Source organism: Streptomyces sp. NPDC020917 (assembly GCF_044333795.1).
Classification (GTDB): Bacteria; Actinomycetota; Actinomycetes; order Streptomycetales; family Streptomycetaceae; genus Actinacidiphila.
Map to the genome: position 1 here is coordinate 519,045 of NZ_JBIRRR010000001.1, position 113,865 is coordinate 632,909.

The following is a 113,865-nucleotide window of genomic DNA, read 5'->3' on the forward strand; positions in this document are numbered from 1 at the left end:
GGTGAGGGTGCTGCCCATCGCCGCGTACAGGGCTGCCACCTCGTCCTCGCCGAGGTTGGCGGCCAGCTTGAACGGGGACATCCGGGCGGCGTGCAGGATCTCGTCGGAGTACGCGTTGCCGATCCCCGCCAGCACGCCCTGGTCGCGCAGCACGCCCTTGATCTGTCGGCGCTCATCGCGCAGCAGCGCCGCGAAGGCGTCCTGGGTGAAGCCGGCGGCCAGCGGGTCGGGGCCGAGCCGGGCGATCCCCGGCACCTCCTGCGGGTCGCGGACCACGTAGATTGCGAGGCGCTTCTGGGTGCCGGCCTCGGTGACGTCGAACCCGGCGCCGTCCTCCGGGTCGCCCAGCCGCACCCGCAGCGCCAGCGGGCCGCGCCCGGGCTTCGGCGGCGCCTCCGGCAGCCGGTCCTTCCAGCGCACCCAGCCGGCCCGCGCCAGATGCACCACCAGGTGCAGGTCGCCCGCGGCCAGGTCGAGGAACTTCCCGTGCCGCCCGGCCGCGTCGAAGACCCGCCCCTCCAGCGCGCTCAGCGGCGGGTCGTACGTCTTCAGCGCGTGCACGGCCACCGGCTGCACCCGCGCGACGCTCCGCCCCACCAGGTGCTCGGCCAGGAACCGGCTCAGCGACTCGACCTCCGGCATCTCGGGCATGCCCCCAGTCTGCCCCCGACCCGCGCCCCGCCCAACCGCACCGCACGGATCCGCCCCCCGGGGCCGCCCGCGCCCGCACCGCCCCCGGAAACGGCCGGCGGGCCGCACCCTCCCGGAGGAGGACACGGCCCGCCGCGGTCGCGCAGCAGCGCCACCCGTCACACGTCGAAGTACAGCTCGAACTCGTGCGGGTGCGGGCGCAGCTGGATGGGGGCGATCTCCTTGGTGCGCTTGAAGTCGACCCACGTCTCGATCAGGTCCGCGGTGAAGACACCGCCGGCCTGCAGGTACTCGTTGTCCTCCTCGAGGGCGTCGAGGACCGCGGGCAGCGAGGTCGGGACCTGGGGGACGTTCGCGTGCTCCTCGGGAGCCAGCTCGTAGAGGTCCTTGTCGATCGGCTCGGCCGGCTCGATCTTGTTCTTGACGCCGTCCAGGCCGGCCAGCAGCAGCGCGGCGAAGGCCAGGTACGGGTTCGAGGACGGGTCCGGGGCGCGGAACTCGACGCGCTTGGCCTTCGGGTTGGCGCCGGTGATCGGGATACGCATCGCGGCCGACCGGTTGCGCTGCGAGTACACCAGGTTGACCGGTGCCTCGAAGCCGGGCACCAGGCGGTGGTACGAGTTCACCGTCGGGTTGGTGAAGGCCAGCAGCGACGGCGCGTGCCGCAGGATGCCGCCGATGTAGTAGCGGGCGGTGTCGGACAGGCCCGCGTAGCCCGCCTCGTCGTAGAAGAGCGGCGAGCCGCCCTGCCACAGCGACTGGTGGACGTGCATGCCGGAGCCGTTGTCACCGAAGATCGGCTTGGGCATGAAGGTGGCGGTCTTGCCGTTGCGCCACGCGACGTTCTTCACGATGTACTTGAAGAGCATCAGGTCGTCGGCCGCGGCCAGCAGGGTGTTGAACTTGTAGTTGATCTCGGCCTGGCCGGCGGTGCCGACCTCGTGGTGCTGGCGCTCGACCTGCAGGCCGTTCCGCTCCAGCTCCAGGCTGATCTCGGCGCGCAGGTCGGCGAAGTGGTCGACCGGCGGGGCCGGGAAGTAGCCGCCCTTGTAGCGGACCTTGTAGCCGCGGTTGTCCTCCAGCGCACCGGTGTTCCAGGCGCCCGCCTCGGAGTCGATGTGGTAGAAGGACTCGTTCGACTTGGTGTCGAACCGGACGCTGTCGAAGACGTAGAACTCGGCCTCGGGACCGAAGTACGCGGTGTCCGCGATACCGGTGGAGGCGAGGTACGCCTCGGCCTTCTTCGCCACGTTCCGCGGGTCGCGGCTGTACGCCTCGCCGGTGATCGGGTCGTGGATGAAGAAGTTGATGTTGAGCGTCTTGTCCTTGCGGAACGGGTCGACGCGGGCCGTGGAGAGGTCCGCGCGCAGCGCCATGTCGGACTCGTGGATCGCCTGGAAGCCGCGGATGGACGAGCCGTCGAAGGCCAGCTCCTCGGACGGGTCGAAGGACGAGACCGGCACCGTGAAGTGCTGCATGATGCCGGGCAGGTCGCAGAACCGGACGTCGACGAACTTGACGTCCTCGTCCGAGATGAACTTCTTGACGTCGTCGGGGTTCTGGAACATCCAACTCCTCCTAGGCCCGGCCCGCCGGGGGTCGGGTTGGCGATCGAGGTGCGGCCAGTGCGGGGGCGCACACGCCCCGACCATAGGGATCAGGGATTTCTCCAGCATGACCCATTTGTTTCGTCGGCGTTAACCGCGACGCCGTTCCCCGGGGACGAGAACCCGGGCACGAGGCCGTCCGGGGGGGGTACCCGGGCGGTACGGATGCTCCGTGCGGGGGGTTACCGTGGTCCCGTGGACAACAGGGAAGCAATGGGATCGTGGCTCTCGGGGCCGCGGGCCGCCGCCGAGCAGATGGGCGTGGAATTCGGCTACCGCGGAGAGCGGCTCGGGCTCCCCGAGGAGGGGCCCGGATCCATCGCACCGGTGGGCCGGCGCATCGCGGCCATCTTCATCGACTGGATCCTCTGCGTGCTGATCGCATACGGACTGATCGCGCACCGTCAACTCCACCTGGCCGAGAACTGGGCGCTCGTCGTCTTCGCCGTCGTCGCCTACATCGGCATCGCGCTGGTCGGAGCCACCCCGGGCAAGCTGCTGCTGCGCCTGCGGGTGATCAGGGCCGACGGCGGCCGGCTGGGCCCGGGCGCCGCGCTGGTGCGGACGCTGCTGCTGGTCCTGGTGATCCCGGCCGTGGTCTGGGACCGCGACACCCGGGGGCTGCACGACAAGGCCGCCAAGGCCGTCCAGATCAGGATCTGAGCCCCGGACCGCACGAGCACGCGGGGCACGAGCGCACGAGCGCATGACGAAGGGGGCGCGGTTCACCGCGCCCCCTTCGGGGTCTCTCGTGGTCCGGGGCGGGCGGACCGCCCGGCTCAGCGGCCCTTCGGCATCCGCATGCCGCGGGGCATCGGGCCCTTCGGGATCGGCATGTTGGTCATCATGTCGCCCATGGCGCGCAGCCGGTCGTTCACCTCGGTGGCCTTGGGGCCGCTCAGGGCGCGCGGCAGGCGCAGCAGCGTGGCGCGGATCTTCTTCAGCGGCAGCTGGCCCTCGCCGTCGCCGACGATGTAGTCGTGCAGCGGGACGTCGTAGACGATCCGGGCCACCTTGCGCTTCTCGGTGGCCAGCAGGGACTTCACCCGGTTCGGGTTGCCCTCGCCGACGAGCACCACGCCGGCGCGGCCGACCGCCCGGTGCACCACGTCCTGGCTCTTGTTCATGTTCACCGCGGGGGTGACCGTCCAGCCGCGGCCGACGTTCTGCAGTACCGCCGCGGCGGCACCCGGCTTGCCTTCGAGCTGCCCGAAGGCCGCCCGCTCGGCGCGGCGGCCGAAGACCACCGCCATCGCGAGGAGGCCGACCAGTGCGCCCAGGATCCCCGCGAAAATGGGGTGCCCGATCAAGAAGCCGAGGGCGAGGACGACACCGAAGGTGACGATTCCCACAGCCGCAATGACAAGACCGATCCTCGGATCGGCCTGCCTGGTCATCTTGTAGGTCTGAGCGATCTGTGCCAGCCGCCCAGGGTTCTCGGATGTTTCCTTCCTCGCCATGCGGCAAAGGATACGTGGCCGCATGGGACGGCGTCACCGCGGCCGGGCGCCGGCCCGGGGGAGGTCAGTCGCGGAGGACGCCTGAGATGCGCTGGCCGGCGGTCAGGGCGTCCATCTCGTACTGGGCGTCCCGGCGGTCCCTGGCCCGCTGCCGGTCCGCCACGACGGCCGCCCAGGCGTTCCTGCGGGCCGTCTGCTGGCCACCGGACAGCAGAAAGGATTCGACTGCGCGCAGTCCGCGGGTCACCGGGGTGCGGACGTACGGGGAGTGCATCGGTTCGGACGGCATGGCGTCCCCCTCGGACGGGAGCTGTGAGACGGCTGTACGGAACCAGCCTCGCGACAATGTGTTACCAGCCGGTGACCATCTGGTCAATCTCGTATGAAAGCCGCATCGGCGCCGTCCGGCGGACCCGGACGGCGCCCCGCCCCCGTCTCAGACGGCGGTGGCGAGCGAACCGCCCTGCTGGCGGCGGTCGACGGCCTGCTGGAAGAGCCGGCCGGCGCGGTAGGACGAGCGGACGAGCGGGCCGGACATGACACCCGCGTAGCCGATCTCCTCCGCCTCCTCCTTCAGCTCAACGAACTCGGCCGGCTTCACCCACCGCTCCACCGGGTGGTGCCGCACCGACGGGCGCAGGTACTGGGTGATGGTGATCAGCTCGCAGCCGGCGTCGTGCAGGTCCTGCAGCGCCTGGCTGATCTCCTCGCGCTCCTCGCCCATGCCCAGGATCAGGTTCGACTTGGTGACCAGGCCGGCCTCGCGGGCGCGGGTGATCACCTCCAGGGAGCGCTCGTAGCGGAATCCGGGGCGGATCCGCTTGAAGATCCGCGGGACCGTCTCCACGTTGTGCGCGAGCACCTCGGGGCGGGCCCCGAAGACCTCCGCGAGCTGCGCGGGCTCGGCGTTGAAGTCGGGGATGAGCAGCTCGACCTTGGTGCGGCCGGCGGCCCGCTCCGCGGTCATCGCGTGGATCTGCCGGACCGTCTCGGCGTACAGCCAGGCGCCGCCGTCCTCCAGGTCGTCGCGGGCGACGCCGGTGATGGTGGCGTAGTTCAGGTCCATGGTGACCACGGACTCGCCGACGCGGCGCGGCTCGTCACGGTCGAGCGCCTGCGGCTTGCCGGTGTCGATCTGGCAGAAGTCGCAGCGCCGGGTGCACTGGTCGCCGCCGATGAGGAAGGTCGCCTCCCGGTCCTCCCAGCACTCGTAGATGTTGGGACAGCCGGCCTCCTGGCACACGGTGTGCAGCCCCTCGCTCTTCACGAGTTTCTGCATCTGGGTGTACTCGGGGCCCATCTTCGCCCGGGTCTTGATCCACTCGGGCTTGCGCTCGATGGGGGTCTGGCTGTTGCGGACCTCCAGGCGCAGCATCTTGCGTCCGTCGGGTGCGACTGCGGACACGACCGGCTCCCTAAAGCTGAGATTCTGCCTGTGGCTTTGATTCTTCGGTGAACGCCAGGGTACGCCCCGGAATTCCTAGACGGCGCGGGGCAGGGGCACCGCGGCCCCGAGCACATCGCCCAGGTGCTTCTCGACCACCGGCAGCACCTCGGCCACGGTGATCCGACGGCCCAGTTCCTGGGACAGCGACGTCACCCCGGCGTCCCTGATGCCGCACGGCACGATCCGGTCGAACCAGGTGTTGTCGGGGTCGCAGTTGAGCGCGAAGCCGTGCATCGTCACGCCCTTGGCGACGCGGATGCCGATCGCGGCCAGCTTGCGGTCCTCGCCGCGCTGCCCGGCGTTGGACGGCGCGTACTCCGGGCCGTTCAGCCGCGGGTCGAACTCCTCGTCCGCCAGCCGCGGGTCGAAGTCCAGGGTCAGGCCGTTCGAGGTGCGCCCGGTGACGGCGTCGCCCAGCACCCACACGCCGGACCGGCCCTCCACCCGGGTGGTCTCCAGGCCGAACTCGGCCGCCACCCGGATCAGCGCCTCCTCCAGCCGGCGCACGTGGGCGACCACGTCCACCGGGCGGGGCAGCTTCAGGATCGGGTAGCCGACCAGCTGGCCGGGTCCGTGCCAGGTGATCTTGCCGCCGCGGTCCACGTCCACCACGGGGGTGCCGTCCAGCGGCCGCTCGTCGTCGGCTGTGCGGCGCCCCGCGGTGTACACCGGCGGGTGCTCCAGCAGCAGGCAGGTGTCCTGCACCTCGTCCGCGAACCGGGCCGCGTGCACCCGGCGCTGCTCCTGCCACGCCTCGGTGTACTCCACCGCCTGCTCGCCGAACCCCAGGTGGACGAAGTGCAGCTCGCTCACGGTGACTCCTCCGCTGTCCTCAGCTCCCGGCCGGACGTGGGTCTCACTCCGCGCCTCCCTCACTGTACGGCGGCGCCGGGGCCGTCCGGCGCGTGCGGCCCCTAGCACGGCGGCTTGACCCGAACGCAACGATTTACCCGGTAATACCCGTTGTTGTCGCTCGTTCGGGGGAATGTTCGGCTGGTTCGGTGAGTGACCGGGTACTGACCGTTACATTCACGCCGATCCGAGACCTCCCAGCGGAAGTGGACCGCACCGCCGATGACGGAACGTGCCCCGCAGCGAATCTCCCAGCGCCTGACGGCCGGCCCGCACAGCGGGGGCCGGGACGCAGCCGGCCCCGCCACGGCCGGACCCGACATCGGGCGCCCGGACGGCCAGGGCCCCGGCCCGAGAGGCCGTGACGTCACGCGCCCGGACCGCGACGGCCGGGCCGCCGAAGGCCCGGACGCGAGAGGTTCGGCTGCCCCCGGCCCGGGCGTGCGGGGCGCGGCTGCCCCGCGCGCGGGCGGCAGGGGGCCGTTCGGCGGGGGACCGGACGTCGGGGCCCGCGACACCAGCGGCCGGGGCGCCGGCGGCGCGGAAAGCGCCGGCCAGGACGCCGAAGGGCCGGACGGGGCGGAGCCGGACGGCGGGGCGGCAGCCGGGGACGGTGCGGCGCACGCGTCGCGCGTGCCGGGCGGCGCCCGGCAGATCCGGCCCAACCGCCGGCTCGCCGCGCTCATCACGGAAGCGGGCTTCTCGCACGCGGGCCTGGCCCGCCGGGTCGACCAGCTCGGCATCGAGCACGGCCTCGACCTGCGCTACGACAAGACCTCGGTCACCCGCTGGCTGCGCGGCCAGCAGCCCCGCGGCACCACGCCCGCGCTGATCGCCGAGGTCTTCACCCAGCGCCTGGGGCGGCGGATGTCCGCGCAGGACCTCGGCCTCGACGCCTGCGCGCCGGTCTACGCCGGGCTGGAGTACGCCGCCACGCCGCTGGAGGCGGTCGACATCGTCAGCGGGCTGTGGCGCAAGGACACCGGCAACCAGACGGAGCTGCGGAGGATCGCGTTCACCCCGGCGGGGCTGGTGGTGCCGAGCCGGGACTGGCTGATCGGGCGGGCCGACGAGACGGTGGCGTCCCCCGCGTCTCCCGCGTCCGCGGCACGGGCGCAGCGGCCGGGCGCCCCGACCCGGGTGCCGGAGCAGTCCCGCGGCCCGCGCGGCGGCAGGGAGCCGGAGCCCGCCGCGGCCGTCCCGCCCGCCGATCCGGCCAGGGCCGGCGGGGCCGGCGCCACGCGGGTGGGCGGCGGCGACGTCGCGGCCGTCGGCGCCGTCGGCGAGCTGTTCCGCGCGCTCGACCACGCCTACGGCGGCGGGCACGCCCGCCAGGCCCTGGTGCGCTACCTGGAGCACGAGGCCGAGCCGATGCTGCGCGGCAGCTACGGCGAGGCGCTCGGCCTCCGGCTGTTCGCGTCCGTCGCCGACCTCACCCGGCTCGCCGGCTGGACGTCCTACGACATCGGCGCGCACGGTCTGGCCCAGCGGTACTTCGTCCAGGCGCTGCGCCTCGCTCAGGCCGCGGGGGACCGGGCCTACGGCGCGTACGTCCTGGTGACGATGAGCCGCCAGGCGGTCTACCTCGGGCACGGGCGGGAGGCCGTCCAGCTCGCCAGGGTCGCCCAGCAGGGCGTCGGCACGGGCGCCCCGCACACCGTCCAGGCGCTGCTGCACGCCGCCGAGGCACGCGGGCACGGGGTGCTCGGCGAGGGCCGGGCGTGCACGGCGGCGCTGTCCCGGGCCGAGCGCGCGCTGGGCGTCGCGCGGGCCGGCGACGAAGTGCCGCCCTGGGCCCGGTTCTTCGACGAGGCGCAGCTCGCCGACGAGTTCGCGCACTGCCACCGCGATCTGCAGCAGTGGCGGCAGGCGGTGCAGCATGCCGAGCGGTCGCTGCAGTTGCGCGGGCCCGGGTACGCGCGCAGCCGGCTGTTCTGCCGCACGGTGCTCGCGAGCGCCCGGCTCGGGTTGGGCGAGGTCGAGGCGGCCTGCTCGCACGGGTACGAGGCGGTGCGGGCCGCGGGTGATTTGCGGTCGGCTCGTGCGGCGGAGTACGTGCGGGACTTCGGGCGGCGGCTCGAGCCGTACCGGGACACCACGGCTGTCCGTGCTTTCCGCGACCGTCTCACGGCCCTCCGCCCCACCGGCTCCCCCTGAGCTCCCGTCCTCCGGCGGACGGCCCCGGTGCCGCGCCCAGCCACGACGGTGGCCCGCCGTCCGCACGGCGGGGTGCGCCCCGTCAGGCGCGCGGGGAACTGCGCGCTCAGCCAACGCGGTGGCGGGCTGTCCGCACGGCGGGTGCGCCCCGTCAGGGGCGCGAGGTCCCCCAGAGCTGCGCCTGGGAGGTGCCCCCAGCGCGAGCAACCGGCCACCGGCCGGTGGTCCGGAGCGGACTGATCTGCCCCTTCGGGGCGGTGGCGACCCGCGGCGCCGCGCTGGCTGGTCGCGCAGTTCCCCGCGCCCCTTGCGGGGCACGCCCTGCCCCGTGCGGGGCGTCGCCGTCGCACGGCCGGTGCGTGGCTGAGCACGCAGTTCCCCGCGCCCCCGCGGGGGCGGAGGCTGCCCACGGGGACGGAGGGGGCTGAGGGAGGTCGGGGGGCGCGCCGCCGAGGGGGCTAGGCGGCGGTGCCGGTGCCCTCCTCCGTGGTGCGGGCCGGGCCGCCGAGGCCCATGTCGCGCAGGACGGCCCCGGCGGCCCGCCGGGCGGACTGGAGGGCGCCCTGGACGGAACTGGTGTCGCGATGATCCCCGCACACGTACAGACCCGAAAGCACCCGCACCGGCCGCCGCAGGTCGTGCGGCGCGGGCATGGCCGGCACCGCGTCGGGATCGGTGTGCAGGGCCAGCAGCTCCCAGCGCTCGGTCGAGGTGTCGTACAGCTCGGCCAGGTGTGCGCGGATCGACTTGTCGTCCTCGCCGTCCGGGGGCGGCCCGAGCACCACCGAGCTGACCAGGGCCCGGCCGGCCGGGGCGCGGGTCGGGTCGACCGCGCTGGCCGGCAGGGTGTGCGAGACCGGGCCCAGCCGGTCCGCGTCCAGCACCAGGACCGGCTCGCGCACCGGTGCGGCCGGCGCCGCGTGGTGAACCACCGTCACCTGGTGGAAGGCCGGCATCCGCAGGCCCGGCAGCAGGGCGCACGCCGACCGCGCGTCGGTGGCCACGACCACGGCCCGGCACGGGAGTTCGCCGCCGTCCTCGGTCAGCACCGCGTTCACCGCGACCCGGGTCGCGCGCGTGCCCAGCCGCACGGTGCCCGGCGGCAGCGCCGCCGCCAGCCGCTCCGGGACGCGCGCCGCGCCGCCCGTGGGCAGGCACGTGCGGCCGCGGGCGAACGCCCGCAGTGCCAGGTCCGCGACCCGGCTGGACGTGCCGAGTTCCGGGTCGCACAGCAGCGCGGCCAGCAGCGGCCGCAGGAACCCCTCGACCGTGCGCGGGGCGAAGCCGCGCGCGTTGAGCGCCTGCGCGGCGGTCGTCTCGGGGCGCGCGCCGAGGCGGGTCGCCGGAGTGCCGGCGAGGCGGTTGAGGGTCGCGCCGAGCCTGGCCTTGTCCAGCGCGGAGCCGATCGGCGCGCGGGCGGAGCTGAACGCCACCCGCATGCCGCGCGGATCGCCGACCCGGTAGCCGCGGCCCGCGCCGCGCAGCACCACGCCGGGCGCGACCGGTGCCAGCGGCAGGCCGCGCAGCGCCGCGCTGCGATGCAGCTCGGGGAAAGAGGTGTTGAGCAGTTGCGGGCCGCGGTCCAGCCGGAAGCCGTCCACCGTGTCGGTGGCCATCCGGCCGCCGACCCGGTCCGCGGCCTCCAGGACGGTGACCGTCAGGCCGCCGTCCACCAGATGCCGGGCCGCTGCCAGCCCGGCGAGTCCCGCACCGATCACGATCACGTCCGCGGCGGTCACCGCCCGTTGCCCGCGTGCTGGTGAGAGCACGATGCCCCTCCCGGAGATCGGGTCCGTTCCCCGCTCGCGCCGGAGGTATGCCTGGAGCGCCGCCGACGCTGGTAGGGGTCATGCCCCCAACAAAGGCAAACGATGCGGGACCGACCCGACGTTTCCGGACTTCCCGCCGTCAGGGTGCGGACAGCGCGGCCCTGATGGCCTCTTCGATCTCCGGCTGCGCGAAGGAGAAGCCGGCGTCGAGCAGCCGCCGCGGCCGTACCCGCTGGCTGCCGAGCACGTCGCCGGCGAACTCGCCGAGCGCGGCGCGCAGTACCGGCGCGGGCACCGTCGCCAGCGTCGGGCGGCGCAGTACCCGGCCCATGGTGCGGGTGATCTCACGGTTCGTCAGCGGTTCGGGCGCGGTGAGGTTGACCGGCCCCGACAGGTCCGGGGTGTCGACGAGGAAGCGCAGGGCGGCGATCTCGTCGGCCAGCGAGATGTAGCTCCAGTACTGGTCGCCGCTGCCCAGGCGGCCGCCGAGGCCGGCCCGGAAGATCGGGAACAGGGGAGCCCAGGCGCCGCCGGTCCGCGCCACGACCAGGCCGGTACGGGCGTGCACGGTGCGGATGCCGGCGTCCCGGGCCGGGTCGGCCGCGGCCTCCCACTCGGCCACCAGGTCGGCGAGGAACCCCTCGCCCCGGCCGCCGTCCTCGTCCACCCAGCGGTCGCCGGTGTCGCCGTAGTACCCGATGGCGCTGCCGCAGACCAGGACCGACGGCGGAGTGGGCAGGGACGCGGCGGCGCGGGCCACCGCGGCGGTGCCCTTCACCCGGCTGTCCCGCAGCACCTTCTTGCGGGCCTCGGTCCACCGGCGCGAGCCGACGGAGGCGCCGGCCAGGTGGACGACGGCCTCGCAGCCGGCCAGGCCCTCGACGTCGACGGTCCCGGCGTCGGGGTCCCACCGCACCTCTCCGGCCTTCTTCGGGGCATGCCGCACCAGGCGCACCACCTCGTGGCCGTCCTCGGCCAGGTCCGCCGCCAGCGCCCCGCCGATCAGCCCGCCGGCCCCGCTCACCGCAATCCGCATGCCCCCATCTTGCCGCGCCACGGGCGGGGCGGCCGGGCAACCCACCAGGGCGTCAGCCGAAGCGGGACCAGAGGTGCGGGTAGCGGGCCGCCATCGCCGCCTCGTCGTCGAAGTCGATCCGCTCGCCCTCCGGGGCCGCCTGGCGCGGGAGTTCGAGGTCGGGCAGCCGCACGCCGGTGAGCTGCTCGTACGCCTCGTCCGACGCGTACCCCAGGTCCTCCGCGTCGCCGTCGGTCTCCGGGTCGAACTCCGGGGCCAGGAACGCCAGATCATCGGGGTCCGCGAGCGCGCCCTCGAAGACGTGCCGGCCCTGGCCGATGAGCCAGCAGCGGAAGAAGTCGAACGACTCCTCGTCCGCGCCGCCCAGCATGATGTCGGCCGCCCCCCACAGGTCCCAGCGGAAGGCCCGGGCGAACCGCGTCTCGAAGTGCCGCGCGAAGTCCAGCACGGCCTCCGGGTCGAGCTGTGCCAGCCGCTCGACGACCAGGTCGGCCTGCTCCTCGGGATCGTCCTCCGCGGCCTCGCGTGCGCTGTCGACGATCTCCCAGAACTCCGTCTCGTCCATCACGCGTCCAGCTTCCCGAAACGGGAGGCGCGCCGCACGCGGAGCGGCCCGGATGCGCCCGTGTCGTTACGTTCCGGCGGAGCGTCAGCGCCGGCGCAGCTCCAGCCGGAAGCGCACCGTGCGGCGCTGCGGCCGGTAACCGAGGGCGGTGTTGACGGCGAGCATGTGCCGGTTCTCGTCGGCGGTGTCCGCCAGGACCTCGGTGATCAGCGGGTGCTCGGCCCGGACCCGCCGCAGCATCGCCGCCTTCAGCCACAGGCCGAGACCGTGGCCGCGGTGCGCCGGCAGCACGGCGGTGTCGTACTGGCGGGCGCGGCCCGACCGGGCGGCGGGCACCACGAGTTCGGTGTAACCGGCCACCTCGCCGTCCACCTCGCAGACCGCGGCGACCGCCAGCAGGTGGTCGCCGTGCCGGGCGACGGCCTCTGCGGCCTCCCGGACCCGGGCCTCGGCCCAGGGCGCGTCGGCGGCGTCCCGGCCGCCCGCGGACGGGCCGGCCGTGTCCTGCCGGGCGCGGGCGAACGAGGCGGCGAGCCCGTCCGGCACGGCGCCTCCCTCCCAGCCCGCCAGCCGGTAGCCGGCGTGCGGTACGTCGGGCAGTTTGTGGATCCGCTCGGGGACCTCGTCCATCGCCAGCCGCAGCCAGGTCAGCCGGGTCACCGGCCGGAAGTCGCGGGTGGCCAGGAAGCCCTCGCCGGACGTGCCGGCCATCACCTCGGTGACCATGCTGCGGCAGCCCGCCGCGCGGGCCGCCTCGGTGACCGTGAACAGCAGCCGGGAGCCCGCGCCCATCCGGCGGTGCGCGGGATGGACGGTCATCTCCACCTCGGCGACGTCGCTGCGGGCCGGTTGCGAGAACAGCCGCAGGGTCGCGGTGGCCACCGCCTCCTCGCCGGCGCCGCGCACCAGCCACAGCACCAGCCTGCTGTCGGCGACCGGTTCGGTCAGCCGCGCCCGCACGTCGTCCTGCGTCGGGACCGGCTCGCCCGGCCGATCGTGGGCGAGCGCGGCGGACTGCACCCGGTGCCAGGCGCGGAAGTCCGCGGCGGTGGGCTCCGTCAGCGGAAGCGGGTTGGCAGGCATCCGGGGGAACGTAGCCGCTGGACGGAGCGGCCTGCAATCCCTTTCCGGCCGGTAGATTGGCTGCTTTCCAGCCGAACGCACGGGTCACCCGGGAGCGCGGATGCCGCGGGTGGCGACCCGCGGGACACGCGCGCAGGACGGTGCCGCGCCCTGCGTTCACGGGCGCGGCACCGTCCGGTACCGCTCAGAGGCCGTACTTCTCCACGGCCTTCTTCACCGTCTCCGGTTTGACCTCGCCGCGCCGGGCCAGGGCACCGAGTGCCTGCACGACCACGGACTGCGGGTCGACGCCGAAGTGGCGGCGGGCCGCGTCACGGGTGTCGGACAGGCCGAACCCGTCGGTGCCCACCGACGTCCAGTCCTGCTCCACCCACGGGGCGATCTGGTCGGGCACCGCCCGCATCCAGTCGCTGACCGCGACGACCGGGCCGGGCGCCCCGGCCAGCGCACGGGTCACGTACGGCACCCGCTCCTCGCCGCGCAGCCGGGCCGCGTCGCACTCCATCGCGTCGCGGCGCAGCTCCGTCCAGGACGGTGCGGACCACACGTCGGCGGCCACACCCCAGTCCTCGGCCAGCAGCCGCTGGGCTTCCAGCGCCCAGTGGACGGCGGTGCCGGAGGCCAGCAGCTGCGCCTGCGGCGCGTCGGCGGGCGTGCTCACCGCGTCGGCCGCCCGCTGGTAGCGGTACAGGCCCTTGATGATGCCCTCCTCCACGCCCTCGGGCATGGCCGGCTGGACCTTCGGCTCGTTGTAGACCGTCAGGTAGTAGAAGACGTCCTTGTCCTCGCCGTCCTCGCCGTCCACGCCCTCCTGGCCCTCGGGCGCGGGCCCGTACATCCGGCGCAGGCCCTCGCGGACGATCACCGCGACCTCGAACGCGAACGCCGGGTCGTAGGAGAGCGCCGCCGGGTTGGTGGACGCCAGCAGGTGCGAGTGGCCGTCGGCGTGCTGCAGGCCCTCACCGGTCATCGTGGTGCGGCCGGCGGTCGCGCCGATCACGAACCCGCGGCCCAGCTGGTCGGCGAGCGCCCAGAACTGGTCGCCCGTCCGCTGCCAGCCGAACATCGAGTAGAAGATGTAGAACGGGATCATCGGCTCGCCGTGGGTGGCGTACGACGTCGCCGCGGCCGTGAAGTCGGCGAGCGAACCGGCCTCGGTGATCCCCTCGTTGAGGATCTGGCCGTCCTTCGCCTCCTTGTAGTACAGCAGCTGGTCGCGGTCGACCGGGTCGTACGTCTGGCCCTTGGGGGAGTACAGGCCCGCGGACGGGAACAGCGACTCCATGCCGAAGGTGCGGGCCTCGTCGGGCACCACGGGCACCCAGCGCCGGCCGGTCTCCTTCTCCCGCATCAGGTCCTTGACCAGCCGGACGAACGCCATCGTGGTGGCGATCTCCTGGCCGCCGGAGCCCTTCTGCAGCGCGGTGAACGGCTTGTCGCCGGGCATCGGCAGCGCGACCGGCGCCACCTTGCGGGCCGGCGCGGGACCGCCGAGCGCGGCGCGCCGCTCGCGCAGGTACTTCGCCTCGGGCGAGTTCTCGCCGGGGTGCCAGTACGGGACGACGTCGGCGTCCAGCGCGCTGTCCGGGATGGGCAGCTCCAGCAGGTCGCGCATCGTGCGGAACTGCGCGGCCGTGAGCTTCTTCATCTGGTGGTTGGCGTTGCGCGACTCGAAGCCGGCGCCGAGCGTGTAGCCCTTCACCGTCTGCGCGAGGACCACCGTCGGGGCGCCCTTGTGGTCCAGCGCCGCGCGGTAGGCCGCGTACACCTTGCGCGGCTCGTGGCCGGCGCGCGAGGTCTGGAACAGCTCCAGCAGCTTGGCGTCGCTGAGCCCGGCCGCTATCGCGCGCAGCGCGGGGTCGCCGCCGAAGAAGTGGTCGCGGATGTAGGCCGCGTCCCGGGTGGCGTAGGTCTGGAACTGCGCGTCCGGGGTCTGCCGCAGGCGGCCGATCAGCGCGCCGTCGGTGTCCTGGGCGAACACCTCGTCCCAGGCGACACCCCACAGGGACTTGACGACGTTCCAGCCCGCGGCGCGGAACTGGGCCTCCAGCTCCTGCACGATCTTGAAGTTCGGGCGGACCGGGCCGTCGAGCCGCTGCAGGTTGCAGTTGATGACGAACGTGAGGTTGTCCAGGCCCTCGCGGGCGGCCAGCGCCAGTGCCGCGGTGGACTCCGGCTCGTCCATCTCGCCGTCGCCGAGGAACGCCCAGACGTGCGAGTCCGAGGTGTCCTTGATGCCGCGGTGCTCCAGGTAGCGGTTGAAGCGCGCCTGGTAGATCGCCGACAGCGGGCCGAGGCCCATCGAGACGGTGGGGAACTCCCACAGCCACGGCAGCCGCCGCGGGTGCGGGTACGAGGGCAGGCCGTCGCCGCCGGCCTCCTGCCGGAAGCGGTCCAGCTGGGCCTCGGAGAGCCGTCCGTCGAGGAACGCGCGGGCGTAGATGCCGGGGGAGGCGTGGCCCTGGATGTAGAGCTGGTCGCCGGAGCCGTCGCCCTCCTTCCCGTGGAAGAAGTGCTGGAAGCCGGTCTCGTACAGCCAGGCCGCCGACGCGAAGGTGGCGATGTGGCCGCCGAGGCCCAGCCGGCTGCCGCGGGTCACCATCGCCGCGGCGTTCCACCGGTTCCAGGCGGTGATCCTGGCCTCCATCGCCTCGTCGCCCGGATAGGCGGGCTCGGCGGCGGTCGGGATCGTGTTGAGGTACTCGGTCTCGAGCAGCGGGGGCAGCACCGCGCCGGCGGGGGATCCCGCCGCGCCGGCCGCTTCCGCCGCGTACTCGTAGGTCCGCCGCATCAGGTACGCGGCCCGGTGCGGCCCCGCTGCCTGGGTGACCGCGTCAACGGACGCGCGCCACTCCGCGGTCTCCTCGGAGTCCCGGTCGGGGATCTGGTCGAGCTGGCTCGGCCGTGTGGGTCGTACGGCGTCGGGCATGGGTGGCCGCCTTCCGAACGGAGGGAGGGGTGGGGAAGGGCATGTCGGCACGACAGGTTGCTCCCCGGATGTCGACGATAACCCTGCGATCGATGATCGATCAATGCTTTCCGGCCTGGAAAAGAAAAGTCGGCACGGGGTGCCAGCCTTGGGGGCACGCGGTGTCAGGCGGGTGCCGCCTTGGAAACCGCGGCCGACGGGGTCCGGCCGCCTTCAGCCGGACGGCCCGGCGGGCCGTCCGGGGTCAGACCTGCGGGGCGCAGCTGAGCACGTGCTCCTTGACGATCGTGCAGATCGCCGGGTCCCGGCGGACGAAGGCGTCCACGATCTCCTGGTGCTCGGTGGCGTACGCCCGCGGCGCCGGGCTCAGCCAGCGGATCGACAGCGTGGTCCACACCTCGATGCCCAGCGCCTGCCAGGCGTGCGTCAGCACGGCGTTGTCGGCGGCGCGCACCAGCTCCTGGTGGAACGCCACGGTGTGCCGCACCTGGGCCTCGCCGTCCAGCAGGGCGTCGGCCTGCTGCAGCGCGGCGACCTCCCGCTCCAGTGCCGAGGGGTCCTCGGCCAGCCGCTCGGCGGCCAGCTCCGCCGCGACCTGCTCCAGGCCGGCCCGCACCGGATAGCTCTCCTTGAGGTCGGCCGCGGTCAGGCCGCGCACCCGCACGCCCTTGTTCGGCGCCGACTCGATCAGCCGCAGGCTCTCCAGCTCGCGCAGCGCCTCGCGCACCGGCGTCTGGCTGACCTGCAGCTCGGCCGCGATCCGCCGCTCCACGATGCGCTCGCCGGGCTTCCACCGCCCGCTGACGATCCCTTCGAGGATGTGCTCGCGGATCTGCTCGCGCAGGCTGTGCACGATCAGGTTGGGAGAGGCGGCTGAGGCCATCACGGTGCACTCCTTCGCGCGGTGCGTGACATAGACGATACGGCGTGGCGGCAAGCGTGACTCCGCTTGATGGCCGGACTTCCTTCGCACTTCCTCCGCACACCCGCCTCCCGCCGACGACGGCGCCCCCGCCCCGAGGTGTCGGGACGGGGGCGCCGGTGCCGGTGGGCGGGCGTGCGGCCGGGAGGTCAGAGACCCAGCTCGACCTCGAACTCGCCTGCTTCCAGGATCTCCTTGACCGCGGTCAGGTAGCGGGCCGCGTCGGCACCGTCCACCAGCCGGTGGTCGTAGGAGAGCGACAGGTACGTCATGTCGCGGACGCCGATGACCGTGCCCTCGGGGGTCTCCACGACCACCGGGCGCTTGACGGTCGCGCCGATGCCGAGGATCGCGGCCTGGTTCGGCGGGACGATCACCGTGTCGAACAGCGCACCGCGCGAGCCGGTGTTGCTGATGGTGAAGGTCGCACCGGCCAGGTCGTCCGGGGTGATCTTGTTGGACCGGACGTTGCCCGCCAGCTCGGCGGTCTTCTTCGCGATCCCGGCGATGTTCAGGTCGCCCGCGCCCTTGATGACCGGGGTCATCAGGCCCTTCTCGGAGTCCACCGCGATCCCGATGTTCTCGGAGTCGAAGTAGGTGATCGTGCCCTCGTCCTCGTTGATGCGGGCGTTGATCACCGGGTGGGCCTTGAGCGCCTGGGCGGCCGCCTTGACGAAGAACGGCATCGGCGACAGCTTGACGCCCTCGCGGGCCAGGAAGGAGTCCTTGGCCTGCGCGCGCAGCCGCATGATCCGGGTGACGTCCACCTCGACCACGGTGGTCAGCTGCGCCTGCGAGTGCAGGGCCTTCATCATGTTGTCGCCGATGACCTTGCGCATCCGGGTCATCTTGACCGTCTGGCCGCGCAGCGGGGACACCGCGGGCGCCGCCTTCGGGGCGGCGGCCGGAGCGGCCTGGGCCGGGGCGGCGGCCTTCGCGGCCTCGGCGGCGGCCAGCACGTCCTGCTTGCGGATCCGGCCGCCGACACCGGTGCCGCGCACCGAGGCCAGGCTCACGCCGTTCTCGGCGGCGAGCTTGCGGACCAGCGGCGTGACGTACGCGCCCTCGTCGACCGGGGCGGTCGCCGCGGGCGCCGGAGCGGCCGGGGCCACCGGAGCCGGAGCGGCCGGGGCGGGCGCGGGCGCGACCGGAGCCGGGGCGGCCACCGGAGCGGGAGCCGGCGCCGGAGCGGCCGGAGCAGGGGCGGGAGCCGCCGGGGCCGGAGCCGGGGCGGGAGCCGCGGGCGCCGGGGCGGGCGCGGCCGGAGCCGGGGCGGCGGCGGGCGCGGCACCGGCGGCGCCGATGACGGCCAGCCGGCCGCCGACCTCGGTCGTCTCGTCCTCCTGGACCAGGATCTCCAGCAGGGTGCCGGCGACCGGCGACGGGATCTCGGTGTCGACCTTGTCGGTCGAGACCTCCAGCAGCGGCTCGTCGGCCTCGACCGACTCGCCGACCGCCTTCAGCCAGCGGGTGACGGTGCCCTCGGTGACGGACTCGCCGAGCGCCGGCAGCAGCACGTCGGTGCCGGACGCACCGCCCGCGGGGGCGGCGGCCGGAGCCGGGGCGGGCGCGGCTGGAGCCGGCGCGGGGGCCGCGGCCTGGGCCGGAGCGGCCGGCGCCGGAGCGGCGGGGGCAGGCGCGGCCTGCGCGGCCGGGGCCGGAGCGGCGGCGGGCGCGCCGCTGCCGTCGTCGATCACGGCCAGCTCGGCGCCGACCTCGACCGTCTCGTCCTCGGCGACCTTGATGGACGCGAGCACGCCGGACGCGGGGGACGGGATCTCGGTGTCGACCTTGTCGGTCGAGACCTCGAGCAGCGGCTCGTCGGCCTCGACGTGCTCACCTTCGGCCTTCAGCCAGCGGGTGACGGTGCCCTCGGTCACGCTCTCGCCGAGCGCCGGCAGGGTTACGGAAACCGCCATGGTTGCGGTTGCTCCTCACGGATCGGTGCGGATGGGGTGGGCGTGCGGAGGGTCAGTCGTGCGAGTGCAGCGGCTTGCCCGCGAGCGCGAGGTGGGCCTCGCCGAGGGCCTCGCTCTGCGTCGGGTGAGCGTGGATGAGCTGCGCGACCTCGGTCGGCAGCGCCTCCCAGTTGTAGATCAGCTGAGCCTCGCCGACCTGCTCGCCCATCCGGTCGCCGACCATGTGGACACCCACGACGGCCCCGTCGCGCACCTGGACGAGCTTGACCTCGCCCGAAGTCTTGAGGATCTTGCTCCGGCCGTTGCCGGCCAGGTTGTACTTGACCGTGACGACCTTGTCCGCGCCGTACAGCTCCTTGGCCTTGGCCTCCGTGACGCCCACCGAGGCGACCTCGGGGTGGCAGTACGTCACGCGCGGCACGCCGTCGTAGTCGATCGGCACGGCCTTCAGGCCCGCCAGGCGCTCCGCGACGAGGATGCCCTCGGCGAAGCCGACGTGCGCCAGCTGCAGGGTCGGGACCAGGTCGCCCACGGCCGAGATGGTCGGCACGTTGGTGCGCATGTACTCGTCGACCAGGACGTAGCCGCGGTCCATCGCGACGCCCTGCTCCTCGTACCCCAGGTTCTGCGAGACCGGGCCGCGGCCGATCGCGACCAGCAGCACCTCGCCCTCGAAGGTCTTGCCGTCGGCCAGGGTCACCTTGACGCCGTCGGCGGTGTACTCGGCGCTCTGGAAGAAGGTGCCCAGGTTGAACTTGATGCCGCGCTTGCGGAACGCCCGCTCCAGCAGCTTGGAGCTGTTCTCGTCCTCGACCGGCACCAGGTGGGGCAGGCCCTCGACGATCGTCACGTCGGTGCCGAAGGACTTCCACGCGGAGGCGAACTCGACGCCGATGACGCCGCCGCCGAGGATGATCGCGGACTTCGGCACGCGGTCCAGGACCAGCGCGTGGTCCGAGGAGATGATCCGGTTGCCGTCGATCGTCAGGCCCGGCAGCGAGCGCGGCACGGAGCCGGTCGCGAGCAGCACGTGGCGGCCCTCGACGCGCTGGCCGTTCACGTCGACCGAGGTCGGGGAGGACAGCCGGCCCTCACCCTCGATGTACGTCACCTTGCGCGAGGCCACCAGGCCCTGGAGGCCCTTGTAGAGGCCCGAGATCACGTCGTCCTTGTACTTCAGGACGGCAGCGATGTCGATGCCCTCGAAGGTGGTCTTCACGCCGAACTGCTCGCTCTCGCGAGCCTGGTCCGCGATCTCACCGGCATGCAGCAGTGCCTTGGTGGGAATGCATCCCTGGTGCAGACAGGTGCCCCCGAGCTTGTTCTTCTCGATCAGGGCGACGTCCAGTCCCAGCTGCGCGGCACGCAGAGCGGCAGCGTAGCCGCCACTGCCACCGCCGAGGATCACTAGGTCGAAAACAGTGCTGGCGTCGTTCGCCACGTCACGTCCTCCATGCATGGGTACGCCGGAGCCGGTCCACCATGACCGGTCGGCGGCTTGGTTCGGCCGCTTTGTCTCAAAGGGGGCCCTGTCGTGCCGAGACAACATCTTCGCACTTCTCGGCGGCAGACGGGTCACCGGGCCGGGGGCCGACCCACGCAGTACGGCCCCGGAGTGTGACATCCGGGGCCGTACGTGAGGGAAGTCACCCGGTCAGAGCAGCTCGTCCTCGGCGGCCTGACGGGCCAGGCTCACCAGGGTGCGCACCGCGGTGCCGGTGCCGCCCTTCGGCGTGTAGCCGAACGGCCCGCCCTCGTTGAACGCCGGGCCGGCGATGTCCAGGTGCGCCCAGGTGATGCCCTCGCCCACGAACTCCCGCAGGAACAGGCCGGCGATCAGGCCGCCGCCCGGCCGCACGCCCATGTTGGCGATGTCCGCGGTGGGGGAGTCGAAGGTCTTGCGCAGCTGCTGCGGCAGCGGCATCGGCCAGGAGTCCTCGCCCTGCGCCAGCGCGGTGGTGTGCACGGCGGCGCGGAAGTCGTCGTCGTTCGCCATGATGCCGAAGCGGCCGTCGCCCAGCGCCAGCACCATCGCGCCGGTCAGCGTCGCCACGTCCACGATCGCGTCCGGCGTCTCCTCCGACGCGCGGGCGAGCGCGTCGGCCAGCACCAGCCGGCCCTCGGCGTCGGTGTTCAGCACCTCGACGGTCTTGCCGCTGTACATCCGCAGCACGTCGCCGGGGCGGGTCGCGTTCCCGCCGGGCATGTTCTCGGCCAGCGCGAGCCAGCCGGTGACGTTGACCTCAAGGCCCAGCTTGGCGATCGCCACGACCGCGGCGAACACCGCGGCGGCGCCGCTCATGTCGCACTTCATCGTCTCGTTGTGGCCGGCCGGCTTCAGCGAGATGCCGCCCGAGTCGTACGTGATGCCCTTGCCGACGAAGGCCAGGGTGCGGTCCGCCTTGGGGTGCTTGTACGCCACCCGCACCAGGCGCGGCGGGGTCGCCGAGCCGCGGCCGACGCCGATGATGCCGCCGTAGCCGCCCTTCGCCAGCGCCTTCTCGTCGAGCACCTCGACCTTGAGGCCGAACTCCTTGCCCGCGGCCTGCACCTGGGCGGCGAACGCCTTCGGGTCCAGGTCGTTGGAGGGCGTGTTGATCAGGTCGCGGGCGCGGTTGACCTCCGCGGACACCGCGGTGGCGCGCTCGGCCGCGGCCTTGTGCTCCTTGTCGCGCGGCTTCGCGCCGACCACGGCGACCTCGCCGAGCGAGCCCTTGCCGCCGTTCTCCGTCTGGTAGGCGGTGAACGCGTAGGCGCCCAGCAGCGCGCCGGTGGCGACCGCCTCGACCTCGGCGGCGTCGGCCGCGGGCAGGGCGAACGCGGCCTTCTTCGCGCCGGCCAGGGCGCGGGCCGCGACACCGGCGGCCTTGCGGAGCGCCTCCAGGTCGTAGCCGTCGCCGTCCTCGGGAGCCTCTCCCAGGCCCACCGCGAGCACGATCGCGGCCTTCACGCCGGACGGCGCGGGCAGCTTGGTCGCCTCGCCCTCGGCGCCGGACGCTCCGAGCGTCTCCAGGACGGCGACCAGCTTGCCGTCGAAGGCGGCGTCCACGGCTTCCGCTCCCGGGGCCAGCCGGGGGCCCTTCGCGCCCTTGGCCAGGCCCACGACGACGGCATCCGCCCGCAACGCTGCGGCGGAAGAGGTACTGAGAGTCAGAGCAGTCACGGTGGGTGAGGTCCTATTCGGTCGAGGTCCTGGGCGGCCGGTGGGTGGCCCGGCCGGGCTCCCGCATCGTATTCCGCCACATCAGCGGGGCGGGGCGAGAGCGTTCAACCCTCCGAGGGTACGCCCGGCTCCCCACTGTCCCCCGCGGGGAGCCGCACCCTCTCCTCTCCGGGCCTCCGCCCCCACCTGCCCCTGTGTCACCTTGCGCTGTGGGGCAACCCTCGGGCCTGCGGCCCCGCTTGGGTCACCTTGCGGTGTGGGGTCACCATCAGGGCTCGGCCCGCCCCTGGGCCACCGTGCGGTGTACGGCAACCATCAGGGGCGCGAGGTCCCCCAGAGCTGCGCCTGGGAGGTGCCCCCTGCGCGAGCAACCGGCCACCGGCCGGTGGTCCGGAGCGGACCGATCTGCCCCTTCGGGGCGGTGACGACCTGCGGCCCGCAGTCGGGCTGGGCGCGCAGTTCCCCGCGCCCCTGGCGGGGCACGCCCTGCCCCGCGACGAGACGTCGCCGTCGCACGGCCCGTGAGTGGCTGGGCGCGCAGTTCCCCGCGCCCCTGGCGGGGCTCGTCCTGCCCCGCGGGGCAGCGTTTGCCGTCGCACGGTGGGAGGGGGCCGCACCCCGCAGGGGGTCAGCGGAGGGCGAGGGGGAGGAGGGTGGCGAGGGTGGCGACTTCGCAGAGGGCACCGAAAACATCACCGGTCACCCCGGAGAAGCGATGAACGCACCGCCGCAGCAGGCACTGTGCAGCGAGCAGGCCGAGGACAGCGGCGACCGCGGTCCGCAGCGCGGTGAGCCCGCCGAAGGGAAGCCCGGCCGCACCGGAGACCACGACACAGGCCGCCGCCACGAAAAGCGCTGCCCGCAGCGGTACGGCCTCGGCGACGGCCGCCCCCAGCCCGCCGGGCCGCGCGGCCGGCACCCCGGGCCGGCACGCCAGCGTCATCGCGGCCCGCCCGGCCACCGCGGCCAGCACCGCCGCGAGGCCGCCGTACACCCAGCCGTGCCCGTAGGCACCGGACAGCGCGGCGACCTGCCCGAGCAGCACCAGCACGAGCACGACCACGCCGAACGGCCCGATGTCCGACTGCTTCATGATCTGCAGGGCCTCGGGCGCGGGCTTGCCGCTGCCCAGCCCGTCGGCGGTGTCGGCGAGCCCGTCGAGGTGCAGGCCCCGGGTGAGCGCCGCGGGCACCGCGGCCGCGCCGGCCGCGGCGAGCAGCGGAGCCGCGCCCAGCGCGACGAGGACGCCGCCGGCGACCGCCGCGGCCAGGCCCACCACGGCGCCGGCCAGCGGCGCGGCCAGCATGCCGCCGCGGGCGGCTCCCCGGTCCCAGCGGGTGACCCGCACCGGGAGCACGGTGAGCGTGCCGAAGGAGAAGCGGAGGGCGTCGAGCGGGGCTGGCCTGGTCACCGCGCGAGGCTACCGCGCACCCCTCGCTCCGCCGCCGCCAGTGCCAGGACCACGGCCACCCCGGCCAGATGCTCGTACCCGGCGAGGTTGGTCACCCAGACCACCTCGACGACCATGGCGACGCCGATCGCCGCGGCCGTGCACCAGGCCCGGTAGCGGCACGCGGCGTAGACGCCGAGCGCGACGACCGCCGCGGACGGACCGGTGTCGCGCACGTCCAGTGCCTGCGGCGCCAGGCCGAGCAGGATGCCGGGACCGGCCCACACGGACCACCGTGCGAAGCAGGTGCCGGCGAGCGTCGCCAGCAGTGCGACGCCGAGGGTGCGGCGGGCGCCCAGCGTCGTCTCGGCGATCCCGAACACCACGACCACCTGCACGACCAGGCCCCAGATGGGCAGCGAGGGGTCGGGCACGAACAGCGACAGCGGGGTGCGCAGCAGCGCCTGCCACCACGGCAGCGTGGCGTAGACGCCGCCGAGCCGCTCCACCCAGTCGCTGACGCGGTCGGAGTGCTGCACCAGTTGCAGCGCGAGGATCCCCGCGCAGGAGGCGAGCGTCAGCGGGACGGCCCGCGGGCCGGACTGGCGCAGCCGCCGCCACACGTCGGGGAAGACCGCGCCCCACTCGGCGAGGGCCAGCCGCCGCAGCCGCCCCGCGGTGCCGCGCCCGGCTCCCGCCGCCGTGGGCCGTGCGCTCTCAGGCGGACTCGCGGCGCCGGCGCAGCGGCACCGGGAGCCGGGGGATGCCGAGGAAGCCTTCGGCCCGAGCGCCGGCGAGGCCGATTCTGGGCAGTTCGCTGGACTTGCCGAACAGCACATAGCGCGGCTCCCAGATCGGGCGGAACTTGGCGTTGGCGCGGTACAGCGACTCGATCTGCCACCACCGCGAGAAGAACGTCAGCAACGAGTGCCACAACCGCAGCACGGGTCCCGCCCCCAGCCGCGAGCCCCGCTCGAACACCGAGCGGAACATCGCGAAGTTCAGCGAGATCTGACGGACCGACACCTCGGCGGCCCGCTCGATCAGCTCGATCACCATGAACTCGATCAGGCCGTTGTCGGCGCTGCGGTCCCGGCGCATCAGGTCCAGCGACAGCCCGTTCGGCCCCCACGGCACGAAGCTCAGCAGGGCCCGCGGCCGGCCGTCCCCGTCCGAGCACTCGACCATCACGCACTCGCCGTCCGCCGGGTCGCCGAGCCGGCCGAGCGCCATCGAGAAGCCGCGCTCGGTCGCGCCGTCGCGCCAGTGGTCGGCGCGCTCCACCAGGATGTCCATCTCGTCCTGCGGGATGTCGGCGTGCCGCCGGATGCGGACCGTGCAGCCGGTCCGCTTGACCCGGTTGTACGCCTGCCGGACGGTCCGCATCGCGCGGCCCTCGAGCGTGAAGTCGTCGGTCTCGACGATGGCCTCGTCGCCGAGTTCCAGCGCGTCCAGGCCGTGCCGTGCGTAGACCGTGCCGGCCTCCTCGCTGGCGCCCATCACGGCCGGCACCCAGGCGTGCTGCCGGGCCTCGGCCAGCCATGCGTCGATGGCGCCGGGCCACGCCTCCGGGTCGCCGATCGGATCGCCGGAGGCCAGCGTGACGCCGCCCAGCACGCGGTAGGCGATCGCGGACTTGCCGCTCGGCGACCAGATGACGCTCTTGTCGCGGCGCAGCGCGAAGTAGCCGAGCGAGTCGCGCTCGCCGTACTTGTCCAGCAGGGTGCGCAGCCGGTCCTCGTCCTCGGCGCACAGCAGCTCCCGGCCGCGGGGCGAGCGGAACGCGACGAACAGCACGAGCAGGAAGAGCAGCGCACTCATCACGTTGATGACGACGTCGACCCAGCCGGGCGTCGAGATCGCGGCGAACGCGGTGTCGCTGGGCACCAGGGAGACCAGCCGGACCAGGGCGTAGCCGAAGATGTCGCCGAACGTCGCGCCGTGCGCGGAGTTGGTGGCGGCCACCAGCCCGGTGCCGACGAGTCCGGCCAGCACCAGCCCGACCACCGCCACCAGGGCGGCGTGCCAGGGGTTCGCCGGGTCGCCCTTGGCGCGGAACTCGCGCCGCCCGAGCAGCAGCGCCGCCAGGAACGAGCCGGTCAGCGCCAGCGACACCCAGTTCTGCGGGTGCCGGTGGATCTGCGGCCACACCATGCTCAGCGCGAGGGCGGCGAAGAACAGGCCGCACAGCACCAGGTTCAGGATCCACGCGGCCCGCTTGTGGCGGCCCATCATCACCGACAGGAACAGCGCGAACGCGGTCGAGGTGAAGCCCGCGGTGAGCAGGTACGGCGTGAAGTAGTCCTGCGCGTTGTGCCGGCGGATGTCCGCACCGAAGCTCACCCAGACCGCGCCCAGCAGGTTCACTGCGGTGACGATGCGGAGGTACCACACCGTGAAGACGGCGGCGCGCCGGGCGGTTCCCATGTCTGGGAAGTTTATGCCGGAATGTCCGGATAGCCGGTCATGGTCGCCGGACAGCGCGGGGAATCGCGCGGCTGGCTGCCCGGACGTGCGCCGGGGCGGCCGCCGGGGGAGAATCCCCGCGGCCGGTCGTCCGGAAGGTCGTGCGGCCGGTCGCGGGGATTCTCCCTGGGGCGGCGATCAGGCCGTCAGCTCCGCGGAGAGCAGGGCGGCGCCCTGCAGCAGGGGCAGCGCCAGCAGCGCGCCGGTGCCGCCGCCGGAGTGCACGGCGTGGTCGAGCAGCGGGGTCAGCGAGATCCGGTCCAGGGCCTTGGCCTGTCCGGCCTCCCCGCTGGCGTGTCCGGCCAGCCACCAGTCCGGCGCGCGGAACGCGATCCGCTGCGCCACCAGGGCGCAGGCCGCGCTGACCACGCCGTCCAGCACGACCGGCATCTTCCGGACCGCGGACTGCAGCAGGAAGCCGGTGGTCGCCGCGAAGTCGGCGCCGCCGACGGCCGCGAGCAGCGCCAGCTGGTCGCCCAGCACCGGGCGGGCCCGGCGCAGGCCGTCGCGGATCGCCGCGCACTTGCGCATCCACGCGAGGTCGTCGACGCCGGAGCCGCGGCCGGTCACCACGGAGGCGTCGGTGCCGCACAGCGCGGCGATCAGCACGCCGGCGACCGTCGTGCCGCCCACGCTCACGTCGCCGAGCAGCACCAGGTCCGTCCCGGAGTCGGCCTCCTCGTCGGCCAGCGCCATCCCGGTACGGAACGCCTGCTCGGCCTCCTCGCGGGTCAGCGCGTCCTCGATGTCCAGCCGGCCCGAGCCGCGGCGCACCCGGTGCGCGGTGACCTCGGCGGGCAGCTCCTCCGGGTCGCAGTCCAGGGCCATGTCCACCAGGCGCACCTCCGCGCCGAACTGGCGGGCCAGGATGCTGACCGGGGCGGTGCCGTCGAGGACCGCGCGGGCCAGCGTGGACGCGGTGCCCGCCGGGCGGGTGGACACCTCCAGCTCGGCCACGCCGTGGTCGGCGGCGAACACCAGGACGCGCGGCCGGGCCAGCGGCCGGGCCGGTACCTGTCCTTGCACCGCCGACAGCCAGTCCGCCAGCTCGGCCGGCTTGCCCAGCCCGTCCGCCGGCCGCACCAGCTCCCGCCAGCGTTCCTGCGAGTCCCGTCGCAGCCCTGCGTCGGGGCGCTCCACCGAGGAGCCGAAGTCGTCCAGATCGATGCCGCTCACCCGCCGAACAGTACCGTGACGATTCCTCTGCGGTGCTTCCCCCTCCACCGGCCGTCGGTTCGGCCCCACCCCGAACCCCCTTCCCCTGCCCGCCCGATGCGGTGTGGGGCACCCCTCGGGGCTCGGCCCCGGCTCTGGGCCACCTCGCGGTGTGGGGTCACCATCAGGGGCGCGGGGTCCCCCAGGGCTGCGCCTGGGAGGTGCCCCCTGCGCGCGCAACCGGCCACCGGCCGGTGGTCCGGGACGGATCGATCTGCCCCTTCGGGGCGGTGGCGAACTGCGGCCCGCAGTCGGGCTGGGCGCGCAGTTCCCCGCGCCCCTGGCGGGGCACGTTCCTGCCCCGGGGGGCAGCGTCGCCGGCGGGCGGCCGGTGGGGGTTGGGCGCGCTGGGGGCACCTCCCAGGCGCAGCCCTGGGGGACCCCGCGCCCCTGGCGAGGGCTTCGCTGCCGTCGCACGGCCGGGGCGGGGGGTCAGCGGAGGGGGAGGGGGAGCCCGGAGACGAGGAGCAGGACATGCTCGGACTCGGCGGCGACAGAAGCGTTGAGACGGCCCAGCTCATCCCGGAAGCGGCGCCCCGAAGCGTGGGAGGGGACCACGCCGGAACCCACCTCGTTGGAGACGGCGACCACCGTCCGCCGGGTGTTGCGCCACGCGACGGCCAACTGCTCGGTGCGGGTCCGCACCTGGCGGTACGCACCGTCGTTCCACGCCTCGTCGTCCCACGCGCCCGCCGAGTCCATCACGTCGGTGAGCCACAGCCCGAGGCAGTCGATGAGCAGCGGCGGGCCGTCCGACGAGAGCAGCGGGACGAGGTCGCGGGTCTCCTCGGTGCGCCACCCGGCGGGACGCCGCTCCCGGTGGTCGGCGACCCGCCGCGCCCAGTCGGCGTCGTCCTCCCGGCTGCCGCCGGTCGCCACGTACACCACCTCGGGGAACGCCGAGAGGCGCCGCTCGGCCTCGGCCGACTTGCCGGAGCGCGCACCCCCGAGCACCAGCGTGCGGCGCGGCACGTCCGGCACGCTCTGGTAGTCGCCGGCGACCAGCGTCGTACCGTCCGGCACGGCCCGCGCGCCGAGCGCGGCGAGCCGGCGGCCCAGCTCCGGCTGCGGCGGCGCGCTGTGCCCGATGTGGACGGCGACCACGTCCGTCGTGGAGGCGACCGCCCCGGCCGCGCGCAGCCGCGCGAGCGCGTCGGGCCGCCCCACCACGTCCAGCAGTACCAGGTCGTACGGCTCCGCGCCGTCCTCGGGGAGCCCGGCGGGCGCGCAGCCCGGCGGCAGATACAGGGCGCGCAGCCCGTCCGGGGACTCCACCGCGTACCCCGTGCCCGGCGCGTCCGTGGCCACCGCCTCGACCCGGTGGCCGGTGATCAGCGGCAGCCGCTGCCCGTCCGGCACCCGGGCCGGCGCGGGCAGGCCGGGAGGGATCTCCACGGCCGGGCCGTCGTGCGGGTGGGAGAGCAGCACCAGGCGCAGCGCGCCGAGGCTCTGCCCGGCCCGCGCCGCGGCCAGCGCGACACCCGGCGTCAGGTCGATCAGCACGACGCCGTCGATCAGCACCGCGGTCGCCGCACGGGCGCCGGCACCGACGGCGAGGGCGCAGGCCGCGCACGGGCAGTCGGGCAGCGGCAGGCCCTCGGGGCCGCCGGTGCCGAGCAGAGTCAGTTCCACGGAGTGATCCTCTCGCGTCCGGCCCGCGGTGGCGCGTCCGGCCCGCCATGCGGCGAAAGGCCCGTTACGCGCCCGGACGGTGCCGATACGCTGCGAGAGCAGCAGGGAGGATCCGGCAGGACCCCGGATCGCCCCGACAACTCCAGACGACACCCCCAGACGACAGACGACCTCACAGGACCGAGGAGAAACACATGGCGTGGACGTGGCGGTTCGAGAAGGCCGACGGCAGCGAGGTGCCGCCCGCGGTGGAGCCCGAGGAGTTCACCACCCAGGGTGACGCCGAGTCCTGGATCGGCGAGGCATGGAAGGAGCTGCTGGAGGGCGGCGCCGACCAGGCCGTGCTGTTCGAGGACGAGACGAGGATCTACGGCCCGATGAGCCTGCACGCCGAAACCGCCGACAGCGCGGAGGACCCGGACGGCGGTGCGGCCGTCCAGGCCGTGGACGGCACCGAGCCGGTGCACGGCGCGACCGTGGCCCCCGAAGCCGCGGACGGGAGCTGACCGCGGGCCGCCCGCGGGACACCGGCGTCCCCGGCGTCCCGCGGGCGGCCGCCCCGGTCCGGCAGCCGGCTCACACCGGACTCAGCCCAGCGTCCCCAGCGTCACCTGCACCGTCTTCGTCGTCCCGTCCCGCTCGTAGGTGACCGGCACCTGCTGGCCGGGCTTGAGGCCCGCGAGGGCCGCGGTCAGCGACTGCACCGTGGTGATCGGCGCGTTGTCCACCTTGGTGATCACGTCGCCCGCCTGGAGGCCGGCCTTCTCCGCCGCGCCGCCCTTGGTCACCGAGACGATCGCCACGCCCGCCGGCTGGAAGTCGGAGCCGACCACGCCGCGGACCGTCACCCCCAGGCCCGCCCGGCCGGAGTTGGTGACCTTGCCGTTCTGCACGATCTGGCCGGCGATCCGCTGCACCGTGGAGGCGGGGATCGCGAAGCCGATGCCGGGTGCGGCGCCGCTGCCCAGCTGCGGGTCCGTCGCCGCGAGGGTGGGGATGCCGATCACCTGGTCGTTCAGGTTGACCAGCGCACCGCCGCTGTTGCCCGGGTTGATCGCCGCGGACGTCTGCACCATGTCCGGGATGGTCGCGCCCGTCCCGCCGTCGGACGCGCTCTCGCTGACGGTGCGGCCGGTCGCCGAGACGATGCCCTCCGTCACGCTGCTGGACAGGCCCAGCGGATTGCCCATCGCCAGCACGATGTCGCCGACCACGACGCTGGAGGAGTCCGCGAACGTCGCCGGCTGCAGCCCGCTGGGCACCGAGTCCAGCTTGATCACCGCGAGGTCGCCGGCCGGGTAGCTGGCCACCAGTTTCGCGCCGAGCGGCCGCCCGCCGGTGGCGAGCGAGACCTGGAAGGTGGTGGCGTTGCCCACCACGTGGGCGTTGGTGACGATGTCGCCCTGGCCGTCGTAGACCACGCCGGAGCCCAGGCCCGCGGCGGTGGTGATGGAGACGACCGACGGCAGCACCTTCTTCACCGCGTTCGTGTACGCGGTCTGCAGGTCGCCCGCGCTCGACGCCTGCTGGTCCGCGGCCTGGACCGGACCCGGCGTCTGCGCCGCCGCGTGCCCGCCCGTACCGCCGGAGGTGCACCCGGTGGCCAGCAGCGCCGTGGCGGTCAGCGCGGCCGCGGCGGCGGGCAGCAGGACGCGGGAGCGGCGCGGTCCGGTCCCGAGCGGTCCGGTCCCGAGCGGTCCGGTCCCGAGCGGTCCGGTCCCGTGCGGCCGGCCTCGGTCGAGGCGGCGGGAACGAGCACTGCGGGCGAGGGCGGGGTGCGATCCACTCATGCCGGAAATTCTCGCGTTCCGGGCGGCCCGCGGCCCGGCTCGCGCCGCCAATCGGGGGGTCCCGCCCGGGTCCCGCCCGGGCCGCGCCCGGGCTCCGTGCGAGCCGGTGGAACGGCCCTACGCGCGCACCCCGCACAGGTGCAGCAGCGCCGCCACCTCGCGGTAGGGATCGGTGCGGCCGGCCCGCTCCTCGGCCTCCAGCAGCAGCCGCAGGGCGTCCGGGTCCTGCGGGGCCCTGGCGTCGTCCGCGGCGGTGTCGGTGAACACCCGCACCCCGTACCAGGCGCGCAGCGGCACCCCGACACCGGCGAGCGCCGCGGCCAGCGGCTCGCGCCGGTCGGCGCGCGTGGCCAGGCCCAGCCGGTTGGTGTAGGCGTCGGAGCCGAACGCGGCGACCGCCTGCTCCCAGTCGCCCAGCAGCCCGGGCCGCATGGCCAGCGCGTCGCCGTTGCGGACCAGCAGCGAGAGCAGGCCGCCCGGCGCCAGCAGCCCGGCCAGCGCCGCGAGCAGCGGCTCCGGGTCCGGGACGTACATCAGCACGCCGTGGCACAGCACCACGTCGAAGGAGCCGGCACCGAAGAGCGTGCCGGCCCGGCGGCCGTCGCCGTGCACCGCGGCGAACCGCTCCCGCACCTGCGCGGGCTCGGTGGCGACCGCGGCCCGCAGGGCGGCGAGCATCGCCGGATCGGACTCGAGACCGGTCACCCGATGACCCGCCCGGGCCAGCCGCAGCGCCTGCGTCCCCTGGCCGGGGCCGACGTCCAGGATCCGCAGGCCGGCGGCCCCGGAATCCGTCGATGTGCCGGTGTCCCCGGCGCCGGAACCCCGCGCATCAGGGCGCAGCGTGGCGAGCTGCTCGTCGAGCTGGCGGGCGACCAGTTCCTGGCGGACGGTGTTCCGCAGCCCGCTCAGACCGGCGAGCCAGCCCTGCGCGCCGCCGGTGAACCCGGCGGCTCCAGGGCCGGCGGTCCCGGCGCTCAGAGCTTGGTGCCGCGCGACACCTGCGGCTTCGGCAGCCTCAGCCGGCGCATCTGGAGCGTGCGCATCAGGCCGTAGGCGACGGCGCCCTTGGCGTTCTTGTCGGGGAACCGCTTGCGCAGCTGGCGGCGCAGCGAGAAGCCGGTGACGAAGGAGTCGACGACGATCGCCACGATCACGATCAGCCACAGCAGCAGCGAGATGGTCTGCAGCGAGCCGACGCGGACGATGCTGAGCACCAGGATGAGCACCGCGATGGGAAGGAAGAACTCCGCCACCCGCATCCGGGAGTCCACGAAGTCGCGGACGAACTTGCGCACCGGGCCCTTGTCGCGGGCCGGCAGGTACCGGTCGTCGCCGCCGGCCAGCGCCTCGCGCTGCTTGGCCATGTCGGCCCGGCGGGAGTCACGCGCCTGGCGCGCCGCCGCCTTGCGGTCGGTCGGGGCGGTCACGGTCCTGCGCCGCTGGCTCTGGGCCTCGCTGCGCTTGGGAGTGGGGCGACCCTTGGGAGCCTGCGGGTCGCGGGACTGATCGTCGAGCACCGCGGTGGTCGAGACCTGCTCATCTTGGGAACGACGTCGGAACACGCCTCCCAGGTTACGTGAGCCCGGGCCGCCACCCCAGCCCCTCACCTACTCCCTGGGCCTGAGGTCACCGAACCGTGATCGTCCTTGGGGATGAGCGCATCCGGACCCGAACAGTGCGGTAATGGAACCATGGCCCGTAGGCTTGGGTCTGTAGAGGTGCTGGAGCAGTTGCCGAGAAGGGGGCGCGCGAGGCCCATGAGCGGTGTCATGAAGCGGATGGGACTGATCTTCCGCGCGAAGGCCAACAAGGCCCTGGACAGGGCTGAGGACCCGCGCGAGACGCTCGACTACTCGTACCAGAAGCAGCTGGAGCTGCTGCAGAAGGTGCGTAGGGGCGTGGCGGACGTGGCCACTTCCCGCAAGCGGCTCGAGTTGCAGCTGACCGAGCTCCAGAAGAAGTCCGCGACCTACGAGGACCAGGGGCGCAAGGCGCTCGCCCTCGGGCGTGAGGACCTGGCGCGTGAGGCGCTGTCCCGGCGGGCGGCGCTGCAGCAGCAGGTCACCGACCTGGAGACGCAGCACACGCAGCTGCAGGGCGAGGAGGAGAAGCTCACGCTCGCCTCCCAGCGGCTGCAGGCCAAGGTGGACGCCTTCCGTACCAAGAAGGAGACCATCAAGGCCACGTACACCGCGGCCCAGGCGCAGACCCAGATCGGGGAGGCCTTCTCGGGCATCTCCGAGGAGATGGGCGACGTCGGCATGGCGATCCAGCGTGCCGAGGACAAGACCGAGCAGCTGCGGGCCAGGGCCGGCGCCCTGGACGAGCTGGTGGCGTCCGGTGCGCTCGACGACCCGAGCGGTCTGGCCAAGGACGACATCCAGGCGGAGCTCGACCGGCTCTCCGGCGGCAGCGACGTCGAGCTGGAGCTGCAGCGGATGAAGGCCGAGCTGGCCGGCGGGAGCGCCCCGCAGGCGATCGAGGGCGGCCAGGGTGGCCAGAACACCCAGGCCCAGCCGCAGGACACCCCCAGGCTCGACAAGCAGTAGCCACCGCGCCCGCTGCTCACGTCCTGTCACGTCCTGCCGACTACGGGCTTTACGGAGGAGGCCGTCATGATCGTGCGGATCATGGGGGAGGGCCAGGTGGAGCTGGACGACGCCCACCTCGCCGAGCTGAACACGCTGGACGACGAACTGCTGGCCGCGGTGGAGTCGGGTGACGAGGAGGGCTTCCGGCGCACGCTGGGGGCCCTGCTCGACGGGGTGCGGCAGCTCGGCACGCCCCTGCCCGACGACGTCCTGGAGCCGTCCGGGCTGATCCTGCCCGCCGCGGAGGCCACCCTCGACGAGGTGCGCAAGATGCTCCACGACGAAGGACTGATCCCGGGCTGAACCCCGCCCGGCGGACCCGCCGACCCGGCGCCGGACCCACCCGGCGCCGGGAGCCGGGTACGGCACCGGGGGTGCTGCTGGGCAGGAGCCGTCATTTACGGTTGCCTACTGTGCAGCACCCCGCCCGGAAGGCGCTGGCCGGCCCGTACCTGTGGCTGCGCGCCCACCAGAACACCGCCGACGCCGGCCTGGCCGCGGCCGCGTTCGCCGTGCTGCTGGTCGGCACGCTCGTCGGCGGCGCCGGCCTCTACCGGCTGGGCCCGCTGGAGAGCGTGCTGGCCGGGCTGGCCTGCGTCTCGCTGGTCGCCCGGCGCCGCTGGCCCTGGGCGGTGCTGCTGTTCACCTGCGCCCTGGCGGCGCTGTTCATCGTGGTGAGCCCGGTCGACGGGCGGGTGCCGGTGGTGCTCGCGGTGGCCGTCGCCCTGTGCACCGTGGCCGCCCGCACCGACCGCGTCACCACCTGGACCACCGGCCTGGCCGCCGGCGCGGGCCTCACCGGGCTCGGCATGGGCTTCGGCCCCGGCCCCTGGTACTGCCAGGCCAACTTCGCGGTGCTCGCCTGGACCGGGATGGCCACCGCCGCGGGCGACGCGGCCCGCAGCCGCCGCGAGTACGTGGCCGCCATCGAGGAGCGCGCGGTGCGCGCCGAGCGGTCCCGCGAGGAGGAGGCCAGGCGCCGGGTCGCCGAGGAGCGCATGCGGATCGCCCGCGAGCTGCACGACGTCGTCGCCCACCACATCGCCCTGGTCAACGTGCAGGCCGGGGTCGCCGCGCACGTCATGGACAACCGCCCCGACCAGGCCAAGCAGGCGCTGGCCCATGTGCGGGAGGCCAGCCGCTCGGCCCTGGACGAGCTGCGGGCCACGGTCGGCCTGCTGCGGCAGTCCGGCGAGCCCGAGGCGCCGATGGAACCGGCCCCCGGGCTGGGCGTGCTGGACCAGCTGCTCGACGGTTTCCGCCGCGCCGGGCTGCGGGTCGAGGTGGAGTGCGCGGTGGCCGGGCGCGAGCTGGACGCGGGCACCCGGCCCTGCACGAGCCGCGCCGAGAGGGCGGCCGGTGGCCCCGGTGCGGAGGACGGCAGCTCTGGTGCGGAGGACGGCGGTTCCGGCGTGGAGGGCGGTGGGGGAGCGGCCGCCGCGCTCCCGGCGAGCGTCGATCTGACCGCGTACCGGATCATCCAGGAGTCGCTGACCAACGTGCAGAAGCACGCGGGCCCGGACGCGGGGGCCGTCGTCCGGATCAGCAGGAAGCGGGACACGCTGGAGCTGGTCGTCGACGACGACGGGGCGCCGGGCACCGCGACCTCGCTGCTGCCGCCGCCCGGCCTGCCGCGCCCGGCTCCGCCGCCGGGCGGCGGGTCCGCGGCGCCGGAGGCGCCGACGTCCGGCACGGAGGCGGCGCTGTCAGGCGGGCACGGCCTCCTCGGCATGCACGAGCGGGCCAGCGCCCTCGGCGGGGTGTGCCGCACCGGTGCCCGCCCCGGCGGCGGATTCCGCGTCTGGGTCCGGCTGCCGCTGTCCCTGCCCCCGCGCTCGCGCCTCCACCCGCCCGCCGCGGACGGCGGGGCCGCCGGATGACGGGGCCCGGGGCGGGGACGCCGCACGGTCCGGCGGACGCCGGTGCCGCCGGAGCCGGCGCCGGAGAGGACCGTGCCGGAGAGGACCGTGGCGGACAGGCCGGTGCCGAACCGGCCGCGCCGCTGCGGGTGCTCATCGCCGACGACCAGGCGCTGATGCGCGGCGCCCTGCGGATACTGGTGGAGTCCGAGCCGGACCTGGCCGTCGTCGGCGAGGCGGCGGACGGCGCCGAGGCGGTGGCGCTGACCAGGACGCACCGGCCCGACGTGGTGCTGATGGACATCAGGATGCCCGGCACCGACGGGATCGCCGCCAGCCGCGAGATCACCGGCGACCCGGCGCTGGCGGGCACCGCGGTGCTGGTGCTGACCACCTTCGAGGCCGACGAGTACGTGGTGCGGGCGATCACCGCGGGCGCGGCCGGCTTCCTCGGCAAGGGTGCGGAGCCCGACGAACTGCTGGGCGCCATAAGGACGGTGGCCCGCGGCGAGGCGCTGCTCTCACCGTCCGCGACGAAGAGCCTGATCGCCCGGTTCGTCGCCCAGCAGCAGGGCGACGGCGGACCGCCGCGCGAGGTTCCGGGGCTGGCCGCGCTGACCGTGCGGGAGCGCGAGGTGCTGGTGGAGATCGCGGGCGGCCTGTCCAACGACGCGATCGCCGAGCGGCTCGGCGTCAGCCCGCTCACCGTCAAGACCCACATCAACCACACGATGGCCAAGCTCGCCGCCCGCGACCGGGCCCAACTGGTCGTCGCCGCCTACGAGTCGGGGCTCGTGCGCCCGCACCCCCGGTGACGCACCCGCGGTGACGCACCGCGGTGACCGGGAGTGTCACAGGAACCACGGCGACGGCACGTACGGCGCGGGCGGACGCATCCCGCGCAGGCACACGTAGCCGCCGCTCGCGACCGAGAGACCCGCGGCGATCCCCACGTCCACGGCCCACTCCTGCTCCGCGGTCAGGCCCGCCACCCGCACTGGCCGGCCCTGCGGCATCGTCAGCAGCGCCGCGGTGAGCAGCCGGGTGGCCAGCCGGCGGGAGGTCGCCGCGAGCAGTTCCACGCCGTCGTCGTGCGCGTAGCAGTAGCCGCTGCCCGCCAGGTCGTCGACCACCAGCAGGCGGTGGTGGCGCAGGAGTTCGTCGTGGTCGGGGCCGTGCGCGCCGCCGCGGGTACGGCGGTCGACGGAGTCCATCATGTCCCGGCTGCGCGGCGTCCCCGGATGCACGGCGCCGTCCAGCGGCGCGAGCCCCGACGGGTCGACGCTCCCGCTGAGCACCATCGCCGGATGCAGGGTGAGGCCGGCCCTGCGGTAGGTGCGGGCGGCCACCGGGTTCGGCGGCGCGACGATGACACCGCGCAGGCACGCCTTGCCGTGCACCAGGGCCCGTGCCATCAGGGCCTTGCCGACGCCCTTGCCCTGCGCACCGGGCAGCACCGCCAGCAGCGACAGGCCCCAGGTGCCCTCGCGCCGGGTGGACAGCACCGCGCCGAGCGGCCCGGCCTCCTCGTCCTGGGCGATCCAGCAGCCGCCGGGGTCGGTCCTCGCCAGGTGCCGGTGGTGGCTGCGGTCCCGGGCGGCGTGCTCCGCGTCGTGGGCGCGGCCGCCGGGGGCGCCGGGGGATAAGCGCGCGTCCCTGCCGGACGCGTCGCCCGGCAGCGTGCGGGAGGGGCCGAGAGCGGCGGACGAGATCATCCGCACGGCCTCGGCGTCCTCCTCGTCGTCGCGGACGGGTCGAAGGATCACCGATCCATCATTGCCCGCCGCCCTACGGCAGGGCCAGCATCTGCTCCAGCGCCAGCTTGGCGAAGTGCTCGGTCTCCGCGTCCACCTGGATGCGGTTGACGGGCTTGCCGTCGGCCAGCGACTCCAGCGCCCACACCAGGTGCGGCAGGTCGATCCGGTTCATCGTCGAGCAGAAGCAGACGGTCTTGTCGAGGAAGACGATCTGCTTGTCCGGGTGGGCCTTGGCGAGCCGGCGCACCAGGTTCAGCTCGGTGCCGATCGCCCACTTGGAGCCGGCCGGCGCGTCCTGGAGCATCCGGATGATGTGCTCGGTCGAGCCGACGTGGTCGGCGGCGCGCACCACCTCGTGCCGGCACTCGGGGTGCACCAGCACGTTGACGCCGGGGATGCGGGCGCGGACGTCCTCCACCGAGTCCAGCGAGAAGCGGCCGTGCACCGAGCAGTGGCCGCGCCACAGGATCATCTTCGCGGCGCGCAGCTCGTCGGCGGTCAGCCCGCCGCCGGGCTTGTGCGGGTTGTAGACCACGCAGTCGTCCAGCGTGAGGCCCATCTCCAGCACCGCGGTGTTGCGGCCCAGGTGCTGGTCGGGCAGGAAGAGCACCTTCTCGCCCTGCGAGAACGCCCACTCCAGCGCCCGCCGGGCGTTGGAGGAGGTGCAGATGGTGCCGCCGTGCCGCCCGGTGAACGCCTTGATGTCCGCCGAGGAGTTCATGTACGAGACCGGGACGACGGTGTCGGCGACGCCCGCCTCGGTCAGCACGTCCCAGCACTCGGCGACCTGCTCGGCGGTGGCCATGTCGGCCATCGAGCAGCCGGCGGCCAGGTCCGGCAGGATCACCTGCTGCTGCTCCGAGGTGAGGATGTCGGCGGACTCGGCCATGAAGTGGACACCGCAGAAGACGATGTACTCCGCGTCCGGCCGGGCCGCCGCGTCCCGCGCCAGCTTGAAGGAGTCGCCGGTGACGTCGGCGAACTCGATGACCTCGTCGCGCTGGTAGTGGTGGCCCAGGATGAACACCCGGTCGCCCAACCGGGCCTTCGCGGCGCGGGCGCGCTCGACCAGGTCGGGGTCAGAGGGCGCCGGCAGGTCCCCCGGGCACTCGACGCCGCGCTCGCTGCGCGGGTCGGACTCGCGGCCGAGCAGCAGCAGGGCCAGCGGCGTGGGCTGGACGTCCAGCGGATCGTTCAGCGTTTGAGTGGTGGTCACGGGCCCGTAGCCCTTTCTTTGCGGCGCAGACCTTTTCGTCTACTTGACGCTATCTATGATAGCCCGTTCGTGTCAGATTGACGATGGGCGTCTCGTCGATGTGACGCATTCGCCGGAGACGGGGCGCGCGCGAGCACACGGCCGCACCTTGCGGCCGTGTGCGAGCATGGAGAGGACAGGTCACCGCGGACCCGCTGGACGCGGCCGGCCGGCCGCACGGCAGACGCACGGCGCGGAATGAATCCGAGCGGGTACCGGTTGAGCATCGGTAGCCAGCAGTCCGTACAACCCGGGAGTGAAGCACATGACGGTTCAGGACGAGACCACCGCGAGCGAGGGCATCCTCCTGTCCGACGCCGCCGCCGGCAAGGTGAAGAGCCTGCTGGAGCAGGAAGGCCGCGACGACCTCGCGCTGCGCGTCGCCGTCCAGCCCGGCGGCTGCTCGGGCCTGCGGTACCAGCTCTTCTTCGACGAGCGTTCGCTCGACGGCGATGTCGTCAAGGACTTCGGCGGCGTCAAGGTCGTCACCGACCGGATGAGCGCCCCCTACCTGGGCGGCGCCTCCATCGACTTCGTCGACACCATCGAGAAGCAGGGCTTCACGATCGACAACCCGAACGCCACCGGCTCCTGCGCCTGCGGCGACTCCTTCCACTGAGCGCCCCTTTATTGCCGCCGTCTCGCCTCCGGGCCCTTTTGGGCCCGGTGTCTGCCGGTCGATCGTGCTCGGCCCCTCGTCCCTCGGGGCCTGCGCGCGTTCTCCCTCCAGGCACCGGCGGGCCCTTTGGCTCGACGGCTACACGGGCGTAACCCGGGAACGGCATGGGGAACCGGCCCGCTCGGGCGGTGACACAGAGGAAAAAGACAAAACACGAAAGCGGCGGCACCCCCACCAGGTGCCGCCGCTTTCTGTTGGCAGTCGGTCACTGTCCCCTGACCGGCTGCCCGTCAGTGGCGTCCACGACCTTGCGGTCGCCGAGCGGCTGCTTGAGCGTCACCTGGGCGGTGAGGGCCTTCTCGATCATCGGGCAGACCTTGCCGGGCTTGGCCGGGGTCTCCGTCACCTTGACCGCCACCTGGGTGGCCGTCTCGTCCGCCGTCGCCTGGTAGGTACCGCACAGCCCGCCCCAGAAGGTGACGGTGAGCGTGGTGCCCTTCGCCTGGTAGGCGGTGAACTTCACGGCGTGCGGCGCGCGGGGGTCGGCCGGCTGGCCGGGACCGGTCTGCATGGTTCCGCCGGGGTTGACGGGCGTGACCGGGGTCACCGGGGCCACCGGAGTGGAGGTCGAGCCGTTCCCGTAGACCACGTACTTCGGGTCCACCGCCGGCTGCGCCACCACCGACGTGGTCTTCACGCCGGCCTGCGCGGTGGCGAACAGCCACGACGGCACGAGGGCCTGGGCCCCGTCCACGTACTGCGTCGCGAGGCCGAAGGTGGCGCCGCGCACCTCCGCCGGGTGCCGCTGCGGCGGCAGGCACGGCGTGCTGCGCCGCAGGTCGTCCCCGCCGGTTCCCGGCGCGAGGGGCGTCATCGTCGGCACCGGCAGCCGGCACGAGGCCGCTCCCGCCGGCTCGGCGACGGGCTTCGCGTTGAGCTCGGCGAGCGCCTTCGCCGCCGTCACCACGGGGTAGGTCGCGCCCTTGGCGACCGTGGCGAGCCGGCCGTTGGCCGTGGTGATCAGACCGTCCGCGCCGACCTGGACCGTGGTGGCCCAACCGTGGGTGGGCAGTCCGCCGACCACCGGATCGGCCTCGACCAGGCGCAGCGCGCCGATCGTCTGCGAGGCGTCGGTGTGCGCCCCCGACAGGCCCAGGCCGGCGAGCAGCGGCTGGGCCTTGGCCAGCGCCTGCTGGGCGCTGACCGGCGGGGTGGCGTCGGTCAGCGCGTTCGAGGAGCTGCTGGAGGAGCCGGACGCGTTCGTCGTGCTGCTCGTGCTGCTCGTGCCGTCCGGGCCTGCGACGCCGGTGCTGCCGGAACCGCTGGAGCCGTCGGAGCGCAGCGGGTGCATGACGTGGTCCGGCGGGGTCACCGCCGTGGGCGGCCCGAGCCGGGAGTACGTCCAGGAGCCGGGCGCGTCCTTGGCCACGAGCAGCGACGGGCCGCCGCCGTCCGCGCTGCCGCCCACCCGCCAGGACTCGCCGACCGTCGCCACCGCGCCGCTGACCCCGAGCAGGGTCGCCAGGTGCTGCACGGCGCTCTGGGTGACGGCTCCCTGCGTCCGGTACACCGGCGCGGACGCGGGCCCGCTCGGCAGCGTGCCGGTCAGCCGGTAGCTCCCGCCGCCGGCCACGGGGGTGGCCGCGTCGCCGGACACGCCGACACCGGGACCGTCGAAGCGCAGCGGCTGGGACGCGCCCTGCGAGGTCCGCCCGGCGCCGTCCGTGCTGTCGCCGCCGGACGCCGTCGCCCAGTAGGCGCCGCCGCCCCCGGCCACCAGCACGGCGGCGGCCACCGCCACGACCGTCAGGCGCTGCCGGCGCCCCGGCCGGTCCTGCGGGTGCTCGTGTGCCGTGTCGCCGCCGTCGGCGGCAGCGGACGTTCCGGTGTCGGGACCGGGCGCGTGGCTCGGCTCGTCGCTGTTGTGGTCGTGGCGCTCGGTGCTCACCGCGTGCTCCTTCGGCTCCGTCTACCGTCAGGTGCCGATGTGACGCGGCCGCCCGCCTTCCGGTTCCGCTCCCCGTCCGGTGCGCCGCCGAGCGGTCAGTCGCCGTAGTCCGGCATACCGCTCACCACGTGGGCGGATGCGGCCGGCACGGTGATGCCGTGCAGACTGGCCGGGGCCACCGCATCGGGCTTCTTCGCGGCCGGGGCCTTCCAGTGCTCCGCCATCCGCCGGCAGTCCCCGATCAGCTCCTGCAGTGATTCGGATTCGCCGACTGGTGCGGAGGGGAGAACGAGTGGCAGTTTGTTGTCGCCCATACGCCCGACCCTAGGCACGCGGAACGCATGGAGAAAGCCCTACTATCGGGTAGTTTCAGCGTGTCCCGTCCGTACCGCCCATCCCTCTTCAGGAGCCCGCCGCCGTGCGTATCGCCGTCACCGGATCCATCGCCACCGACCATCTGATGACTTTTCCCGGCCGGTTCGCCGACCAGCTGGTGGCCGACCAGCTGCACACGGTGTCGCTGTCCTTCCTGGTCGACGCGCTCGACGTGCGGCGCGGCGGAGTGGGCGCCAACATCTGCTTCGGCATGGGCCAGCTGGGTGCCCGGCCCATCCTCGTCGGCGCGGCAGGCAACGACTTCGGGGAGTACCGCGCCTGGCTGGAGCGGCACGGGGTGGACACCGCCTCGGTGCGCATCTCCGAGGTGCAGCACACCGCGCGCTTCATCTGCACCACCGACCAGGACCACAACCAGATCGGCTCCTTCTACACCGGCGCGATGAGCGAGGCCCGGCTGATCGAGCTGCAGGCCGTCGCCGACCGGGTCGGCGGCCTGGACCTGGTGTCGATCGGCGCGGACGACCCCGAGGCGATGATCCGGCACACCGAGGAGTGCCGGACGCGCGGCATCCCGTTCGCCGCCGACTTCTCGCAGCAGATCGCCCGCATGGACGGCGACGACATCCGGGTGCTGCTCGACGGCGCCGCGTACCTGTTCAACAACGAGTACGAGAAGGGCCTGATCGAGACCAAGACCGGCTGGACCGGCGCGGAGATCCTGGGCCGCGTCGGCACCCGGGTCACCACGCTCGGCGCGCACGGCGTGCGGATCGAGCGCAAGGGCGAGCCGGACATCGAGGTGCACTGCCCCGAGGAGGACGCCAAGGTCGACCCGACGGGCGTCGGCGACGCGTTCCGGGCCGGCTTCCTGTCCGGCCTCAGCTGGGGCGTCGACCTGGAGCGGGCCGCCCAGGTCGGCAACATGCTGGCCACCCTGGTCATCGAGACCCTCGGCACGCAGGAGTACGAGCTGCGCCGCGGCCACTTCATGGAGCGGTTCACCAAGGCGTACGGCGACACCGCCGCGGCCGACGTGCAGCAGCACCTCGCGCACTGACGGCGGCACCGGGCCGGGAGGGGTTTCTCCCGGCCCGTCCTTGCCCGCGGTCTCAGACGCGGCGCCGCACCACGTAGGCGGCGCCGCGCTCGGCCGGGCGCTCCCCGACGTACTCCTGGTCGCGCATCGCGCACCAGGCCGGGATGTCCAGCCGGGCCGCCTCGTCGTCCGAGAGCACGGTGACCAGCCCGCCCACCGGGACCTCGCCGATCACCCGGGCCAGGTCGATCACCGGGATCGGGCACCGCTTGCCGAGCGAGTCCACGACCAGACCGGCGCCGGGCTCGGTGGTGCTCGCGTCGGCCTCCGGGACGGCTGCCGCCTCCGGGGCGCCTCCCGTATCCGGAACGCCCGTTGTGCCGGAGATGACCGATGCGTCCGGTGTGCCCGACGTGGCTGCGGTGCCGGGAGCCTGTGAACTCCCCGCGCCGGCACGTCCGTTGGCGGCGGGCACGGCGTCCGCGCCGGAGTGCGCCCGGACGTCCGCCACCACCTGCGGCAGTACCGCGAGGAAGTGCTCGACGTCCTCGGCCAGGGTTCCCGGCGGCAGCGACACCCGGACGTTGCCCTCCGAGAGCACCCCCATCGCCCTGAGCACATGGCTCGGCGTGAGCGTGCTGGAGGTGCAGGACGAGCCGGACGACACCGAGAACCCGGCCCGGTCCAGACCGGAGAGCAGCGCCTCGCCGTCCACGTAGAGGCAGGAGAAGGTGACGAGGTGCGGCAGCCGCTCCCGCTCGCTGCCCACCACCTCGACGTCCGGGACGAGTTGCGGCACCCGCATCCGGATCACGTCCACGAGGGCCGACAACCGGGCCGCCTCCGCGGCCGCCTCGGCGCGGACCGCGCGCAGCGACGCGGCCGCCGCGACGATGGCCGGCAGGTTCTCGAAGCCGGGGGCCCGTCCCGACTCCCGCTCGTCCGCGGGCTCCTGCGGGGCGAACCGGGTGCCCTTGCGCACCACGAGAAGTCCAACTCCTGGCGGTCCGCCCCATTTGTGCGCACTGCCGGCGAGCAGCGACCAGCCGCCCTCCACCGGCCCCCAGGCCAGCGACTGTGCCGCGTCCACCAGCAGCGGCACCCCCGCGGCCCGGCACGCCTCGGCCGCCGCGGCCACCGGCTGCAGCGTGCCCACCTCGTGGTTGGCGGACTGGAGGCAGGCCAGCGCGGTGCCCGCGCGCAGCGCCGCCGCGAACGCGGCCGGATCCACCCGCCCGGTGCGGTCCACCCCGACCTCGGTGGTGTCGTACGGCGCTGCGGCGTGCAGCACCGCGGAGTGCTCCACCGCCGAGACCACCATGTGCCGGCCGGTCCTGCGGCGTCCCGCCGCGGCCCCGGCGATCGCGGAGTGCAGGGCGCGTGTCCCCGAAGGAGTGAAGGCGAGTTCGTCCGGCCGGCAGCCGACCGCGTCGGCCGCCGCCTCCCGGGCCGCGTCCAGCAGCAGCCGCGCCCGTCGTCCCTCCCGGTACAGCCGCGCCGGATCGGCCCAGCCCTCGTCGAGGGCGGCGACGAGCGCCTGACGTGCCACGGGGTGCAGCGGAGCGGCCGAAGCCATATCGAAATAGGACACGCCAGCACGCTACCGTCCGGGACGGGCGGGGTGTCAGAAGGCGTCCTGAGCGCGGGATTCCATCCCTTCGGGGTGGCGCCCGGCGCGTTGTACCCCCTCCCCGCGCGACCCCAAATAGCGTCCAGTAGGGTTTGGTCCGCATAAACATCCACACCTCAGTGCCCGCGCTCGGGCCGACCGACCAGCAGACGGCCGGAACACTCGGACGCGCGGGCGAGACTCTCGGGAAGGCGCTACGTGAGTCCCAACGGCTCCGACCTCCCCCACGGCCGAGACGGCGTGGGAGGCACCCCCATGTCGCGGAGGCCCGTACGGCGATGGTTGCCGCGGGCGCTGGCCGCGGGCCTGGTCCTGGCGACTGCCACGGGCTGCTCGTGGCAGGACTACCCCCGCCTCGGCATGCCCAGCCCGGCCACGGAAGAGGCACCGCGGATCCTCGCGCTCTGGCAGGGCTCCTGGGCCGCCGCGCTGGCGACCGGTGTGCTCGTCTGGGGCCTGATCCTGTGGAGCGTGATCTTCCACCGGCGCAGCCGGACCAAGGTCGAGGTTCCTCCGCAGACCCGCTACAACATGCCTCTTGAGGCGCTCTACACGATCGTCCCGATCCTTGTGATCGCGGTGCTGTTCTACTTCACCGCGCGCGACGAGTCGAAGATCCTGGACACCTCGAAGAAGCCGCAACACGTCATCAACGTCGTCGGCTTCCAGTGGAGCTGGGGCTTCAACTACGTCGAGAACGTGGACGGCAACCCGGCGACGCCGGTGGGCGTCCCGCCGAACCTGCGCGAGATCCCGGCGAACAAGCTGGACATGCCCCCGGGTGCGGAGGGCGTCTACGACGTCGGCACCCCGGCCAGCAAGGACCCGCAGACGGGCCTGCCGGGCCCGACGCTGTGGCTGCCCGAGGGTCAGTCGGTGCGCTTCGTCCTCACCTCGCGTGACGTGATCCACTCGTTCTGGATCATTCCCTTCCTGATGAAGATGGACGTCATCCCGGGGCACACCAACGTCTTCCAGGTGACGCCCGACAAGATCGGCAACTTCAAGGGCAAGTGCGCCGAGCTGTGCGGGCAGGACCACTCGCGGATGCTGTTCAACGTCAAGGTCGTGACCCCCGCCGAGTACCAGAAGCACCTCCAGGACCTCGCCAAGGCGGGCCAGACCGGCTACATCCCGGCAGGTATTCCCACGACGGGCAACGCGAAGAACTCGGAGCCCAAGACCACATGAGCATTCTCAACGAACCTCAGGGTGCGGCCGAGGCCGACGACTCGTACGAGGACGAACTACCGGTCCGCACCAAGAGCCCCGGCTCTGCGGTGGTCAAGTGGCTCACCACCACCGACCACAAGACCATCGGCACCCTGTACCTGGTGACGTCGTTCGCCTTCTTCCTCATCGGCGGCGTCATGGCGCTGCTGATGCGTGCGGAACTCGCCCGCCCGGGCAACCAGTTCCTGTCGAACGAGCAGTTCAACCAGGCGTTCACGATGCACGGCACCGTGATGCTGCTGATGTTCGCGACCCCGCTGTTCGCCGGGTTCACCAACTGGATCATGCCGCTGCAGATCGGCGCGCCCGACGTGGCGTTCCCGCGGCTGAACATGTTCGCCTACTGGCTCTACCTGTTCGGCTCGCTGATCGCGGTCGGCGGCTTCGTCACGCCCCAGGGCGCGGCGGACTTCGGCTGGTTCGCGTACTCGCCGCTGTCCGACGCCGTGCACTCGCCCGGCGCCGGCGCGGACATGTGGATCATGGGTCTGGCGCTGTCGGGCTTCGGCACCATCCTCGGTGCGGTCAACTTCATCACCACGATCATCTGCATGCGCGCACCGGGCATGACGATGTTCCGCATGCCGATCTTCGTGTGGAACGTGCTGCTGACCGCCGTCCTGGTCCTGCTCGCCTTCCCGGTGCTGGCCGCCGCGCTGCTGTGCCTGGAGGCCGACCGGAAATTCGGGGCGCACGTCTTCGACGCCGCCAACGGCGGTGCGCTCTTGTGGCAACACCTCTTCTGGTTCTTCGGCCATCCAGAGGTGTACATCATCGCCCTACCGTTCTTCGGCATCATCTCCGAGGTCATTCCGGTCTTCTCCCGCAAGCCGATGTTCGGTTACATCGGCCTGGTCGCGGCGACCATCTCCATCGCCGGCCTGTCCGTGACCGTGTGGGCGCACCACATGTACGTCACCGGCGGAGTGCTCCTGCCGTTCTTCTCCTTCATGACCTTCCTGATCGCGGTACCGACCGGTGTGAAGTTCTTCAACTGGATCGGCACGATGTGGAAGGGAAGTCTGAGTTTCGAGACACCGATGCTGTGGGCGATCGGCTTCCTGATCACCTTCACCTTCGGCGGTCTGACCGGTGTCATCCTCGCGGCTCCGCCGCTGGACTTCCACGTCTCGGACTCGTACTTCGTGGTGGCGCACTTCCACTACGTGGTGTTCGGCACCGTGGTGTTCGCGATGTTCGCCGGATTCCACTTCTGGTGGCCGAAGATGACCGGCAAGATGCTCGACGAGCGGCTCGGCAAGATCACCTTCTGGACGCTGTTCTTCGGGTTCCACGGGACCTTCCTCGTCCAGCACTGGCTGGGCGCCGAGGGCATGCCCCGCCGCTACGCCGACTACCTGGCCGCGGACGGCTTCACCACCCTGAACACCGTCTCGACCATCTCCTCCTTCCTGCTCGGCCTGTCGATCCTGCCGTTCCTCTACAACGTCTGGAAGACCGCCAAGTACGGCAAGAAGGTCGAGGTCGACGACCCGTGGGGCTACGGCCGTTCGCTGGAGTGGGCCACCTCGTGCCCGCCGCCGCGGCACAACTTCCTCACCCTGCCGCGGATCCGCTCCGAATCCCCGGCGTTCGACCTGCACCACCCGGAGATCGCCGCGGTGGACGAGCTGGCCGCGCACGGCGCCGGCCGGGCCCTGTCCGGCACTGAGGGCAAGGAGGCCGGCCAGTGAAGATCCAAGGCAAGATGTTCGGCGGCTTCGCCGTCTTCATCCTGGCCGCGGCCGTCGTCTACGGCCTGTGGTCGAAGGAGCCGGCCGGCACCACCGCGCTGGTGCTCGCCTTCTGCCTGTGCACCATGATCGGCTTCTACCTGGCGTTCACCGCCCGGCGGGCCGACAACGGCGCCCAGGACCGGGACGACGCGGACGTTGCCGACGACGCCGGTGAGCTGGGCTTCTTCAGCCCGCACAGCTGGCAGCCGCTCGCCCTGGGCATCGGCGGTTCGCTGGCCTTCCTCGGCATCATCTTCGGCTGGTGGCTGCTGTTCTTCTCGCTGCCGGTGATCCTGGTCGGCGTGTACGGCTGGGTGTTCGAGTACTACCGCGGCGAGGACCGCACGCAGTAGGACCCGACAGCACGACCGAAGGGCGGGCCCGGACACCGCGAGGTGTTCCGGGCCCGCCCTTCGTGCCGCCCGAGGTCCTCTCCAGGGCCGTCCAGGGGACCGCCACGGCGTGTCTCCTTGCCCCGCCCCCCGTTTGCACCCGCTCCGCGCGCGTACGGCGGGGTGCGTTCCTAGCGTGTCCGTATGACCCACATTCGCACCGGGGACAGCCCCCACTGGACGCGCCTGGCATCGCGCTGCGCGCTCCTGATAGCCATATCCCCGCTGGCGGTGGGACTCGCCGCCTGCAGCAGCGGCGGCAACCCGCTCGCCGCCTCCCCGTACGACGCCACGGCCAAGGTCGTGTACGGGACCGCCTCCGGCGGCAAGGCGGACCCGAACAAGCCGCTGAAGGTCTCCGTCAAGGACGACGGCAGCCGCATCACCGACGTGACGGCCACCGACACAGCGGGACGCTACATCCGCGGTCAACTCAGCGCCGACGGTCTGACCTGGCAGTCGACCGCACCGCTGGCCGCCGGGGCCCACTACACCGTGCGGGTCAGCACCGAGGACTCCGACGGCCACCCCGGCCGCAAGGTCGTCAACTTCGACACCACCTCGCAGGGCGCGGGACTGCATGTGACCTTCGGCCCGGACGCCGGGACGTACGGCGTCGGCCAGCCCCTCACCGCCACGCTCAGCAAGCCGGTCCACGACCGCTCCGCGCGGGCCGCCGTGGAGGCCAACCTGCGGGTCAGCTCGGTGCCCCAGGCCGCCCCCGGCTCCTGGTACTGGGTGGACGACAAGACCCTCCACTACCGCCCGCAGACGTACTGGCCGGCCCACGCCACCATCACCGCGCGCAGCACGCTCAGCGGGGTCCGCGTGCAGGACAAGCTGTACGGCGGCGACGACAAGCCGCTGACGCTGCACACCGGCGACCGGGTCGAGGCGACCACCGACGCGGCCACCGACCAGATGACGTTCAAGGAAGACGGCAAGGTGATCAAGACCATGCCGGTCACCACCGGCAAGCCGGGCTTCGACACCCGCAACGGCATCAAGGTCGTGCTGGAGAAGCAGCAGTACGTCCAGATGAAGAGCGAGACCGTGGGCATCGCCGCAGGCAGCTCGGACTCCTACGACCTGCCCGTCTACTGGGCGACCCGGGTCACCTGGAGCGGCGAGTACGTGCACGCCGCACCCTGGTCCGAGGGCTCGCAGGGCTATGCCAACGTCAGCCACGGCTGCACGGGCATGAGCACCGCGAACGCGGAGTGGTTCTTCGATCACGTGGAACAGGGCGACATCGTGCAGGTGGTGAACAGCCACGGCTCGACGATGACGCCGTTCGACAACGGCTTCGGCGACTGGAACCTCAGTTGGTCGCAGTGGAAGCAGGGCAGCGCGCTGACCAGCGGGGGCGGCGTGACCGGCGCGCCCAAGCAGCAGCAGCCGAACCCGGACGAGAGCCAGAGCCCCAGCCCCGACCAGGGCCAGGACCCCAACAAGCTGGACGCGGGCAGCAGGCCCACGACCGACCCGGCGCGGCTCCAGCCGCAGGCCCTCTGAGGCGGCCCGGGATTCGGGTCCGGTGGCCGGGCGCCACCGGGCCCGGACGCGTGTCCCGGTCCCGGCGGGCGCCCGCCGTGCGATCCGTCAGTGGGTCGCGACGGCCTTGCCGGCGGCCGGCGCGACCCGCCGGCGCAGCAGCTGGGCCGAGGTGTCGCTGAGCGCGACCGGGTCCACCGGGTGGGTGACCGCGGCGTCGGCCCGGCTCCAGGTGGCCAGCCAGGCGTCCTGCGGGCGCCCGATCAGCACCAGGACCGGCGGGCAGTTGTAGATCTCGTCCTTGATCTGGCGGCACACGCCCATACCGCCCGCGGGGTTCGCCTCGCCGTCCAGCACGCACAGGTCGATGCCGCCCCGTTCGAGCTCGGTGAGGACCGCGGGGAGCGTCGCGCACTCGACGTACTCCACCGGCGGCAGGTCTGCGGCGGGCCTGCGGCCGACGGCGAGCCGGACCTGTTCCCGGGTGTTCGCGTCGTCGCTGTAGACCAGCACCGTGGCGGTCGCCTGCATCCTGGCTCTCCTCCTCGTACACGTCCTCGTGAACGCTTTCTCAAGCTGTCTCGGATGCTACTCCGCCCGGGGCTGACGAGGGAGGTCCCTGGGGCCGGAGATCCTCCCGGAGAACCTCCGACGCGGCGTCATCCCTCGTTCGAGCGAACGGCTGACTAGGCCGTGCGGGTCCTGGCCGGGCCTTGACACACCGAAGGGGACCCCCCGGAGTGAGTGCCAGATAAGCGACCGACATAATGTCGGACGTGGCGACAGCAACAGCAGTAGAAACCGGGCACGCGCACCCGTCGGTCAACCGGCCGAACCTCACCAGCGTCGGAACCATCATCTGGCTGAGTTCCGAGTTGATGTTCTTCGCGGCCCTCTTCGCGATGTACTTCACCCTTCGGTCGGTCACGGGTGCCGACTTCTGGAAGGCACACGCCGACGCGCTGAACGTGCCGTTCTCCGCGACGAACACCACGATCCTCGTGCTCTCCTCCTTCACCTGCCAGATGGGCGTGTTCGCCGCCGAACGCGGTGACGTGAAGAAGCTGCGCTCCTGGTTCATCGTGACGTTCGTGATGGGCGCGATCTTCATCGGAGGGCAGATCTTCGAGTACACGAACCTGGTCAAGAAGGACGGGATCTCGCTCAGCTCCGACCCGTACGGCTCGGTGTTCTACCTGACGACCGGGTTCCACGGGCTCCATGTGACGGGTGGTCTGATCGCGTTCCTGCTGGTCCTGGGTCGCACGTACGCAGCCAGGCGGTTCACCCACCAGCAGGCCACCGCCGCCATCGTCGTGTCCTACTACTGGCACTTCGTCGATGTCGTCTGGATCGGCCTCTTCGCCACGATCTACCTGATCAAGTAGTCGGCTGCGTCCGTCACAGGCGCTGCCGACCCGACGGCGCCGGACAGACACACACCAGAAGCGATCGACACAAGAGATCCTGACACCGGGGTAATCCGTGAAAAAGCTCTCCGCACGACGGCGCCACCCGCTGGCGGCGCTCGTCGTCCTACTCTTCGCGCTCGCGGCCACCGGGGGGCTGTACGCCGCGTTCGCGCCGGCGCCCAAGGCGCAGGCCGACGACTCCGCGCAGTCCCTGGCCATCACGCAGGGCAAGAAGCTGTACTCCGTCGGCTGCGCCAGTTGCCACGGCACCTCCGGCCAGGGCAGCACCGACGGCCCGAGCCTGGTCGGTGTGGGCTCGGCCGCGGTGGACTTCCAGGTCGGCACCGGCCGCATGCCCGCGCAGCAGCCTGGTGCGCAGATCCCGAAGAAGAAGAACATCTACACCCAGGCCGAGATCGACCAGCTGGCCGCGTACGTCGCGACGCTGGGCCCCGGTCCGGCCGCGCCGACCAAGGACCAGTACAGCCCGGCCGGCGCCGACGCCGCCAAGGGCGGCGAGCTGTTCCGCACCAACTGCGCCCAGTGCCACAACTTCGTTGGCCGAGGCGGTGCCTTGACGGACGGCAAGTTCGCACCCAGCCTGAAGGGTGTGGACCCGAAGCACATCTACGAGGCGATGCAGACCGGTCCGCAGAACATGCCGTCGTTCCCTGACACGACCATGCCGCAGGACGCCAAGGCCGACATCATCGCGTACCTGGACGAGGTCGACAGCTCCAAGAGCGACAACCCCGGCGGGTTCACGCTGGGTGCGATCGGACCCGTGTCCGAGGGCCTGTTCGCCTGGGTCTTCGGTCTCGGCACGATGATCGCCATCGCCGTCTGGATGGCCGCACGGACAGCTAAGGCCAAGAAGTCATGAGCGACGAAACCGGATCCCACAACGACGTGTCAGAGAACCTGCCGACTGAAGTCGGCGGCCGCTCCGGCGACGCGGTCAAGCACGACCCGTTCGCCAACCCCGGCCTGCCGCCTCACGAGTACCGCCGCCAGGACATCGACGAGAAGGCCGCGAAGCACTCCGAGCGCGTGGTCGCGGGCCTGTTCGCCCTGTCGATGCTCGGGACGATCGCGTTCATCGCGTCGTTCGTCATCTTCCCGGTGGACAAGATCGTCTACATCTTCCCGGTCGGCCATGTCAGCGCGCTGAACTTCTCGCTGGGTCTCACCCTCGCGGTCGCGCTGCTCGGCATCGGCGTCGGCGCCGTCCACTGGGCGCGCACGCTGATGAGCGACGAGGAGATCGTCGACGAGCGCCACCGCGCCGACGCCGACGACGAACTGCGGGAGAACATCCGCCAGCAGTGGATCACCGGCGCCCGGGAGAGCGGCTTCGGCCGCCGCAAGCTCATCCGCACCACCATGTTCGGCGCGATGACCCTGGTCCCGCTCGCCGGTGTGGTGCTGCTGCGCGACCTGGGCCCGCTGCCGGAGGACAAGCTCCGCCACACCCTGTGGTCCAAGGGCAAGGTGCTGATCAACACCAACACCAACAAGCCCCTTCGCCCCGAGGACGTCGCGGTCGGCTCGCTGACCTTCGCCCAGCCGGAGGGCCTGCTGGAGTCCGACGAGGACTTCCAGACGCAGATCGCCAAGGCCGCCCTGATGATCGTCCGGCTCAGGCCGGAGGACATCAAGGACAAGACCGAGGCCGCCTGGGGACACCAGGGCATCGTGGCCTTCTCCAAGATCTGCACCCACGTCGGCTGCCCGATCAGCCTCTACGAGCAGCAGACGCACCACGTACTGTGCCCCTGCCACCAGTCGACGTTCGACCTCTCCGACGGGGCCCGAGTGATCTTCGGGCCGGCGGGTCACCCGCTGCCGCAGCTGCGGATCAGCGTCAACGGCGATGGCAATCTCGTCGCCCTCGGTGACTTCGCGGTGCCCGTCGGCCCGGCTTTCTGGGAGCGCTGATGAGTACTACGACCGAATCCCCGTCGCGGCGGCGGGCCACCCACCCGGGTGAGCGGGTCGCCGAGTGGACCGACAGCCGGCTCGGCCTCTACAAGATGGCCAAGTCGAACCTGCGGAAGATCTTCCCGGACCACTGGTCCTTCATGCTCGGTGAGGTCTGCCTCTACAGCTTCATCATCCTCATCCTCACGGGTGTGTATCTGACGCTGTTCTTCCACCCGAGCATGACCGAGGTCGTCTACCACGGCCCGTACGCGCCGCTGCAGGGCGTGCGGATGTCCGACGCGTACGCCTCGACCCTGCACATCAGCTTCGAGGTGCGCGGTGGTCTGCTCATCCGGCAGATCCACCACTGGGCCGCGCTGATCTTCATCGCCGGCATGATCGTGCACATGATGCGCGTCTTCTTCACCGGCGGGTTCCGCAAGCCGCGCGAGGTCAACTGGCTGTTCGGCTGGACGCTGCTGTTCCTCGGCATGTTCACCGGCTTCACCGGCTACTCGCTGCCGGACGACCTGCTGTCCGGCACCGGCGTGCGGTTCACCGAGGGCGCGGTCCTGTCGACCCCGCTGATCGGCACCTACCTGTCGATGTTCCTGTTCGGCGGGGAGTTCCCCGGGCACGACTTCGTGTCCCGGTTCTACTCGGTGCACATCCTGCTGCTGCCAGGTCTGATGGCCGGTCTGCTGACCGCCCACCTGATCCTGGTCTTCTACCACAAGCACACCCAGTTCCCGGGTGCGGGCAAGACCGAGAAGAACGTCGTCGGCACCCCGCTGCTGCCGATCTACACGGCCAAGGCGGGCGGCTTCTTCTTCCTGGTCTTCGGTGTCATCTCGGCGATCGCCGCGCTGGTCACCATCAACCCGATCTGGACCATCGGCCCCTACCGGCCGGACCAGGTGTCCACCGGCGCACAGCCCGACTGGTACATGGGCTTCTCCGAGGGTCTGATCCGTGTGATGCCTGGCTGGGAGATCAGAGCCTGGGGCCACACCCTGGTGCTCGGCGTCTTCGTGCCGCTGATGATCTTCCCGCTGGTGCTGCTGTCCATCGCCGTCTACCCGTTCATCGAGTCCTGGGTCACCGGCGACAAACGCGAGCACCACATCCTGGACCGGCCGCGCAACCGCCCGGTGCGCACCGGCCTGGGCGTCGGCTGGCTGACGCTGTACTTCGTGCTGCTGATCGGTGGCGGCAACGACATCTTCGCCACGCACTTCCATCTGTCCATCAACGCGATCACCTGGTTCGTACGGATCGGCTTCTTCGTCCTACCGGTCATCGCGTTCTGGGTCACCAAACGGATCTGCCTGGGTCTGCAACGGCGCGACCGCGACAAGGTGCTGCACGGCCGGGAGACCGGCATCATCAAGCGCCTGCCGCACGGTGAGTTCATCGAGGTGCACGAGCCGCTCTCGCAGCAGCAGTTGCACGTGCTCACCGCGCACGTCCAGCCGACGCCGATCGACCTCGGCCCCGAGGTCGACGAGAACGGTGTCGCGCGCAAGGCCTCGCACGTCGACAAGCTGCAGGCACGCCTGTCGCGCAACTTCTACGGCGAGCACAGCCAGATCCCGAAGCCGACGGTGGAGGAGTTCGAGGAGATCACCTCAGGCCACGGCCACCACTGACGCAGAGCGTCGCCACACACCGGGCCGGGCCCGGGGGGGGGGGGGCGGGGGGGGCCCCCCCGGGGGGGGGGGGGGGGGCCCCCGCCCCCCCCCCCCGCCGCGCCCCCCCCCCCGCGCCCGGCCCCGGCCCGCCCCGGCCCCCCCCCCCCCCCCCCCCCCCCCCCGGCCCCGGCCCGTCTGTGCGCGCCCCCACTCCCGATAGGGTGAAGGTCCACTCAGGAGCCGTTGCAGGAGCGTGACCCATGAGCGTTGTGACACCCGCCGGAGGCGAGACGACGGCAGCTCGTTCCTGGCCGGAGGTGCTCAGCGCACTGATGGCCGGTCGCGATCTGAACGTGGACGACACCGCGTGGGCGATGGACCGGATCATGAGCGGTGAGGCCACCGACGTGCAGATCGCCGGGTTCGCGGTGGCGCTGCGGGCCAAGGGCGAGACCGTCGACGAGGTCTCCGGCATGGTCCGCGCGATGTACGAGCACGCCAACACCATCGAGGTCCCCGGGCCCAGCGTCGACATCGTCGGCACCGGCGGCGACCGGGCGAAGACCGTCAACATCTCGACGATGTCCGCGATCGTGGTCGCCGGCACCGGCGCGAAGGTGGTCAAGCACGGCAACCGCGCCGCGTCCTCGGCCAGCGGCGCCTCCGACGTGCTGGAGAAGCTCGGCGTCAACCTGGAGCTGTCCCCTGAGCGGGTGGCGCAGGTCGCCGAGGAGGCCGGCATCACCTTCTGCTTCGCCATCCGCTTCCACCCTGCGCTGCGCCATGTGGCCAAGGCCCGCGCCGAGTTGGGGGTGGGGACCACCTTCAACTTCCTCGGCCCGCTGACCAACCCGGCCCGGGTGCGGGCCCAGGCCACCGGGGTCGCCGACGCGCGCATGGCGCCCATCATGGCCGGGGTGCTCGCCGAACGCGGCTCGTCCGCCCTGGTGTTCCGCGGTGACGACGGCCTGGACGAGCTGACCACCACGGCCACCTCGCAGGTGTGGGTGGTGCGCGACGGCAAGGTCGAGCACACCGCGTTCGACCCGCGGGACGTCGGCCTGCCGCTGGTGCCGGTGGAGGCGCTGCGCGGTGCCGACGCGGCCCACAACGCGGAGGTGGCCCGCCGTCTGCTGGCCGGCGAGACCGGCCCGGTGCGGGACGCCGTACTGCTCAACTCCGCGGCGGCGCTGGCCGCTCTGGAGCCGCGCAGCGTGCCGCTGGAGGAGCAGATCGCGGCCGGCCTCGCCAAGGCCGCCGAGTCCATCGACTCGGGCGCGGCGGCCGCGGTGCTGGAGCGCTGGGCCGCGGCGACCCACGCCTGAGGCGGTTTCCCGCACGAGCTCGTCACGGGCCGCCGTCCGCACCGCGGACGGCGGCCCGCGCCGTGCGGTCCGTCCACGGTGCGGACGGCGCCTTGCACCCAAGCACGTGTATGGCACAATGCTGTGCAGGTCACGAGTGACAGCGCAAAGGCCCCGGCTCGCTGTCCGGCAACCCTCCGTCCGAGGCGGGGTGCCCCGGGTGATGACCAGGCTGCGGGCAGCGAGGCTCGCAGCAAGCCGGACTTGGGGAGCCTTTCTTGAGTAAGCGAATGCGCTAGGGCCTGTCGGCCCCGGTTCTGCGTCTTTTCTGCACTTCCGTCTGCTTTCATCCGCTGCCTTCCGCCTCCTTGCGCGTTCAGCGCCGCCGTGCGGGCCGCCGTGTCTCCGGCGTGCCCCGGCGGGCGCCGATGCCGCCTGCCTTCCTCCGGGAGTTCGTCGTGACCGTGACCATCGCTGCCCCCCGCGCCACCGAGATCTGTGCGCCGCTGCCCGTGCTCGGCCGGGACGTGTCCGTCCCGCTGGTGACCGGCGGGGAGGTGACCTACGCGGCCCTCGACTACGCCGCCAGCGCGCCCGCCCTGCAGCGGGTCTGGGACGACGTGGCCGCCTACGCGCCGTACTACGGCAGCGTCCACCGCGGCGCCGGGTACCTCTCCCAGCTCTCCACCGACCTGTTCGAGCAGAGCCGGGAGACCGTCGCGCGGTTCCTCGGCTGCCGCCCCGACGACCAGGTGGTCTTCACCCGCTCCACCACCGACTCGCTCAACCTGCTGGCCGCCGCGCTGCCGGCCGGCGCCCAGGTGTTCGTCTTCGAGACCGAGCACCACGCCTCGCTGCTGCCCTGGCAGCACCGGGGTGCCGACGTCACCTGTCTGGCCGCGCCGCGCACGCCCGAGCAGGCGGTGGCCGCGCTCGACGTGGCGCTGCACGGCGCTCCCAAGGGACCCAAGCTGGTGTGCGTCACCGGCGCGTCCAACGTCACCGGGGAGATCTGGCCGATTCGCGAACTGGCCGCCGCCGCGCACCGGCACGGCGCCCGGATCGTCCTGGACGCCGCCCAACTCGCCCCGCACCACGGGGTGGACGTCACCGCGCTGGACGTGGACTGGGTCGCCTTCTCCGGGCACAAGCTGTACGCGCCGTTCGGCTCCGGCGTGCTGGCCGGGCGGGCCGACTGGCTGCGCGACGCCGAGCCGTACCTGGCCGGCGGCGGCGCCACCCGCACCGTCGCCCGCGGCGCGGACGGCACGCTCGACGTCGAGTGGCACACCTCGGCGGCGAGGCACGAGGCCGGCTCACCCAACGTCATCGGCGCCTACGCCATCGCCTCCGCCTGCCGCGCGCTGAGCGAGGCGGGGCTGGACGCGCTGGCCGACCGCGAGCAGCAGTTGCTGCGGCGGCTGCGGGCCGGGCTCGCCGAACTCCCCGAGGTGCGGGTGCTGTCGCTGTTCGGCGACGACGCGGCGCGGGTCGGTGTGCTGTCGTTCGTCGTGAAGGGCTGGAACAGCTCGCACTTCGCCGCGGCGCTCTCCGCCGAGCACGGCATCGGCGTGCGGGACGGGCTGTTCTGCGCGCACCCGCTGGTGCGGGTGCTGCTCGACGCGGAGGAGAGCGCGCCGGGGGAGTGCGGGGCACCGGACTCCGCCCCCGGCGAGACGTCGCTGAACGCGATCCGCGTCAGCTTCGGCGCGGGCACCCCCGAGGAGCACATCACGCGCTTCCTCGCGGCCACGCGCTCCCTCATCCGGGACGGCGCGGCCTGGCGCTACCACACCGAGGCCGGGCGCTGCGTCCCGCTCAAGGCCTGACCGGCGCCTGCCGCCGGCCCGGACCGCGCAGGGCTCCGAGCGCCCTCGGAGTCCTCAGGCGTCCAGGCCGATGGCGAAGGCCGCTTCCAGGTCGTGCTGGCTGTAGGTGCGGAACGCCACGTGGGTGTCGGTGACCTCGACACCGGGGATCTTGCTGATCCGCCCGGGGATGACGTCCGCGAGGTCGTCGTGGCGGGCGACCCGCACCAGCGCGACCAGGTCGTAGTTGCCGGTCACCGAGTACACCTCGCTGACGTGGTCGAGCGCCGCGATCGCCTCGGCGATCTCCGGGATCCGGTCGACAGACGTCTTGATGAGCACGATCGCGGTGATCACGGCGGGATGTCTCCTTGGGTGGACCTGATGACGAGGCTCACCTTACGCCGTGGCCGGTAGCAGACCCATGCGCACAGGAACCCGAAGGCGAAACCGACCACGTGCGCGAGATAGGCGATGCCCGGCCCGCCCTGGGCGGTCTGCGCCGCCAGCCACTGGAGCACGAACCAGAACCCCAGCACCATCCACGCGGGGAACCGCAGCGGGATGAAGAAGAGGAACGGGAACAGGCTGGTCACCCGGGCCTTGGGGTACAGGTAGAGGTACGCGCCGAGCGCGCCGGAGATCGCCCCGGAGGCGCCGACCAGGCTCTGCGTGTCCTCGGTGTGCGCGAGGGCGAACCCGTACGTCGCCAGGTAGCCGGCCGCCAGGTAGAACAGCGCGAACCGCACCCGGCCCATGCGGTTCTCCACGTTGTCGCCGAAGACGTAGAGGAACAGCATGTTGCCGATCAGGTGCAGCCAGCCGCCGTGCAGGAACATTGCGGTGAGCACCGACAGGAACGGCACTTTCGGGTACGGCGCCGGGATCGGGCAGCCCTGCGGCAGCGGCACCCGGTCCACCGGCAGCCGCCCGTGGAACAGCTCGCTCGGGATCACCCCCCAGCGGTCGAAGTAGACCGCCTGCTCGCACTGGAGCGCGTGGCCGTGGCCGTAGGAGGGGGTGAAGCCGGACAGCGGGCCGAGCAGGAACACCGCGGTGCACAGGGCGATCAGCGTGTACGTCACGACCGGGGTGCGGCGGACCGGGTTCTTGTCGTACACCGGGATGACCATGGACCGATCATGACGGATGGGGCGTAACGGGCAAAGGTCGCCTCGCCGCAGCCGGAGGGTGACCGGCAAAGGCCGTCTCGCCGCAGCGCAGCGTCCCTTCGAGGCCGTAGGGTGACCGGGACACCGGACCGGTCCGGCGCCGCGGGCGGCGCGAAGCAGCCGCGGGCCGGGGCAGGCCCCGGTTGCGGGGACAATGGAAGCAGGAGGCGGCGGCCGCAGGGATCGAAGGGGGCGGCACCGGAGGACGTCCGTCGCTGATCCGACCGACACCGACGGACATCCGATCGGTGCGGACCTCGGACAGGGAGTGAGTGGTGGACGGTAGCGGCGGCGTTCCGGGCGCCGAAGCGGACGCGGAGCGGGCGCAGGGCGACGGCGAGCCCCTGCTGGACCGGCCGCTGCCCGAAGGTGTCCGGCATCGTGTCGTCACCATCGCCGCGGACGCGTTCGGCGGCTTCACCTATCCCGAGCTGCCGGTCTCGCTGCGCCCCTACGCCCGGTTCACCCCCTCCAGACGTGTGAAGTACGCGGCGACCGCGCTGGCCGCCGCCCTGGAGTCGGACGTGGCGTTCCGGCAGAAGGTCGCCGGCCGGCTGCGCGACTCGCAGCCCGAGCTGACCGGCGCGCTCGACGCCGGCACCCCGCCGCCCGCCGCCGACCCGCTGGACGTGGCCGCGGCCGCGTACCTGCTGCGCCCGGCCGGCTGGGCCAAGCTCGTCACCACCGCGGGCGAGGAGGCGCAGCGCGCCGATGCCGAGAAGGCCGACGAGGAGGCCCTGCGCGAACTCGCCGCGCTGCGCGGGGAGGTGGAGTCGCTGCACGCTCAGGCGCGCACCGAGGCGACCCGCGCCCGCGCCGAACTCGACACCGTCCGCAAGGAGAGCGACGCGCTGCACCGCAAGCTGCGGGCCGCGCTGAGCGACGTCAAACGGGCCGAGGCCGCGCAGCGCAAGCTGCAGGCCGAGCTGGACGAGGTACGGGCCGCCGCCGCCCAGGACAGGGCCGCCGCCGACACCGAGGCCCGCCGGCTGCGGTCCCGGCTCGCCGAGGCCGAGTCGGTGGTCGAGGCCGGGCGCAAGGCGGCCAGGGAGGGCCGCAGCACCGAGGACGTCCGGCTGCGGCTGCTGCTGGACACCGTGCTGGACGCGGCCGCCGGCCTGCGCCGCGAACTGGCCCTGCCGCCGCGGGACACCCTGGGCGTACGGCCCGCCGACACCGTCGACGCGGTCGCCCCGGGGCAGTTCAGTGCCCGCGACATCGCCACCCGCGCGCTGTCCGACACCGACCCGGCGCTGCTCGACCAGTTGCTCGCGCTGCCCCAGGCGCACCTGGTCGTCGACGGCTACAACGTCACCAAGACCGGCTACCCCTCGATGCCGTTGGAGAAGCAGCGGCTGCGGCTGCTGGGCGGGCTCGCCGCGCTGGCCGCGCAGAGCGGCGCGGAGGTCACGTGCGTGTTCGACGGGGCCGATCTGGACATGCCCGTGCTCCTCGCGCCGCCACGCGGCGTGCGGGTGCTTTTCTCCAAGTCCGGTGAGACCGCCGACGAGTTGATCCGCCGTCTGGTGCGGGCCGAGCCGCCCGGCCGGCAGATCGTGGTGGTCTCCGCGGACCGCGAGGTGGCCGACGGCGTCGCCAAGGCCGGTGCGCGGCCGGTGGCTTCGACGCTGCTGCTGCGCCGACTCGCCCGGGTCTGAACCGACCCCCCGTCCCTCCCCGCCTGGAGGCGGCGCCCTCCGGGCGGCCGCCTTCAGGAGTTGTGCCCGGAGTGTCGGTTTCGATCGGAATTCCGGCGAACGCCCTTACATGACACAGGTATTCACCACTTGGGCGCTACCCGCCGTCCCCCCGCCCTCACGGCGCGTACGACTGCCGTAAAGAATGTGCTTTGCGATCGAGATTTTGCCTACAAGGATTTGAACCGATCACAGTTAGGTCACTAAGGTCGGGCGTCGAACCTCCGCGCAGTCGATCATCCAACCCGGATGGCGCTCGGGGGCCGCCCACCATCAGGACCGGTAGGCGGCTGAAGGAAGAAGGAGCTCGCCTTCGTGGCGTCCCACCGTCGTCCCAAGCCGGCAACCCGCACTCGCGTGACCGTGCTGACCGCGACCGCCGCAGCGGCCGTCGCGCTTTCCGCTCAGGCCGCGAACGCGACCCCCGCCAAGCCGTCCGTCAAGGACGCCAAGGCCAAGGTGGACGCCCTCTACACGCAGGCGGAGCAGGCCACCGAGAAGTACGACGCTGCCAACGAGAAACTGCATACCCTGCAGAAGGAGGCCTCAAGCCTCCAGGACCAGGTCGCGCGGCAGCAGCAGCACCTGAACCAGCTCCGGGACGGCCTCGGCGCCATCGCGGCCTCGCAGTACCGCAGCGGCGGCATCGACCCGTCGCTCCAGCTCTTCCTGTCGTCCAACCCGGACAGCTACCTGGACCAGGCGACCACCCTGGACCAGCTCGGCTCCCTCCAGGCCAACGCGCTGGACCAGCTGCAGAACGCCAAGCGCACCCTGGACCAGCAGCGCGCCGAGGCCACCACCAAGCTCACCGAGCTCCAGAGCACCCGCACCGAACTGGCCCAGCGCAAGTCCGAGGCGAAGGGCAAGCTCGCGCAGGCCCAGCAGGTGCTCAACTCGCTGACCGCCGAGCAGCGCGCCCAGATGCAGCGCGACGACGCGCTCGCCGCGAGCCGCGCCAGCTCCCGGGTGGACCTGGGCAGCGCGCCCGCCGCCTCGAACTACGCGGCCGCCGCCTTCCGCGCCGCCCAGTCGAAGATCGGCGTCCCGTACGTCTACGGCGCCACCGGCCCCGGCTCGTTCGACTGCTCCGGCCTCACCTCCTGGGCCTACAAGCAGGCCGGCGTGTCGATACCCCGCACCTCGCAGGAGCAGGCGAACGCCGGGACGCGCATCTACTCGATGTCCCAGCTGCGCCAGGGCGACCTGGTCATCTTCTACGGCGACTACCACCACGTCGGGTTCTACGCGGGCAGCGGCATGGTGCTGCACGCCCCGAAGCCCGGCGCCTCGGTGCGCTACGAGGCCATCGGCGACATGCCGTTCCAGTTCGGCGTCCGCATCTGACCACGCGCCGTACGGCGTACGGGTGATGAACCCCCGTCCGGGGGTTCCCCCGTGGCCGGTGTGACCTGCGGTGAGCGGGCGGCCGCCGGCTGCCGCTCACACGTACGGGCGGCGCGATCTTTGAACTCTCCGCCACCGCCTGGCTACTGTCTGCTGCCGTGGCTTCCCATCGACGCGCTCCGCAGCCGGGCCTGGCCGCCCGTACCACCCGTGTGACCGTGCTGTCCGCGGCGGCCGCGGCCGCCGCCGCACTGTCCGGCGCCGGCGCGGAGTTCGCCGCCGCCGACCCGGGCGGCCCCGACAGCGCCTCCCGGATCGACGACCTGTACCAGCAGGCGGAGCGGGCCACCCAGGCGTACGACGCGGCGCAGGAGCAGCAGCAGCGGCTGCGCGCGGAGCTGGCGGACCTCCAGGACCGCTCGGCCCGCACCCAGCAGCGGGTCAACGAACTCCGCGACGAACTGGGCGTGCTGGCCGCCTCCCAGTACCGCAGCGGCGGCATCGACCCGTCGCTCGACCTGCTGCTGTCCGACGATCCCGACTACCTGGACCGGCTCAGCACCCTGGACCGGATCGGCGGGCAGCAGGCCGGCCGGCTGCACGAACTGCGGGCCGCGCAGCGGGCGCTGCACCAGGAGCGGGTCCAGGCCGCGGGCAGGCTCAGCGAGTTGGGCCGGGCCGGCGCGGCACTGCGGCAGCGCAAGCAGGCCGTGCAGCAGGCGCTCGGCTCCGCGCAGCGGCTGCTGGACGCGCTGCCGCCGGCCGTCCGCGCCGCCTGGACGCCGGGTGCGGACCAGCGCGCCTCGCGCGACCGGGTGCTGCCCGGCCTCCCCGACCTGCCGGCGCCCAGCGGCCGGGCCGCGCTCGCGGTCGCCGCCGCGCGCAGGGCGCTGGGCGCGCCCTACGTGTGGGGCGCGACCGGGCCCAACGCCTTCGACTGCTCGGGCCTGATGCAGTACGCCTACCGGCAGGCGGGGGTGTCGCTGCCGCGCACCTCGCAGGAGCAGATGAGCGCCGGACAGCGCGTGCCGCTCGACCGGATCAGGCCCGGCGACCTCGTCATCTACCGCGCCGACGCCAGCCACGTCGCCATGTACGTCGGCGGCGGCATGGTCATCCACGCCCCCTACCCGGGGGCGCGGGTCCGCTACGACCCGATCGGCATGATGCCCGTCACGGCCGTGACCCGCCCCTAGCCGGGTCCGGACGGATCCCGCCTGATCCGCGGCCGCCGGACGTCCCGCACACCGGCCCGCCGTGGGGACGGCGCCGCAGGTCACCGGGGCCGTACGATCGGGGCGTGGCCGCGGTGTGCGAAGGACGTTCCAGGGCCGCCGCGGCGGGGCGTGCGGTGGTCGTCGCCGTGCTGCTCGCCCTCCTCGCCACGCTGGCCGGCTGCGACCGGGGGAGCAGCGGGCCGTCGCCCGCGCCGGACGACACGGCGCTGCGGCAGCTGTTCGACCAGCACGCGGCCGCGGTCCTGCACCACGACCGCGCCGCCTTCCTCGCCGGCATCGACCCGAAGGCCCAGCGGTACCGCGCCCGCCAGCAGCAGGTCTTCGCCGACCTGGCGCAGGTGCCGCTGGCGGGCTGGTCGTACACCGTGGTGCGCACCGGCGCCTTCCCGCTGCCGCCCGCCGCCGACGGTGTCCGGCAGGCCGCCGCGGAGGTCCGGGTCGGCTACCGGATCGCCGGCTACGACACCCGGCCCGTGCTCTCCACCGCCTATCTGACGCTCACCCAGCGCGGCGGGCGCTGGTACCTCGCCGGGGACGACGACGGCGCGTCGAGCGGCCACCGCAGCGACGTCCAGCTGTGGGACCAGGGCCCCGTCCGGGTCGTGCACGGCACCCGCTCCCTGGTGCTGGGCCTGGCGCCGGACAAGGCGCTGCGGGAGTACGCGGCCGACGCCGACCGGGCGGTGCCGGAGGTGACCCGGGCCTGGGGAGCCGACTGGCCGCGCAAGGTCGTCGTCGAGGCACCGGCCACCCTGGACCAGATGGCCGCGCTGCTGAACGTCAGCGCCACCGCGTACCAGGGGATCGCCGCGGTCACCACGGGCGAGCTGGGCGTGGGCGCGGCGCCCGCGGACCGGGTGATCGTCAACCCGCAGGCGTTCGGGCTGCTGTCCACGTTCGGCAAGCAGGTCGTGCTCACCCACGAGACCACGCACGTGGCGACCCGGCAGTCCACCGACGGCAACACCCCGCTGTGGCTGTCGGAGGGCACCGCGGACTGGGTCGCCTACCGCGACTCCGGGCGCACCGCCCCCGAGATCGCGCCGGAACTGGCCGGGGACATCCAGGCCGGACGGGTGCCCGGCGCGCTGCCGACCGCTGCCGACTTCCGCGCCGGCTCCGCCCGGCTGGCCCAGGCGTACGAGGGCGCCTGGCTCGCCTGCCGGCTGATCGCCGACCAGTGGTCGCCGCAGACCCTCACCGCCTTCTACCGCGCGGTGGCCCGAGGCGGCACCCTGGACGCGCACCTGCGCAGCACCCTGGGCCTGTCCACCGCCCAGTTCACCGCCCGCTGGCAGGTCTACCTCCGGAAGGAACTGTCGTGAGCGACACACGCGGGGCCGCCGGGCCGCTGCCGGGTCCGGGCGGCGGGGGTGCGCCCGGTGGGCGGGGGAGCGGGCAGGGAGACGGTATGGGTGACGCGCACGGGGCGGCCGGGCCGCGGCGGGGGAGCGAGCGAGGAGACGGCGTGAGTACGGATGCGGGTGGGCGGGAGCGTCAGGAAGGCGCCGGGGACGGGGAGTTCAGCACGGAGGAGGTGGCGCGCGGGCGCGCGCTGTACCGGCGTGTGTGGCCGCTGGCCGTCGGGGCGTCGGCCGCCACGCTGGCGCTGACGCTGGTGCTCGGGCTGACGCCGGCGGGCGCCGGGCTGGTGGGTGCGTTCGGGCACGCCTGGGCGGCGCGGGTGGCCGGCGCGGCGGTGACGCTCGTGCTGCTGCCGATGCTGCTGGAGCTGCCGTTCGCGGCCCGCGGCCGGGTGGAGCGGGACCGGTTCGGCCTGGTCACCCAGGGCTGGGGCGGCTGGGCGGTCGACCGGCTGCGCGGGCTGCTGATCTCGCTGCCCCTGGCCCTGGGTGCGATGTTCGCGGTGTACGCGCTGGCCGGTGTGACCCGGTGGTGGTGGGTGTGGGCGGCGCTCGGCGCGGCGGCGATGACGCTGCTGCTGTCGTTCCTCGCACCGCTGGTCTTCGAGCCGCTGTTCAACCGCTTCACGCCGATGCAACCGGGGCCGCTGCGCGACGCGCTGCTCGCGCTGGCGGCCCGCGACGGCGTCGCCGTGCGCGACGTGCTGGTCGCCGACGCGTCCCGCCGGACCACTGCGCTCAACGCCTACGTGTCCGGCTTCGGCCGCACCCGGCGGATCGTCGCCTACGACACCCTGCTGGCGACCGCGGAGCCGCGCGAGGTCGAGCTGGTCGTCGCCCACGAACTCGGGCACGTGGTGCACCGCGACGTGCTGCGCGGCACCGTGCTCGGCGCGGTCGGCGCGGGGCTCGGGGTGTGCGTGCTCGCGGCCGTCGTGTCCTGGCGGCCGCTGCTGGACGCGGCGGGCGTGGCGCGGTTCGCCGACCCGCGGTCGGCCTGGCTGCTGGCGGCGGCCGCCGCGGTGGGCGGGGCGCTGGCCGGGCCGTTCGGACGGGCCCTGAGCCGGCGGATCGAGCGGCGGGCCGACGTGCACGCGCTGGATCTCACCGCGGCCCCCGCCGAGTTCGTCGCGATGCAGCGCCGGCTGACCGTCACCAATGTCGCCCACCCGTACCCGCCCCGACTGCCCCACCTGCTGCTGTCCACACACCCCGCACCCGCCGAGCGCATCCGCCTGGCCCGCACCTGGCGCCCCCGCGCCCACTGACCGCCCTCCGGCCCGGCTCCGGGCCCGCCCGCACACCGTACGGCCGATTGCCCACGCGCCGAGCCCGACGACCGTAGGCCCGCGGGTTCACGGCGACGAGGGCCGCCCGCGGGCCGGGTTGAGGGCCGGCACGCCGTACAGGGCGGGTGCCCGTCGGGCGGGGAGCCCGTGCCGGGCCCGGGGGTCACTGCCCGCTGAGGACGGACAGGGCGCCTGGCTCGACGGGCTCGGCGCGGGCCGTGGTCGGCTCGGTGCGGGGCACCGTGGCCGCCCACAGCCGGCGGCAGCTGATCACGGACGCGGCCACCAGGAGGCCGTTGCGCACCCCGAGCAGCAGCAGCCCCCACACGTCCCCGGAGGTCACGTGGGTGAAGAACACCGGGAACTCCAGGGTGGTGAACAGCCCCGCCGCCAGCGTCAGGTACACCGGTAGCCGCAGCACCGTGCCCCGCGCCGACGCGCACACCGCGGCCACGCCGACCAGCCACACCATGTACTGGGGGCTGATCACCCGGCTCGTGGTGGTGAACACCAGCAGCGCGGTGAACGCCGCGTCGTACGGGGTCGCCGAGGTGAACCGCCGGGCCCGCAGCCGCCACCACAGCAGCCAGCACATGCCGAGCACGCTCAGGCCCAGGGCCGCGGCGCTCACCAGGTGCACGTGCCGGCCGAGGAACTCCATGGAGCCGTAGTGCATCCGGACCTGGCCGTGCCAGCCGAAGTGCCGGGCCACGTGGAAGACCATGGCGCCCAGCGACTCGACCTCGGTGCCGCGGTCGCGCTGGAAGGCGAGGAACGACAGCGCGTTGCGCATCAGCGCCGCGAACAGCGCCAGCAGCGCCGCGATCGCGGCCGCCGCCGACAGCCACGAGCGGCGCAGCGGCCGGCCCCGGGGTGCGCCGATCAGCACCAGCAGCGGCCACAGCTTCAGCATCGCGCCGAACCCGGCGAGGGCGCCCGCGACGGCCGGGCGCCGCCGGAACGCCAGCAGCGCCAGCACCGCGACCGCCGTCACCATCACGTCGTAGCGGGCGTAGACGATCGGGCCGAGGAGCGCCACGCCGCCCACCCACACCCACACGCCGCCGAGCCGCCCCGAGCCCCGGGCGTCGCGCAGCAGCGCCCCCAGCACCACCGCGTCGGCCAGCAGCGCCAGCACGAAGAAGGCCGCCGCGTAGTCCAGGAACGGCAGCGCGCCCGGCGCGAGCAGCGGCACCGCGGCGCCCGGCGGGTACTGCCAGGACACGTCGTGGGCCGGGAAGGCCCCGGCGCTCAGCACCGGGTACCACCCGCGGTAGATGTCCTGCACGTCGTGGACCACCACCTGGCCGGGGAACCGGACCACCTGGAACACGAAGACCAGCAGGAGGGCGCGGCTGGCCGCCCAGACCGCGAGGGCGCCGCCCACGCCTCCGATACGGGTGTTTGTCACGGTATGCATCATGCGTGCCGCCGCCCCCGCACCCCTGGACGGACGCGACCCGCACGCCCGGCCGGGTGAACGTCCCGCGGTGCGGGCAGGGGAGAAGCAGGAGAGGCGGGCGTCCGGACGGCGGTCCCGCGGGCCGCGGGCGCGCGGCTCCCGGCGAGGGCCGTCGGATAGACTCCGACCTTCCCTGCCCGCCTCCGCACAGGTCACCGAGGGACAGCACGGCGTGGACAAGACCCTGATCGTCACCAACGACTTCCCGCCGCGTCCCGGCGGCATCCAGTCCTTCGTGCACAGCATGGCGCTGCGCCTGGACCCGGGCAGCGTGGTCGTCTACGCCTCGACCTGGAAGGACGGCACGGAGGTCGCGCGGTTCGACGCCGAGCAGCCGTTCCCGGTGGTCCGCGACCGCACGTCGATGCTGCTGCCCACGCCCCGGGTGACCCGCACCGCAGCCCGGCTGCTGCGCGAACACGGCTGCTCCTCCGTGTGGTTCGGGGCGGCCGCGCCGCTGGGGCTGATGGCGCCCGCGCTGCGCAGGGCCGGCGCGCGGCGGCTGGTCGGCACCACGCACGGCCACGAAGCCGGATGGGCCCAACTGCCGGGCAGCAGGCGGCTGCTGCGCAGGATCGGCGAGGGCACCGACACCCTCACCTACCTCGGCGAGTACACCCGCTCCCGGATCGCTGCCGCGCTCACCGAGCAGGCCGCCGCCCGCATGGTCCAACTCCCGCCGGGCGTCGACGAGAAGACGTTCCACCCGGGTTCGGGCGGCGCGGTGGTCAGGGCGCGGCTCGGCCTCGCCGACCGGCCGGTGGTGGTGTGCGTGTCGCGGCTGGTGCAGCGCAAGGGGCAGGACACGCTGATCCTGGCGATGCCGCGGATCCTGCGGGAGTTCCCCGACGCGGCGCTGCTGATCGTCGGCGGCGGCCCGTACCGCACCGAGCTGGAGACACTCGCCGAGCGCACCGGGATCCGCGAGGCGGTGCACTTCACCGGCCCGGTGCCGTGGGAGGAACTGCCCGCGCACTACGGGGCGGGCGACGTCTTCGCGATGCCCTGCCGCACCCGGCGCGGCGGCCTGGACGTCGAGGGCCTCGGCATCGTCTACCTGGAGGCCTCGGCGACCGGCCTGCCGGTGGTCGCCGGCGACTCCGGCGGCGCGCCGGACGCGGTGCTCGACGGGGAGACCGGCTGGGTGGTGCAGGGCGGGTCGCCCGAGCAGGCCGCCGAGCGCATCCTGACCCTGCTGCACGACCCCGAACTGCGCCGCAGCATGGGCGAGCGGGGCCGCGACTGGGTCGAACGCGCCTGGCGCTGGGACCTGCTGGCCACCCGCCTGAAGTCGCTGCTCTGAGCGCGCCCGGGCGGGGCGCCGCCCGGCGCGGGCCGCGCTACGCGCGGTAGAGGGCGTCGACCTCGTCGGCGAACTCGGCCAGCACGACGTTCCGCTTCAGCTTCATCGACGGCGTCACATGTCCGGACTCCTCGGTGAACTGGCTCGTCAGGACGCGGAACTTGCGCACCGACTCGGCCTTCGAGACCGCCGCGTTGCCCTCGTCCACCGCATGCTGCACCGCGGCCAGCAGGTCCGGGTCCGCGGCCAGTTCGGCCACCGTGCGGCCCGCCTTGCCGTGCTGCTCCGCCCAGCGCGGCAGGAACTCCTCGTCCAGGGTGATCAGCGCGGCCACGAACGGCCGCTGGTCGCCGACCACGATGCACTCGGCCACCAGCGCGTCCGCCCGGATCCGGTCCTCGATCACCGCGGGCGCGACGTTCTTGCCGCCGGCCGTCACGATGATCTCCTTCTTGCGGCCGGTGATGGACAGGTAGCCGTCCTGGTCCAGCGTCCCCAGGTCGCCGGTGTGGAACCAGCCATCGGCCATCGCCTCGGCGGTCGCCGCCTCGTTGTTCCAGTAGCCGGTGAACAGGTGCTCGCCGTAGAGCAGTACCTCGCCGTCGTCGGCGATCCGCACGGTGGAGCCGGGCAGCGGCTGGCCAACGGTGCCGATCTTGGTGCGGTCCCACGGGTTGAACGCGGTGGCCGCGCAGGACTCGGTGAGCCCGTAGCCCTCCAGCACCGTGAAGCCGATGCCGCGGTAGAAGTGGCCGAGCCGCTCGCCGAGCGGTGCGCCGCCGGAGATCGCGTGGGTGGCCCTGCCGCCCAGCACCGCGCGCAGCCGGCTGTAGACGAGCCGGTCGAAGACCTTGTGGGCCAGCCGGAGCTTCAGCGACGGGCCGCCGGGGGTGTCGAGCGCCGTGCTGTACGCGATCGCGGCGGCGGCCGCCTTGTCGAAGATCCGGCCCTTGCCGCCGGCCTGCGCGGTGGCGCGCGCGGTGTTGTAGACCTTCTCGAACACCCGCGGCACGCCGAGGATCAGCGTGGGCCGGAAGCCCTGCAGGTCGTCGGTGAGGTTCTTGATGTCGGGCACGTGGCCCAGCCGGATCGGCGCCATCACGGCGGCCACCTCGACCAGCCGGCCGAAGACATGGGCCAGCGGCAGGAACAGCAGCACCGAGGAGTCGCCGGTCCGGAACAGCGGCGCCAGCCGCTCCACCACGTTGCCGCACTCGGCGAAGAAGCTCCGGTGGCTGAGCACGCAGCCCTTGGGGCGGCCGGTGGTGCCCGAGGTGTAGACGATGGTGGCAGGCGAGTCCGCGTTCGCCGACGCCGCCCGCTCGTCGACCACCGCGTCCGACACGTCCGTGCCGGACGCGTTCAGCGCGTCGACCGCGCCGCCGTCGATCCGCCACACGTGCTTGAGCTGCGGCAGCCGCTCGCGCACCGACTCCACCACGGCCTCGTGCGCGGCGGACTCCACCACCACCGCGACCGCGCCGGAGTCGGCCAGGATCCACTCCACCTGGGAGGCCGACGAGGTCTCGTACACCGGGACGGCGACCGCGCCGGCGGTCCACACCGCGAAGTCCAGCAGCGTCCACTCGTAGCGGGTCCTGGACATCAGGGCGACCCGGTCGCCCGGCTGCACGCCGGAGGCGATCAGGCCCTTGGCCGCAGCCCGCACCTCGGTGAGGAACGCCGCCGCCGTGACGTCCTGCCATCCCCCCGCGGCGTCCTTGCGGCCGATCACGGGGATGTCGGGATGCTGCGTGGCGTTGCGGCGGATCAGGTCCGTCAGGTTGCCGTCCGCGGGGACCTCGTACAGAGCGGGAAGGCTGAACTCACGCAAGGCAGCTGCTCCTCATCGGTGCCACGGCGCACCCGGAGGGAAGATGGACGGCCTGGACGTTACCCATCGGTAAAGCTCCGGCGATAGGGGGGCAGTACAGATGTTTTCAGCATCACACACCGGGGGAGTGCCGGGCCGGCGGGGCGGCGCGCCGCTTGCGGAACACTAGACCAGGGCGCCCCGCGCCGGAGTGTGACCCCCCATAAGGTGCCCGCTATAGGGTGACCGTATGCGGGTGCATGTGGTGAGCGACGTCCACGGGGCGGCCGAGGCGCTGGCCCGGGCCGGAGACGGCGCGGACGCCCTGGTCTGCCTCGGTGACCTGGTGCTCTTCCTCGACTACGCGGACCACTCCCGCGGCATCTTCCCCGACCTGTTCGGGGTGGCGAACGCCGACCGCATGGTGGAGCTGCGCACCGCCCGCAGGTTCGACGAGGCCCGCGACCTGGACCGGCAGCTCTGGGACGGCCTCGACCGGCGCGTCACCATCGAGACCGCGGTGCGCAAGCAGTACGCCGAGCTGTTCGCGGCCTTCCCGACCCCCACGTACGCGACCTACGGCAATGTCGACATCCCGGCGCTGTGGGCGGAGTACGCCGCGCCCGGCACCACCGTGCTCGACGGCGCCACGGCCGAGATCGGCGGCCGTACGTTCGGCTTCGTCGGCGGCGGGCTGCGCACCGCGATGCGCACCCCCTACGAGATCGACGAGGACGCCTACGCGGCCAAGGTCGCCGCGCTCGGGCCGGTCGACGTGCTCTGCTCGCACATCCCGCCGGCCGTCCCCGAGCTCTGCTACGACACCACGGCGCGCCGCTTCGAACGCGGCAGCCAGGCGCTGCTGGCGGCGGTCCGCGACCTGCAGCCCAAGTACGCGCTCTTCGGCCATGTCCACCAGCCGCTGTGGGCCAGGACCAGGATCGGCCGGACCGAGTGCATCAACGTGGGCCACTTCAACCACACCCGCACCCCCTGGGTCCTGGAGTGGTGACGTCGCGTCTCGGCGGTGACAGCCGCCGTACGCAGGCGCGGTAGCCTGCACCTGCAGCCAGCAGCACCGTTCAGGAGGGCCACGGCCATGGCGGAACACACGAGGTCCAGCATCACCATCGAGGCGGCCCCGGCGGCCGTCATGGGCGTCATCGCCGACTTCGGCCGCTACCCGGAGTGGACCGGCGAGGTGAAGGAGGCCGAGGTCCTGGCCACCGACGCGTCCGGCCGCGCCGAGCAGGTCAGGCTGCTGCTCGACGCCGGCGCCATCAAGGACGACCACACCCTGGCGTACACCTGGATCAGTGACAACGAGGTGCAGTGGTCGCTGGTCAAGTCGCAGATGCTGCGCACGCTGGACGGCTCCTACGCGCTGGTCCCGCTCGACGGCGGCGCCCGCACCGAGGTCACCTACCAGCTGACCGTCGACGTCAAGATCCCGATGCTCGGGATGATCAAGCGCAAGGCCGAGAAGGTGATCATCGACCGGGCGCTGGCCGGGCTGAAGAAGCGGGTCGAGACACCGGTCGCACAGCAGGACGCCGGCAAGGACGCCGGCACCGCCGGCGAACCGGCCTGACCGCGTGACCGCGCTGACCGGCGTCCGCACGCTGCTCGTCACCGGCGCGGGCGGCGCCGGCCGCACCAGCGCCGCGGCGGCGACCGCCGCGGCCGCCGCCCGCGACGGCAGCCGCACCCTGCTGCTGACCGCCGCCGGCACCTCCGTCCTCGACCCGTTGCTGCCGCCGGGCGGCCGGGACGCGCTCCCCGCGCCGGTCTCCGGGCTGCCGCAGCCCTACGCGGTGGACGGCGGCGACGACCTGTACGTCGCCATGACCGATCCCGCGGCCTCCTTCCGCGCCGGGACGCTGGACCTGCAGGAGCGGATCGGCAGCCTGCTGGGCATGCTCGGCGCGGCGCCGCTGGACCCCGAGGAACTCACCGCGGTGCCCGGCGCCGAGGCCCTGGCGATGCTGCGCGCACTGCGCGAGGCGCGCGGGCCGGAGGCCGCCTGGGACCTGGTCGTGGTGGACCTGCCGCCGGTCGCCGACGCGATCAGGCTGCTCGCCCTGCCCGAGCAACTGCGGCGCTACCTGCGGCGGTTGCTGCCGGCCGACCGGCAGGCCGCCCGCGCGCTGCGCCCGGTGCTGGCCCAGCTCGCCGGCGTGCCGATGCCCGCCGAGTGGGCCTACGAGGCGGCGGCCCGCGCCGACGGCGAACTGGCCGCGGTCCAGGCGGTCGTCGACGCCCCCGACACGGCCGCCGCGGTGGTCGTGGAACCGGACGCGGCGGCGGACGCGACCCTGCGCACCGCGCGGACCGGGTTCGCCCTCTACGGCCACCGGCTCGCCGCCGTCGTCGCCAACCGCGTGCTGCCGACCGGCTCCGCCGACCCGTTCCTGGCCGGCCTCTCCGGCCACCAGCAGGACGTCCTCAAGCTGCTCGCCGACCAGTGCGCGACGGACGGCGTCCCGCTCGTCGAGTGCGCCCACCTCGGCCGCGCCCCGCACGCCGGCGACGACGTCCCGGCCGTCCCGGTGGCGCTGCCCGAGCCCGGGCACGCCGAGCCGGCGCCGCAACGGCCCGCCGAGCCATGGGCGGTGGAGGACCGGCTCGGCAGCGACGGCTGCTTCGTCTGGACGCTCCCCCTTCCCGGCGCCGCCCGCGAGGGCCTCGACCTCGTCCGGCGCGGCGACGAACTCGTCGTCGACGCGGGCGGGTTCCGCCGCATCGTCCCCCTCCCCTCCGCCCTGCGCCGCTGCACCGTCGCCGGCGCGGCGCTCCGCGAGGGATCCCTCGCGGTCCGGTTCACGCCGGATCCGGACGTCTGGCCGAGGTGAGGCCCCTTTTTTGCCGGCCTCTCGCCTCCGGGCCCTTAGAACCGGTGTCTGCCGGTCGATCGTGCTCGCTCGCTGCGCTCACTGCGCGCTCCCCCAGAGCTTCGCCTGGGAGGTACCCCCACCCTCTAGACACCGGCGGGCCCTTTGGCTCGATGCCTACACCGGGGCAACCGGGAGCATCGGTGCGGGCCCATGGGGCACCCCAGACAGCTGATCCAGGGGCAGCGCAGGGGCAGCGCAGGGGGAGCGGAGGGGCCTGGGGCGCCCCGGGTCGTGGTGGGGCTTCTTCCTTGGAGGGCGGGGTTCTTGCGGGGGTTCGGGTAACGTCGAGGGGGCGGGGGTGGAGCCCCGGGAATGGGAGCCGATCATGAGCGAAGGCACGGACCGTCCCGACGCCGACGCGTGGGCGAAGGCCAGCGCGGAGGACATCGCTGCCGAGCACGCCCGGCGGCGGGCGGAGGCCGGGCAGGCGCCGGGCAGCGCCGTCGACGAGCTGCGCCGGCTGGCGGAGGCCGTGGGCGACGCGGTCAGCGACCGGCTGTCGGCGCTGAACAACCCGGCGGTGCAGATGGCGGCCCAGTCGGTGGCCTCCCAGGTGCGTTCCGTTGTCGAACCCATCGTGGACCGCAACCCCGACGTCTTCGACCACCTCGCGAGCGCCGGAGCCGAGCTTCTGGCGGCGTACCGGTCCGCGGTCGCCTCCGCGGAGGCCCGTTGGACGTCCGGGGACGGCTCCTCGCGTTCAACCGCTGAACACATCGACCTCGATTGACCTCCCCTCCGGTACGGTTCTCTTAGCGGGGAACGACCGAAAACTGAGGGACACATGGGACTCACCATCGGCGTCGACATCGGCGGCACCAAGATCGCGGCTGGAGTGGTCGACGAGGAAGGTTCGATTCTCGAGACCGTCAAGGTGCCGACTCCGTCGTCCCCCGAGGGCGTCGTGGACGCGATCGTCGAGGCGGTTCGCCAGGTCAGCACGGGTCACCAGATCGAAGCGGTCGGCATCGGCGCGGCGGGCTACGTCGATGACAAGCGCGCCACCGTCCTGTTCGCGCCGAACATCAACTGGCGCCACGAAGCACTCAAGGACAAGGTCGAGCAGCGCGTCGAACTCCCCGTCGTGGTGGAGAACGACGCCAACGCGGCGGCGTGGGGCGAGTACCGGTTCGGTGCCGGACAGGGGCACTCCGATGTGATCTGCATCACACTCGGCACGGGCCTGGGCGGCGGCATCATCATCGGCAACAAGCTGCGCCGCGGCCGGTTCGGCGTCGCCGCCGAGTTCGGCCACATCCGGGTGGTTCCGGACGGCCTGCTCTGCGGCTGCGGCAGCCAGGGCTGCTGGGAGCAGTACGCGTCCGGCCGCGCACTGGTCCGCTACGCCCGGCAGCGTGCGCAGGCCACCCCCGAGAACGCCCAGATGCTGCTGAGCCTGGGCGACGGCACCCCCGAGGGCATCGAGGGCCGGCACGTGAGCGCGGCGGCCCGGCAGGGCGACCCGGTCGCGATCGACTCGTTCCGCGAGCTGGCCCGCTGGGCCGGCGCCGGACTGGCCGACCTGGCCTCGCTCTTCGACCCCTCGGCGTTCATCGTCGGCGGCGGCGTCTCGGACGAGGGCGAGCTGGTCCTCGACCCGATCCGCAAGTCGTTCCGGCGCTGGCTGATCGGCGGCGAGTGGCGTCCGCACGCGCAGGTGCTGGCGGCCCAACTCGGCGGCAAGGCCGGGCTCGTCGGAGCGGCCGACCTGGCCCGCCAGGGCTGACCCCCGCCGGGAGGGACCGGCGGGCGACGAGCGACGACGAGGGAAGGGCGCCATGGAGGATCTGCCGGGTTCCGCCACCGAGCCGGGGGGCTCGGCGGTCATCCGCGTGCTCAGCTACAACATCCGCTCCCTGCGGGACGACAGGGCGGCGCTGGTCCGGGTGATCCGAGCCTGCGCCCCCGACCTCGTCCTGATCCAGGAGGCCCCGCGGTTCTTCCGGTGGCGCAAGGCCGCGGTGCGGCTCGCGGAGGCCACCGGGCTGGTGTACGTCACCGGCGGGGCCACCGCGACCGGCCCGATGATCCTGGCCGGGCTGCGCGCCCACGTGGAGCGCACCGAGGACAGCCTCATGCCGCCCACCCCGGGCCTGCACCGGCGCGGGTTCGCCACCGCGGTCCTCAGGATCGGCGGCGCGCGCCTGGCCGCCGTGAGTACCCACCTCAGCCTCAGCCCGGCCGAGCGCTTTCTGCAGGCGGGGCTGGTGCTGGACACGGTGGCCTCGACGGGCGAGCCGCACGTCGTCCTCGGCGGCGACTTCAACGAGCCGCCGGACCGGCCCGGGTTCGCCCGGATCGCCGCGACCCTGCAGGACGGCCACGCGGTGAAGCCGTGGGGCGGCGACGTGACCAACACCCGGCCGCCGTTCCAGCGGATCGACGCCGTCTTCAGCACGCCGTCGATCGAGGTCCTGGGCTGCGGCGTACCGCTCGGCCTGCCCGGCGTCAGCGACGCCGACCTGCACGCCGCGACCGACCACCTCCCGGTCCTCGCGGCCCTGCGCGTCCCCGCCTCCTGACCGGCCGGGACGGCCCCGGCGCCGTCAGACGACGGCGCCGCCCCCGGGCAGGTCGTCGTCGTCCTCGCCGGTGCGCATCCGGGCCACCAGCGTGGCGAAGCCGCCGAGGAAGCCGCCCACGCCGAGGAGGATGGCCCACCAGGTCATCTCGAGCTGGAACAGCACGAAGACGAGCAGCAGCAGCGGTCCGCCGAGGACCGCGATCCAGGCGAACTTGGTGGTGACGTCCGCCTCGGGCAGCGGCGGCGGCTCCGGCGGCACGTAGTGCTCGTCATCGTCGTCGTCCGGCACCTCGTAGTCGCGCGGCCCCCGGATGACCGGGTGGACGACGATGCTGCGGGCAGCCGGTGCCGGCGGCCCGGCCGGCGGTTCGTCGGCAGCCTTCTCCGGCTTCTCCGCCGGCTTCTCCGGTTTCTCGGCCTTCGGCACGTTCTCGGCCTCCGGCCACACGGACTCGCTGCCGGGCGCCGGTTCCGCGTCGAAACCGGCGACCAGTGCGGCCCAGGCCGCGTCCTCGTCGAGCGGAGCGGCGCCCTCGTCCTCGCGGTCAGCCACCTGCCATGCCCTCCTCGGCCGGCGCCGGAGCGGACAGCCGCTGGATGAAGTCGTAGGACTCCGAGAAGATCCGGTCGGCGTCGTGGTCGAGCGTGGCCACGTGGTGGCTGCGCTCCAGCACCCGCTCGGTGACGTCCGTGGACGACACCCGGGCCAGCACGACCGCCGAGTTGGACGGGTGCACCACGTGGTCGACCCGGCTGTGCAGGAGCAGCAGCGGCTGGGTGACCTGCGGCAGCCCGGCCTGCACGATCCGCCAGAACCGGGTCAGCGAGTGGACGGCGTGCAGCGGCGTGCGCGCGTAGCCGACCTCGGCGGCGCCCTCCAGCGCGATGTCGCTGGTGATACCCGGCACCGACGGCACGAAGTGCCGCAGCACCGGCACCGCCCGCAGTTGCAGGCTGTCCGCCTTCACCGACGGGTTCACCAGCACCAGCCCGCTGATCTGCGCGCCGTGCTTCTGCGCCAGCCGCAGGGCCAGCCCGGCGCCCATCGACAGGCCGAACACGAAGACCCGCGAGCACCGCCCGGACAGCTCCCGCAGCTCCCGGTCCACCTCGGCGTACCAGTCCTGCCAGCCGGTGACCTGCATGTCCTGCCAGCGGGTGCCATGGCCGGGCAGCAGTGGCACCCGCACGGTCAGGCCGCGGTCCGCCAGGTACTCGGCCCAGGGCCGCAGCGACTGGGGCGTGCCGGTGAAGCCATGGCACAGCAGAACGCCGGTCTCACCGCCGTCGTGGCGGTACGGTTCGGCTCCGGGAATGAGCGACACCGTGCTTCTCCTGTTCGAGCGCGCTTTTGCGGGTACGCGGGAGTGCGGATGTTCAGCGTACGCGGGACCCGTACCACGCGGTAAGCCCCATCCGACGTGCCGCTCCCGGCCGGCCGCCGGGGGCCGGATGCGCACCCCGTTGGCGTTAAGGTCTTTGCGTCGGAAACAGGAGGCAGGGTTGTTCTACGGCGCGATGAAGATCGTTATCGGCCACCCGATCAAGGCGGCGTTCCGGCCGTGGGTCGAGGGGCTGGAGAACGTCCCGGAGGAGGGCCCGGCCATCCTCGCGAGCAATCATCTGTCCTTCTCCGACTCGTTCTTCCTGCCCGCGGTGCTGGACCGCAAGGTCACCTTCATCGCGAAGGCGGAGTACTTCACCTCACCCGGGGTCAAGGGCAAGCTGACCGCGGCGTTCTTCAAGGGCGTCGGGCAGCTGCCGGTGGACCGCTCGGGGGCCCGCGGGGCCGGCGAGGCGGCCATCAAGAGCGGGCTCGCGGTGCTGGAGCGCGGCGAGCTGTTCGGCATCTACCCGGAGGGCACCCGCTCGCCCGACGGGCGGCTGTACCGCGGCAAGCCCGGCGGCCTGGCCCGGGTCGCGCTCGCGTCGGGGGCACCGGTCGTCCCGGTGGCGATGATCGACACCGAGAAGGTGCAGCCGGTCGGCAAGGTCATGCCCAAGTTCTCCGTCCGGCCGGGCATCAGGATCGGCAAGCCGCTGGACTTCAGCCGCTACCACGGGATGGAGCACGACCGCTTCATCCTGCGCTCGGTCACCGACGAGGTGATGTACGAGATCATGCGGCTGTCCGGCCAGGAGTACGTCGACATCTACGCCACGGCCGCCAAGCGGCAGATCGCCGAGGCTGCCAAGCGCGCCGCCGAGACGACCGGTACCTGACCGGCGCGGGTCCGGGCGGGGGGGAGGGGGAGCACGCATGGCCGTGCGCATGTCCGTGGAGCAGCCGCTGTGGCGCGCCCTGCTCGCCTACCGGCTGCTGACCGCCGGCTACGCGGTGGCCCTGTACGTGCACGCGTACGGGGCCCTGCGCCACCCGCTGCCGGCCGGCGTGTACATCGCGGTGCTGGCCGGGTGGACGCTGGCCACCGTCGGCCGGGTCGCCAACGCCGAGCGCTGCACCCGCGCCTTCCTCGCCGTCGACCTGGCGATCGCCGTCACCGGCATCCTGCTCACCCGGTACGTCGACACCGGCGCGCGGATCGAATCCGGCTCGTTCACCCTGCCGTCGATCTGGACCGCCGGCTCGGTGCTGGCGTTCGCGATCAAGGGCGGCTGGCGCTGGGCGGCGGTCGCGTCCAGCCTGGTGGCCGCCGCCGACCTCGTCGAGCGCGGCAGCCCCGGCCGGGACACCGTGCACAACGTCATCCTGATATGGGTGGCCAGCATCGCCATCGGCTACGTCGTCGAGGTCGCCCGGGCCAGCGAGCGGACCCTGGCGCGGGCGCTGCAGATCGAGGCGGCCACCCGCGAGCGGGAGCGGCTGGCCCGCGACATCCATGACGGGGTGCTCCAGGTGCTGGCCATGGTCCAGCGCCGCGGCAACCAGGCCGGGGGAGAGGCCGCGGAGCTCGGCCGGCTCGCCGGTGAGCAGGAGGCGGCCCTGCGCTGCCTGATCAGCGGCGCGCCGCCCGCCCCGCGCGGGTCCGGCGACGGCGGGTCCGGCGACGGTCCCGACGGCCGGGCGGACGGCCCGCACGACCTGCGGACGCTGCTGGCGCCGCACGCCTCGTCCCGGGTCACGCTGTCCGCCCCCGGCACGCCCGTGCTGCTCGACCCGCACGCCGCGGCCGAACTGGCCGCGGCGGTCGGCGCCGCGCTGGACAACGTCCGCCGGCACGCCGGGGAGCAGGCGCACGCCTGGATCCTGGTCGAGGACGAGCCGGACGCCGTCCTGGTGACGGTCAGGGACGACGGGCCCGGCATCGCCGACGGGCGGCTGGCGGCCGCGGCCGACGAGGGGCGCCTGGGCGTCGCCCAGTCGATCCGCGGCCGGCTCCGGGACCTGGGCGGCGGCGCCGAGCTGCTGTCGGTGCCCGGCCAGGGCACCGAGGTCGAACTGCGGCTGCCGCGGCGGCCGGCGGACCGCGCCCCGGCAGGCACGGGAGAATCGGGGGCGGCACTCACGGACGCCGACGGAAGAGGCAGGCGATGACGGGCGGCACAGCGGGCAGCGACGGCACCGGGCACGAGGCGCCCGTGACGGTGATGGTCGTCGACGACCATCCGATGTGGCGGGACGCGGTCGCCCGCGACCTCGCTGAGGCCGGGTTCGAGGTGGTCGCCACCGCGGGCGACGGGCCCGAGGCGGTCCGCCGCGCCCGTGCGGCGCGCCCCCAGGTCCTGGTCCTCGACCTCAACCTGCCGGGCGCGTCCGGGGTCCAGGTGTGCAAGGAGGTCGTCGCCCACGACCCGGCGCTGCGCGTCCTGGTGCTGTCCGCGAGCGGCGAGCACGCCGACGTACTGGAAGCGGTCAAATCCGGGGCGACCGGCTACCTGCTGAAGTCCGCCGCCCGTGAGGAGCTGGTGGACGCCGTCCACCGCACGGCGGTGGGCGACCCGGTGTTCACCCCCGGCCTCGCCGGGCTGGTGCTCGGCGAGTACCGCCGGCTCGCCACCGTGCCGTCGGCGGCCGCCGCGCCGGACGAGCCGGCCGCCCCCCGGCTGACCGACCGCGAGACCGAGGTGCTGCGGCTGGTCGCCAAGGGCCTGAGCTACAAGCAGATCGCCCAGCGCCTGGTCATCTCCCACCGCACGGTGCAGAACCACGTGCAGAACACCCTCGGCAAACTCCAGTTGCACAACCGCGTGGAGCTTGTCCGATACGCGATCGAGCGCGGCCTGGACGGCGGCGACGAGGACCGCACGGACGGCGACATGTGACCCAAGTCACGCTAGCTTGGCGGAGGTTGCACATCCGGCACAGCTGGCTTGTGACGAAGGGAAGAGTCCATGCGGGTCGGAGTCCTGACCGGCGGCGGAGACTGCCCCGGCCTCAACGCGGTCATCCGCGGCATCGTCCGTAAAGGCGTCCAGGAGTACGGGTTCGACTTCACCGGATTCCGCGACGGCTGGCGCGGCCCCCTCGAGGGGGACACCGTGCGGCTCGACATCACGGCCGTCCGCGGCATCCTGCCACGCGGCGGCACCATCCTCGGCTCCTCGCGCACCAACCCCCTCAAGACCGACGGCGGCGTCGAACGCGTCAAGCGCACCCTGGCCGAGGAGGAGGTCGACGCCCTCATCGTCATCGGCGGCGAGGACACCCTCGGGGTGGCCGCCGAACTCTCCTCGCGCCACGGCGTGCCCTGCGTGGGGGTCCCCAAGACCATCGACAACGACCTGTCGGCCACCGACTACACCTTCGGTTTCGATACCGCGGTCAACATCGCCACCGAGGCCATCGACCGCCTGCACACCACCGCCGAGTCGCACATGCGGGTCCTGGTGGTCGAGGTGATGGGCCGCCACGCCGGCTGGATAGCCCTGCACTCGGGCCTGGCCGGCGGCGCCAACGTCATCCTCATCCCCGAGCAGCGCTTCGACCTCGACCAGGTGTGCGCCTGGGTGGAGAACCGGTTCAAGATCCGCTACGCGCCGATCGTGGTCGTGGCCGAGGGCGCGATGCCGGTCGACGGCGACCTGGTGCTCAAGGACGGCACGCTGGACTCCTTCGGCCATGTGCGGCTGTCCGGGATCGGCGAGTGGCTGGCCAAGCAGATCGAGAAGCGCACCGGCAAGGAGGCGCGCACCACCGTGCTCGGGCACGTCCAGCGCGGCGGCACTCCCAGCGCGTTCGACCGCTGGCTCGCCACCCGCTTCGGGCTGCACGCCGTCGAGGCGGTCCGCGACGGCGACTTCGGGACCATGGTCGCGCTGCGCGGCACGCAGATCGTGCGGGTCCCGATCGGCGACGCCACCGCCCGGATCAAGACCGTCGACCCGGCCCTCTACCAGGAGGCGGGGGTGTTCTTCGGCTAGCCGCCCGCCCGCTCCCGCGGCGCCGGCGCGACCCTCCCACGACCGCGGTACGGCGCCGCGCGGCGTACCGGAAACACGCCGTGCACCCCCTTGACCGACAGCGCTTGCCGTAGCTGATCCCAGCGACCTATCCTCCCTCCACCCGGTCCGATGGGCGGCCCATCCGGCGGCGTCGTCGTCCCCTCGGGGACCCCCTTTTTGAGCACATGAGGAGCGCCCGTATGACGGGTGTTGTGGGAGGGCACCGCGTGCCCGTACTGGCGGTCGCCGGCGGCACCGCCTCCGGCAAGTCCACCCTGGCCGACGCCCTGGTGCGGCACCATCCGGACAGCGTGGACCTGGTCCGGCTCGACGACTTCTACGTCCCCGCGCACGATCCGCTGCGCGGGGTGCGGACCGTGTCCGCGACCGGCGCCGAGATCCTGGACTGGAACCATCCCGGCTCCATCGACCAGTCGGCGGTCGCCGAGGCCGTCGACGGCGCGGTGGCGGCCGGCCGCCACCGGCTGGTGGTGGTCGAGGGCCTGTTCGCCCTGACGCTGCCCGTGGTGACCGCCCGCGCCACCTGGCGGGTCTACGTCGACACCCCGGACGACATCCGGCTGGCCCGCAAGATCCTCCGCAAGATCGAGGTGCAGCGCCAGGACCCGGCGCTGTCCCTGCGCAACTACCTGATGACCGGCCGGGAACGGCACGCCGCGCACGTCGCGCCGTCCCGGGCGGTCGCCGACCTCGTGGTGGACGGCACCGCCGACGAGTACGCGATGATCACCGCGGTGACCATGCTGATCGGCCCGGTGCTGGCCGCGCCGGTGCGGGCCGAACCGGCCCTGGACGCCAGCCAGTTCGGCGAGACCGCCTGACGGCCGCCGCATGCCGGCGACGATCAGCCGCCCGTCCTCGCCGCTCCTCCCCGCCGGGCTCGCGCCCGGCGGGGGCGGCGGGTTCCTCCGGGCCGCGGCTCAGGCCACGGTGACCGCGGACAGCATCTCCGCGACCAGCGCCGGGCCGTTGAGCGTGAGCACCGACTCCGGGTGGAACTGCACGCCCGCGAACCCGGGACCGCGCATCGCGTGGATGTCCCCGCTGGCCGGGTCCCGGCTCAACTCCACCTGGTGCATGCCCAGTTCGAGTACCGCGGCCTCGTCGCAGCGAGCGGTGAAGGTGTTGTAGAAACCGACCGTCTCGGGCCGCCCGAAGAAGTCGATCCGCTCCTGCGCACCCTGCGCCGGGTTCTCCTTGCGCGCCAGGTCGAGCCCGAGCTCCGCGGCGATCAGCTCATGGCCCAGGCACACCCCGAGCAGCCCGTGCCGGTGCCCGGCGACCAGGTCGGCCGCCAGGGCCCGCAGCAGCCGCATCTTCGGGTCCGCGGTGTCCGCGGGGTCCCCGGGACCGGGACCCAGCACCACCGGACCCCGGTGCGCCAGCGCCGCCTCCCGCAGCCCCGGCTCGTCGAAGCGCCGCACCGTCACCCCCAGACCGCACGAGCGCAGCAGGTGCGCCAGCATCGCGGTGAAGGTGTCCTCGCCGTCCACCACCAGCGCGTGCCCGGACAGGGGCGCGTCCCCGGCGGCCACCGGGCCGGTCTGCATCCGCAGCCAGAACGGCGCCAGGTGCGCCCGGCGCGCGTCCAGCGCGGCCCTGACCCTGATGTCGTCGGCCAGCCGCGGCCGCGGTCCCCGCTCGGCGGACCGCGGCGCGGGCAGCACCCCGAGCGCGGTCAGCACCCCGGCGGCCTTGGCGTGCGTCTCGGCCACCTCCGCGCGCGGGTCGGAGTGCCGCACCAGCGTCGCCCCGACCGGCACCTTCAGCGTGCCGTCCGGCGCGATGTCGGCGGTGCGGATCAGGATCGGCGAGTCCAGGGTCTGCGCGCCGCCCGCGTCCCGCCCGATCAGCGCCAGGGCGCCCGCGTAGTAGCCGCGCCCGGCGCCGTCCGGCCCGAGCGGCTCGTAGCGCTCGATCACCCGGCAGGCGTTCTGCACCGGGGAGCCGGTGACGGTCGCGGCGAACATCGTCTCCCGCAGCACGTCCCGCACGTCCATGGTGGAGCGGCCGCGCAACTCGTACTCGGTGTGCGCCAGATGGGCCATCTCCTTCAGCCGCGGCCCGACCACCACGCCCCCCAGGTCGCCGACGGTGCACATCATCTTCAGCTCCTCGTCGACGACCATCGTCAGCTCCTCCACCTCCTTGGCGTCGTGCAGGAACTCCAGCAGGCCCTCGGCGCTCGGCCCCTGCGCCGGGTAGCGGTAGGTGCCGCTGATCGGGTTCATCACCACGGTCCCGCCCGACATCCGGACGTGCACCTCAGGGCTCGCGCCGACCAGCGTGCGCTGCGGGGTGTGCACCACGTACGTCCAGTACGCGCCGCGCTCGCCGCGCAGCAGCCGGCCGAACAGCGCCAGCGCGGCCCGCGGGCCGTATGCGGGCACCGAGCCGCGGAAGGTGCGCCGGATCACGAAGTTGGCGCCCTCGCCGCGGCCGATCTCGTCCTCGATCACCCGCTCGACGATGCCCGCGTACGCGTCGTCGTCCACGTCGAAGGCGCCGTCCTCGACCCTGACCTCGTCGTCGGGCAGCGCTACGAGCAGCTCGTCGAGCGGGAGGGTGCGGGTCTCCTCGGGGAGCAGCACGGCCAGCGGCGTGCCGTCGTCGTGGACGTCGAAGCCGCGCTCGCGGATCTGCCGGAACGGCACCAGCGCCAGGGCGTCGAGGGCCGGCCCCGAGCCGGGAGCGCCGGCCGGCAGCGGGATGCCGGACAGGGACGGCGCGGTCACCACCGGCCCGAGCAGCACCTCCACCACCCCCTCGGGGTGGCCGGGCGTCCGGCGGTGCAGCAGGGCGAACGGCGGGCAGCCGTCCGCGACGAGGCGGTGCACGAGCTGGGCGGCGGAGTCAGGCACGGCGGTGGTCCTTCCGAGGGTCCCGTGGACGGAAGGGGCGGCCGGGCCCGGGAAACGCCGAAGGCCGCCCCTGTGGGGCGGCCTTCGCGTGTGTCGAGTCGTCGCGCGCGAGGTTCAGTGGGCCGCCCGGGAAGGGGGCCACCACCAGTTCTGGTTCATCGGCGCGAACATGGACCCGACCTTAGACCAGCAGACCGTAGATCTGCCAGCCGGTGCCCACCTTGACGCGGGCGGCGTACGGGGACGTGGTGCTGCCGGTGCCCTTGTACAGCCACAGGGTGCCGGACGAGTCGCGGCCGACCAGGTCGGGCTTGCCGTCCCCGGACAGGTCGCCGGCGCCGACCATGGCGTTGTAGGTCTGCCAGCCGGTGCCGATCTTCAGCTTCGCCGTGAACGGCGCGGCCGCCTTGCCGGTGCCGGTGTACAGGTACAGCCCGCCCGAGGAGTCCCGCGCGATCATGTCGCCCTTGCCGTCACCGGTGAAGTCACCGATGCCGACGAGCATGTTGTACGCGTTCCAGCCCGCGCCGATCTTGACGCGCGCGGCGAACGGCGCCGTGGTGCTGCCGGTGCCCTGGTACAGCCACAGGGTGCCGGACGAGTCCCGGGCGACCAGGTCGGGCCTGCCGTCCCCGGTCACGTCGCGCACGCCGGCCATGGCGTTGTAGATCTGCCAGCCGGGGCCGACCTTCACCCGCGCCTTGAACGGCGACGACGGCTTGCCGGTGCCCTGGTAGTACCAGAGCGCCCCGGAGCTGTCCCGGGCGACCATGTCGCCCGTCCCGCTCGCCTTCAGGTCGGTCAGCGGCACCAGCATGTTGTAGACCTGCCAGCCCGGCCCGACCTTGAACCGCGAGTAGTACGGCGCGGTGGCGCTGCCGGTGCCCTGGTACTGCCACAGCGCGCCCGAGGAGTCACGGCCCAGCACGTTGTTGCGGGTCGTGCCGGAGTCGGGGGCGGTGCTGGCGACCTGCTTGACGTCCGTGGCCTTCACCCAGGCGATCCGGTGGTTGTACTGGATCGGGTAGAACTGGTCGGTGCCGGTGACCAGGGTGCGGTCATTGGGCTGCGTGCCCGCATAGGTGCCGGCGAAGTAGTAGTCGCCGACCGCCTCGGGCCCCGCCTGCGCGTAGGACTGGCCGGGCGGGATCGAGTACTTCGTCAGGGACGCGCCGTTGCTGGTCTGCACCGGCACGCCCTTCGGGGCGTACGCGGCGTCCTCCGGGTAGGCGCGGCCGTAGACCTGGATCGCGCTCGACCCGGCCGGGGCGATCACGCTCGTGCTGGCCACGGGCGCGGTGAACTGGCCGCCGGGGTTGTAGAACCACAGCTTCTGCCCGCTGTACCAGATCGCCGTCCAGTCCAGGCCCGACGTTCCGGCCACCACGTACTCGCTGCCGGCGACCGCCTTGTTCTCCCAGTTCGAGCCCTCGGTCCAGACCGCCGAACCCAGATAGGGGTCGTTGGGCGTTCCGCCCGAGGTGGAGGGCGTGGTGTAGAGGTACACGAAGTTGGCCGGGTGGGCGGCGAACGCGGTGCCGCCGTTGGTCAGCTTCGGCTGGTTCGCCGTGGTGTACGGCGGCACGATGCGGACCAGCTGGCCGGTGCGCACCGGGCCTCCGGCGCCCTGGTCCCCCTGGGGGCTGCCGAGCAGCGCCATGTAGTGGTTCCAGTCCCAGTACGGGCCCGGGTCCCAGTGCTGCCCGGAGACGTTGGCGTCCAGCGGGCCGGGGACCTCGTCGTGCCCGATGATGTGCTGCCGGTCCAGCGGGATGCCGAACTTGGCGGCCAGGAACTTGACCAGGGCCGCCGAGGAGTCGTACTCGGGCTCGGCGTACCAGCTGCCGGCCTTCATGGCGTAGCCCTCGTGCTCGACGCCGACCGAGTGCATGTTCACGGTCTTGTTGGCCGCGTGCCAGGCCTCGTCCTTCGTCTGCACCATCTGCGTCACCCGGCCGTCGTCGGCGACCAGGTAGTGGGCGCTGGCGTAGGCCGTGGAGTTCTGGAACTCCTGGATGGACCCCTCGAAGGTCCCCTCCATGTCGTGGATGACGATGTAGCGGATGTCCTCGCCACTCGCCGGCCGGTTCGCCGGGTTGTAGTTGCCGAAGTCGTCCGCGGTCGCGCTGTTCTGCTTGAAGGCGGCCGGGACGAAGTTGCAGTTCAGCGAGGACGGGCACTCCGCCGTCGCGGCGGCCTGGACGGCGTTCGCCTGGGCGGCCAGCGGCGTCTTCGCCGGCTTGACCGGCGTCACCGACGGGTCGGCGGCCAGCGTGACCTGCTGCCCGTCGTCCGTGACCCGGCTCGCGCCGGTGCGGATCGAGTCGAAGACCCGCTGCGCGAACTGGTCGGCGCCGCCGGCGTCGGGCGACTGGCTGTACCGGGCGATCGCGCCGTACCAGTTGCCCGGGTTCGCCGGCAGCGAGCCGTAGGAGTCCTTCTCGTACTGCGCGAGCAGCGCGGCGGCCCCCCGGACGCTCTGCTCGGAGTCGCTCTTCAGCTTGCCCGCGGACGTGCCGGTCAGCTTCGCGGCCTCGTCCAGCGTGTGCAGGCGCGGGTCGGCGGTGTTGACCTTCGCCCGGTTGCTCTGCAGCGCACGCTTGGCGTCGAAGTGCTTGGTGACGCTCGGGTCGCCGCTGAGGTTCATCTCGGCGAGCCGGTCGGCGTCCGTCGGCTGGACGAGATCCTGCGGGTTGACCTGCGTCAGTCCCATGACGTTGTAGTTGCCGGTCGCGCTCGGCTGGCCGCTGTGGGAGTCCCACAGCGTCTGCCGGTAGGAGACGGCCATCAGGACGCTCTGCGGGACCTTGAACTCGTGAGCGGCGGACGCGAACGCGTCCTGCAGCGTGTGGCTGCTGTTCCTGGCGTCGTCGGAGCCGCTGCTCGACGGCGACGCCAGCGCGATGGTGCCGTAGGTCGCGACGGTGGCCAGCACGGCCGCCCCCGCTCCGTACGCGATGAGTGATGTCCTTCTGCGGTGCCTACTGCGGGCCACCTTGCCCCTGGCTCTCCGGCACGCCTCGGGCGCGCCCTCCCCTGGCGATCCCTCGGACGGTGATCGCCTCCGAAGGCGCAGACGCTACCAGTGGACTCTGACGTCCCGTTGACACACCCCGGGCGGACACCATGTCTCACCCACTGGGCCGACGGAATATCCGCCCAGAAGAACCCTTAGTGTGGTCGGTGTGACCGTGAACGCAGATCTCCACGCCGGTGGCAACACCTGGCACTCTCTTCCCGCGGCGCAGCAGCCCGAGTGGCCCGACTCCGAGGCTCTGCGCGATGTGACCGCCGAGCTCGCCTCGTATCCGCCGCTCGTGTTCGCCGGGGAGTGCGACCAGCTGCGCTCCCGCATGGGCGCGGTGGCCAGGGGGGAGGCGTTCCTGCTCCAGGGCGGTGACTGCGCGGAGGCGTTCGACGCGGTCGGCGCCGACCAGATCCGCAACAAGCTCAAGACCCTGCTCCAGATGGGCGCGGTGCTCACCTATGCCGCGTCCGTGCCGGTGGTGAAGGTCGGGCGGATCGCCGGGCAGTACAGCAAGCCGCGGTCCAAGCCGACCGAGACCCGCGACGGTGTGACGCTGCCCACGTACCGCGGTGACTCGGTGAACGGGTTCGAGTTCACCGCCGCGTCGCGGGTGCCGGACCCGCAGCGGCTCAAGCGGATGTACCACGCGTCCGCGTCCACGCTGAACCTCGTGCGGGCCTTCACCACCGGCGGCTACGCCGACCTGCGGCAGGTGCACGCCTGGAACCAGGACTTCGTGAAGTCCTCGCCGTCCGGGCAGCGCTACGAGGCGCTGGCCCGGGAGATCGACAACGCGCTGAACTTCATGGCGGCGTGCGGCACCGACCCCGCCGAGTTCCGCACGGTGGAGTTCTACTCGTCCCACGAGGCGCTGCTGCTCGACTACGAGACCGCGCTGACCCGGACCGACTCGCGGACCGGGAAGCTGTACGACGTCTCCGGCCACATGGTGTGGATCGGCGAGCGGACCCGGCAGTTGGACGGCGCGCACATCGAGTTCGCCTCCCGGATCAGCAACCCGATCGGGATCAAGCTCGGCCCGGGCACCACGCCCGAGGAGGCGCTGACCTACGTCGACCGCCTGGACCCGGACCGCGAGCCCGGCCGGCTGACGTTCATCGTGCGGATGGGCGCGGACAAGGTGCGCGACAAGCTGCCGACGCTGGTCGAAAAGGTCACCGCCTCGGGCGCGCAGGTCGCCTGGGTCAGCGACCCGATGCACGGCAACACCTTCGAGGCGGCCTCCGGGCACAAGACCCGGCGGTTCGACGACGTGCTGGACGAGGTGAAGGGCTTCTTCGAGGTCCACCACTCGCTGGGCACCCACCCCGGCGGCATCCACGTCGAGCTGACCGGCGACGACGTCACCGAGTGCGTCGGCGGCGGCGACGAGATCTTCGTCGACGACCTGCACCAGCGCTACGAGACCGCCTGCGACCCCCGGCTGAACCGCAGCCAGTCGCTGGACCTGGCGTTCCTCGTGGCGGAGATGTACCGGGGCCAGTAGCCCGCAGCGGGCCCTGCTCGGCCCAGGGGCGGGCCGAGCTGCCCCGCGGGGACACGCGGAGAAGGGGCGCGGATCACACCGATCCGCGCCCCTTCGTGCTTTTCCTCCGGTCCTGGCTCCAGGTAAGGTAAGGGTTACCTCAGTCCCCAGGGCCCCGGAAGGCGGTGACCGCGTGTTCGTCTGCTCCTGCTTCGGCATCACCGAGCAGCAGGTCAAGCAGCACGCGGACAGCGGCCGCTGCACCCCGCGCCAGATAGCCTCCGCCTGCAAGGCCGGCACGGACTGCGGTTCGTGCGTCAAGCGCATCCAGGCCCTGCTGGGCCGTGGCGCCGGCTGCGCCACCCGGGACAGGCTGGACCCGGCCGGCACCGCCGAGCCCGTGGCGGCACCCGAGCCGGTCGCGGCGCCCGCCGAGCCCGTGGCACCGGTCCTGCCGGTCGCGCCCGCCGTGGCGCCCGTGGTGCCCTTCGCGCCGGTGGCTCCGGTCGCGCCCGCCGCTCGGCAGCCGGCCGCCTAGTCGTCGCTGTCCGGCTGCTCGATCTGCTGGGCGATGTACAGCGGCTCACCGAGCTTCTCGATCAGGTCGAGCTGGGTGTCCAGGTAGTCGATGTGCTGCTCCTCGTCGGCCAGGATCGACTCGAAGATGTTCGCCGAGGTGATGTCGCCCTTGGCGCGCATGACCTCGATGCCGCGGCGCAGCCGGTCGATCGCCTCGACCTCTACCTGCTTGTCCGCCTGGAACATCTCGGTGACCGTCTGCCCGACGCGGACGTGGAACAGCCGCTGGTAGTTTGGCAGCCCCTCCAGCAGCAGGATCCGGTCGGTGATCAGCTCCGCGTGCCGCATCTCGTCGAACGACTCGGACCGGGTGTAGCGCGCGAGCTTCAGCCAGCCGAAGTTGTCCTGCATCTTCGAGTGCAGGAAGTACTGGTTGATCGCGGTCAGCTCGCCGGTCAGCTGTTCGTTGAGGAACTCGAGGACCTCGGGGTCGCCCTGCATGGCAGCGCCGTCCTTCCGGGTGCGTACGTCGTTACGTCCGTGGGACGTGGGTGACGGGATGGCATCGGTGACACAGGTGTCGCCGGGCATCCTTCCACCGCCGCACCGCGCGATCCAGTAAGCGGACGATCACGTTCCGTGCCGGGGTCATGAGCACTGCGTCCGGTCTGTCACCATGGAGACATGGGCCAGTCCGAGCGTCGTGAGGGGGAGCTTCCCCCGGGCCAGCGGATCCAGCGGGGCTGGCCGGTCACGCACTACGGGCCGGTGCCGCGCTTCAAGCCCGACCGCTGGGAGTTCCGGGTCTTCGGCGCGACGGCCGACGGGGACAAGACCTGCTGGAACCACGAGGAGTTCTCCGCGCTCCCGTACGCCACGGTGGTGGCCGACTTCCACTGCGTCACCAAGTTCTCCATGCTCGGCATCGAGTGGGGCGGGGTCTCCACGTCGACCGTGGTCAAGCTGGCGCCGCCCGCCGACGACGTCACCCACGTCATGGTGTGGGCCGAGTACGGCTTCTCGTCCAACCTGCGGATCGAGGACTTCCTCGACGACAAGTCGATATTCGCCACCCACAGGGGCGGCGAGCCGCTGACCGCCGAGCATGGGTTCCCCGTGCGGCTGGTCGTGCCGGGGCTCTACGCCTGGAAGGGCCCCAAGTGGGTGCGCGGCGTGGAGTACATGACCGCCGACCGCCGCGGCTTCTGGGAGGAGCGCGGGTACCACAACCTCGGCGACCCGTGGCGGGAGCAGCGCTACTCCTACCAGGAGGAGCCCGGGGACGGCCCCGAACTCTGACCCGGCCCGCCGGACGTCCGCGCCGGCCTCAGGGCAGGCGCAGCTCCTTGAGCAGCTTGATGTCGGAGGCGTGGCCCTCCTGGCCGCCCGGCGTCTCGATGACGAACGGCACGCCCCGCGTCGCGGGATGGTGCAGCAGGCCGCGGAACGCCCCGGCGCCGATCCGGCCCGGCCCGATGTTCTCGTGGCGGTCGAGCCGCGACCCGCAGCCCGCCTTGCTGTCGTTGGCGTGCACCAGCTTGAGCCGGCCCTCGCGGTCAGCTCGTCCAGCAGCAGCCGCGGGCCGTCCGGCGCCGCCAGGTCGTGGCCGGCGGCGAACGCATGGCAGGTGTCCAGACACACGCCCAGCCGCGGATGCCGGTCCAGGGCGTCCATGTACGGGCCCAGGTCCTCGGCGAGCGAGCAGATCGACGCGCCCTGCCCGGCCGTCGGCTCCAGCAGCAGCCACGGGTCGTCCTCGTGCGTCAGCTCCGCCAGCAGCGGCCGCACCCGCTCGCGTATCTGCGCCAGAGCGACCTCCCGCTGCCGGCCGCCGGTCGCCGAACCGGTGTGCACCACCACGCCCAGCGCCCCGATCTCCCGGCCCCGGCGCAGCGAGTGCCGCAGCGAGGCGACCGACAGGTCCACCGTCGCCGGGGTGTGCGAGCCGAAGTTGATCAGATAGGGCGCGTGCACGTACGCGGGCACGCCCAGCTCCGCGCACCGGGTCCGGAACGCCTCGTCCTGCGCGGGGTTCCCCGGCCCGGTCGCCCAGCCGCGCGGGTTCGCCACGAAGACCTGGACGCACTCCGCGCCGATCTGCGCCGCGTACTCCAGGCCCCGGGCGGCCAGTCCGCCGGCGACCGGCACATGGCTGCCGACCGGGTTGCGCGCCGCGCCGCCGCCGTCCGCGCCCGCGTCGCCGGCGGCCCGCGCAGCCGCCCCGGGTACCTTCCCGCGTGCCATCGTGCTCAGCGCACCCAGAGGGTGATCGTGGCGCCCTTGGGCGCCTGGCCGCCGCCGTCCGGGGACTCGCTGAACACCGTGTCGCCGAAGAAGACGGTGATCACCCGCACGTCGAAGCCGGCGTCCTGCAGGATCTGCTTCGCCTCGTCCGAGTGCTTGCCCTTGACGTCGGGGACGTCCACCATCTGCTGGCCCTTGGACACGGTGATGGTCACCGTGTCACCGGTGCCCGCCTGGGCGCCGGCGCCGGGGGACTCCACGGCGACGGTGTCCTTGTCGGCCTTGTCCGAGTACACCTTGCCCGGCGCCAGGACGACCTTCAGCCCGGCGTCCTCCAGCGCCTGCTGGGCGTCGGCCACCGACTGGCCGACCACGTCCGGCACCTCGACCGGCTCGCCGCGCGAGACGGTGATCGCCACCGGCGTGCCCGGCGCGCGGCCGGCCGCGCCCGCCGGATCGGTGGAGACGACCTGGCCGTTGGGCACGTCCGAGCTGAACACCTTGGAGACGGTGCCCGGGGTCAGGCCGGCCGAGGACAGCGCCTTCCTGGCGTCGTCCAGCGACTTGCCGGTCACGTCGGGCACCTTGACCACCTGCGGGCCCTTGGACACCGTCAGCGTGACCGTCCCGTTAGAGCGGATCCGCCTGCCGGGCGCGGGGTCGGTGGAGATCACGCTGCCGCGCGGCACGTTCAGCGAGTACGCCTGCTTCACCGTGCTGTCCAGGCCGGCCGCCGACAGCTTCTTCTGCGCCTCGCCCTGCGGCAGCGTCAGCACGCCCGGCACCTTCGTGAACTGGCCGTCGCTGATGTACCAGACGCCGGCCCCGACACCGACCAGCGCCAGCAGCACCAGGAGCACGGTCAGCGGGCCGCGGCGGCCGCGCCGCGCCCGGGTCCCCGAGCCGGGGGCCGCGCCCGCGCCGGAGTGCTCAGGTTCCTGGCGCTCGGGCGGCGGCAGCAGCAGCCTGCTGGTGCGGTTGAGCGCCGGGTCCTCGCCGGCACCCGCCCCGGCCGGGGCGTCGGCGGCGTGGGAGGCCGGCACGGCGTCCGCGACGGGCAGCGGCACCACGCTGGTCCGCTCCTCCGACCCGGCCGGCACCGCGTCGGCCGGCGGGCGCAGCCGCATCTGCACGGTGCCCTCGTCGTTCCCGCCGCCCGCGCCGGGCGCCGCGGCGGCGGCCCGCGGGTCACCGGGCCGCCCGTCGAGCTGGTCCGCGGTCAGCTCCGCGCGGACCGCGCGCACCTCGGCCAGCATCTCCACCGCGTCCGCCGGGCGCTCCTCGGGGACGCGCGCCGACGCCCGGGCGACCAGGGCGTCCAGCCCCGGCGCGAGCGACGGCGCCAGCGCCGAGGGGGCCGGCACGTCCTCGTTGAGGTGCTGGTAGATCACCTTCATCGGGGTGTCGCCGGGGTACGGCTTGCGGCCGGTCAGCATCTCGTAGAGCACCAGGCCGCACGCGTACACGTCGCTGCGCTGGTCCACGGTGCCGTGCCCGATCTGCTCGGGCGCCAGGTAGGAGACGGTGCCCAGCAGGGCCCCGGTGGACGCGCTGGTCTGCGTGTCGACCGCCCTGACCAGACCGAAGTCGGCGACCTTCACCCGGCCGTCGTCCCCTATCAGGACGTTCTCCGGCTTCATGTCGCGGTGCACGAGACCGGCCCGGTGGGCGGCGCCGAGCGCGGCCAGCACCGGCTCCAGGATGTCCAGGGCCGCCCGCGGCTGCAGCGCGCCGCGCTCCCTGAGCACGTCCCGCAGCGTGCAGCCGGCGATGTACTCCATCGCCAGGTAGACGTAGGTGCCGTCCTGGCCCTGGTCGAAGACACCCACCACGTTCGGGTGGGCCAGCTTGGCGACCGCCTTCGCCTCGCGGATGAACCGCTCCACGAAGCCGGTGTCGCCGGCCAGGCCGGGGTGCATCACCTTCAGCGCGAGCACGCGGTCGAGCCGGGTGTCCACGGCCCGGTAGACCGTCGCCATCCCCCCGACGGCGATGCGGCCCTCGACCCGGTACCGCCCGTCGAGCACCTGCCCGACGAGCGGGTCCTGCACGCTGATGTCCACGACGCCCGATTCTACGAGTCCGGCTTGCCCCATCCGGCGGTACGCGCCCGCTCTGTGCCCCACCCGTGGCGATCCGGAACAATTCCGTGACCTGGACGACCTGGCCGGCCCCGGTGCGGCCGGCGGCCGTCCGGGGGCAGGTCAGCCGGGGACGGGGGCCGTCCGGGGGAGGCGTCAGAAGGCCGGGCGCTCGGGGTCGAGGTCCGCGGTGCCGTCCGCCGGGGAGGACGCCAGGGCGTGGTGGCGGCGGGGGATGCGGCCGGCCCGGTGGGCGAGCCGCCCGGCCGTGACGGCGTCCCGCATCGCCTGGGCCATCAGCACCGGCTCCCGGGCCCGGGTCACCGCGGAGGCCAGCATCACCGCGGCGCAGCCCAGTTCCATCGCCAGCGCCGCGTCCGAGGCCGTCCCCGCGCCCGCGTCCAGGATCACCGGCACGCCCGCCCGCTCGGTGATGAGCCGGAAGTTGTGCGGATTGCGGATCCCGAGGCCCGAGCCGATCGGGGAGCCCAGCGGCATGATCGCCGCGCACCCCACGTCCTCCAGCTTGCGCGCCAGCACCGGGTCGTCACTGGTGTACGGCAGCACCGTGAACCCGTCGTCCACCAACGTCTCGGCGGCGTCGAGGAGTTCGACCGGGTCGGGCAGCAGCGTCCGCTCGTCGGCGATGACCTCCAGCTTGACCCAGTCGGTGCCCAGCGCCTCGCGGGCCAGCCGCGCGGTCAGCACCGCCTCGCCCGCGGTGTAGCAGCCCGCGGTGTTGGGCAGCACCCGGATGCCGTGCGCGGCCAGCACCGACAGCACCGAGCCCTTCGTGGACGGGTCCAGCCGGCGCATCGCCACCGTGGTCAGTTCGGTGCCCGAGGCCAGGAGCGCCTGTTCCAGCACCTCCAGGCTGGGCGCGCCGCCGGTGCCCATGATCAGGCGGGAGGTGAACGCGGCGTCGCTGATCCGCAGCAGGTCGTCCATGGTCAGCCTCCCTGCACGGCGGTGAGGATCTCCACCCGGTCGCCGTCGGCCAGCGGGGTCGCCGCCCAGCGGGCGCGCGGCACGACCGTCTCGTTGACGGCGGCGGCCACCCCGGACGGAGCGGCGGTGAGCGAGGCCACCAGGGACTGCAGGACGAGCGGCGCGGCCAGTGCCCGCGGCTCCCCGTTGACGTGCACGGTGATCGTCATGCCGGCTGCTCCTGCCGTGCGGGGGTGAACCGCTGGGCGCCGAACGCCCGCGCGTAGGGCGGCAGTCCGCCGTCCGGAGAGGTCAGCACCTCGGCCATCGCGTCGCCGGTCACCGGGGTGAGCAGCACCCCGTTGCGGTGGTGGCCGGTGGCCAGCAGCAGGCCGTCCACGGCGGTGGCGCCGAGCAGCGGCGCGTTGTCCGGCGAGCCGGGCCGCAGCCCGGCCAGCATCTCGGTGAGCGGGAGTTCGGTGATGCCCGGCACCAACTCGTGGGCGTCCCGGAGCAGTTCGTAGACGCCGCCGGCGGTGACGGTGGTGTCCCAGCCGAACTCCTCGCTGGTCGCGCCCAGGACCAGCTCGCCGTTCTCCCGCGGCACCAGGTAGACATGGCTGCCGCGGACCACCGCGCGCACCGTGCGCGACAGGAACGGCGCGTGGCCCGCGGGGATCCGCAGCCGCAGGATCTGCCCCTTGACCGGGCGTACCGGCGGCAGCAGTTCGGGTGGCAGCCCGCCGATGCGGCCGCTCTCGCTGCCCGCGGCCAGCACGGTCCGCCCGGCCGCCAGCACCGTCCCGTCGTCGAGCACCACGCCCGTCGCGCGGCCGGCGGCCGTCCCGATCCGGGCCGCGGCCGCCCGGACGAAGGCCACGCCGGTGCGCTCGGCCGCCCGCAGCAGGGCCGCGGCCAGCCGCCGCGGGTCGACCTGGTGGTCGCCGTCCACCCGCAGCCCGCCGCGCACGCCCGGCGCGAGCAGCGGTTCCAGCCGGCGGCAGTCCCGGCCGCCCAGCCACTGCGACTCCAGGCCCAGCGACGTCTGGAACGCGTGCAGGTCCCGCAGATGCGCGCGGTCGTCCGCGTCCAGCGCGACCGCGAGCGTGCCGCAGCGGCGGTAGCCGGTGTCCAGGCCGGTGAGCTCCTCGAGCTCCCCGACGAACGCCGGATAGCGCTGCGCCGAGGCCAGGTTGAGGTCGAGCAGCGTCTGCTCGCCGTACTGCAGCTCGGTCACCGCGGCGAGCATGCCGGCGGCCACATGGGCGGCGCCGCCGCCGGGTGCCGGGTCCACGACTGCGGTCCGCAGGCCGCGTTGGGCGGCGCGCCAGGCGGTGACCAGCCCGATCAGGCCGCCGCCGACGACCAGGACGTCGGGAGCGGGGGCGGTGGGGGCGGTGGGGGCGGACGGGGCGGATGAAGGTGTGTGGCTGCGCGTCAACGCGCTCTCCCTTCGCCGGCATGACCCGGATCAGGTTCGTACGGTCGGCGGCCGGCCAGCCGCCCTCTCAGCCCGGTCCGCCCGGGCTCCCGCGTGTGCGGCACCCACCCTACCCCGCGGGCCGCGGCCCCGAACGGGCCCGGAACGGGGGCGGGGAGGCGCGGAACGGCGCGGGTCGGGAGGGCCGGCCGGGCGGAGAGCTACCGTGATCTCGTGAAAGAGCTGCACGCGGTGATCGTCGGCGCGGGAATGGCCGGCGTCCAGACCGCCCTGGAACTCCGCCAGCAGGGCTGGCGTTCGCCGGTGACGATCCTCGGCGCCGAACCGCACGCCCCCTACGACCGCCCGCCCCTGTCGAAGGCCGTCCTGCTCGGCGCCACCGGCGGCGACGCGCTCCTCGACGTCCGGTTCGACGTCGACTTCGCCGCCCTCGGCGTCGAACTGCGCCTGGGCGTCCACGCGCAGGCGCTGGAGGCTGCGGACCACCGGCTCGTCACCGACGCCGGGCCGGTCGGCTACGACCGGCTGGTGCTGGCGACCGGCGCGTACGCGGCGGCGCTGCCCGGCACCGCGGATCTGCCGGGCGTGTACCCGCTGCGCACCCTGGACGACGCCGCCGCGCTGCGCCCGGTGCTGGACGCCAAGCAGCGCGTCGTGGTGGTGGGCGCCGGCTGGATCGGCGCGGAGTTCGCCACCGCCGCCCGGCAGGCCGGCTGCGAGGTGACGGTCGTGGAGGCCGCCGAGCGGCCGCTGGCGGGAGTGCTGCCGGCGAGCGTGACGGCGCCCATGACCGGCTGGTACGAGGAGGCGGGCGTCGAGCTGCGCACCGGCACGCCGGTCGCCTCGGTCGAGCCGGGCGCGGTGCTGCTCGCCGACGGCAGCAGGCTGCCGGCCGCCGCGGTGGTGGTCGGGATCGGCGCCCGGCCGGCCACCGGCTGGCTCGCCGGCTCGGAGGTCGTCCTGGACGCGCGGGGCGCGGTACGGGCCGACGACCGGCTGCGCACCACCGCGCCCGACGTGTACGCGGTCGGCGACTGCGCCTCCTTCCCGTCCGCCCGCTACGGCGAGCGGATGCTCATCCACCACTGGGACAACGCCGTGCAGGGCCCCCGGACCGCGGCGGCCAACCTGCTCGGCGGGGACGTCGCCTACGACCCGGTGCCGTACTTCTGGTCCGAGCAGTTCGGCCGGTTCGTGCAGTACGCCGGGCACCACGACGGGGCCGACCTGATGCTGGGCCGCGGCGACCCGTCGGGGCCCGCCTGGTCGGTGGTGTGGCTGCGGGAGGGCCGGCTGGTGGCGGTCCTCGCGGTGGGCCGCCCGCGCGACATGGCGCAGGCCCGCAAGCTCATCGCCGCCTCGGCCGCGCTGGACCCGGTGCTGGCCGGGGACCCGGCGGTGCCGCTGAAGGCCGCGGTGCGCTGACGCCGGCGCGGGCCCCCGGGGGACCGCCCCCCGGACGGCGGGCGGTTCGGCGGTGTGCCGCAGCGGTTGTCGGCGCAAGATGGCACCCTGGGCCTGTGACTGTTTTCTCGTCGGTTGACGCACACATCGACGCACTGGTCCCCTCCTGGCTCACCCTGCCGGAGGTCGCCGAGCGTCTCGATCTCGAAGTGACCCGGATCCGGCCGCTGATCAAGGAAGGGCAGCTCATCGCGGTCCGCCGCGGTGAGAACAAGGCGCTGATGGTCCCCAGGGACTTCATCGGTGACGGAAAGATCATCAAGGGCCTGACGGGCACCCTCACCGTCCTGAAGGACGACGGCTTCACGGACGAGGAGGCGCTGGAGTGGCTCTTCACCGCTGACCCGACCCTGCCCGGCACCCCCGTCCAGGCACTGCGCGAGAATCGCGGGACCGAGGTGAAGCGCCGCGCGCAGGCGCTCGCCGTGTAGCCCGACCTTCTGGGGGGAGCCCGATGAGCGCCACGGCACGCGAGCAGCTCGCCGACGCCCGTCTGTACCTGTGCACCGACGCCCGCGCCGAACGCGGCGACCTCGCCCGGTTCGCGGACGCGGTGCTCGGCGCCGGTGTGGACGTCATCCAGCTCCGCCAGAAGGGCATCGAAGCCCGCGAGGAACTCGCCGCGCTCGCCGTGCTGGCGGCCGCCTGCCGCCGGCACGGGCGGCTCCTCGCGGTCAACGACCGCGCCGACGTGGCGCACGCGGCCGGTGCGGACGTACTGCACCTGGGGCAGGGCGACCTGCCGGTGCCGGCCGCGCGCGCCCTGCTCGGCGACGAGGTGGTGATCGGCCGCTCCTGCCACGCAGAGCCGGAGGTCGACGCGGCCGCCGCCGAAGTGGGCGCGGACTACTTCTGCACCGGACCGGTGTGGCCGACCCCCACCAAGCCCGGCCGCCCGGCGCCCGGCCTCGACCTGGTCCGCTACGCCGCGGGCCTGGGCACCCGCCCCTGGTTCGCCATCGGCGGCATCGACCTGGACAACGTCGGCCAGGTCCTGGACGCCGGCGCCCGCCGGATCGTGGTGGTCCGGGCGATCACCGAGGCCGCCGACCCGGCCGCCGCCACCGCCGCGCTGGCCGCCGCGGTCAGATCCGCGGCCTGACCCGCCCTAAGGCCCGCCACCAGGCGTTCCCGCCGCCCGCCCTGCCGACCGGCCGCGGGCCGCGTATTGTCCACCAGGTGGACGGGAATCGGGCCGAGGCGGGCATATCGGCCCGCCCGGTCACCCACGGTCGCCGACCGAGGTTAGCCTGCAGACATGGCTCTGGGGACTTCATCCACTCGCACCGACCGGGCGGTCACGATTCGTGAGCTGCTCGCCGGCGGCGGGCGCTCGTACTCGTTCGAGTTCGCCGCGCCCAAGACCGAGAAGGGCGAGCGGACCCTGTGGAACGCGATCCGCCGGATCGAGGCGGTGGGCCCGACCTTCGTGTCGGTGACCTACGGCGCCGGCGGCTCCTCACGCGAGGGCACGGTCCGCGCCACCGACCGGATCGTCTCCGACACCACGCTCACCCCCTGCGCGCACCTGACCGCCGTCAACCACTCGGTGGCCGAGCTGCGCAACATCATCGGGCAGTACGCCGACGCCGGGATCCGCAACATGCTGGCCGTCCGCGGCGACCCGCCGGGCGACCCCATGGGGGAGTGGGTCCCGCACCCGCAGGGCCTGACCTACGCCGCCGAGCTGGTCCGGCTGATCAAGGAGTCCGGCGACTTCTGCGTGGGCGTCGCGGCGTTCACCGAGATGCACCCGCGGTCCACCGACCCGGCCGAGGACACCCGCCACTTCATCGAGAAGTGCCGGGCCGGCGCGGACTTCGCCATCACCCAGATGTTCTTCGACGCGGACGCGTACCTGCGGCTGCGCGACCGGGTCGACGCGGCCGGCTGCACCGTCCCGATCATCCCCGAGGTGATGCCGGTGACCAACGTCCGGCAGATCGAGCGGTTCTCCCAGCTCGGCAACGCGCCCTTCCCGCCCGAGCTGGCCGATCGCATCCTCGCGGTGCAGGACGACCCGGCCGCGGTGCGCGAGATCGGCATCGAGTTCACCACCGAGATGTGCCGGCGTCTGATGGCCGAGGACATTCCCGGGCTGCACTTCATTACTCTTAACCACTCCACCGCATCGCTGGAGATCTACGAGAACCTCGGACTCCACCAGCGGGCCGCGTGACACCCTAGGGGCGAGGAGGTGAGCAGCACGTGGGCTACTCCATGCTCTACGTCGCGTTCGGCATCGTCGCACTGTGGCTGCTCGGCGAAGTGCTGCTGCAGTACAAGGCGCGGTTGCGCTGGCGGCTGCTCGCCTTCACCGGCTTCCTCGGCGTGGCCGCCGGCGTCTACGAGCGCCAGATCGTCCTGATCCTGCTGGGCGCGGTCGCGTTCGGCACCGGGCAGACCTTCGTCACCCTGTCCTACAAGCGCGGCTTCTCCACCGGCTGGGCGCTCGGCGGGCGTCCCGGCTCCAGCCGCCGCCGCAGGGGCGCCGGAGCGCGCGTCGCCGACCCGGTCCTGGAGGTCACCCCGGTCGAGCCGTCCCACGAGGCGGCCGGCCCCGCGGGGCAGGACGTGCTGACCGGCGAGCAGGACCAGCACACGCAGATCTACCAGCCCGTCCCGATGCACGACGACAGCGGCGAGTACCCGCAGTACGACGGCCCGCCCTCGTACACCGCCGACCCGTACACCAGCGGCGGCTACGAGGGGTACGGCGCCCAGGGCTACGACGGCTGGGGCGGCGGCGCGCCGCCGCCGGCCGCGGCCGGCGCCTCCTACGACTCCGGTTCCTACCAGGGCGGTCACGGCGGCGGCTACGACCCGTCCGGCGGCTGGGGCGCCGAGCAGGACTACGGCCAGGGCGGCTACCAGCAGCCCGCCGCCGCCTCCTACGACCAGGGCTACGGCGGCTACGGCGACGGAGGTTACGGCCAGCACGGCACGGGGGACTGGACGCCGCAGCCGCCCTCCCCGCAGCCCGACCAGCCGGGTGGCTCCTACCCGGGCCAGCAGCAGCCCGCGGCCGACCCGTACGCGGCGTACGGCTACGACCCGCAGGCGCAGCCGTACATCCCGCCGCAGCCGCAGCAGCCGCCGTACGAGCAGCAGCAGCCGGCGCAGCAGCATCACTACGCCGACCCGTACGACCCCTACCGGTACTGATTCCCCGGCCGAGGCCCTACGGCTGCCGGACCGGCAGCCGGGCCGCCGCCGTCCCCATGCCGGCCGGGGCGGCCGTCCATGCGGGGCGGACGGCCGCCGCCGCGGCGGCGCGGGGGAAGTCCCGCCGCAGCGCGGTCTCGGTGTAACGCCCGGAGTTCCGGTGCCAGTTGACGATGCCCGCCATCCAGTCGCGCAGTTCCTGCACATAGCCGAGCAGCACCTCGCGGGCCCGCTCGTCCAGCGCGAACTCCTCGAACAGGGCGGGCAGCTGGACGTCGGTGATGTGCCGGAACTCGGCCAGCCTGGCCGCCAGCAGGTCGGCGACCACGTCCATCGCCTGCTGGGGCTCGCAGTCCAGGAAGTTCTGCACCACCAGGACCGCGTTGTGGATCTCGCCCTCGTACTCGATCTCCTTGCGGTACGAGAAGACGTCGTTGAGCAGGCAGGCGAAGTCCGCGGCGGCCTGCTCCATGCCCCGCACGGGGCGGGAGCGGTAGACCTCGTCCGGCAGGACGTCGCCGTGGCCGATCCTGGACAGGCTCATCGTCAGCCCGGAGCCGAAGGTCGCGCGGCGCATCTCGATGTAGTCCACCGGGTCCGGCACCCGGTTCTGCTTCTGGTTGGCCACCTCCCACACCCAGCTGTCGCACATCTCCTCGACCGCGGTCCGGAAGCGGCGCCGCGACGGGCCGTCCATCCGCCCCGCGGTGCGCCGCCACAGGTCGTCCAGCCCCCGCTCCAGCGCGGTCTGCGGCGGCGGCACCGGGCCCCCGTCCAGCGGCATGAAGAGCCGGAAGCGCTCGGTGGCCGCCTTGGCGCCTGCCAGGCCCGCGGCGCCCCGGCCGAAGACGACCGGGTAGTAGTCGTCGCCGTAGGTGCCCCAGGCCAGCCAGTCCGTGGTCAGGCCCAACTGCTCGGCGTCGGCGGCCGGATGGATGCCGGCCGCGCACAGCGCCAGGTCCTGGTCCGCCAGCTTGCCGGCGTTCCACAGCCCGCCCGGCACCGGGAAGCCGGGCTCGGGGCCGAGCAGGCCCGTCTCCCGCGCCCACCCGAGGTTGTGCGCGCGGGCGGCGTCCAGGTGCGGGTTGAGCGTGAGCGGGAACGGCATCGGGATCTCGGGGAGTGCCATGGCGTCTGCGGGCCGGTGCGGGGCGTGCGCGTAGGACCGGGCGCGCTGCGGCATCGTGGCGGCCAGCGACAGCAGGATCTGCGCGGCGGAGGTGCCCAGGCCGGACGGGCCGGGCAGCGCGGGCGCCGAACCGGCGCCGCCCTGCGCGCCGTTCATGTAGCGGCTGGAGCGCAGGTGCCACTCGTGCCCGCCGGACTGCCAGTCCTGGAGTCCCTTGACGTACGCGGCGACGTCCAGCCGCTCCTGCGGCCCCAGGCCGAACTCGGCGAACAGCGGCTCCACTTCGGTGACCGCGGTGTGCTCGAACTGCTGGAGGCGCGAGGTCAGCAGGTCGTTGACGCGTTCCGCGGCCTGCTGCGGGCTCAGCCCGAGGAAGCGCTCCAGCACCAGGACGGCGTTGGCGAGTTCGCCCTCCTCCTCGGTCTCGCGCTGGTACGAGAACAGGTCGTTGCGCAGGTGGACGCCGTCGGCGAACGTGTCGCGCAGCACCCGCATCGGGCGCGCGGCCGCGACGGCGTCCGGGACCTCGGCGCCGGCCGCGTGCTCGACCAGGTTCGCCGACCAGGGCGCGCCGCCGACCTTGCGCCGCATCTCGATGTACTCGATCGGGTTGGAGACCCGCCCCGCGCTGATGTTGGACAGCTCCCAGAGCGACTCCTCCAGCAGATGCCGGGTGCTCTCGTGGAACCGCCGCCGCCAGCCCTCGGACATCGACGGCACGGTCCTGGCCCACAGGTCGGCCAGGCCCGCCTCGACCTGGTTGACCGGCTCGGGCACCTCCTGGTCCGGGTCGACCGGCATGAACGCCGGGAGCCGGTCCAGATACGCCCTGGCGCCGGCCATGTCGCGGCTGCGCTTGAAGATGTCGAGGAAGTGGTCGTCGAAGAAGAACACCCACACGTACCAGTCGGTGACCAGGTCGAGTTCGGGCCCCGAGGCGTCGGGGTGGGTGTAGGCGCACAGCAGCGCGTAGTCGTGCGCGTCGAGGTCGGCCTCCTCCCAGATGCCCGACCCCTCCAGCATGTTCATCGCGCGGGCCCAGCGCTTGGTGTGCTCCCTGGCCTGCTCCAGATGCGGGTTGATGCGCGCTGGGTACGGCACGTAGAAGCGGGGGAGCTGGAACGGCTGCGGCATGGCGGTCGGGCCTTCCCGGTCGGCGATCACAGGCCGCTTTCACGCTAGGCCGCGCAAGCCGGGCACAGCAGGGCTCAACGGGCTTTTCCGCCCGATGGGTTGAACCGCGCCGCCGGGTGGTTAACGATCTTGAGGAAGGCGAAGGGACGGGCGGTGCGCGGCCGTTCCGCGGGGGCTGCCGCGGGTGACGCGTCCGGCAGCGCGTCGCTACCTGCTGCCGCCCGGGCCGCCCGCGATCAGGTCCGCGACGATCGCCCCTGACATGCCCGCGTGCGGCAGGCCGCCGCCCGGGTGGGCCCAGCCGCCCACCAGGTACAGGCCCGGCACGGCGGGGACGTTGCCCGGCCGCAGCAGGGCGCCGCCGGCACCCGCCAGCGCGGGGGCGGGCACCGAGCCGCCGGGCGCACCGGTGTCGCGCGCGGTGTCCGCGGGGGTGCGGACCTCCCGCCACATCTCCCGTTCCCGCAGGCCCGGCACGGCCGCCTCGGCGGCCTCGACCATCCGCTCGGCGAACGCGGCCGCGGCCCCGGGCGCGTCCCAGTCCAGGCCGCGGACGCCGTCGTCGGGGGCGCCGGGGTCGCCGGGGTCGTGGCAGGGCACGGTCGCGACCAGCGTCACCGCCTCGTGCGCGTCGTCCGGCCGCGTCGCCGGGTCGTCGGGGCGCAGCACGGTCACCGTCAGGGCTCCGGCCGGCGGCAGCGGCCGTCCGCGCCGCGGCCCGAACACCCACTCCGCCTCCGCCGCGCGGTCCGCCGCGTGCACCACCGTGCGGTGCACCGTGCCGGCCGGGCGGGCGCCGCGCAGCGCCAGATGCACCGTGCAGCGGCCCGGCTCGCCCAGCGGGCCCCGGTACGGCGCCGCGTCCCGGCCGGCCCCCGCCTGCTCCGGCGGCAGCACGCCGTCGGCGTACAGCGCGGGCAGCGGGGCGCCGGCGACCACCACGTCGGCCGGAACGCTGCTCCCGCCGGCGAGGACGACGCCCGCGGCCCGGCCGCCCTCCCGCAGCAGCCCGGTCACCGCCGAGTCGAAGCGGAACTCCACCCGGCGCTCCCGGCAGCGCTCGTACAGCGCCTCCGCATAGGCGCGCATCCCGCCGCGCACGTACCAGACCCCGAACGTCTGCTCCAGGTACGGCAGGACGGCCGCCGCGGCGGGCGCCGTGCGCGGGTCGAGCCCGTACGCGAGCGCCCAGCTCTCCAGCAGCGCCCCCAGGCCCCCGCCGCCGAGCTCCGCGGCGGCGACGCCGGCCAGCGTCGGTGGCGTGGCGCGCCGGAACAGGCCGCGCCTGGTGGCCGGGTAGGGGTCGCGGGCCTGGGCGGCGGGGTCGTGCAGCACGTCCTCCAGCAGGGGCCTGCGGGTGACCTCCCACACCTCGCGGGCCCGCACCATGACCTGGCTCCAGCGCTCCCCGCTGCCCGTGCCGAAGGCCGCGTCCAGCGCCTCGACGACGCCGGAGCGGGACGCGTTGGGCAGGGTCACCTCGGTGCCGCCGGCCACGATGTGGCGGGCCGCCGGGTCGACCTGCTCCAGGCCGACGACGTCCTCCAGGGACTTCCGGCCGGTCTTGACGAACAGGTCCCGCTGCACCGCCGGGAGCAGCAGCAGGCCGGGGCCGGTGTCGAAGCGGAAGCCGTCCCGGGCGCACACCCCGAGCGCGCCGCCGTAGGTGTCCGACCGCTCGTGCAGCACCACCTGGTGGCCGCCGGTGGCGAGCCGGGCCGCCGCCGCCATGGACGCCGTTCCCGCGCCGATCACCGCAATCCGTGCCATGGCCAGGACTGTAGCGGCGGGCGTGCGGTCAGGTGGCCGCCGGGGCCCTGGTGGCGCCGCTGCCGTCCGGGCCCGCGCCGCCGCCCCGCCAGCCGCCCCGCGAGCCGCCGCCCGTGCGGCGGCGCTCCTTCCTGCGGCGGTGGAAGCGGCGGATCCGCGAGAACAGGAAGACCACCGCGGCCAGCCCCAGCACCAGCAGCGTCGCGGCGAGGGCCGCGGCCACCACCGGGTGGAAGAGGGCGAGCACGACGATCGCGGCGACGCCCAGGTCCTCCACGGTGCTCAGCACGATGTTGCTCACCGGCTCGGGCGAGGTGTTGACCGCCATCCTGGTGCCGGCCTTCACCAGATGGCTGGCCAGCGCCGTCGACCCGCCGATCGCGCCCGCCGCCAGCTCCGGCAGCGACCCCTGGTGCCCGGCCAGCAGGGCCGCCACCACCGCGCCGGCCACCGGCCGGACGAAGGTGTGCACCACGTCCCACACCGAGTCGACGTACGGGATCTTGTCGGCGACCACCTCGCACAGGAACAGCACGGCGGCGGCCACCAGTACGTCGGTGCGCTCCAGCGACGGCGGCACCTCGTCGCTCACCCCCGTCGCCCCCAGCAGCCCCATCAGCAGCACGACCGCATACGCGTTGATGCCGCTGGCCCAGCCACTGGTGAACACGAGGGGGAGGACGGACATGGCTGCACCCTAGGCCCTGGGTGTCCGGCAAGGTGCCCATGGCTGAGTATCCGTACCTAGGCGCAGGGTTGAGTACCCGCACGGATGGGCGCGACCTGCGCAAACAGGGAGAGTGGTAGGGCGGACGGGCCGACGGCCAGCACCGCCGACACGGGGCGGCGGTTCACCGGGGCGCGTTCGCGAACGGGGGTTGTACGGGGGAAGCGTTGCTCCGGGCCGGCCGGGCGGTCATCGGGCCGGGCCGGGCCGGAGCAGCACTCTCGGGCGCCTGCAGCGCTCAGGTGCGGGCGGCCGCGCCCGCGCCACCGCCGACCCGGCCCTGCAGCAGCAGCGACAGCGCCGCGTGCACCTCGTCGAGGCTGCGCTCCGGCTGGAACGCCTGCCAGTCCAGGGCGGCGACCAGCACCATGCCGAACAGCGCGGACGCGGTCAGCGGCACATCCGTCTCCGGGCTCACCTCGCCCGCCTTCACGGCCTCGCCCAGCACCTGCTCCACGACGGCCACCGCCTCCTGGCGGACCGTCATCAGCGTGTCCTGCCAGGTGCGGTTGGTGCGCCACAGCTCCGCCACGTACAGCTGCGTGAAGGACGGGTTGCGGACGATGAACGTCAGCCCCGCCCGGATCATCGCGTCCAGCGCGTCCACCCGGCTGCCGCCGCCCGCCGCGGTCTCCTCCTCGGCCCGGCGCAGGGACACCGTGAGCCGCCCGACGCCGTGCCGGAGCAGCTCCTCGAACAGATCGTTCTTGCTGGCGAAGTTGTAGTAGACGGTCCCCTTGGCGACGCCCGCCCGTTCGGCGATCTCGTCGACCGTGGTGGCGGAGAAGCCCTGTTCGGCGATGAGGGTGACGGCGGCCTCGTAGAGCTTGCGCCGGGTGGCCTCGCGACGTGCGGTGGTCATGGACCCGATTCTGCCGCCCGAACCCGTGCCCGTACGCACCATCCGCGACCCGTGGGGCGTTTGCGCAGGTCAGGGCGATTGTCAGTGGTCGGCCCCACTATGGGCGTACGGAGACAGGAGGCCCGTCATGGCAAGTCCCGTCAGCGACATCCACCCCGTGCTGCGCCGCGCCGCCGCGTCGCCCGCCGCCCTCGACCTGCTCACCCAGGCGCACGTCGGCCTCGAGGAGGCCGCGGCGCTGCAGGCTCCGCACGAGCGCTACGCCACCGCCCACCTCGCCGCGCTGCGCACCGCGGCGGCCGTCCTCGCCGTGCGCGGCCGCCCCGAGGACACCGGCCGGCGCCGCCGCCGGATCCGCAGCGTGTGGGAGGTGCTGCCGGAGATAGCCCCCGAACTGGCGGAGTGGAGCGCGCTGTTCGCCGCCGGCGCCGAACGCCGGGCCCGCGCCGAGGCCGGCATAGCCGGCGCCGCAGGCCCGCGGGACGCGGACGACCTGATCCGGGCGGTGTCGATGTTCCTGCGCCTGGTCGAGCGGATGCTGCTGCTGCGCCCGGCCTTCCAGAACGAGCCCCCGGCGGGCGCGGTGCCTCCCGCGGCGGGCTGACCGCGCCCCGGGCGGTGAGGTGCGGCCCCGGGCGGTGACGTGCGGCCCCGGGCTGACCTGGGCCGCACCTTGCCCCGGTCCCGCGCGCGGCAGGCCCTAGAGTTGGAGCCGACCGTTGTGCCCAGCCGTACGCCGTCCGCGAGGAGAGCCGCCCGCCATGTCCCGTGAAGGAGGGGTGGACCCGATCCGCCCCCGTGCCAGCCTCCGTACCGCCGTGGTGTGGGAGGTCCTGCGCGGCGCGCTGGAACGGCGGGCCAAAGCCGCGGACCGCCCGGTGCTCGACGTCCTGGACACCGGCGGCGGCACCGGGAACTTCGCCGTGCCCGTCGCCCGGCTCGGCCACCGCGTCACCGTCGTCGACCCCAGCCCGGACGCGCTGTTCGCCCTGGAGCGGCGGGCCGCCGAGGCCGGCGTGACCGACCGGGTCACCGGCGTGCAGGGCGACACCCACGGCCTGCTCGGCACCGTCCCGGCCGGCGGGTACGACGTGGTGCTGTGCCACGGCGTGCTGGAGTACGTCGACTACCCCGGCGAGGAGCTGCGGAACGTGGCGGGGACGCTGCGCCCCGACGGCGCGCTGAGCCTGCTCGCGGCCGGCCGCGGCGGCGCGGTGCTGGCCCGCGCCCTGGCCGGGCACTTCGCCGAGGCCCAGTACGCGCTGACCGACCCCGACGGGCGGTGGGGCGCCGGGGACTCGCTGCCGCACCGCTTCACCGCGGAGGAGCTGACCGCGCTGGTCGGCGACGCCGGCCTGCGGGCCACCGCCGTGCACGGCGTGCGGGTGTTCTCCGACCTCGTGCCCGGTGTGCTGGTGGACACCGAGCCGGGCGCCCTGGACGCGCTGCTCCGGCTGGAGCTGGCGGCCGCCGAGGAGCCCGGTTTCCACGCCGTCGCGACGCAGCTGCACGTGCTCGCCGAACGCGGCTGAACCAGGGCCGAACGGGTGGACGCGGCCGTCCGGCCGCCCGCTCCGGTTGCGCCCGCGGGCGGGCCCCGGGAGACCCGCCGGAGGGGAGTCCGTCACACGCCGCCCACAGCCGCATTCGTGACCGTATGCTGGCATGACGTAAGGGCGGACGGGGAAGGACAGCCCCGTCGGACAAGGCGCAGTGGGGCGGGTTTCACCGGGGCGATTCCCTGCCTATCCTGAAAGGGTCGGACCGGTCGTCTCGCGCGACCGACGAGTAGGAGGTCGCCGTGCCGCTCTCGGAGCATGAGCAGCGCATGCTCGAGCAGATGGAACGGGCGCTGTACGCCGAAGATCCCAAGTTCGCGTCTGCGCTCGAGGGAAGCGGCCTGCGCACGTTCACCCGCCGCCGCGTGTACCTGTCGGTCGCGGGCTTCCTCATCGGGATCGGCCTGCTCATGGGCGGCATGGTCGCCAAGCAGACCTGGGTGAGCGTCGTCGGATTCCTGGTCATGCTGGCCTGCGCGGTGCTGGCGGTCACCGGCTGGCGCCGGGCCTCCCGCCCGGGAGAGCAGCCGCCGGCCGCGCCTGGACGCGGCCGTATCGGACGCCGCGGCCACCCGCACCCGCCGCGCCGCGGCAAGGTGATGGACCGCATCGAGGAGCGGTGGCAGCGCCGCCGCGACGAGCAGGGCCAGTGACCGCCTGAGCTCCCGCCGGGAGCCTTCGCGCGGATCCCTGCCCTCGGACCGTTGAAAGACCCCGAAAGGGCCCGCCTGCACAGGCGGGCCCTTTCGCGTGCCGTACGGGGTGTCCTGGGCCTCGTACCGCCTGTCCTGGGCCCCGTCGCGGGTCTCGCCCGCGACGGGCGAGGGCCCACGAGGGCCGAGGCGCTGCCGGCCCTGTGCCCCGCGGCGCCCCGGCCGCCGTCCGGTCGGCGTGGGGCTGCGCGACCGAGGCCCCGCGCCCGGTCAGGACGCGGGGCCTCGGTCAGGACGCGCGGGCCGTACGGACGCGGGGGCCCGTCAGGACGACGCGGTGCTGCGGCGCCGGAGCGGGGCGCTGAGGCGCCCGAACCGGGTGGAGACGCGCTGGGTGAACCCGTTCCAGCGGGCCGAGACCGCCCAGACCATACGGGCCGAGGAGCGCGGCAGCAGCAGCGCCCGCAGCCGGGTGCCGCGGGAGGCCGACGCATGGAGCCCCTTGCGGACCCGGTGCACCTCCGCGGCCAGCCCGGGCGTCGGCCGCGGGTTGGGCGCGTACAGCGTCCGCTCCACCGCGCCGGCCAGCGCCGCGGCCGCCGTGGCCGCCTCGCCGGTGAGCCGGCCCTCCTCCACCAGCCGGGCCGTCGCCCGGCGCGGGGTCTCCGACTCGTCGGGGAGGATCCCGTAGTCCCAGCCGGTGTCCATCAGCTCGCGCCATGCGGACAGCGTCAGCCCGTCGGCCTTGCCGCGGCCGCCGCCGAGCCGCCTGGCCCGCAGCCTGCTGCGCCACAGCAGCGGCGTGATCGGGATGCTGACCACCAGCAGGGCCAGCACCGCGTACAGCGCGATCTGTCCCGCGTTGCCGCCCGAGCCGCCGCCGGCCGCCGCGGAGGGCAGCGTGCAGTCGGCCTGTGCGCGGTGGTCGGGGGCGCAGCTGTCGGTCTGCGACGGCTGCGCCGCGGGGGCGGTGGTGCTGCCGTGGGGTGCGGTGTCCGTCGTGCTGTCGCCGCCGGTCGGCGTGTTCGACGCGGTGTAGGCCGGTGCCGAGCCGCGGTACGGCGTCGGCTCGAACCGCGTCCAGCCCACACCCTCGAAGTACAGCTCCGGCCAGGCGTGCGCGTCCTTGAGCCCGACCGTCATCTTGCCGTCCGCGCCCTGGGAGCCGGGCGTGAACCCGATCGCGACCCTGGCCGGGATGTGCAGGGTGCGGGCCATCGCCGCCATGGTGAAGGCGAAGTGGACGCAGAAGCCCTCCTTCGTCTGCAGGAAGCGGGCGATCGCGTCGACGCCGGTCCCGGCCTTGGCCTCGGTGTTGTAGACGAAGTCGCCGGACGTGAAGAACCGCTGGAGGTCCAGCGCCCGCTCGTAGTCGTTGGTGGCGTTCTTCGTGACGCTGAGCGCGGTCTGCGCGACCACCGGCGGCAGCGACTTGGGCACCTGGGTGTACTCGTCGGCGATCCGGCCGGTCGCCTGGGGCGCCGCCGCCAGCTGCGCGGCGGTCGGCATGACCTGCATGCTCGTCACCGAGTAGCGCACCTCGGAGGTGGTCTGGCCGTGCTGCCCGATCACCATCCGGCCCTCGGGCTGGAACTTCCAGTTGCCCGGCGCCTGGACGTTCAGCGCGGGGAACGGCATCGGCAGCAGCCCCTGGCTGTAGCCGGAGTCGACCTGCACCTCGGTGGTGACCGGCTTGAACTTCACGTCCGACGCCATGCCCTGCGGCTGCGGCAGCTGCGGCGGGATGTCCTCGACCGGGCGGTCGGAGGGCGTCCACTCCTTGCCGTCGAACTTGTCCAGGGCCGCGATCCGCAGGTACATCCCCGGCAGGTCGGTGGAGTCGGTGCGGTAGCTGAGCACCTCGCGGTTGTCGGGCTGGTTGAGGTTGTCCTGGAGCGCGGCGACCAGGTTGACCGAGCCGGATCCGCGGCCGCCCCCGCCGCCCGAACCCCCGCCGTGGCGGGTGGGGTCGAGCAGGCCGTTGCCCAGCGCGGGCAGCACGGCCGGCGCGATCAGCGCGATGCCCAGGGCCATCGCCCCGATCCGCCGCCCGGTGCGCACCGGTGCGGTGGCCGAGCCGCCCGCCGCCGCGGGCCCGGCCCAGCCGCCCGGCGCCGGACTGCCGCCGAACACCCGGCCCCAGCGCGACAGGCGGTCCCGGCCCTCGGCCAGGAGCAGCAGCAGGTAGCCGGCGGCGGCGATCATGAAGTACGGCCAGGCGCCCCCGCCGTCGTCCAGGCCGGCGGCGACCGAGTACAGCGCCAGCAGCGGCAGTCCCGCCGGGGCCGCGCTGTTGTAGGTCACGGCGATCGCGTCGACCGCCAGCGCGACCACCAGCGTCCCGCCGATCAGCAGCAGCCGGATGCCCGGCGTGACGGGGGCGGGGATGGCGAAGTTGCCGACGTCGTCGAGCCCGCCCTGCAGCACCTGGCCCAGCTCGCGGACGGCCGCCGGGCCGGGGACGATGCCGCCCAGCGTCTGGTGCGGCGCGAACGTCATGGTCAGCACGATGAACGAGACCAGCGCCTGCACCAGCACGGTCAGCGGCCTGGCCAGCGGGATGCGCCGGGCCACGGCGCCGACGCCGGCCTGCAGGGACACGTACAGCAGCGCCCGCAGGAGCCAGCCGCTGGTGGCGGTCAGCGGCAGCAGCGCCGCCGCGGCCATCATCGAGGCGAGCGCCCCGAAGACCGTCAGACGTGCCCGGCCGCTCATGGCCTCGCCCCCGCTTCGCGCCGCTCGCCCGCAGACTCCTCGCCGGACCGGTAGCGGTCCGCCTGCCGCCACAGTTCCGGCAGCGGCTGCCCGGGCCGCACCGCCACGACCGTCCATCCGGCCTCGCGGAGCATCTGCACCGCGTGCTCGGTGGTGTCCGGGTCCTCGGGGTCGGTGAGGGCGGCCTCCGGCACGTCGAAGCGGCCGGCCGCCTCCCGGGTCAGCCAGTCGTCGCTGTCCAGCACGAACGCCACCGCGCCGCCGGCCCGTTGGCGCATCCGGCCCAGTATGGTCGCCTGCTCCTCGTAGATGTCGCCGAGGAACGCCACCAGCAGGCCCTCGGTGCCGCTGCGCAGCGCCTCGTAGGCGGCCGACAGGTCCTCGCCGTCGGAGTGCTCGACGACGGCCAGGGTGTCCAGCAGCAGCCCGGCCATGTCCGAGGAGTCGCCGCTGAAACCACCGCCGCCCTCGGGGCCCGGCACGCTGCTGCCGGTGTCGGTGAGCAGGCGCACCGCGAAGCCGCGCTCCAGCATGTGGGTGGCGACCGAGGCGGCGCCGGAGACCGCCCACTCGAACGCCGAGTCCGGGCCGGCGCCGAAGTAGGCGCCCTGCCGGGTGTCCAGCAGCACCGTGCAGCGGGCCCGGTTGGGCTGCTCCTCGCGCCGCACCATCAGCTCGCCGTACTTGGCGGTGGAGCGCCAGTGCACCCGGCGCAGGTCGTCGCCGTGCCGGTAGCCGCGCGGGATCACGTCGTCGTCGCCGGCCAGGGCCAGCGCCCGGGTGCGGCTCTCGCCGTACCCGGACGACTCCCCGGCCAGCCGGACCGGGGGCAGCGGCTCGACCCGCGGCACCACGGTGAGCGTGTCGTACGCGCTGAACGAGCGGGTCAGCTCGACCATCCCGAACGGATCGGTCAGCCGCAGTTGCAGCGGTCCCAGCGGGTAGCGGCCGCGCAGGTCGGAGCGGACCCGGTAGGACACCTCGCGGTGGCCGCCCGGCTCCACCCGGTCCAGCACGAACCGCGGGCGGGGCCCGAGCACGTACGGCACCCGGTCCTGCAGCATCAGCAGGCCGGAGGGGATCCGGGAGACGTTGTCGATCCGCAGGTGGACCCGGGCCTCGGACATCGCCGGCACCCGCGACGGCGCCAGCCGGCGGCTGCCGGCCACCCGGTAGCGGGTGCGGTACAGCACCGCGACGCACACCAGCGGCAGCACCGCGAGCAGCAGCCCCACCCGCAGCAGGTCGGACTGGCCCAGCACGTAGGCGCACACCGCGGCGGCCAGCCCCGCGGCCACGAACGAGCGGCCGCGGGTGGTGAGCCCGCCGAACGCCGAGCGCAGCCCGCCGCCCTGCTGGGCCCCGCCGGATGTGGGAGCACCCGGCTGCGGGCCGCCCGGGGGCGGCGGCAGGGGCGCCGACATCACAGGCCCCGCGTGCCGGGCTGCGGGCGGGAGGCGGGCTGGGCCGGCCAGCCGCCGGCGGGAGCGCCGGACCCCGCGCCGGGCTGCGGGCTGGGCACCGGCACCCGCTGGACGATCTCGGCGACGACCTGCTCGGGCGTCCGCCGGTTCAGCTGCGCCTGCGCGGTCGGCAGCAGGCGGTGGGCGAGCACGGCCTGCGCCAGCGACTGCACGTCGTCGGGCAGCACGTAGTCGCGGCCGTCCAGCGCCGCCGAGGCGCGCGCCGCCCTGATCAGGTGCAGGGTGGCCCGCGGCGAGGCGCCGAGCCTGAGGTCCGCGTGGTTGCGGGTGGCGCCGACCAGGGTGACCGCGTAGCGGCGGACCGGGTCGGAGACGTGCACCTGGCGGACCGCCTCGATCAGCTTGACGATCTCGTGCGCGTGCGCGACCGGCTGCAGGTCGTCCAGCGGCGAGACCCCGCCGTGGACGTCGAGCATCTTCAACTCGGCCTCGGGGCTGGGGTACCCGACGGACACCCGGGCGGTGAAGCGGTCGCGCTGGGCCTCCGGCAGCGGGTAGGTGCCCTCCATCTCCACCGGGTTCTGGGTGGCGATCACCATGAACGGGCTCGGCAGCTCGTAGGTGGTGCCGTCGATGGTGACCTGGCGCTCCTCCATGGACTCCAGGAGCGCGGACTGGGTCTTGGGCGACGCCCTGTTGATCTCGTCGCCCACCACGATCTGCGCGAAGATCGCGCCCGGCTTGAACTCGAAGTCCCGCTGCTGCTGGTCGAAGACGCTGACACCGGTGATGTCGGACGGCAGCAGGTCGGGCGTGAACTGGATACGCCGCACCGTGCAGTCGATCGAACGTGCCAGGGCCTTGGACAGCATCGTCTTACCGACGCCCGGCACGTCCTCGATCAGCAGGTGCCCCTCGGCGAGCAACACGGTCAGTGCGATGCGTACGACCTCGGGCTTGCCCTCGATCACGTTCTCCACGCTGCGGCGCACCCGGTCCGCGGTCGCGGTCAGATCGCTCAGGCTTGCTCGTGCGTCAAAGGTCGTCACCCGGTACTCCTCGGCCTGTTCCTAGGGACCGCAGGGTCGCGGTCATACCGGACCGGCCCTCCCCGAATGCGCAACGCTCGCTTCGGGCGAGACGTGCCGCACCATGCATTCTTCCCTTACGGGACCGCCCACGTCACTCGACTGCCGTTACTTGTTCGTGATTTCCCGCAGCAGGCCGGTGTGGACGTCGAACACGAAGCCTCGCACGTCGTCGGTGTGGGCCAGGAACGGGGAGGTGCGTACCCGGGCCATGGACTGCCGGACGTCCTGGTCGACATCGGTGAACGCCTCCACCGACCAGGTCGGACGCTGCCCCACCTCGGCCTCGAGCTCGCCCCTGAAGTCCTCGGTGATGGTCTGCATCCCGCAGTTGGTGTGGTGGATGAGGACGATGGAGCGGGTGCCCAGGGCGCGCTGGCTGATGGTCAGGGAGCGGATGGTGTCGTCGGTGACCACGCCACCGGCGTTGCGGATGGTGTGGCAGTCACCCAGTTGCAGGCCGAGCGCCTTGTGCAGGTCGATGCGGGCGTCCATGCACGCGACGACGGCCACCCGCAGCACGGGCGCGGCGCCCATCCCCGGGTCGTGGAACTCGGCCGCGTAGCGCTGGTTGGCCTCGACGAGCCGGTCGGTGACGGACTCGGTGGCGGTGGAGTGGTCGGACCGCGCGGACTGCTCGGCCGGACTGCTGGCATGTATCGACATGTCTATGACGTTATCGCGAGCCGGTGCCCGGAGCAGGGGCGCGCCCGGCGGGTCGCGGCAGCGTTGCCCGTGGAGCGGGGTGGAGTAAAGTGGCGCGAAGTGGTGCCGTCTGCGGGAGGTGTGATGTTCCTCGGGACGTACACACCGCGGCTGGACGACAAGAACCGGCTGGTGCTGCCCGCGCGGTTCCGCGAGGCGTTCGCCGACGGCCTGGTGATCACCCGCGGGCAGGAGCGCTGCCTGTGCGTGTGGCCGGTCGCCGGGTTCACCGCCGCCACCGAGCAGCTGTCGTCGGCTCCGCTGACCTCCAAGGCCGCTCGGGACTACCTGCGCGTGCTGTTCGCCGGCGCGCACGACGAGGTCCCCGACAAGCAGGGCCGGGTGACCGTGCCGCAGCCGCTGCGCGAGTACGCGGGCCTGGTCCGCGACTGCGCCGTGATCGGTGCGAACACCCGGGTGGAGATCTGGGCGGCGGACACCTGGGAACGCTATCTGGCCGCGCAGGAAGACACCTTTTCGGCCCTGTCACAGGAGGTTCCGCCCGGATTACTGTGAGCGCGGCCCGCACCGCCGCGCACCCCACCGCGCACCACTCCGTACCACCCGCGCGGACGTACGGCCCGGCCTCCTCCCGCTCCCCGCTCCGCTGGCACCACTTCCCCGGTGCCAGGGGAGCGCCTTCCACGAGCGGGCGGGGACCCGGTTCTACGTCCCGGCACCCGGCGCCGTACCCGGCCTTCGCGCCCGGCGGCGGGTGCCGCAGTCCCGACAGGAAAACAGGGCCCCATGAACGACCCGTCCGCCACGCCCCCCGGCCAGCCGCGGCACGTCCCGGTGATGCTGCAGCGCTGCCTCGACCTGCTGGCGCCCGCGCTCGCCGAGCCCGGCGCGGTCGTGGTGGACGCCACCCTCGGCCTGGGCGGCCACAGCGAGGCGCTGCTGCGCACCTTCCCCGCCGCGCGGCTGGTCGCGGTCGACCGCGACCCGGCCGCGCTCAAGCTCGCCGGGGAACGGCTCGCGCCGTTCGGCGACCGGGCCACGCTGGTCCACGCGGTGTACGACGAGGTGCCCGAGGTGCTGGAGCGGCTGGGGATCCCGCGCGTGCAGGGCGTCCTGTTCGACCTCGGGGTGTCCTCCATGCAGCTCGACGAGGCCGACCGCGGCTTCGCCTACGCCCAGGACGCGCCGCTGGACATGCGGATGAACCAGTCGGCCGGGATCAGCGCCGCCGAGGTGCTCAACACCTATCCGCCCGGCGACCTGGTGCGCATCCTGCGCTCCTACGGCGAGGAGAAGTTCGCCCGCAAGATCGTCGACGCGATCGTCAGGGAGCGGGAGCGCGAGCCGTTCACCACCAGCGCCCGGCTGGTCGAGCTGATCCGCGACGCCCTGCCGCAGGCCGCCAAGCGCACCGGCGGCAACCCCGCCAAGC

Annotated in this window: 98 protein-coding genes, 2 pseudogenes and 2 riboswitches (2 of these 102 running past the window's edge); of the genes and pseudogenes, 49 read left to right on the forward strand and 51 right to left on the reverse strand. The window is 73.6% G+C overall.

Features of this window, described 5'->3' with window-relative positions; translation table 11 throughout:
* Positions 1-651: the 5' portion of an Fpg/Nei family DNA glycosylase gene (locus tag ACH4TG_RS02215; protein ID WP_398239862.1), read on the reverse strand. 219 nt of this gene lie to the left of the window's left edge; 651 of the gene's 870 nt are visible here — the first part of the coding sequence; the start codon lies at positions 649-651; its stop codon lies off the left edge, out of view.
* A gap of 158 nt (positions 652-809) precedes the next feature.
* The gene (gene glnA, locus ACH4TG_RS02220) at positions 810-2,219 is read right to left on the reverse strand and encodes a type I glutamate--ammonia ligase (RefSeq protein ID WP_398239864.1); all 1,410 of its coding nucleotides are present in this window, start codon (positions 2,217-2,219) and stop codon (positions 810-812) included.
* 234 nt (positions 2,220-2,453) lie between these two features.
* Between glnA and ACH4TG_RS02225 the strand changes: the two genes are divergently transcribed.
* A complete protein-coding gene (locus tag ACH4TG_RS02225) occupies positions 2,454-2,921 on the forward strand; it encodes an RDD family protein (RefSeq protein ID WP_398239866.1) in 468 nt (155 codons plus the stop codon).
* A 116-nt stretch (positions 2,922-3,037) separates the two neighbouring features.
* On the opposite strand, the gene ACH4TG_RS02230 is transcribed toward ACH4TG_RS02225, so the two are convergent.
* The 4 genes from ACH4TG_RS02230 to lipB form a co-directional block, all read right to left on the reverse strand.
* Entirely contained in the window at positions 3,038-3,718 is a 681-nt protein-coding gene (locus ACH4TG_RS02230) for a DUF4191 domain-containing protein (protein WP_398239868.1), read from the reverse strand.
* 64 nt (positions 3,719-3,782) lie between these two features.
* Positions 3,783-4,007 carry a hypothetical protein gene (locus ACH4TG_RS02235; protein ID WP_398239870.1) on the reverse strand — a complete coding sequence of 75 codons (225 nt, stop codon included), beginning with the start codon at positions 4,005-4,007 and terminating at the stop codon, positions 3,783-3,785.
* A gap of 147 nt (positions 4,008-4,154) precedes the next feature.
* The gene (gene lipA / locus ACH4TG_RS02240; RefSeq protein ID WP_398239872.1) at positions 4,155-5,123 is read right to left on the reverse strand and encodes a lipoyl synthase; all 969 of its coding nucleotides are present in this window, start codon (positions 5,121-5,123) and stop codon (positions 4,155-4,157) included.
* A 75-nt stretch (positions 5,124-5,198) separates the two neighbouring features.
* Positions 5,199-5,978: a lipoyl(octanoyl) transferase LipB gene (lipB, locus tag ACH4TG_RS02245; protein WP_398239873.1), complete on the reverse strand. Its 780-nt coding sequence runs from the start codon at positions 5,976-5,978 to the stop codon at positions 5,199-5,201.
* 261 nt (positions 5,979-6,239) lie between these two features.
* Between lipB and ACH4TG_RS02250 the strand changes: the two genes are divergently transcribed.
* On the forward strand, positions 6,240-8,174 hold the full coding sequence (locus ACH4TG_RS02250) for a regulator (protein WP_398239875.1): 1,935 nt from the start codon (positions 6,240-6,242) through the stop codon (positions 8,172-8,174).
* A gap of 458 nt (positions 8,175-8,632) precedes the next feature.
* Here the strand turns inward: ACH4TG_RS02250 and ACH4TG_RS02255 are convergent, their stop codons facing one another.
* The 14 genes from ACH4TG_RS02255 to ACH4TG_RS02320 all read right to left on the reverse strand — a co-directional run bounded on the left by ACH4TG_RS02255 (position 8,633) and on the right by ACH4TG_RS02320 (position 28,263).
* Positions 8,633-9,943, reverse strand: a complete 1,311-nt coding sequence (locus ACH4TG_RS02255) for an NAD(P)/FAD-dependent oxidoreductase (protein ID WP_398239877.1) — start codon at positions 9,941-9,943, stop codon at positions 8,633-8,635.
* Between the two features lie 139 nt (positions 9,944-10,082).
* The gene (locus ACH4TG_RS02260; RefSeq protein WP_398239879.1) at positions 10,083-10,979 is read right to left on the reverse strand and encodes a TIGR01777 family oxidoreductase; all 897 of its coding nucleotides are present in this window, start codon (positions 10,977-10,979) and stop codon (positions 10,083-10,085) included.
* Between the two features lie 52 nt (positions 10,980-11,031).
* Positions 11,032-11,544: a DUF4240 domain-containing protein gene (locus ACH4TG_RS02265; protein ID WP_398240464.1), complete on the reverse strand. Its 513-nt coding sequence runs from the start codon at positions 11,542-11,544 to the stop codon at positions 11,032-11,034.
* A gap of 84 nt (positions 11,545-11,628) precedes the next feature.
* Positions 11,629-12,627, reverse strand: coding sequence for a GNAT family N-acetyltransferase (locus tag ACH4TG_RS02270; RefSeq protein ID WP_398239881.1), 999 nt, complete (start codon positions 12,625-12,627; stop codon positions 11,629-11,631).
* Between the two features lie 184 nt (positions 12,628-12,811).
* The gene (gene aceE / locus ACH4TG_RS02275; RefSeq protein ID WP_398239883.1) at positions 12,812-15,556 is read right to left on the reverse strand and encodes a pyruvate dehydrogenase (acetyl-transferring), homodimeric type; all 2,745 of its coding nucleotides are present in this window, start codon (positions 15,554-15,556) and stop codon (positions 12,812-12,814) included.
* Between the two features lie 244 nt (positions 15,557-15,800).
* The gene (locus ACH4TG_RS02280) at positions 15,801-16,439 is read right to left on the reverse strand and encodes a GntR family transcriptional regulator (protein ID WP_398239885.1); all 639 of its coding nucleotides are present in this window, start codon (positions 16,437-16,439) and stop codon (positions 15,801-15,803) included.
* Positions 16,440-16,627: 188 nt separating this feature from the next.
* Positions 16,628-18,397 (reverse strand): 2-oxoglutarate dehydrogenase, E2 component, dihydrolipoamide succinyltransferase, encoded by a 1,770-nt coding sequence (gene sucB, locus ACH4TG_RS02285; protein ID WP_398239887.1) that lies wholly within the window; start codon positions 18,395-18,397, stop codon positions 16,628-16,630.
* A gap of 52 nt (positions 18,398-18,449) precedes the next feature.
* The gene (gene lpdA / locus ACH4TG_RS02290) at positions 18,450-19,838 is read right to left on the reverse strand and encodes a dihydrolipoyl dehydrogenase (protein WP_398239889.1); all 1,389 of its coding nucleotides are present in this window, start codon (positions 19,836-19,838) and stop codon (positions 18,450-18,452) included.
* A 213-nt stretch (positions 19,839-20,051) separates the two neighbouring features.
* Positions 20,052-21,560: a leucyl aminopeptidase gene (locus ACH4TG_RS02295; RefSeq protein WP_398239890.1), complete on the reverse strand. Its 1,509-nt coding sequence runs from the start codon at positions 21,558-21,560 to the stop codon at positions 20,052-20,054.
* Between the two features lie 628 nt (positions 21,561-22,188).
* Positions 22,189-22,971, reverse strand: a complete 783-nt coding sequence (locus tag ACH4TG_RS02300) for an adenosylcobinamide-GDP ribazoletransferase (RefSeq protein WP_398239892.1) — start codon at positions 22,969-22,971, stop codon at positions 22,189-22,191.
* Entirely contained in the window at positions 22,968-23,573 is a 606-nt protein-coding gene (locus tag ACH4TG_RS02305; protein WP_398239894.1) for a hypothetical protein, read from the reverse strand. The genes ACH4TG_RS02300 and ACH4TG_RS02305 overlap by 4 nt, the downstream gene beginning before the upstream one ends.
* A gap of 94 nt (positions 23,574-23,667) precedes the next feature.
* Entirely contained in the window at positions 23,668-25,377 is a 1,710-nt protein-coding gene (locus tag ACH4TG_RS02310) for a phosphatidylglycerol lysyltransferase domain-containing protein (protein ID WP_398239895.1), read from the reverse strand.
* 177 nt (positions 25,378-25,554) lie between these two features.
* Positions 25,555-26,592, reverse strand: a complete 1,038-nt coding sequence (gene cobT / locus ACH4TG_RS02315) for a nicotinate-nucleotide--dimethylbenzimidazole phosphoribosyltransferase (RefSeq protein WP_398239897.1) — start codon at positions 26,590-26,592, stop codon at positions 25,555-25,557.
* A 471-nt stretch (positions 26,593-27,063) separates the two neighbouring features.
* Positions 27,064-28,263 (reverse strand): bifunctional adenosylcobinamide kinase/adenosylcobinamide-phosphate guanylyltransferase, encoded by a 1,200-nt coding sequence (locus tag ACH4TG_RS02320; RefSeq protein WP_398239899.1) that lies wholly within the window; start codon positions 28,261-28,263, stop codon positions 27,064-27,066.
* Positions 28,264-28,457: 194 nt separating this feature from the next.
* Here ACH4TG_RS02320 and ACH4TG_RS02325 point away from each other — a divergent pair.
* Positions 28,458-28,664, forward strand: a pseudogene (locus ACH4TG_RS02325) (hypothetical protein); the annotation flags it as partial.
* 186 nt (positions 28,665-28,850) lie between these two features.
* Here the strand turns inward: ACH4TG_RS02325 and ACH4TG_RS02330 are convergent.
* The 3 genes from ACH4TG_RS02330 to ACH4TG_RS02340 all read right to left on the reverse strand — a co-directional run bounded on the left by ACH4TG_RS02330 (position 28,851) and on the right by ACH4TG_RS02340 (position 31,618).
* On the reverse strand, positions 28,851-30,053 hold the full coding sequence (locus ACH4TG_RS02330; protein WP_398239901.1) for a S1C family serine protease: 1,203 nt from the start codon (positions 30,051-30,053) through the stop codon (positions 28,851-28,853).
* A 117-nt stretch (positions 30,054-30,170) separates the two neighbouring features.
* Complete coding sequence (locus tag ACH4TG_RS02335; RefSeq protein ID WP_398240466.1) at positions 30,171-31,034, reverse strand: class I SAM-dependent methyltransferase; 864 nt, start codon at positions 31,032-31,034, stop codon at positions 30,171-30,173.
* Positions 31,031-31,618 (reverse strand): DUF3043 domain-containing protein, encoded by a 588-nt coding sequence (locus ACH4TG_RS02340; protein ID WP_398239902.1) that lies wholly within the window; start codon positions 31,616-31,618, stop codon positions 31,031-31,033. Before ACH4TG_RS02340 ends, ACH4TG_RS02335 begins: the two co-directional genes overlap by 4 nt.
* A gap of 195 nt (positions 31,619-31,813) precedes the next feature.
* Here ACH4TG_RS02340 and ACH4TG_RS02345 point away from each other — a divergent pair, with 195 nt between their 5' ends.
* The 4 genes from ACH4TG_RS02345 (at position 31,814) to ACH4TG_RS02360 (ending at position 35,321) form a co-directional block, all read left to right on the forward strand.
* Positions 31,814-32,605: a PspA/IM30 family protein gene (locus ACH4TG_RS02345; RefSeq protein WP_398239904.1), complete on the forward strand. Its 792-nt coding sequence runs from the start codon at positions 31,814-31,816 to the stop codon at positions 32,603-32,605.
* 66 nt (positions 32,606-32,671) lie between these two features.
* On the forward strand, positions 32,672-32,950 hold the full coding sequence (locus ACH4TG_RS02350; RefSeq protein WP_398239905.1) for a hypothetical protein: 279 nt from the start codon (positions 32,672-32,674) through the stop codon (positions 32,948-32,950).
* A 110-nt stretch (positions 32,951-33,060) separates the two neighbouring features.
* Positions 33,061-34,527 (forward strand): sensor histidine kinase, encoded by a 1,467-nt coding sequence (locus ACH4TG_RS02355; protein WP_398239907.1) that lies wholly within the window; start codon positions 33,061-33,063, stop codon positions 34,525-34,527.
* Positions 34,524-35,321: a response regulator gene (locus ACH4TG_RS02360; protein WP_398239909.1), complete on the forward strand. Its 798-nt coding sequence runs from the start codon at positions 34,524-34,526 to the stop codon at positions 35,319-35,321. The genes ACH4TG_RS02355 and ACH4TG_RS02360 overlap by 4 nt, the downstream gene beginning before the upstream one ends.
* A 36-nt stretch (positions 35,322-35,357) precedes the next feature.
* Here ACH4TG_RS02360 and ACH4TG_RS02365 read toward each other — a convergent pair whose 3' ends face one another.
* Together ACH4TG_RS02365 and nadA are read right to left on the reverse strand one after the other, a co-directional pair.
* The gene (locus tag ACH4TG_RS02365; RefSeq protein WP_398239911.1) at positions 35,358-36,272 is read right to left on the reverse strand and encodes a GNAT family N-acetyltransferase; all 915 of its coding nucleotides are present in this window, start codon (positions 36,270-36,272) and stop codon (positions 35,358-35,360) included.
* A gap of 22 nt (positions 36,273-36,294) precedes the next feature.
* Entirely contained in the window at positions 36,295-37,479 is a 1,185-nt protein-coding gene (nadA, locus tag ACH4TG_RS02370; RefSeq protein ID WP_398239913.1) for a quinolinate synthase NadA, read from the reverse strand.
* A gap of 304 nt (positions 37,480-37,783) precedes the next feature.
* Between nadA and ACH4TG_RS02375 the strand changes: the two genes are divergently transcribed.
* Positions 37,784-38,137 (forward strand): HesB/IscA family protein, encoded by a 354-nt coding sequence (locus ACH4TG_RS02375; protein ID WP_398239915.1) that lies wholly within the window; start codon positions 37,784-37,786, stop codon positions 38,135-38,137.
* A gap of 265 nt (positions 38,138-38,402) precedes the next feature.
* On the opposite strand, the gene ACH4TG_RS02380 is transcribed toward ACH4TG_RS02375, so the two are convergent.
* Together ACH4TG_RS02380 and ACH4TG_RS02385 are read right to left on the reverse strand one after the other, a co-directional pair.
* A complete protein-coding gene (locus ACH4TG_RS02380) occupies positions 38,403-40,085 on the reverse strand; it encodes a hypothetical protein (protein ID WP_398239917.1) in 1,683 nt (560 codons plus the stop codon).
* Positions 40,086-40,180: 95 nt separating this feature from the next.
* On the reverse strand, positions 40,181-40,399 hold the full coding sequence (locus ACH4TG_RS02385) for a hypothetical protein (RefSeq protein WP_398239919.1): 219 nt from the start codon (positions 40,397-40,399) through the stop codon (positions 40,181-40,183).
* A gap of 104 nt (positions 40,400-40,503) precedes the next feature.
* Here ACH4TG_RS02385 and ACH4TG_RS02390 point away from each other — a divergent pair, with 104 nt between their 5' ends.
* The gene (locus tag ACH4TG_RS02390) at positions 40,504-41,481 is read left to right on the forward strand and encodes a carbohydrate kinase family protein (protein ID WP_398239920.1); all 978 of its coding nucleotides are present in this window, start codon (positions 40,504-40,506) and stop codon (positions 41,479-41,481) included.
* 52 nt (positions 41,482-41,533) lie between these two features.
* Here ACH4TG_RS02390 and ACH4TG_RS02395 read toward each other — a convergent pair whose 3' ends face one another.
* A complete protein-coding gene (locus tag ACH4TG_RS02395) occupies positions 41,534-43,051 on the reverse strand; it encodes a cysteine desulfurase/sulfurtransferase TusA family protein (RefSeq protein WP_398239922.1) in 1,518 nt (505 codons plus the stop codon).
* Positions 43,052-43,288: 237 nt separating this feature from the next.
* On the opposite strand from ACH4TG_RS02395, the gene coxB reads away from it, so the two are divergent.
* The 4 genes from coxB to ACH4TG_RS02415 all read left to right on the forward strand — a co-directional run bounded on the left by coxB (position 43,289) and on the right by ACH4TG_RS02415 (position 47,966).
* Complete coding sequence (gene coxB, locus ACH4TG_RS02400) at positions 43,289-44,281, forward strand: cytochrome c oxidase subunit II (RefSeq protein WP_398239923.1); 993 nt, start codon at positions 43,289-43,291, stop codon at positions 44,279-44,281.
* Positions 44,278-46,017 (forward strand): cytochrome c oxidase subunit I, encoded by a 1,740-nt coding sequence (gene ctaD / locus ACH4TG_RS02405; RefSeq protein WP_398239925.1) that lies wholly within the window; start codon positions 44,278-44,280, stop codon positions 46,015-46,017. The genes coxB and ctaD overlap by 4 nt, the downstream gene beginning before the upstream one ends.
* Positions 46,014-46,412 carry a cytochrome c oxidase subunit 4 gene (locus ACH4TG_RS02410; RefSeq protein WP_398239927.1) on the forward strand — a complete coding sequence of 133 codons (399 nt, stop codon included), beginning with the start codon at positions 46,014-46,016 and terminating at the stop codon, positions 46,410-46,412. Before ctaD ends, ACH4TG_RS02410 begins: the two co-directional genes overlap by 4 nt.
* Positions 46,413-46,595: 183 nt before the next feature.
* A complete protein-coding gene (locus ACH4TG_RS02415) occupies positions 46,596-47,966 on the forward strand; it encodes an Ig-like domain-containing protein (protein WP_398239929.1) in 1,371 nt (456 codons plus the stop codon).
* Positions 47,967-48,053: 87 nt separating this feature from the next.
* Here ACH4TG_RS02415 and ACH4TG_RS02420 read toward each other — a convergent pair whose 3' ends face one another.
* Positions 48,054-48,476 carry a hypothetical protein gene (locus ACH4TG_RS02420; protein ID WP_398239931.1) on the reverse strand — a complete coding sequence of 141 codons (423 nt, stop codon included), beginning with the start codon at positions 48,474-48,476 and terminating at the stop codon, positions 48,054-48,056.
* Between the two features lie 236 nt (positions 48,477-48,712).
* On the opposite strand from ACH4TG_RS02420, the gene ACH4TG_RS02425 reads away from it, so the two are divergent.
* The 6 genes from ACH4TG_RS02425 (at position 48,713) to ACH4TG_RS02450 (ending at position 56,044) form a co-directional block, all read left to right on the forward strand.
* Positions 48,713-49,333 carry a heme-copper oxidase subunit III gene (locus ACH4TG_RS02425; RefSeq protein ID WP_398239932.1) on the forward strand — a complete coding sequence of 207 codons (621 nt, stop codon included), beginning with the start codon at positions 48,713-48,715 and terminating at the stop codon, positions 49,331-49,333.
* Between the two features lie 97 nt (positions 49,334-49,430).
* Positions 49,431-50,240, forward strand: coding sequence for a c-type cytochrome (locus tag ACH4TG_RS02430; protein ID WP_398239934.1), 810 nt, complete (start codon positions 49,431-49,433; stop codon positions 50,238-50,240).
* Positions 50,237-51,295 carry a Rieske 2Fe-2S domain-containing protein gene (locus ACH4TG_RS02435; RefSeq protein WP_398239935.1) on the forward strand — a complete coding sequence of 353 codons (1,059 nt, stop codon included), beginning with the start codon at positions 50,237-50,239 and terminating at the stop codon, positions 51,293-51,295. The genes ACH4TG_RS02430 and ACH4TG_RS02435 overlap by 4 nt, the downstream gene beginning before the upstream one ends.
* Entirely contained in the window at positions 51,295-52,929 is a 1,635-nt protein-coding gene (locus tag ACH4TG_RS02440; protein ID WP_398239937.1) for a cytochrome bc complex cytochrome b subunit, read from the forward strand. Before ACH4TG_RS02435 ends, ACH4TG_RS02440 begins: the two co-directional genes overlap by 1 nt.
* A gap of 242 nt (positions 52,930-53,171) precedes the next feature.
* The gene (gene trpD / locus ACH4TG_RS02445; RefSeq protein WP_398239939.1) at positions 53,172-54,236 is read left to right on the forward strand and encodes an anthranilate phosphoribosyltransferase; all 1,065 of its coding nucleotides are present in this window, start codon (positions 53,172-53,174) and stop codon (positions 54,234-54,236) included.
* A 128-nt stretch (positions 54,237-54,364) separates the two neighbouring features.
* A riboswitch (SAM riboswitch) is annotated at positions 54,365-54,481 on the forward strand.
* A 162-nt stretch (positions 54,482-54,643) separates the two neighbouring features.
* Positions 54,644-56,044, forward strand: a complete 1,401-nt coding sequence (locus ACH4TG_RS02450) for an aminotransferase class V-fold PLP-dependent enzyme (RefSeq protein ID WP_398239941.1) — start codon at positions 54,644-54,646, stop codon at positions 56,042-56,044.
* 54 nt (positions 56,045-56,098) lie between these two features.
* On the opposite strand, the gene ACH4TG_RS02455 is transcribed toward ACH4TG_RS02450, so the two are convergent.
* Positions 56,099-56,380 (reverse strand): Lrp/AsnC family transcriptional regulator, encoded by a 282-nt coding sequence (locus tag ACH4TG_RS02455; protein WP_398239943.1) that lies wholly within the window; start codon positions 56,378-56,380, stop codon positions 56,099-56,101.
* Entirely contained in the window at positions 56,377-57,156 is a 780-nt protein-coding gene (locus tag ACH4TG_RS02460; RefSeq protein WP_398239945.1) for a rhomboid family intramembrane serine protease, read from the reverse strand. The genes ACH4TG_RS02455 and ACH4TG_RS02460 overlap by 4 nt, the downstream gene beginning before the upstream one ends.
* Positions 57,157-57,467: 311 nt before the next feature.
* On the opposite strand from ACH4TG_RS02460, the gene ACH4TG_RS02465 reads away from it, so the two are divergent.
* The 5 genes from ACH4TG_RS02465 (at position 57,468) to ACH4TG_RS02485 (ending at position 64,109) form a co-directional block, all read left to right on the forward strand.
* Positions 57,468-58,853 carry an NYN domain-containing protein gene (locus tag ACH4TG_RS02465; RefSeq protein WP_398239947.1) on the forward strand — a complete coding sequence of 462 codons (1,386 nt, stop codon included), beginning with the start codon at positions 57,468-57,470 and terminating at the stop codon, positions 58,851-58,853.
* Positions 58,854-59,207: 354 nt separating this feature from the next.
* Positions 59,208-60,239: an NlpC/P60 family protein gene (locus ACH4TG_RS02470; RefSeq protein WP_398239949.1), complete on the forward strand. Its 1,032-nt coding sequence runs from the start codon at positions 59,208-59,210 to the stop codon at positions 60,237-60,239.
* 158 nt (positions 60,240-60,397) lie between these two features.
* Positions 60,398-61,435 carry an NlpC/P60 family protein gene (locus ACH4TG_RS02475; RefSeq protein WP_398239951.1) on the forward strand — a complete coding sequence of 346 codons (1,038 nt, stop codon included), beginning with the start codon at positions 60,398-60,400 and terminating at the stop codon, positions 61,433-61,435.
* Positions 61,436-61,539: 104 nt separating this feature from the next.
* On the forward strand, positions 61,540-62,802 hold the full coding sequence (locus tag ACH4TG_RS02480; protein WP_398239953.1) for a hypothetical protein: 1,263 nt from the start codon (positions 61,540-61,542) through the stop codon (positions 62,800-62,802).
* Between the two features lie 143 nt (positions 62,803-62,945).
* Positions 62,946-64,109: a M48 family metalloprotease gene (locus ACH4TG_RS02485; RefSeq protein WP_398239955.1), complete on the forward strand. Its 1,164-nt coding sequence runs from the start codon at positions 62,946-62,948 to the stop codon at positions 64,107-64,109.
* A 184-nt stretch (positions 64,110-64,293) separates the two neighbouring features.
* On the opposite strand, the gene ACH4TG_RS02490 is transcribed toward ACH4TG_RS02485, so the two are convergent.
* The gene (locus ACH4TG_RS02490) at positions 64,294-65,550 is read right to left on the reverse strand and encodes a glycosyltransferase 87 family protein (RefSeq protein WP_398240468.1); all 1,257 of its coding nucleotides are present in this window, start codon (positions 65,548-65,550) and stop codon (positions 64,294-64,296) included.
* A gap of 214 nt (positions 65,551-65,764) precedes the next feature.
* Between ACH4TG_RS02490 and ACH4TG_RS02495 the strand changes: the two genes are divergently transcribed.
* On the forward strand, positions 65,765-66,895 hold the full coding sequence (locus ACH4TG_RS02495; protein ID WP_398239957.1) for a glycosyltransferase family 4 protein: 1,131 nt from the start codon (positions 65,765-65,767) through the stop codon (positions 66,893-66,895).
* A gap of 37 nt (positions 66,896-66,932) precedes the next feature.
* Here the strand turns inward: ACH4TG_RS02495 and ACH4TG_RS02500 are convergent, their stop codons facing one another.
* A complete protein-coding gene (locus tag ACH4TG_RS02500; RefSeq protein WP_398239959.1) occupies positions 66,933-68,729 on the reverse strand; it encodes an AMP-dependent synthetase/ligase in 1,797 nt (598 codons plus the stop codon).
* A 229-nt stretch (positions 68,730-68,958) separates the two neighbouring features.
* On the opposite strand from ACH4TG_RS02500, the gene ACH4TG_RS02505 reads away from it, so the two are divergent.
* From ACH4TG_RS02505 to ACH4TG_RS02530, 6 genes are all read left to right on the forward strand, one after another.
* Positions 68,959-69,720 (forward strand): metallophosphoesterase, encoded by a 762-nt coding sequence (locus ACH4TG_RS02505; RefSeq protein ID WP_398239961.1) that lies wholly within the window; start codon positions 68,959-68,961, stop codon positions 69,718-69,720.
* Positions 69,721-69,807: 87 nt separating this feature from the next.
* On the forward strand, positions 69,808-70,299 hold the full coding sequence (locus ACH4TG_RS02510) for an SRPBCC family protein (RefSeq protein WP_398239963.1): 492 nt from the start codon (positions 69,808-69,810) through the stop codon (positions 70,297-70,299).
* 4 nt (positions 70,300-70,303) lie between these two features.
* Positions 70,304-71,560, forward strand: coding sequence for an ArsA family ATPase (locus ACH4TG_RS02515; protein WP_398239965.1), 1,257 nt, complete (start codon positions 70,304-70,306; stop codon positions 71,558-71,560).
* Between the two features lie 367 nt (positions 71,561-71,927).
* Positions 71,928-72,332 (forward strand): DUF5304 family protein, encoded by a 405-nt coding sequence (locus ACH4TG_RS02520; RefSeq protein WP_398239967.1) that lies wholly within the window; start codon positions 71,928-71,930, stop codon positions 72,330-72,332.
* 54 nt (positions 72,333-72,386) lie between these two features.
* A complete protein-coding gene (locus ACH4TG_RS02525; protein WP_398239968.1) occupies positions 72,387-73,328 on the forward strand; it encodes an ROK family glucokinase in 942 nt (313 codons plus the stop codon).
* Between the two features lie 52 nt (positions 73,329-73,380).
* On the forward strand, positions 73,381-74,124 hold the full coding sequence (locus tag ACH4TG_RS02530; RefSeq protein WP_398239970.1) for an endonuclease/exonuclease/phosphatase family protein: 744 nt from the start codon (positions 73,381-73,383) through the stop codon (positions 74,122-74,124).
* Positions 74,125-74,148: 24 nt separating this feature from the next.
* Here the strand turns inward: ACH4TG_RS02530 and ACH4TG_RS02535 are convergent, their stop codons facing one another.
* Positions 74,149-74,679 (reverse strand): hypothetical protein, encoded by a 531-nt coding sequence (locus tag ACH4TG_RS02535; protein WP_398239972.1) that lies wholly within the window; start codon positions 74,677-74,679, stop codon positions 74,149-74,151.
* Positions 74,672-75,451, reverse strand: coding sequence for an alpha/beta hydrolase (locus ACH4TG_RS02540; protein ID WP_398239974.1), 780 nt, complete (start codon positions 75,449-75,451; stop codon positions 74,672-74,674). Before ACH4TG_RS02540 ends, ACH4TG_RS02535 begins: the two co-directional genes overlap by 8 nt.
* Positions 75,452-75,629: 178 nt before the next feature.
* Here ACH4TG_RS02540 and ACH4TG_RS02545 point away from each other — a divergent pair, with 178 nt between their 5' ends.
* The 5 genes from ACH4TG_RS02545 to ACH4TG_RS02565 all read left to right on the forward strand — a co-directional run bounded on the left by ACH4TG_RS02545 (position 75,630) and on the right by ACH4TG_RS02565 (position 80,311).
* On the forward strand, positions 75,630-76,349 hold the full coding sequence (locus ACH4TG_RS02545) for a lysophospholipid acyltransferase family protein (RefSeq protein WP_398239976.1): 720 nt from the start codon (positions 75,630-75,632) through the stop codon (positions 76,347-76,349).
* Between the two features lie 37 nt (positions 76,350-76,386).
* Positions 76,387-77,622 (forward strand): MacS family sensor histidine kinase, encoded by a 1,236-nt coding sequence (gene macS / locus ACH4TG_RS02550; protein WP_398239978.1) that lies wholly within the window; start codon positions 76,387-76,389, stop codon positions 77,620-77,622.
* Positions 77,619-78,350, forward strand: a complete 732-nt coding sequence (locus ACH4TG_RS02555; RefSeq protein ID WP_398239980.1) for a response regulator — start codon at positions 77,619-77,621, stop codon at positions 78,348-78,350. The genes macS and ACH4TG_RS02555 overlap by 4 nt, the downstream gene beginning before the upstream one ends.
* 69 nt (positions 78,351-78,419) lie before the next feature.
* Entirely contained in the window at positions 78,420-79,448 is a 1,029-nt protein-coding gene (locus ACH4TG_RS02560; RefSeq protein ID WP_398239982.1) for a 6-phosphofructokinase, read from the forward strand.
* Between the two features lie 221 nt (positions 79,449-79,669).
* A complete protein-coding gene (locus tag ACH4TG_RS02565) occupies positions 79,670-80,311 on the forward strand; it encodes a uridine kinase (protein ID WP_398239984.1) in 642 nt (213 codons plus the stop codon).
* Between the two features lie 99 nt (positions 80,312-80,410).
* On the opposite strand, the gene ACH4TG_RS02570 is transcribed toward ACH4TG_RS02565, so the two are convergent.
* Together ACH4TG_RS02570 and ACH4TG_RS02575 are read right to left on the reverse strand one after the other, a co-directional pair.
* A complete protein-coding gene (locus ACH4TG_RS02570; RefSeq protein WP_398239986.1) occupies positions 80,411-82,351 on the reverse strand; it encodes an anthranilate synthase family protein in 1,941 nt (646 codons plus the stop codon).
* A gap of 181 nt (positions 82,352-82,532) precedes the next feature.
* Positions 82,533-85,283, reverse strand: coding sequence for an N-acetylmuramoyl-L-alanine amidase (locus ACH4TG_RS02575; protein WP_398240470.1), 2,751 nt, complete (start codon positions 85,281-85,283; stop codon positions 82,533-82,535).
* Positions 85,284-85,536: 253 nt separating this feature from the next.
* Between ACH4TG_RS02575 and ACH4TG_RS02580 the strand changes: the two genes are divergently transcribed.
* Both ACH4TG_RS02580 and ACH4TG_RS02585 read left to right on the forward strand, forming a co-directional pair.
* A complete protein-coding gene (locus tag ACH4TG_RS02580; protein ID WP_398239988.1) occupies positions 85,537-86,886 on the forward strand; it encodes a class II 3-deoxy-7-phosphoheptulonate synthase in 1,350 nt (449 codons plus the stop codon).
* Between the two features lie 172 nt (positions 86,887-87,058).
* Positions 87,059-87,403, forward strand: a complete 345-nt coding sequence (locus ACH4TG_RS02585; protein WP_398239990.1) for a bacterioferritin-associated ferredoxin — start codon at positions 87,059-87,061, stop codon at positions 87,401-87,403.
* Here the strand turns inward: ACH4TG_RS02585 and bfr are convergent.
* Positions 87,400-87,885, reverse strand: coding sequence for a bacterioferritin (gene bfr, locus ACH4TG_RS02590; RefSeq protein WP_398239992.1), 486 nt, complete (start codon positions 87,883-87,885; stop codon positions 87,400-87,402). The two genes, ACH4TG_RS02585 and bfr, sit on opposite strands and share 4 nt — an antisense overlap.
* A gap of 183 nt (positions 87,886-88,068) precedes the next feature.
* Between bfr and ACH4TG_RS02595 the strand changes: the two genes are divergently transcribed.
* Positions 88,069-88,683, forward strand: coding sequence for a sulfite oxidase-like oxidoreductase (locus ACH4TG_RS02595; protein WP_398239994.1), 615 nt, complete (start codon positions 88,069-88,071; stop codon positions 88,681-88,683).
* Between the two features lie 28 nt (positions 88,684-88,711).
* On the opposite strand, the pseudogene ACH4TG_RS02600 reads toward ACH4TG_RS02595, so the two are convergent.
* The 5 genes and pseudogenes from ACH4TG_RS02600 to thiO form a co-directional block, all read right to left on the reverse strand.
* Positions 88,712-89,628 (reverse strand): annotated as a pseudogene (locus tag ACH4TG_RS02600) (deoxyribonuclease IV).
* Between the two features lie 5 nt (positions 89,629-89,633).
* Positions 89,634-91,691: a Stk1 family PASTA domain-containing Ser/Thr kinase gene (gene pknB / locus ACH4TG_RS02605; RefSeq protein WP_398239996.1), complete on the reverse strand. Its 2,058-nt coding sequence runs from the start codon at positions 91,689-91,691 to the stop codon at positions 89,634-89,636.
* A gap of 174 nt (positions 91,692-91,865) precedes the next feature.
* Positions 91,866-92,657: a thiazole synthase gene (locus ACH4TG_RS02610; RefSeq protein WP_398239998.1), complete on the reverse strand. Its 792-nt coding sequence runs from the start codon at positions 92,655-92,657 to the stop codon at positions 91,866-91,868.
* A 2-nt stretch (positions 92,658-92,659) separates the two neighbouring features.
* Entirely contained in the window at positions 92,660-92,866 is a 207-nt protein-coding gene (gene thiS / locus ACH4TG_RS02615) for a sulfur carrier protein ThiS (RefSeq protein ID WP_398240000.1), read from the reverse strand.
* Positions 92,863-94,005, reverse strand: coding sequence for a glycine oxidase ThiO (gene thiO / locus ACH4TG_RS02620; protein ID WP_398240472.1), 1,143 nt, complete (start codon positions 94,003-94,005; stop codon positions 92,863-92,865). Before thiO ends, thiS begins: the two co-directional genes overlap by 4 nt.
* A 62-nt stretch (positions 94,006-94,067) precedes the next feature.
* Positions 94,068-94,180: riboswitch (TPP riboswitch) on the reverse strand.
* A 110-nt stretch (positions 94,181-94,290) separates the two neighbouring features.
* On the opposite strand from thiO, the gene ACH4TG_RS02625 reads away from it, so the two are divergent.
* The 5 genes from ACH4TG_RS02625 to ACH4TG_RS02645 all read left to right on the forward strand — a co-directional run bounded on the left by ACH4TG_RS02625 (position 94,291) and on the right by ACH4TG_RS02645 (position 98,706).
* A complete protein-coding gene (locus ACH4TG_RS02625) occupies positions 94,291-95,502 on the forward strand; it encodes an NAD(P)/FAD-dependent oxidoreductase (RefSeq protein ID WP_398240002.1) in 1,212 nt (403 codons plus the stop codon).
* 95 nt (positions 95,503-95,597) lie between these two features.
* Entirely contained in the window at positions 95,598-95,972 is a 375-nt protein-coding gene (locus tag ACH4TG_RS02630; RefSeq protein ID WP_398240004.1) for an Rv2175c family DNA-binding protein, read from the forward strand.
* 23 nt (positions 95,973-95,995) lie between these two features.
* Entirely contained in the window at positions 95,996-96,643 is a 648-nt protein-coding gene (gene thiE, locus ACH4TG_RS02635) for a thiamine phosphate synthase (protein WP_398240006.1), read from the forward strand.
* A gap of 156 nt (positions 96,644-96,799) precedes the next feature.
* Positions 96,800-97,720 (forward strand): methylenetetrahydrofolate reductase [NAD(P)H], encoded by a 921-nt coding sequence (gene metF, locus ACH4TG_RS02640; protein WP_398240008.1) that lies wholly within the window; start codon positions 96,800-96,802, stop codon positions 97,718-97,720.
* Positions 97,721-97,749: 29 nt separating this feature from the next.
* Entirely contained in the window at positions 97,750-98,706 is a 957-nt protein-coding gene (locus ACH4TG_RS02645; RefSeq protein WP_398240010.1) for a hypothetical protein, read from the forward strand.
* A gap of 16 nt (positions 98,707-98,722) precedes the next feature.
* Here ACH4TG_RS02645 and ACH4TG_RS02650 read toward each other — a convergent pair whose 3' ends face one another.
* The 4 genes from ACH4TG_RS02650 to ACH4TG_RS02665 all read right to left on the reverse strand — a co-directional run bounded on the left by ACH4TG_RS02650 (position 98,723) and on the right by ACH4TG_RS02665 (position 104,328).
* Positions 98,723-100,969, reverse strand: coding sequence for a germacradienol/geosmin synthase (locus ACH4TG_RS02650; RefSeq protein WP_398240012.1), 2,247 nt, complete (start codon positions 100,967-100,969; stop codon positions 98,723-98,725).
* A 207-nt stretch (positions 100,970-101,176) separates the two neighbouring features.
* A complete protein-coding gene (locus tag ACH4TG_RS02655) occupies positions 101,177-102,739 on the reverse strand; it encodes a phytoene desaturase family protein (RefSeq protein ID WP_398240013.1) in 1,563 nt (520 codons plus the stop codon).
* 28 nt (positions 102,740-102,767) lie between these two features.
* Positions 102,768-103,427, reverse strand: a complete 660-nt coding sequence (locus tag ACH4TG_RS02660) for a DUF4126 domain-containing protein (RefSeq protein ID WP_398240014.1) — start codon at positions 103,425-103,427, stop codon at positions 102,768-102,770.
* Between the two features lie 277 nt (positions 103,428-103,704).
* Positions 103,705-104,328, reverse strand: coding sequence for a TetR/AcrR family transcriptional regulator (locus tag ACH4TG_RS02665; RefSeq protein ID WP_398240015.1), 624 nt, complete (start codon positions 104,326-104,328; stop codon positions 103,705-103,707).
* 127 nt (positions 104,329-104,455) lie between these two features.
* On the opposite strand from ACH4TG_RS02665, the gene ACH4TG_RS02670 reads away from it, so the two are divergent.
* The 3 genes from ACH4TG_RS02670 to ACH4TG_RS02680 all read left to right on the forward strand — a co-directional run bounded on the left by ACH4TG_RS02670 (position 104,456) and on the right by ACH4TG_RS02680 (position 106,540).
* Positions 104,456-104,932, forward strand: coding sequence for an SAV_6107 family HEPN domain-containing protein (locus ACH4TG_RS02670; protein ID WP_398240016.1), 477 nt, complete (start codon positions 104,456-104,458; stop codon positions 104,930-104,932).
* Between the two features lie 157 nt (positions 104,933-105,089).
* Positions 105,090-105,860, forward strand: coding sequence for a methyltransferase (locus ACH4TG_RS02675; RefSeq protein WP_398240018.1), 771 nt, complete (start codon positions 105,090-105,092; stop codon positions 105,858-105,860).
* 269 nt (positions 105,861-106,129) lie between these two features.
* A complete protein-coding gene (locus ACH4TG_RS02680; RefSeq protein ID WP_398240019.1) occupies positions 106,130-106,540 on the forward strand; it encodes a DUF3040 domain-containing protein in 411 nt (136 codons plus the stop codon).
* A gap of 324 nt (positions 106,541-106,864) precedes the next feature.
* Here the strand turns inward: ACH4TG_RS02680 and ACH4TG_RS02685 are convergent, their stop codons facing one another.
* From ACH4TG_RS02685 to ACH4TG_RS02700, 4 genes are all read right to left on the reverse strand, one after another.
* Positions 106,865-109,255 carry a transglutaminaseTgpA domain-containing protein gene (locus ACH4TG_RS02685; RefSeq protein WP_398240021.1) on the reverse strand — a complete coding sequence of 797 codons (2,391 nt, stop codon included), beginning with the start codon at positions 109,253-109,255 and terminating at the stop codon, positions 106,865-106,867.
* Positions 109,252-110,679, reverse strand: a complete 1,428-nt coding sequence (locus ACH4TG_RS02690; RefSeq protein ID WP_398240023.1) for a DUF58 domain-containing protein — start codon at positions 110,677-110,679, stop codon at positions 109,252-109,254. The genes ACH4TG_RS02685 and ACH4TG_RS02690 overlap by 4 nt, the downstream gene beginning before the upstream one ends.
* Entirely contained in the window at positions 110,679-111,728 is a 1,050-nt protein-coding gene (locus tag ACH4TG_RS02695; RefSeq protein ID WP_398240025.1) for an AAA family ATPase, read from the reverse strand. The genes ACH4TG_RS02690 and ACH4TG_RS02695 overlap by 1 nt, the downstream gene beginning before the upstream one ends.
* A 147-nt stretch (positions 111,729-111,875) precedes the next feature.
* Positions 111,876-112,433, reverse strand: coding sequence for a beta-class carbonic anhydrase (locus ACH4TG_RS02700; protein ID WP_398240026.1), 558 nt, complete (start codon positions 112,431-112,433; stop codon positions 111,876-111,878).
* A gap of 123 nt (positions 112,434-112,556) precedes the next feature.
* Between ACH4TG_RS02700 and mraZ the strand changes: the two genes are divergently transcribed.
* The gene (gene mraZ, locus ACH4TG_RS02705; RefSeq protein WP_398240027.1) at positions 112,557-112,988 is read left to right on the forward strand and encodes a division/cell wall cluster transcriptional repressor MraZ; all 432 of its coding nucleotides are present in this window, start codon (positions 112,557-112,559) and stop codon (positions 112,986-112,988) included.
* Positions 112,989-113,219: 231 nt separating this feature from the next.
* Positions 113,220-113,865, forward strand: the 5' portion of a protein-coding gene (gene rsmH, locus ACH4TG_RS02710; RefSeq protein ID WP_398240028.1) for a 16S rRNA (cytosine(1402)-N(4))-methyltransferase RsmH. The gene runs 335 nt beyond the window's last position; only the first 646 of its 981 coding nucleotides appear in the window; it begins with the start codon at positions 113,220-113,222; the stop codon falls past the right edge of the window.

Excerpts from the sequence above, each read along its gene's own strand:
- ACH4TG_RS02665 (WP_398240015.1), bottom strand. The coding sequence starts at position 104,328 with ATGACCACCGCACGTCGCGAGGCCACCCGGCGCAAGCTCTACGAGGCC.
- ACH4TG_RS02530 (WP_398239970.1), top strand. The coding sequence starts at position 73,381 with ATGGAGGATCTGCCGGGTTCCGCCACCGAGCCGGGGGGCTCGGCGGTC.
- ACH4TG_RS02415 (WP_398239929.1), top strand. The coding sequence starts at position 46,596 with ATGACCCACATTCGCACCGGGGACAGCCCCCACTGGACGCGCCTGGCA.
- ACH4TG_RS02595 (WP_398239994.1), top strand. The coding sequence starts at position 88,069 with ATGGGCCAGTCCGAGCGTCGTGAGGGGGAGCTTCCCCCGGGCCAGCGG.
- ACH4TG_RS02690 (WP_398240023.1), bottom strand. The coding sequence starts at position 110,679 with ATGTCGGCGCCCCTGCCGCCGCCCCCGGGCGGCCCGCAGCCGGGTGCT.
- ACH4TG_RS02360 (WP_398239909.1), top strand. The coding sequence starts at position 34,524 with ATGACGGGGCCCGGGGCGGGGACGCCGCACGGTCCGGCGGACGCCGGT.
- ACH4TG_RS02265 (WP_398240464.1), bottom strand. The coding sequence starts at position 11,544 with ATGGACGAGACGGAGTTCTGGGAGATCGTCGACAGCGCACGCGAGGCC.
- ACH4TG_RS02460 (WP_398239945.1), bottom strand. The coding sequence starts at position 57,156 with ATGGTCATCCCGGTGTACGACAAGAACCCGGTCCGCCGCACCCCGGTC.
- ACH4TG_RS02675 (WP_398240018.1), top strand. The coding sequence starts at position 105,090 with ATGTCCCGTGAAGGAGGGGTGGACCCGATCCGCCCCCGTGCCAGCCTC.
- ACH4TG_RS02565 (WP_398239984.1), top strand. The coding sequence starts at position 79,670 with ATGACGGGTGTTGTGGGAGGGCACCGCGTGCCCGTACTGGCGGTCGCC.
- ctaD (WP_398239925.1), top strand. The coding sequence starts at position 44,278 with ATGAGCATTCTCAACGAACCTCAGGGTGCGGCCGAGGCCGACGACTCG.
- thiS (WP_398240000.1), bottom strand. The coding sequence starts at position 92,866 with ATGACGATCACCGTGCACGTCAACGGGGAGCCGCGGGCACTGGCCGCG.
- ACH4TG_RS02345 (WP_398239904.1), top strand. The coding sequence starts at position 31,814 with ATGAGCGGTGTCATGAAGCGGATGGGACTGATCTTCCGCGCGAAGGCC.
- trpD (WP_398239939.1), top strand. The coding sequence starts at position 53,172 with ATGAGCGTTGTGACACCCGCCGGAGGCGAGACGACGGCAGCTCGTTCC.
- ACH4TG_RS02250 (WP_398239875.1), top strand. The coding sequence starts at position 6,240 with ATGACGGAACGTGCCCCGCAGCGAATCTCCCAGCGCCTGACGGCCGGC.
- ACH4TG_RS02520 (WP_398239967.1), top strand. The coding sequence starts at position 71,928 with ATGAGCGAAGGCACGGACCGTCCCGACGCCGACGCGTGGGCGAAGGCC.
- ACH4TG_RS02700 (WP_398240026.1), bottom strand. The coding sequence starts at position 112,433 with ATGTCGATACATGCCAGCAGTCCGGCCGAGCAGTCCGCGCGGTCCGAC.
- ACH4TG_RS02235 (WP_398239870.1), bottom strand. The coding sequence starts at position 4,007 with ATGCCGTCCGAACCGATGCACTCCCCGTACGTCCGCACCCCGGTGACC.
- ACH4TG_RS02385 (WP_398239919.1), bottom strand. The coding sequence starts at position 40,399 with ATGGGCGACAACAAACTGCCACTCGTTCTCCCCTCCGCACCAGTCGGC.
- metF (WP_398240008.1), top strand. The coding sequence starts at position 96,800 with ATGGCTCTGGGGACTTCATCCACTCGCACCGACCGGGCGGTCACGATT.
- ACH4TG_RS02270 (WP_398239881.1), bottom strand. The coding sequence starts at position 12,627 with ATGCCTGCCAACCCGCTTCCGCTGACGGAGCCCACCGCCGCGGACTTC.
- macS (WP_398239978.1), top strand. The coding sequence starts at position 76,387 with ATGGCCGTGCGCATGTCCGTGGAGCAGCCGCTGTGGCGCGCCCTGCTC.
- ACH4TG_RS02560 (WP_398239982.1), top strand. The coding sequence starts at position 78,420 with ATGCGGGTCGGAGTCCTGACCGGCGGCGGAGACTGCCCCGGCCTCAAC.
- ACH4TG_RS02425 (WP_398239932.1), top strand. The coding sequence starts at position 48,713 with ATGTCGGACGTGGCGACAGCAACAGCAGTAGAAACCGGGCACGCGCAC.
- sucB (WP_398239887.1), bottom strand. The coding sequence starts at position 18,397 with ATGGCGGTTTCCGTAACCCTGCCGGCGCTCGGCGAGAGCGTGACCGAG.
- glnA (WP_398239864.1), bottom strand. The coding sequence starts at position 2,219 with ATGTTCCAGAACCCCGACGACGTCAAGAAGTTCATCTCGGACGAGGAC.
- ACH4TG_RS02330 (WP_398239901.1), bottom strand. The coding sequence starts at position 30,053 with ATGAGTGGATCGCACCCCGCCCTCGCCCGCAGTGCTCGTTCCCGCCGC.
- ACH4TG_RS02280 (WP_398239885.1), bottom strand. The coding sequence starts at position 16,439 with ATGGCCTCAGCCGCCTCTCCCAACCTGATCGTGCACAGCCTGCGCGAG.
- ACH4TG_RS02435 (WP_398239935.1), top strand. The coding sequence starts at position 50,237 with ATGAGCGACGAAACCGGATCCCACAACGACGTGTCAGAGAACCTGCCG.
- ACH4TG_RS02685 (WP_398240021.1), bottom strand. The coding sequence starts at position 109,255 with ATGAGCGGCCGGGCACGTCTGACGGTCTTCGGGGCGCTCGCCTCGATG.
- ACH4TG_RS02420 (WP_398239931.1), bottom strand. The coding sequence starts at position 48,476 with ATGCAGGCGACCGCCACGGTGCTGGTCTACAGCGACGACGCGAACACC.
- ACH4TG_RS02510 (WP_398239963.1), top strand. The coding sequence starts at position 69,808 with ATGGCGGAACACACGAGGTCCAGCATCACCATCGAGGCGGCCCCGGCG.
- ACH4TG_RS02505 (WP_398239961.1), top strand. The coding sequence starts at position 68,959 with ATGCGGGTGCATGTGGTGAGCGACGTCCACGGGGCGGCCGAGGCGCTG.
- ACH4TG_RS02310 (WP_398239895.1), bottom strand. The coding sequence starts at position 25,377 with ATGGGAACCGCCCGGCGCGCCGCCGTCTTCACGGTGTGGTACCTCCGC.
- ACH4TG_RS02450 (WP_398239941.1), top strand. The coding sequence starts at position 54,644 with ATGCCGCCTGCCTTCCTCCGGGAGTTCGTCGTGACCGTGACCATCGCT.
- ACH4TG_RS02655 (WP_398240013.1), bottom strand. The coding sequence starts at position 102,739 with ATGGCACGGATTGCGGTGATCGGCGCGGGAACGGCGTCCATGGCGGCG.
- ACH4TG_RS02260 (WP_398239879.1), bottom strand. The coding sequence starts at position 10,979 with ATGCGGATTGCGGTGAGCGGGGCCGGCGGGCTGATCGGCGGGGCGCTG.
- aceE (WP_398239883.1), bottom strand. The coding sequence starts at position 15,556 with ATGCCCGACGCCGTACGACCCACACGGCCGAGCCAGCTCGACCAGATC.
- mraZ (WP_398240027.1), top strand. The coding sequence starts at position 112,557 with ATGTTCCTCGGGACGTACACACCGCGGCTGGACGACAAGAACCGGCTG.
- ACH4TG_RS02525 (WP_398239968.1), top strand. The coding sequence starts at position 72,387 with ATGGGACTCACCATCGGCGTCGACATCGGCGGCACCAAGATCGCGGCT.
- ACH4TG_RS02660 (WP_398240014.1), bottom strand. The coding sequence starts at position 103,427 with ATGTCCGTCCTCCCCCTCGTGTTCACCAGTGGCTGGGCCAGCGGCATC.
- bfr (WP_398239992.1), bottom strand. The coding sequence starts at position 87,885 with ATGCAGGGCGACCCCGAGGTCCTCGAGTTCCTCAACGAACAGCTGACC.
- ACH4TG_RS02230 (WP_398239868.1), bottom strand. The coding sequence starts at position 3,718 with ATGGCGAGGAAGGAAACATCCGAGAACCCTGGGCGGCTGGCACAGATC.
- ACH4TG_RS02650 (WP_398240012.1), bottom strand. The coding sequence starts at position 100,969 with ATGCCGCAGCCGTTCCAGCTCCCCCGCTTCTACGTGCCGTACCCAGCG.
- ACH4TG_RS02490 (WP_398240468.1), bottom strand. The coding sequence starts at position 65,550 with ATGCATACCGTGACAAACACCCGTATCGGAGGCGTGGGCGGCGCCCTC.
- ACH4TG_RS02555 (WP_398239980.1), top strand. The coding sequence starts at position 77,619 with ATGACGGGCGGCACAGCGGGCAGCGACGGCACCGGGCACGAGGCGCCC.
- ACH4TG_RS02375 (WP_398239915.1), top strand. The coding sequence starts at position 37,784 with ATGACGGTTCAGGACGAGACCACCGCGAGCGAGGGCATCCTCCTGTCC.
- ACH4TG_RS02350 (WP_398239905.1), top strand. The coding sequence starts at position 32,672 with ATGATCGTGCGGATCATGGGGGAGGGCCAGGTGGAGCTGGACGACGCC.
- ACH4TG_RS02670 (WP_398240016.1), top strand. The coding sequence starts at position 104,456 with ATGGCAAGTCCCGTCAGCGACATCCACCCCGTGCTGCGCCGCGCCGCC.
- ACH4TG_RS02610 (WP_398239998.1), bottom strand. The coding sequence starts at position 92,657 with ATGGACGACCTGCTGCGGATCAGCGACGCCGCGTTCACCTCCCGCCTG.
- thiE (WP_398240006.1), top strand. The coding sequence starts at position 95,996 with ATGAGCGCCACGGCACGCGAGCAGCTCGCCGACGCCCGTCTGTACCTG.
- ACH4TG_RS02440 (WP_398239937.1), top strand. The coding sequence starts at position 51,295 with ATGAGTACTACGACCGAATCCCCGTCGCGGCGGCGGGCCACCCACCCG.